This is a genomic window from Streptomyces sp. MMG1121, from assembly GCF_001280015.1.
GTDB lineage: Bacteria > Actinomycetota > Actinomycetes > Streptomycetales > Streptomycetaceae > Streptomyces.
Map to the genome: position 1 here is coordinate 281,409 of NZ_LGDV01000251.1, position 111,800 is coordinate 393,208.

110 protein-coding genes and 8 pseudogenes (2 of these 118 cut by a window edge) are annotated in these 111,800 nt (G+C 72.0%); 61 read left to right on the top strand and 57 right to left on the bottom strand.

The window, feature by feature from the left end:
* Positions 1–313, top strand: partial view of a DUF6214 family protein gene (locus ADK64_RS39735; RefSeq protein ID WP_053666968.1) — the 3' portion only. It extends 269 nt beyond the left edge of the window; only the last 313 of its 582 coding nucleotides appear in the window; its start codon lies beyond the left edge, outside the window; the stop codon is at positions 311–313.
* 13 nt (positions 314–326) lie between these two features.
* Here the strand turns inward: ADK64_RS39735 and ADK64_RS39740 are convergent, their stop codons facing one another.
* The 4 genes and pseudogenes from ADK64_RS39740 to ADK64_RS39755 all read right to left on the bottom strand — a co-directional run bounded on the left by ADK64_RS39740 (position 327) and on the right by ADK64_RS39755 (position 3,953).
* A complete protein-coding gene (locus tag ADK64_RS39740) occupies positions 327–995 on the bottom strand; it encodes a TetR/AcrR family transcriptional regulator (protein ID WP_053666969.1) in 669 nt (222 codons plus the stop codon).
* Between the two features lie 235 nt (positions 996–1,230).
* Positions 1,231–1,943 (bottom strand): annotated as a pseudogene (locus tag ADK64_RS39745) (HAD family hydrolase); the annotation flags it as partial.
* Positions 1,944–2,366: 423 nt separating this feature from the next.
* On the bottom strand, positions 2,367–3,302 hold the full coding sequence (locus ADK64_RS39750; protein ID WP_053666970.1) for a M56 family metallopeptidase: 936 nt from the start codon (positions 3,300–3,302) through the stop codon (positions 2,367–2,369).
* A 99-nt stretch (positions 3,303–3,401) separates the two neighbouring features.
* Positions 3,402–3,953 carry a DUF5134 domain-containing protein gene (locus ADK64_RS39755; RefSeq protein WP_053666971.1) on the bottom strand — a complete coding sequence of 184 codons (552 nt, stop codon included), beginning with the start codon at positions 3,951–3,953 and terminating at the stop codon, positions 3,402–3,404.
* Between the two features lie 163 nt (positions 3,954–4,116).
* Between ADK64_RS39755 and ADK64_RS39760 the strand changes: the two genes are divergently transcribed.
* Positions 4,117–5,802: an FUSC family protein gene (locus ADK64_RS39760; RefSeq protein ID WP_053666972.1), complete on the top strand. Its 1,686-nt coding sequence runs from the start codon at positions 4,117–4,119 to the stop codon at positions 5,800–5,802.
* Complete coding sequence (locus ADK64_RS39765; protein WP_078993129.1) at positions 5,799–6,470, top strand: MarR family winged helix-turn-helix transcriptional regulator; 672 nt, start codon at positions 5,799–5,801, stop codon at positions 6,468–6,470. Before ADK64_RS39760 ends, ADK64_RS39765 begins: the two co-directional genes overlap by 4 nt.
* Before the next feature lie 7 nt (positions 6,471–6,477).
* On the opposite strand, the gene ADK64_RS39770 is transcribed toward ADK64_RS39765, so the two are convergent.
* The 3 genes from ADK64_RS39770 to ADK64_RS39780 form a co-directional block, all read right to left on the bottom strand.
* A complete protein-coding gene (locus ADK64_RS39770) occupies positions 6,478–7,530 on the bottom strand; it encodes an aldo/keto reductase (RefSeq protein ID WP_053666973.1) in 1,053 nt (350 codons plus the stop codon).
* Between the two features lie 106 nt (positions 7,531–7,636).
* Entirely contained in the window at positions 7,637–8,401 is a 765-nt protein-coding gene (locus tag ADK64_RS39775) for a VOC family protein (RefSeq protein ID WP_053666974.1), read from the bottom strand.
* A 535-nt stretch (positions 8,402–8,936) separates the two neighbouring features.
* A complete protein-coding gene (locus tag ADK64_RS39780) occupies positions 8,937–9,329 on the bottom strand; it encodes a VOC family protein (RefSeq protein ID WP_053666975.1) in 393 nt (130 codons plus the stop codon).
* Between the two features lie 70 nt (positions 9,330–9,399).
* Here ADK64_RS39780 and ADK64_RS39785 point away from each other — a divergent pair, with 70 nt between their 5' ends.
* Positions 9,400–9,939, top strand: a complete 540-nt coding sequence (locus ADK64_RS39785; protein WP_053666976.1) for a GNAT family N-acetyltransferase — start codon at positions 9,400–9,402, stop codon at positions 9,937–9,939.
* A 17-nt stretch (positions 9,940–9,956) separates the two neighbouring features.
* Here ADK64_RS39785 and ADK64_RS39790 read toward each other — a convergent pair whose 3' ends face one another.
* Positions 9,957–10,640 carry a glycerophosphodiester phosphodiesterase gene (locus ADK64_RS39790; RefSeq protein WP_078993130.1) on the bottom strand — a complete coding sequence of 228 codons (684 nt, stop codon included), beginning with the start codon at positions 10,638–10,640 and terminating at the stop codon, positions 9,957–9,959.
* 402 nt (positions 10,641–11,042) lie between these two features.
* Here ADK64_RS39790 and ADK64_RS39795 point away from each other — a divergent pair, with 402 nt between their 5' ends.
* The 4 genes from ADK64_RS39795 (at position 11,043) to ADK64_RS39810 (ending at position 14,981) form a co-directional block, all read left to right on the top strand.
* On the top strand, positions 11,043–12,440 hold the full coding sequence (locus ADK64_RS39795; RefSeq protein WP_053666978.1) for a DUF6421 family protein: 1,398 nt from the start codon (positions 11,043–11,045) through the stop codon (positions 12,438–12,440).
* Positions 12,441–12,481: 41 nt separating this feature from the next.
* Entirely contained in the window at positions 12,482–13,228 is a 747-nt protein-coding gene (locus ADK64_RS39800) for an SDR family NAD(P)-dependent oxidoreductase (protein ID WP_053667189.1), read from the top strand.
* Entirely contained in the window at positions 13,225–14,295 is a 1,071-nt protein-coding gene (locus ADK64_RS39805; RefSeq protein ID WP_053666979.1) for a threonine aldolase family protein, read from the top strand. The genes ADK64_RS39800 and ADK64_RS39805 overlap by 4 nt, the downstream gene beginning before the upstream one ends.
* Before the next feature lie 92 nt (positions 14,296–14,387).
* Entirely contained in the window at positions 14,388–14,981 is a 594-nt protein-coding gene (locus tag ADK64_RS39810) for a transglutaminase domain-containing protein (RefSeq protein WP_053666980.1), read from the top strand.
* A gap of 140 nt (positions 14,982–15,121) precedes the next feature.
* Here the strand turns inward: ADK64_RS39810 and ADK64_RS39815 are convergent, their stop codons facing one another.
* Positions 15,122–15,850 (bottom strand): lysophospholipid acyltransferase family protein, encoded by a 729-nt coding sequence (locus ADK64_RS39815; RefSeq protein WP_053666981.1) that lies wholly within the window; start codon positions 15,848–15,850, stop codon positions 15,122–15,124.
* Between the two features lie 316 nt (positions 15,851–16,166).
* Between ADK64_RS39815 and ADK64_RS39820 the strand changes: the two genes are divergently transcribed.
* The 5 genes from ADK64_RS39820 to ADK64_RS39840 all read left to right on the top strand — a co-directional run bounded on the left by ADK64_RS39820 (position 16,167) and on the right by ADK64_RS39840 (position 20,719).
* Positions 16,167–16,499: a TlpA family protein disulfide reductase gene (locus ADK64_RS39820; protein ID WP_234384908.1), complete on the top strand. Its 333-nt coding sequence runs from the start codon at positions 16,167–16,169 to the stop codon at positions 16,497–16,499.
* Positions 16,500–16,707: 208 nt separating this feature from the next.
* On the top strand, positions 16,708–17,217 hold the full coding sequence (locus tag ADK64_RS39825) for a flavin reductase family protein (RefSeq protein WP_053666983.1): 510 nt from the start codon (positions 16,708–16,710) through the stop codon (positions 17,215–17,217).
* A gap of 217 nt (positions 17,218–17,434) precedes the next feature.
* Positions 17,435–18,220, top strand: coding sequence for an electron transfer flavoprotein subunit beta/FixA family protein (locus ADK64_RS39830; RefSeq protein ID WP_053666984.1), 786 nt, complete (start codon positions 17,435–17,437; stop codon positions 18,218–18,220).
* A gap of 53 nt (positions 18,221–18,273) precedes the next feature.
* On the top strand, positions 18,274–19,236 hold the full coding sequence (locus ADK64_RS39835) for an electron transfer flavoprotein subunit alpha/FixB family protein (protein WP_053666985.1): 963 nt from the start codon (positions 18,274–18,276) through the stop codon (positions 19,234–19,236).
* A 184-nt stretch (positions 19,237–19,420) separates the two neighbouring features.
* Complete coding sequence (locus ADK64_RS39840; protein ID WP_053666986.1) at positions 19,421–20,719, top strand: DUF6986 family protein; 1,299 nt, start codon at positions 19,421–19,423, stop codon at positions 20,717–20,719.
* Positions 20,720–20,792: 73 nt separating this feature from the next.
* On the opposite strand, the gene ADK64_RS39845 is transcribed toward ADK64_RS39840, so the two are convergent.
* Together ADK64_RS39845 and ADK64_RS39850 are read right to left on the bottom strand one after the other, a co-directional pair.
* Positions 20,793–21,548: a hypothetical protein gene (locus ADK64_RS39845; protein WP_053666987.1), complete on the bottom strand. Its 756-nt coding sequence runs from the start codon at positions 21,546–21,548 to the stop codon at positions 20,793–20,795.
* Between the two features lie 7 nt (positions 21,549–21,555).
* Positions 21,556–22,605: a LacI family DNA-binding transcriptional regulator gene (locus tag ADK64_RS39850; protein WP_053666988.1), complete on the bottom strand. Its 1,050-nt coding sequence runs from the start codon at positions 22,603–22,605 to the stop codon at positions 21,556–21,558.
* Between the two features lie 218 nt (positions 22,606–22,823).
* Here ADK64_RS39850 and ADK64_RS39855 point away from each other — a divergent pair, with 218 nt between their 5' ends.
* Positions 22,824–23,774, top strand: coding sequence for an ROK family protein (locus ADK64_RS39855; RefSeq protein WP_053666989.1), 951 nt, complete (start codon positions 22,824–22,826; stop codon positions 23,772–23,774).
* A gap of 150 nt (positions 23,775–23,924) precedes the next feature.
* Here ADK64_RS39855 and ADK64_RS39860 read toward each other — a convergent pair whose 3' ends face one another.
* The 3 genes from ADK64_RS39860 to ADK64_RS45660 form a co-directional block, all read right to left on the bottom strand.
* Positions 23,925–25,946, bottom strand: coding sequence for an NPCBM/NEW2 domain-containing protein (locus tag ADK64_RS39860; protein WP_199829842.1), 2,022 nt, complete (start codon positions 25,944–25,946; stop codon positions 23,925–23,927).
* A 214-nt stretch (positions 25,947–26,160) separates the two neighbouring features.
* On the bottom strand, positions 26,161–26,931 hold the full coding sequence (locus tag ADK64_RS39865; RefSeq protein ID WP_053666990.1) for a maleylpyruvate isomerase family mycothiol-dependent enzyme: 771 nt from the start codon (positions 26,929–26,931) through the stop codon (positions 26,161–26,163).
* Entirely contained in the window at positions 26,928–27,281 is a 354-nt protein-coding gene (locus tag ADK64_RS45660; protein ID WP_053666991.1) for a hypothetical protein, read from the bottom strand. The genes ADK64_RS39865 and ADK64_RS45660 overlap by 4 nt, the downstream gene beginning before the upstream one ends.
* A gap of 256 nt (positions 27,282–27,537) precedes the next feature.
* Here ADK64_RS45660 and ADK64_RS39875 point away from each other — a divergent pair, with 256 nt between their 5' ends.
* From ADK64_RS39875 to ADK64_RS44475, 3 genes and pseudogenes are all read left to right on the top strand, one after another.
* Complete coding sequence (locus tag ADK64_RS39875) at positions 27,538–27,732, top strand: hypothetical protein (protein WP_053666992.1); 195 nt, start codon at positions 27,538–27,540, stop codon at positions 27,730–27,732.
* A 145-nt stretch (positions 27,733–27,877) separates the two neighbouring features.
* Positions 27,878–28,921, top strand: a complete 1,044-nt coding sequence (locus ADK64_RS39880) for an NUDIX hydrolase (protein WP_053666993.1) — start codon at positions 27,878–27,880, stop codon at positions 28,919–28,921.
* A 479-nt stretch (positions 28,922–29,400) separates the two neighbouring features.
* Positions 29,401–30,408: pseudogene (locus ADK64_RS44475) on the top strand (IS5 family transposase).
* A gap of 19 nt (positions 30,409–30,427) precedes the next feature.
* Here ADK64_RS44475 and ADK64_RS39895 read toward each other — a convergent pair.
* The gene (locus ADK64_RS39895; RefSeq protein ID WP_053666995.1) at positions 30,428–30,853 is read right to left on the bottom strand and encodes a hypothetical protein; all 426 of its coding nucleotides are present in this window, start codon (positions 30,851–30,853) and stop codon (positions 30,428–30,430) included.
* Positions 30,854–31,054: 201 nt separating this feature from the next.
* Between ADK64_RS39895 and ADK64_RS44480 the strand changes: the two are divergent.
* Positions 31,055–31,264 (top strand): annotated as a pseudogene (locus ADK64_RS44480) (IS5/IS1182 family transposase); the annotation flags it as partial.
* A 110-nt stretch (positions 31,265–31,374) separates the two neighbouring features.
* Here the strand turns inward: ADK64_RS44480 and ADK64_RS39900 are convergent.
* Together ADK64_RS39900 and ADK64_RS39905 are read right to left on the bottom strand one after the other, a co-directional pair.
* Entirely contained in the window at positions 31,375–32,079 is a 705-nt protein-coding gene (locus ADK64_RS39900) for an MBL fold metallo-hydrolase (protein ID WP_053666996.1), read from the bottom strand.
* A 72-nt stretch (positions 32,080–32,151) separates the two neighbouring features.
* Positions 32,152–33,507, bottom strand: a complete 1,356-nt coding sequence (locus ADK64_RS39905; RefSeq protein ID WP_053666997.1) for a dipeptidase — start codon at positions 33,505–33,507, stop codon at positions 32,152–32,154.
* Positions 33,508–33,638: 131 nt separating this feature from the next.
* On the opposite strand from ADK64_RS39905, the gene ADK64_RS39910 reads away from it, so the two are divergent.
* Positions 33,639–34,889, top strand: coding sequence for a geranylgeranyl reductase family protein (locus tag ADK64_RS39910; RefSeq protein ID WP_053666998.1), 1,251 nt, complete (start codon positions 33,639–33,641; stop codon positions 34,887–34,889).
* A gap of 34 nt (positions 34,890–34,923) precedes the next feature.
* Here the strand turns inward: ADK64_RS39910 and ADK64_RS39915 are convergent, their stop codons facing one another.
* The gene (locus tag ADK64_RS39915; RefSeq protein ID WP_053666999.1) at positions 34,924–35,385 is read right to left on the bottom strand and encodes a nitroreductase family deazaflavin-dependent oxidoreductase; all 462 of its coding nucleotides are present in this window, start codon (positions 35,383–35,385) and stop codon (positions 34,924–34,926) included.
* A 126-nt stretch (positions 35,386–35,511) separates the two neighbouring features.
* On the opposite strand from ADK64_RS39915, the gene ADK64_RS39920 reads away from it, so the two are divergent.
* The 3 genes from ADK64_RS39920 to ADK64_RS39930 all read left to right on the top strand — a co-directional run bounded on the left by ADK64_RS39920 (position 35,512) and on the right by ADK64_RS39930 (position 38,174).
* Complete coding sequence (locus tag ADK64_RS39920) at positions 35,512–36,198, top strand: TetR/AcrR family transcriptional regulator (RefSeq protein WP_053667000.1); 687 nt, start codon at positions 35,512–35,514, stop codon at positions 36,196–36,198.
* A gap of 99 nt (positions 36,199–36,297) precedes the next feature.
* Positions 36,298–37,512 (top strand): sensor histidine kinase, encoded by a 1,215-nt coding sequence (locus ADK64_RS39925; RefSeq protein ID WP_107093218.1) that lies wholly within the window; start codon positions 36,298–36,300, stop codon positions 37,510–37,512.
* On the top strand, positions 37,509–38,174 hold the full coding sequence (locus ADK64_RS39930) for a response regulator (protein ID WP_053667002.1): 666 nt from the start codon (positions 37,509–37,511) through the stop codon (positions 38,172–38,174). The genes ADK64_RS39925 and ADK64_RS39930 overlap by 4 nt, the downstream gene beginning before the upstream one ends.
* Here the strand turns inward: ADK64_RS39930 and ADK64_RS39935 are convergent.
* Both ADK64_RS39935 and ADK64_RS39940 read right to left on the bottom strand, forming a co-directional pair.
* A complete protein-coding gene (locus ADK64_RS39935; protein WP_053667003.1) occupies positions 38,135–38,419 on the bottom strand; it encodes a DUF6332 family protein in 285 nt (94 codons plus the stop codon). The two genes, ADK64_RS39930 and ADK64_RS39935, sit on opposite strands and share 40 nt — an antisense overlap.
* Positions 38,420–38,492: 73 nt before the next feature.
* Positions 38,493–39,983 (bottom strand): MFS transporter, encoded by a 1,491-nt coding sequence (locus ADK64_RS39940; RefSeq protein WP_053667004.1) that lies wholly within the window; start codon positions 39,981–39,983, stop codon positions 38,493–38,495.
* Between the two features lie 85 nt (positions 39,984–40,068).
* Between ADK64_RS39940 and ADK64_RS39945 the strand changes: the two genes are divergently transcribed.
* Positions 40,069–40,467, top strand: a complete 399-nt coding sequence (locus ADK64_RS39945) for a MarR family winged helix-turn-helix transcriptional regulator (protein WP_053667005.1) — start codon at positions 40,069–40,071, stop codon at positions 40,465–40,467.
* A 7-nt stretch (positions 40,468–40,474) separates the two neighbouring features.
* Here ADK64_RS39945 and ADK64_RS39950 read toward each other — a convergent pair whose 3' ends face one another.
* Positions 40,475–41,251 carry a maleylpyruvate isomerase family mycothiol-dependent enzyme gene (locus ADK64_RS39950; RefSeq protein ID WP_053667006.1) on the bottom strand — a complete coding sequence of 259 codons (777 nt, stop codon included), beginning with the start codon at positions 41,249–41,251 and terminating at the stop codon, positions 40,475–40,477.
* A 55-nt stretch (positions 41,252–41,306) separates the two neighbouring features.
* A complete protein-coding gene (locus ADK64_RS39955; RefSeq protein ID WP_053667007.1) occupies positions 41,307–42,485 on the bottom strand; it encodes an MFS transporter in 1,179 nt (392 codons plus the stop codon).
* A gap of 415 nt (positions 42,486–42,900) precedes the next feature.
* Between ADK64_RS39955 and ADK64_RS39960 the strand changes: the two genes are divergently transcribed.
* Positions 42,901–43,296, top strand: a complete 396-nt coding sequence (locus ADK64_RS39960; RefSeq protein WP_159046460.1) for a luciferase family protein — start codon at positions 42,901–42,903, stop codon at positions 43,294–43,296.
* A 245-nt stretch (positions 43,297–43,541) separates the two neighbouring features.
* Here ADK64_RS39960 and ADK64_RS39965 read toward each other — a convergent pair whose 3' ends face one another.
* Positions 43,542–44,321 (bottom strand): DeoR/GlpR family DNA-binding transcription regulator, encoded by a 780-nt coding sequence (locus tag ADK64_RS39965; protein WP_053667008.1) that lies wholly within the window; start codon positions 44,319–44,321, stop codon positions 43,542–43,544.
* Positions 44,322–44,477: 156 nt separating this feature from the next.
* Between ADK64_RS39965 and ADK64_RS39970 the strand changes: the two genes are divergently transcribed.
* A complete protein-coding gene (locus ADK64_RS39970) occupies positions 44,478–45,359 on the top strand; it encodes an SIS domain-containing protein (RefSeq protein WP_053667009.1) in 882 nt (293 codons plus the stop codon).
* 33 nt (positions 45,360–45,392) lie between these two features.
* A complete protein-coding gene (locus ADK64_RS39975) occupies positions 45,393–46,253 on the top strand; it encodes a class II fructose-bisphosphate aldolase (protein ID WP_053667010.1) in 861 nt (286 codons plus the stop codon).
* Positions 46,254–46,286: 33 nt separating this feature from the next.
* On the opposite strand, the gene ADK64_RS39980 is transcribed toward ADK64_RS39975, so the two are convergent.
* Complete coding sequence (locus ADK64_RS39980) at positions 46,287–47,420, bottom strand: methyltransferase (RefSeq protein WP_053667011.1); 1,134 nt, start codon at positions 47,418–47,420, stop codon at positions 46,287–46,289.
* A gap of 79 nt (positions 47,421–47,499) precedes the next feature.
* Between ADK64_RS39980 and ADK64_RS39985 the strand changes: the two genes are divergently transcribed.
* Genes ADK64_RS39985 through ADK64_RS39995 form a run of 3 tightly spaced genes read left to right on the top strand, consistent with a single transcriptional unit; the run spans position 47,500 to position 50,253 of the window.
* Positions 47,500–48,222 (top strand): alpha-ketoglutarate-dependent dioxygenase AlkB family protein, encoded by a 723-nt coding sequence (locus tag ADK64_RS39985; RefSeq protein ID WP_053667194.1) that lies wholly within the window; start codon positions 47,500–47,502, stop codon positions 48,220–48,222.
* Positions 48,223–48,268: 46 nt separating this feature from the next.
* A complete protein-coding gene (locus ADK64_RS39990) occupies positions 48,269–49,507 on the top strand; it encodes an ROK family protein (RefSeq protein WP_053667012.1) in 1,239 nt (412 codons plus the stop codon).
* Positions 49,504–50,253: an NUDIX domain-containing protein gene (locus ADK64_RS39995; protein WP_234384909.1), complete on the top strand. Its 750-nt coding sequence runs from the start codon at positions 49,504–49,506 to the stop codon at positions 50,251–50,253. The genes ADK64_RS39990 and ADK64_RS39995 overlap by 4 nt, the downstream gene beginning before the upstream one ends.
* A 158-nt stretch (positions 50,254–50,411) precedes the next feature.
* Here the strand turns inward: ADK64_RS39995 and ADK64_RS40000 are convergent, their stop codons facing one another.
* From ADK64_RS40000 to ADK64_RS40010, 3 genes are read right to left on the bottom strand one after another with little or no spacing between them, the layout of a single operon-like run.
* Entirely contained in the window at positions 50,412–51,320 is a 909-nt protein-coding gene (locus tag ADK64_RS40000; RefSeq protein WP_053667198.1) for a phosphotriesterase family protein, read from the bottom strand.
* Positions 51,317–51,895 carry a DUF4865 family protein gene (locus tag ADK64_RS40005; RefSeq protein WP_053667013.1) on the bottom strand — a complete coding sequence of 193 codons (579 nt, stop codon included), beginning with the start codon at positions 51,893–51,895 and terminating at the stop codon, positions 51,317–51,319. The genes ADK64_RS40000 and ADK64_RS40005 overlap by 4 nt, the downstream gene beginning before the upstream one ends.
* Positions 51,896–51,921: 26 nt before the next feature.
* The gene (locus ADK64_RS40010; RefSeq protein ID WP_053667014.1) at positions 51,922–52,512 is read right to left on the bottom strand and encodes a TetR/AcrR family transcriptional regulator; all 591 of its coding nucleotides are present in this window, start codon (positions 52,510–52,512) and stop codon (positions 51,922–51,924) included.
* 174 nt (positions 52,513–52,686) lie between these two features.
* On the opposite strand from ADK64_RS40010, the gene ADK64_RS40015 reads away from it, so the two are divergent.
* Positions 52,687–52,980, top strand: coding sequence for an SHOCT domain-containing protein (locus ADK64_RS40015; RefSeq protein ID WP_053667200.1), 294 nt, complete (start codon positions 52,687–52,689; stop codon positions 52,978–52,980).
* 532 nt (positions 52,981–53,512) lie between these two features.
* Here ADK64_RS40015 and ADK64_RS49400 read toward each other — a convergent pair.
* Positions 53,513–53,975: pseudogene (locus ADK64_RS49400) on the bottom strand (ATP-binding protein); the annotation flags it as partial.
* Positions 53,976–54,205: 230 nt separating this feature from the next.
* Positions 54,206–54,529, bottom strand: coding sequence for a hypothetical protein (locus ADK64_RS40025; RefSeq protein ID WP_053667016.1), 324 nt, complete (start codon positions 54,527–54,529; stop codon positions 54,206–54,208).
* 319 nt (positions 54,530–54,848) lie between these two features.
* Here ADK64_RS40025 and ADK64_RS40030 point away from each other — a divergent pair, with 319 nt between their 5' ends.
* Positions 54,849–55,973 carry a PLP-dependent cysteine synthase family protein gene (locus ADK64_RS40030; protein ID WP_053667017.1) on the top strand — a complete coding sequence of 375 codons (1,125 nt, stop codon included), beginning with the start codon at positions 54,849–54,851 and terminating at the stop codon, positions 55,971–55,973.
* Between the two features lie 13 nt (positions 55,974–55,986).
* Here the strand turns inward: ADK64_RS40030 and ADK64_RS40035 are convergent, their stop codons facing one another.
* Positions 55,987–56,448: an SRPBCC family protein gene (locus tag ADK64_RS40035; RefSeq protein ID WP_053667018.1), complete on the bottom strand. Its 462-nt coding sequence runs from the start codon at positions 56,446–56,448 to the stop codon at positions 55,987–55,989.
* A gap of 69 nt (positions 56,449–56,517) precedes the next feature.
* Positions 56,518–57,348, bottom strand: coding sequence for a DeoR/GlpR family DNA-binding transcription regulator (locus ADK64_RS40040; protein WP_053667019.1), 831 nt, complete (start codon positions 57,346–57,348; stop codon positions 56,518–56,520).
* Between the two features lie 293 nt (positions 57,349–57,641).
* Between ADK64_RS40040 and ADK64_RS40045 the strand changes: the two genes are divergently transcribed.
* Positions 57,642–60,002 (top strand): hypothetical protein, encoded by a 2,361-nt coding sequence (locus ADK64_RS40045; RefSeq protein ID WP_053667020.1) that lies wholly within the window; start codon positions 57,642–57,644, stop codon positions 60,000–60,002.
* Positions 60,003–60,015: 13 nt separating this feature from the next.
* On the opposite strand, the gene ADK64_RS46440 is transcribed toward ADK64_RS40045, so the two are convergent.
* From ADK64_RS46440 to ADK64_RS40065, 5 genes are all read right to left on the bottom strand, one after another.
* Complete coding sequence (locus ADK64_RS46440; protein ID WP_159046461.1) at positions 60,016–60,177, bottom strand: hypothetical protein; 162 nt, start codon at positions 60,175–60,177, stop codon at positions 60,016–60,018.
* A gap of 40 nt (positions 60,178–60,217) precedes the next feature.
* Positions 60,218–62,656 (bottom strand): right-handed parallel beta-helix repeat-containing protein, encoded by a 2,439-nt coding sequence (locus ADK64_RS40050; RefSeq protein WP_053667021.1) that lies wholly within the window; start codon positions 62,654–62,656, stop codon positions 60,218–60,220.
* 232 nt (positions 62,657–62,888) lie between these two features.
* Positions 62,889–63,494 (bottom strand): hypothetical protein, encoded by a 606-nt coding sequence (locus ADK64_RS40055; protein WP_053667022.1) that lies wholly within the window; start codon positions 63,492–63,494, stop codon positions 62,889–62,891.
* A gap of 185 nt (positions 63,495–63,679) precedes the next feature.
* Positions 63,680–64,504: an MOSC domain-containing protein gene (locus ADK64_RS40060; RefSeq protein WP_053667023.1), complete on the bottom strand. Its 825-nt coding sequence runs from the start codon at positions 64,502–64,504 to the stop codon at positions 63,680–63,682.
* Between the two features lie 43 nt (positions 64,505–64,547).
* Entirely contained in the window at positions 64,548–64,985 is a 438-nt protein-coding gene (locus tag ADK64_RS40065) for a DUF6643 family protein (RefSeq protein ID WP_053667024.1), read from the bottom strand.
* 291 nt (positions 64,986–65,276) lie between these two features.
* On the opposite strand from ADK64_RS40065, the gene ADK64_RS40070 reads away from it, so the two are divergent.
* A complete protein-coding gene (locus ADK64_RS40070; RefSeq protein WP_107093220.1) occupies positions 65,277–66,575 on the top strand; it encodes a TerD family protein in 1,299 nt (432 codons plus the stop codon).
* Positions 66,576–66,581: 6 nt separating this feature from the next.
* Here ADK64_RS40070 and ADK64_RS40075 read toward each other — a convergent pair whose 3' ends face one another.
* A complete protein-coding gene (locus tag ADK64_RS40075; RefSeq protein ID WP_053667026.1) occupies positions 66,582–67,745 on the bottom strand; it encodes a glycosyltransferase in 1,164 nt (387 codons plus the stop codon).
* A gap of 69 nt (positions 67,746–67,814) precedes the next feature.
* Between ADK64_RS40075 and ADK64_RS40080 the strand changes: the two genes are divergently transcribed.
* Together ADK64_RS40080 and ADK64_RS40085 are read left to right on the top strand one after the other, a co-directional pair.
* Positions 67,815–68,600, top strand: a complete 786-nt coding sequence (locus ADK64_RS40080; RefSeq protein WP_053667027.1) for a glutamate racemase — start codon at positions 67,815–67,817, stop codon at positions 68,598–68,600.
* A 108-nt stretch (positions 68,601–68,708) separates the two neighbouring features.
* Complete coding sequence (locus tag ADK64_RS40085; RefSeq protein ID WP_053667028.1) at positions 68,709–69,254, top strand: hypothetical protein; 546 nt, start codon at positions 68,709–68,711, stop codon at positions 69,252–69,254.
* A gap of 48 nt (positions 69,255–69,302) precedes the next feature.
* Here the strand turns inward: ADK64_RS40085 and ADK64_RS40090 are convergent, their stop codons facing one another.
* Positions 69,303–70,274 (bottom strand): O-antigen ligase family protein, encoded by a 972-nt coding sequence (locus tag ADK64_RS40090; protein ID WP_053667202.1) that lies wholly within the window; start codon positions 70,272–70,274, stop codon positions 69,303–69,305.
* Positions 70,275–70,671: 397 nt separating this feature from the next.
* On the opposite strand from ADK64_RS40090, the gene lnt reads away from it, so the two are divergent.
* The 4 genes from lnt to ADK64_RS40110 all read left to right on the top strand — a co-directional run bounded on the left by lnt (position 70,672) and on the right by ADK64_RS40110 (position 75,698).
* Positions 70,672–72,282 (top strand): apolipoprotein N-acyltransferase, encoded by a 1,611-nt coding sequence (gene lnt, locus ADK64_RS40095; protein WP_053667029.1) that lies wholly within the window; start codon positions 70,672–70,674, stop codon positions 72,280–72,282.
* Between the two features lie 67 nt (positions 72,283–72,349).
* Positions 72,350–72,829, top strand: coding sequence for an NUDIX hydrolase (locus ADK64_RS40100; protein ID WP_053667030.1), 480 nt, complete (start codon positions 72,350–72,352; stop codon positions 72,827–72,829).
* A 54-nt stretch (positions 72,830–72,883) separates the two neighbouring features.
* Positions 72,884–73,702, top strand: a complete 819-nt coding sequence (locus ADK64_RS40105; protein ID WP_053667031.1) for a 3-hydroxybutyrate dehydrogenase — start codon at positions 72,884–72,886, stop codon at positions 73,700–73,702.
* Between the two features lie 76 nt (positions 73,703–73,778).
* Positions 73,779–75,698 (top strand): helix-turn-helix domain-containing protein, encoded by a 1,920-nt coding sequence (locus tag ADK64_RS40110; protein ID WP_053667204.1) that lies wholly within the window; start codon positions 73,779–73,781, stop codon positions 75,696–75,698.
* Positions 75,699–75,771: 73 nt separating this feature from the next.
* Here the strand turns inward: ADK64_RS40110 and ADK64_RS40115 are convergent, their stop codons facing one another.
* Positions 75,772–77,151 carry an MFS transporter gene (locus tag ADK64_RS40115; protein ID WP_053667032.1) on the bottom strand — a complete coding sequence of 460 codons (1,380 nt, stop codon included), beginning with the start codon at positions 77,149–77,151 and terminating at the stop codon, positions 75,772–75,774.
* A 635-nt stretch (positions 77,152–77,786) separates the two neighbouring features.
* Here ADK64_RS40115 and ADK64_RS46860 point away from each other — a divergent pair.
* Complete coding sequence (locus tag ADK64_RS46860) at positions 77,787–77,930, top strand: hypothetical protein (protein WP_199829844.1); 144 nt, start codon at positions 77,787–77,789, stop codon at positions 77,928–77,930.
* A gap of 87 nt (positions 77,931–78,017) precedes the next feature.
* Here the strand turns inward: ADK64_RS46860 and ADK64_RS46445 are convergent, their stop codons facing one another.
* Positions 78,018–78,161: a hypothetical protein gene (locus ADK64_RS46445; protein ID WP_159046462.1), complete on the bottom strand. Its 144-nt coding sequence runs from the start codon at positions 78,159–78,161 to the stop codon at positions 78,018–78,020.
* Positions 78,162–78,561: 400 nt separating this feature from the next.
* On the opposite strand from ADK64_RS46445, the gene ADK64_RS48235 reads away from it, so the two are divergent.
* Positions 78,562–78,831, top strand: a complete 270-nt coding sequence (locus ADK64_RS48235) for a hypothetical protein (RefSeq protein WP_234384910.1) — start codon at positions 78,562–78,564, stop codon at positions 78,829–78,831.
* A 158-nt stretch (positions 78,832–78,989) separates the two neighbouring features.
* Positions 78,990–79,565: a hypothetical protein gene (locus ADK64_RS48240; protein ID WP_234384911.1), complete on the top strand. Its 576-nt coding sequence runs from the start codon at positions 78,990–78,992 to the stop codon at positions 79,563–79,565.
* Here ADK64_RS48240 and ADK64_RS40125 read toward each other — a convergent pair.
* Positions 79,562–80,353: pseudogene (locus ADK64_RS40125) on the bottom strand (YibE/F family protein); the annotation flags it as partial. The gene ADK64_RS48240 and the pseudogene ADK64_RS40125 overlap by 4 nt on opposite strands.
* 651 nt (positions 80,354–81,004) lie before the next feature.
* Between ADK64_RS40125 and ADK64_RS40130 the strand changes: the two are divergent.
* The gene (locus ADK64_RS40130) at positions 81,005–83,077 is read left to right on the top strand and encodes a putative Ig domain-containing protein (protein WP_053667033.1); all 2,073 of its coding nucleotides are present in this window, start codon (positions 81,005–81,007) and stop codon (positions 83,075–83,077) included.
* Between the two features lie 203 nt (positions 83,078–83,280).
* Here the strand turns inward: ADK64_RS40130 and rpsN are convergent.
* Positions 83,281–83,583 (bottom strand): annotated as a pseudogene (gene rpsN, locus ADK64_RS40135) (30S ribosomal protein S14); the annotation flags it as partial.
* Positions 83,583–83,819, bottom strand: a complete 237-nt coding sequence (gene rpmB / locus ADK64_RS40140) for a 50S ribosomal protein L28 (protein ID WP_053667034.1) — start codon at positions 83,817–83,819, stop codon at positions 83,583–83,585. The pseudogene rpsN and the gene rpmB, both read right to left, overlap by 1 nt.
* Positions 83,820–83,900: 81 nt before the next feature.
* Between rpmB and rpmG the strand changes: the two genes are divergently transcribed.
* The 5 genes from rpmG (at position 83,901) to ADK64_RS40165 (ending at position 86,949) form a co-directional block, all read left to right on the top strand.
* Positions 83,901–84,065 carry a 50S ribosomal protein L33 gene (gene rpmG / locus ADK64_RS40145; RefSeq protein ID WP_053667206.1) on the top strand — a complete coding sequence of 55 codons (165 nt, stop codon included), beginning with the start codon at positions 83,901–83,903 and terminating at the stop codon, positions 84,063–84,065.
* Positions 84,066–84,070: 5 nt separating this feature from the next.
* A complete protein-coding gene (locus tag ADK64_RS40150) occupies positions 84,071–84,328 on the top strand; it encodes a type B 50S ribosomal protein L31 (protein WP_053667035.1) in 258 nt (85 codons plus the stop codon).
* Positions 84,325–85,503, top strand: a complete 1,179-nt coding sequence (locus ADK64_RS40155) for a GTP-binding protein (protein ID WP_053667037.1) — start codon at positions 84,325–84,327, stop codon at positions 85,501–85,503. Before ADK64_RS40150 ends, ADK64_RS40155 begins: the two co-directional genes overlap by 4 nt.
* Before the next feature lie 117 nt (positions 85,504–85,620).
* Positions 85,621–85,818, top strand: coding sequence for a 30S ribosomal protein S18 (rpsR, locus tag ADK64_RS40160; protein WP_053667039.1), 198 nt, complete (start codon positions 85,621–85,623; stop codon positions 85,816–85,818).
* A 300-nt stretch (positions 85,819–86,118) separates the two neighbouring features.
* Complete coding sequence (locus ADK64_RS40165) at positions 86,119–86,949, top strand: trypsin-like serine peptidase (protein ID WP_053667040.1); 831 nt, start codon at positions 86,119–86,121, stop codon at positions 86,947–86,949.
* Positions 86,950–87,229: 280 nt separating this feature from the next.
* Here the strand turns inward: ADK64_RS40165 and ADK64_RS40170 are convergent, their stop codons facing one another.
* Both ADK64_RS40170 and rpmF read right to left on the bottom strand, forming a co-directional pair.
* Complete coding sequence (locus tag ADK64_RS40170; protein ID WP_053667042.1) at positions 87,230–88,411, bottom strand: GTP-binding protein; 1,182 nt, start codon at positions 88,409–88,411, stop codon at positions 87,230–87,232.
* Positions 88,412–88,417: 6 nt separating this feature from the next.
* The gene (gene rpmF / locus ADK64_RS40175; RefSeq protein WP_053667044.1) at positions 88,418–88,588 is read right to left on the bottom strand and encodes a 50S ribosomal protein L32; all 171 of its coding nucleotides are present in this window, start codon (positions 88,586–88,588) and stop codon (positions 88,418–88,420) included.
* 121 nt (positions 88,589–88,709) lie between these two features.
* Between rpmF and ADK64_RS40180 the strand changes: the two genes are divergently transcribed.
* Entirely contained in the window at positions 88,710–89,045 is a 336-nt protein-coding gene (locus tag ADK64_RS40180; RefSeq protein ID WP_053667208.1) for an ArsR/SmtB family transcription factor, read from the top strand.
* Between the two features lie 2 nt (positions 89,046–89,047).
* Positions 89,048–89,755 (top strand): cation transporter, encoded by a 708-nt coding sequence (locus ADK64_RS40185; protein ID WP_053667209.1) that lies wholly within the window; start codon positions 89,048–89,050, stop codon positions 89,753–89,755.
* Positions 89,756–89,764: 9 nt separating this feature from the next.
* Here the strand turns inward: ADK64_RS40185 and ADK64_RS40190 are convergent, their stop codons facing one another.
* Genes ADK64_RS40190 through ADK64_RS40210 form a run of 5 tightly spaced genes read right to left on the bottom strand, consistent with a single transcriptional unit; the run spans position 89,765 to position 93,922 of the window.
* Complete coding sequence (locus tag ADK64_RS40190; RefSeq protein WP_053667045.1) at positions 89,765–90,214, bottom strand: Fur family transcriptional regulator; 450 nt, start codon at positions 90,212–90,214, stop codon at positions 89,765–89,767.
* Positions 90,215–90,235: 21 nt separating this feature from the next.
* Complete coding sequence (locus tag ADK64_RS40195) at positions 90,236–91,105, bottom strand: metal ABC transporter permease (protein ID WP_053667047.1); 870 nt, start codon at positions 91,103–91,105, stop codon at positions 90,236–90,238.
* On the bottom strand, positions 91,102–92,010 hold the full coding sequence (locus ADK64_RS40200; protein ID WP_053667049.1) for a metal ABC transporter permease: 909 nt from the start codon (positions 92,008–92,010) through the stop codon (positions 91,102–91,104). The genes ADK64_RS40195 and ADK64_RS40200 overlap by 4 nt, the downstream gene beginning before the upstream one ends.
* A complete protein-coding gene (locus ADK64_RS40205) occupies positions 91,997–92,935 on the bottom strand; it encodes a metal ABC transporter ATP-binding protein (protein ID WP_053667050.1) in 939 nt (312 codons plus the stop codon). The genes ADK64_RS40200 and ADK64_RS40205 overlap by 14 nt, the downstream gene beginning before the upstream one ends.
* 9 nt (positions 92,936–92,944) lie before the next feature.
* Positions 92,945–93,922 carry a metal ABC transporter solute-binding protein, Zn/Mn family gene (locus ADK64_RS40210; RefSeq protein WP_053667052.1) on the bottom strand — a complete coding sequence of 326 codons (978 nt, stop codon included), beginning with the start codon at positions 93,920–93,922 and terminating at the stop codon, positions 92,945–92,947.
* A gap of 288 nt (positions 93,923–94,210) precedes the next feature.
* On the opposite strand from ADK64_RS40210, the gene ADK64_RS40215 reads away from it, so the two are divergent.
* From ADK64_RS40215 to ADK64_RS40230, 4 genes are all read left to right on the top strand, one after another.
* A complete protein-coding gene (locus tag ADK64_RS40215) occupies positions 94,211–95,677 on the top strand; it encodes a Y4yA family PLP-dependent enzyme (RefSeq protein ID WP_053667054.1) in 1,467 nt (488 codons plus the stop codon).
* Complete coding sequence (locus ADK64_RS40220) at positions 95,674–96,993, top strand: pyridoxal-phosphate dependent enzyme (RefSeq protein ID WP_053667056.1); 1,320 nt, start codon at positions 95,674–95,676, stop codon at positions 96,991–96,993. The genes ADK64_RS40215 and ADK64_RS40220 overlap by 4 nt, the downstream gene beginning before the upstream one ends.
* A gap of 5 nt (positions 96,994–96,998) precedes the next feature.
* Positions 96,999–98,207, top strand: a complete 1,209-nt coding sequence (locus tag ADK64_RS40225) for an aminotransferase class V-fold PLP-dependent enzyme (protein ID WP_053667058.1) — start codon at positions 96,999–97,001, stop codon at positions 98,205–98,207.
* A gap of 90 nt (positions 98,208–98,297) precedes the next feature.
* A complete protein-coding gene (locus tag ADK64_RS40230) occupies positions 98,298–99,059 on the top strand; it encodes a class I SAM-dependent methyltransferase (RefSeq protein ID WP_053667059.1) in 762 nt (253 codons plus the stop codon).
* A gap of 13 nt (positions 99,060–99,072) precedes the next feature.
* On the opposite strand, the gene ADK64_RS40235 is transcribed toward ADK64_RS40230, so the two are convergent.
* Together ADK64_RS40235 and ADK64_RS40240 are read right to left on the bottom strand one after the other, a co-directional pair.
* The gene (locus ADK64_RS40235; RefSeq protein ID WP_053667061.1) at positions 99,073–99,465 is read right to left on the bottom strand and encodes an SCO5389 family protein; all 393 of its coding nucleotides are present in this window, start codon (positions 99,463–99,465) and stop codon (positions 99,073–99,075) included.
* A gap of 40 nt (positions 99,466–99,505) precedes the next feature.
* Positions 99,506–100,468: an adenylyl-sulfate kinase gene (locus ADK64_RS40240; protein WP_053667064.1), complete on the bottom strand. Its 963-nt coding sequence runs from the start codon at positions 100,466–100,468 to the stop codon at positions 99,506–99,508.
* Positions 100,469–100,634: 166 nt separating this feature from the next.
* On the opposite strand from ADK64_RS40240, the gene ADK64_RS40245 reads away from it, so the two are divergent.
* Positions 100,635–101,012, top strand: coding sequence for a hypothetical protein (locus tag ADK64_RS40245; protein WP_053667066.1), 378 nt, complete (start codon positions 100,635–100,637; stop codon positions 101,010–101,012).
* An 11-nt stretch (positions 101,013–101,023) separates the two neighbouring features.
* Here ADK64_RS40245 and ADK64_RS40250 read toward each other — a convergent pair.
* The 3 genes and pseudogenes from ADK64_RS40250 to ADK64_RS40260 form a co-directional block, all read right to left on the bottom strand.
* Positions 101,024–101,155, bottom strand: a pseudogene (locus ADK64_RS40250) (ArsR family transcriptional regulator); the annotation flags it as partial.
* A 327-nt stretch (positions 101,156–101,482) separates the two neighbouring features.
* Complete coding sequence (locus ADK64_RS40255; protein ID WP_234384912.1) at positions 101,483–101,692, bottom strand: hypothetical protein; 210 nt, start codon at positions 101,690–101,692, stop codon at positions 101,483–101,485.
* 8 nt (positions 101,693–101,700) lie between these two features.
* Positions 101,701–102,168, bottom strand: coding sequence for a Fur family transcriptional regulator (locus ADK64_RS40260; RefSeq protein WP_053667071.1), 468 nt, complete (start codon positions 102,166–102,168; stop codon positions 101,701–101,703).
* 805 nt (positions 102,169–102,973) lie between these two features.
* Here ADK64_RS40260 and ADK64_RS44490 point away from each other — a divergent pair.
* Positions 102,974–103,279: a hypothetical protein gene (locus ADK64_RS44490; protein ID WP_199829845.1), complete on the top strand. Its 306-nt coding sequence runs from the start codon at positions 102,974–102,976 to the stop codon at positions 103,277–103,279.
* 651 nt (positions 103,280–103,930) lie between these two features.
* Here ADK64_RS44490 and ADK64_RS44495 read toward each other — a convergent pair.
* Positions 103,931–104,152 (bottom strand): annotated as a pseudogene (locus tag ADK64_RS44495) (peptidase S8); the annotation flags it as partial.
* 89 nt (positions 104,153–104,241) lie between these two features.
* Here ADK64_RS44495 and ADK64_RS40270 point away from each other — a divergent pair.
* The 5 genes from ADK64_RS40270 (at position 104,242) to ADK64_RS40290 (ending at position 110,598) form a co-directional block, all read left to right on the top strand.
* Positions 104,242–104,457 (top strand): hypothetical protein, encoded by a 216-nt coding sequence (locus ADK64_RS40270; RefSeq protein ID WP_078993133.1) that lies wholly within the window; start codon positions 104,242–104,244, stop codon positions 104,455–104,457.
* A gap of 411 nt (positions 104,458–104,868) precedes the next feature.
* A complete protein-coding gene (locus tag ADK64_RS40275) occupies positions 104,869–106,425 on the top strand; it encodes an ABC transporter substrate-binding protein (protein ID WP_053667077.1) in 1,557 nt (518 codons plus the stop codon).
* Positions 106,422–107,390, top strand: coding sequence for an ABC transporter permease (locus ADK64_RS40280; protein WP_234384913.1), 969 nt, complete (start codon positions 106,422–106,424; stop codon positions 107,388–107,390). The genes ADK64_RS40275 and ADK64_RS40280 overlap by 4 nt, the downstream gene beginning before the upstream one ends.
* Positions 107,387–109,849 carry an ATP-binding cassette domain-containing protein gene (locus tag ADK64_RS40285; RefSeq protein ID WP_234384914.1) on the top strand — a complete coding sequence of 821 codons (2,463 nt, stop codon included), beginning with the start codon at positions 107,387–107,389 and terminating at the stop codon, positions 109,847–109,849. The genes ADK64_RS40280 and ADK64_RS40285 overlap by 4 nt, the downstream gene beginning before the upstream one ends.
* A complete protein-coding gene (locus ADK64_RS40290) occupies positions 109,846–110,598 on the top strand; it encodes a thioesterase II family protein (RefSeq protein ID WP_063790029.1) in 753 nt (250 codons plus the stop codon). The genes ADK64_RS40285 and ADK64_RS40290 overlap by 4 nt, the downstream gene beginning before the upstream one ends.
* Here ADK64_RS40290 and ADK64_RS40295 read toward each other — a convergent pair.
* Positions 110,585–111,800, bottom strand: the 3' portion of a protein-coding gene (locus tag ADK64_RS40295; RefSeq protein WP_078993134.1) for an MFS transporter. Its footprint extends 428 nt past the window's final position; only the last 1,216 of its 1,644 coding nucleotides appear in the window; its start codon lies off the right edge, out of view; its stop codon occupies positions 110,585–110,587. The two genes, ADK64_RS40290 and ADK64_RS40295, sit on opposite strands and share 14 nt — an antisense overlap.

Sequence of the window (111,800 nt, forward strand, 5' to 3'; positions counted from 1 at the left end):
GGATGAGGGGGGCGGCGAGAACAGTGGGGACGCCGGTGACGGCCTCCGGGAGGAGTGCGCCCCGCAAGCCGGTGGCGGCGAGGAGGGGGGCGGCCTCTGTGCGGGGCCGAGGCGCGCCCGGCCGGCCTGGCCGCGGGGCATCGAGGGCCGTCGGATGGTCGCGCAGCAGTACCGGGCCGCACAGGAGGAGGGCGTCGACCCGGTGCTCGCCGTGATGAGCGCGACCGGACGCAGCCGCCGGCGCTCCCTCAGGCTGATCGCCCAGGCGCGGGACGGGGGGTTCCTGACGGCACGTCATGTGCGCCGGGAGTGAGGCGAGTTGGGCCTCAGGGGCGCTCTGGCCGCTCCTCCGTGGCGAAGAACCGGGACAGATCCTGCTCCCGCGCCTCGGCGGCCTTCTCGCTCTCCGGCGGCACGCCCAGCGTCCAGTCGAGCCCGTACCGCTGGAACAGCTCCGCCCGCAGCGCCGGGAGAGGCATCGGCGCCCCCGGAACCAGCGCCGCGTACACCGCGCCCATCAGCACGGCCCGCAGCATCGGGTAGTCGGTCGAGACGCTCTGCGAGCCGTACCGGGCGACCGTGTCGCCGAGCAGTTCGCCGAGCCGCTGCTGCTCCGGGCACTGCACGAAGCCCTCCGCCTGCAGCAGTCCGGCCATGTGCTGCCGCATGAGCACGGGCTGGTCGCGGGCCAGGCCCAGGATCGCGTCGATGGCCCGGGCCAGCCGCTCCCGGCCGTCCTCGGTGCGCGGCTCGTGCTCCAGGGCCTCCTCCAGGGTGCGGTGCATCAGCCGGTGCACGGCGGACTGCACCAGCTGGCGCTTGCCGGGGAAGTAGTACGACACCAGACCGCGCGCCGAACCGGCCCGGTCCGCGATGTCGCCCAGCGTGGTGGCCTCGAACCCGCGCTCGCCGACCAGCTCCACGGCCGCCTGCAACAACCGCTCCCGGGAACGCCGTCGCAACTCTTCATTGACCGAGGCGCTTCGCGGGGACATCCTGTAACTCCTGCGTTGACTGGCTGCCAGCCAACTATACTCATCGCGGGAGGCGCCGCTTTGTGCGGGGCCTGTCCATGGCTGCCGTCCGTCTGGGGCGACGCGGGGGATCGTCTCAGGCGGGCGGCGCGTGAGCCCGTCGTCGCTTTCCGTACTCTCCGTCGGGTGCGGGTCCGGCCTGTTTCCCGGGCCGGGAGCCGGGGGCCGAACCGTCCAGGGCCGCCCGGACTCGTTCCACGAGGCCCAGTACCGGCAGCAGTGCGTCCGGGCGTTCCGGCACCGGCCGATGGTCCACGGAACACCCCCGGCAGCCGAGCGCCGTCGCGCCTCCGTCCGCCTCCTCGCTGTCGCCGGCCATCACCGCCTGCCGCGGATCGACGCCCAGCGTCGCGCAGGCGGCCGAGAACAGCCGCGGGTCCTGCTTCTGCGCACCGTGTTCGTACGACAGCACGTACGCGTCCAGGTACCGGTCGAGCCCGTGCTCGCGGAGCACCGGGCGCAGGTCCCGGCCGATGCTGCCGACCGCGCCGACCCCGATACCGCGCCCGCTCAGTGCGCGCAGCGCCTGGGCGGCGTCCGGGTGCGGGGGCCGGGCGGCGGGGGGCATGTGCCGCTCGTACAGCGCGTCGTACAGTCCCGGGTCGGGCGGCGGCACCTGGCGGGCCGCGCCCGTGCTGGCGGCCCGGTGCGGCTCCGCGCTCTCGTCCCGCACCCCAGGCCCCGGCGAGGTCCGCCGCGAGCTCGACCGGCGCGGCACCGCCCGGCAATTGCCCCGGCCCGCTCCAACGCCCTTGCGGTCAGCCTCAGTTGAGGTTCGGGCAGGATGTGCTCCGACGCGTCCGCCACCGCGCGCGACCGGGACTCGGCGGACTCGACGCGGAACAGCGTCCCGGAGAAGCCGAACAGCACGGCCTTCCTGCCCTCGACCCTGACCGGGCCGGTGTGCAGGCGGGTCGACCCGGCCTGGCCGTGGCCGCTCGTGCACCACCGCGGCCAGTGCCGCCGCCCACGCCTCGAACCGCCGGCCGCCGAGCACGTCCGAGGGCCGGTGGACGCTCAGCCGCACCCGGGTCAGGCCCATGCCCGGCACCGGGACCACCGCCGCCGCCACGGCCGTGTGCCACGACACCCGGCCCGCCGCGGTGCAGCAGCCACCGAGCAGGCCTCACGCCACGGTCGCCGCCGGTCCGCGGCGGCCTTCGATGACTGGTGCACGAGCGCGGCCGGCGTACAGGTGACCGTCGGTCACACCACCGCCCACCAGGCCGCGTGCCGCCACACCGGCCGCACCGCTGCGGCCGCGCACACCAGGCGCGGGGTGAGCGGGTCCCAGCCCGGGCAGTCGGCACCCGGAAGACATGCGCGGCCCGGTCAGCCGAGTGCCCGCAGTCCCGGTACCAGGGTCACCAGTACCGGGATCACCGGCACCAGCGCGGCCAGGGCCGTCAGCCGGAGCCGGTGCAGGGCGGGGAGGCGGTCCGGTGCGGTGAGCAGGCGGTGCACACGGTGCGGGACGTGCGCGTGCGGGGTGGGGCAGGGGCCGAACACGCCCCGCTCCTCGTTGAGTTCGACCAGCGCCAGGGCGGTGGTCAGCCGGCCGAAGCGGCGGGATGCCATGTCGTCGGCGGCCAGTTCGACCAGCCGGTGCATCTCGTCGCGGAACGCGGCGAACACCGGTACCTGAGGGAACCCGCCCGCCAGCGCGGCCGAGCTGTGCAGCAGCCAGTCGTGCCGGGCCTGCGCGTGGCCCTGCTCGTGGGCGAGGAGCGCGTCCAGCTGACGGCCTTTCAGGCGACGCAGCGCGGCCGTGGTGATGACGAGCTGGGGCGCCGCCCCGGGCAGCCACCAGGCGTCGGGACGCTCGCCCTCCAGCACCACCAGCCGACCGCCCACCGGCTCCTCACCCGGCAACAGTGGTGCGCGCACGAGGAGTTCGGTCCGCCGCGTACGCCGTCCCGCCCGGGACCGTACGATCTCGCGCACCAGCATCGCGAGGCTCCACAGGCCGCCGGAGGCGAGCAGTACGGCGGTGGCCGCGGCCCACGGCCCGGCCGCGCCGAGGGCGTAGGCGTCCACGACCGCGTGCGGAGCCGGGGCGAACACGTTCCCGCGCACCGCCTCCCAGGCAGCGGCCGCGCTGAGCGTCATCGACAGCGCGCAGCACAGCAGAACGGCCACCACGAAGCACTGCCACACCCAGAGGGCGACGACCGGTTCGCGGTCCGCCCAGTCGGCCCGGGCCAGGAGCCGGGGAGCGAGAATGGCGGTCAAGGCGCCGAGCAGCAGCAGTGCCACGGGGACCATCATGGACAGCACCCTATGAGCGCGAGGCCGCTCACCGTACGGCCCATGACGCCGAAGTGACGCAGGCAACGCCGCGGGCGGCCCGGCAGGCGCTCACGCCGTTCACATCGTCAACAGCATCGTCACCATGCCGATCCCCATCGACAGCCGGCACGCCCGCGCCAGCTCCGGGCGGTCGCCCCAGCGCGGGGACCCGGATCCGGCCACCGCGACGGCGGCGGGCACCAGGCGCGCGCCGGCGAGCAGGACGTAACCCGTGAAGTACACGAGGAGCGCGCCGGTCAGCAAGGGCACTCCCAGGCCACCGTGCACATGGTGTGCGGCGGGCGGGGCGACGGCCATCACCACCGACATGTAGACCATCGCGCACGTACCCACCAGATGGTGCAGATGGTGCGGGACGGTGCGGGCGGCCCACAGCGCGCGCAGCCCCGCCGCCGCGAACACCGCCGCGTACAGCGGCCACGCCCAGCGCGGCGGGGTGAAGGCGGCCGCCGGTACGGCCATCACGGCCATGCCGAAGCCCATCAGCGCCTCGCCGCCCGCGGCCCGGCGCTGCTCCTCGACTCCGCTGCGCATCCGCAGCAGGCAGTAGGCCCCGGTCGCCGCGCACAGGGCGACCAGTAGCCAAGCGGCCGGAACCGGTCCGTGCACGCGCACCTCCCCGCTCGACGCTCGGTCGAGGATGTGATGCCCGCGCCAGGCGGAGCGCACGCGAGCGCAAGGGTGTACACGGGGAGCACTCGGCGGAGCACGGCAGGTGAGCGGGGATCGAGTGAGAATGATTTCCAGGTAAAACACGTGCTAAATTGATGTGATGAGCAGTATGACCCCCCGCCGACTTCCCCTCTCCGGCGTGCTCCGCCTCGGGCGGCCCTCCGACATCTGGTTCAAGCCCGCGCTGAGCGCGGTCGCCGCGGTCGCCCCGCCCAACCTGATCCTGCTGGGCCTCGGCCGCCTGGACCTCGCCATGTACACGATGGCCGGATCCCTGTGCGCGCTCTACGGTCACAGCAGGCCCTACGCCGCCCGGGCCCGCGTGCTCGCCTGGGTGGTCCTCGGCATGGTCGGCGGCCTCGCCGTCGCGCTGCTCGCGGCGTCGCTCACCACCGACGCCGTCGTCCTCGTCACGGTCGGCGCCGTCATGGCGGCCGTGCAGAAGACCGTGTGCGACGCCACCCGGCTCGGGCCACCCGCCAACGTGGTGCTCACCTTCATCAGCTCCGCCTCGCTGTTCGCGCCGCAGACCCTCGGCCAGGTACCCGGACACGTCGGGCTCTCCCTGGCGGCGGGCGCCTGGGCCTGGCTGGTCGGCATGGCGCCCGGGCTGCTGCGCCCGCACGGCCCCGAACGACGCGCCACCGCACAGGCGCTGAACGCCGCCGCCGTGTACGCCGACACGCGCGGCACTGGTGCCGGACACGTCACGGCCCGCGTCGCGAGCGCCGCCGCGGTCCACGCCGCCTGGCAGTCCCTGCTCGCCGCACGCCCCGACCGCGCCCGGCGCGCCCTCGAACAGCTCCTGGTGCGGGCCGAGGTCGCCCTCGCCGCCCCCGCCGACAGCGACCCCGCCCGGCTGCGTGCCTGGGCCCGCGAGCTGCGCGGCACCGGCCGGATACCGCGGGTCGAGACCCCCCGCGCGGCCGCCGGCGAACTCCTCGGTCCGCAGGCCGGACCCGCCCGGCCGCGACCGTCGTTGCGGCACCGGCTCGCCCCTCTCGCGCCGATCGCCGCACGCACCGCGATCGGCTGCGCCCTCGCCGGCTACGCCTCCCTCGCACTCGGCGTCGGCCGCCCGTACTGGGCCCTGGTCACGGCGGCCTCCCTCTACCAGGCCAACGTCACCCTCACCTGGAGCCGGGGCATCCAGCGCGTCGTCGGCAACCTCGTCGGCGTGCTCGCCTTCGCCGCCCTCGCCCCGCTCGCCCACCTCCACCCGGCCGCCCTGGTGCTGTGCTGCCTCGCCCTCAACTTCGGCGCCGAGGCGCTCATGGGCCGCAACTACTGGCTCGGCAGCGTCTGTGTGACCCCGATGGCCCTGCTCATCACCGAGTTCGCCCGCACCCAGGACCCGGGGAGGCTGATGACCGAACGGGTCGTGGACACCCTCGTCGGCGCGCTGGTCGGCTTCGTCGCGGCCGTCGCCGTCACCAACCGGCGCGCCGGCGACCGCCTCGCACACGCCCTGGCCACGGCGGAACGCGCCCGCGAGAACACCGCCCGGCTGCTCGCGGAGCCGCACCCGGCGCCCCGCGCCCTGGAGTCCGCCCGCCGAGCCCTCGCCGCCGCCCTCGCCGACCTGCGCGCCACCGCCGACGCCGCCGCGGGCGAATGGTGGCAGCGCGCCCTGCCGCAGGAGCGGGTCGTGCTCGCCGAGCGGAGCGGACACCGTACGCTCGCGGCGACGGTACGACGTCAGGGGTTCGTGCCGCGGCAGGACGAGGACCAGGCCCGGGGCCAGGGGCAGGACCCGGACAGGGCGACGGAGGACATACGGCCATGACGGCGACGAACGGCGGACCCGCGCGCGAGGACGACACGGCAGACGCCGGACCGGGCGGGACGGCGCAGCGGGCCGACGCACGGCAGGCAGAGCCGCGGTCCCCGGCCGACTCCGAGACCGGCACCGGTACGGTCACCGGCCGCGGCACCGGCGCGGGTGCCGGGCCGAGCGACACCGTCGCCGCCGTCGTCCGGCAGTGGCAGACCGTGCGCCCCGAGCTGGACACCGGGCCCATGCAGGTCATCGGCCGGATCAACCGTTGCGCCGCCCTGCTCCAGCAGGCCGAGGACGCGCCGCTGCGCCGGGCCGGTCTCAGCCGCCCGGAGTTCGACCTGCTCGGCGCGTTGCGCCGCACCGGCCACGAGCTGACCCCGGGCGAACTGGCCCGGGAGACCTTCTCCTCCGGGGCCGCCGTCACCAAGCGGCTCAAGCAACTGACCGAGCGCGGCCTGGTCGAGCGGCGCGGCGACACCCGCGACCGGCGCGTCACCCACGTCCGGCTCACCGACGCCGGCCGTGACCTGGTCGACGGCATCCTTCCCGAGCAACTCGCCTACGAGGCCGCCGTACTGGCGGTCCTGGCCCCGGCAGGACAGGGCGAACTCGCAGGACTGCTCGGGGAGTTGCTCAGCCGTCTGGAGGGCCGGATGGAGGCGTTGCGGGCGTAGCGCGGCGTCAGAGGACGTCGTGGACCGTACGGCGATGGGTGGAGCGCCGGTCGTCGATGTCGGACCAGCGGTCGCCGTAGACGTTGCGCGTGATGGGCGGCTCCCGCAGGAAGTCGTGCGGAAAGCCCAGCGGGACCGCGCTCGCCTCGTCCAGCCGTCGTACCGCGTCCGCGTCCAGGCGGACCCCGGTGCTCGCCAGATTGTCGGCCAGCTGCGCCTCCTTGGTGGCCGCGATGATCGGTACGACGTTGCCCGGGCGGCCCAGCAGCCAGGCCAGCGCCACCTGCGCCGGAGTCCACCCGCCCTGCTCGGCGATGTCCAGGACGACGCTGATCACGTCCTCCTCCCAAGCCGCCGGCTTGTCGCCCACGGTGTCCAGCCGGCCCGTCTGTCCGCGCCGGTACTTCCCGGTGAGCTTGCCGGCCGCCAGCGGCGCCCAGGCGAACACCGCGAGGTCGAACGCCCGGGCCTGCGGCAGGAGTTCGCGCTCCGGGGTGCGCTCCAGCAGGTTGTAGCGCAGCTGTGAGCCCGCGAAGCCGGTCCAACCCCGCAGCTCGGCAAGAGTGTTGGCCTGGGCGATCTCCCACGCCGGCCAGTCCGAGACACCCACGTACTGCACCTTGCCGGAGCGCACCACGTCGTCCAGGGCCCGCATCACCTCCTCGACGGGGGTGAAGTTGTCGCGGGCGTGCACCCACAGGACGTCGAGCCGGTCCGTGCGCAGCCGCCGCAGGCTCTCCTCGACGGACTGCACGAGGTTCTTGCGGTGGTTGCCCGCGGAGTTGGGGTCCCTGTCGCGGGTGCCGCACGTGTACTTGCTGGCCAGGACGTAGAAGTCGCGCCGTCCGGCGAGCAGTTCACCGAGGATCCGCTCCGAGCTGCCCGAGGTGTAGTTGTTCGCGGTGTCGATGAAGTTCCCGCCCGCGTCCGTGTAGGCCTCGACGATCCTGGCGCTGACGTCCTTGTCGGCGCCCCAGCCCCAGTCCTCGCCGATGGTCATCGTGCCCAGCGCGAGTTCGCTGACGCGCAGACCGGTCCTTCCGAACAACGTGTAACGCACGTGTGCTCCCTCTTCTCGCGTGCCCAAGAGCCCCAGCGGGCACGGCAGTTCGTGCGGGCGACGCTAGAGGCTCGAGTGCGCGCGAAGGCAAGCGGTGAGCGGCGTCTCAGCCCTCCGTGTCCGCCAGGTACACCCCGAACGCGGCGCCCTGCGGGTCCCGCAGCACCGCGATGCGCGGGCCGTCCGGCACCGTCGCCGGGGCCATGACGACGGTGCCGGACGCCCGGTCCGCGGTCTCGGCCGTCGCGTCCACGTCGGTCACCGCGAAGTACGGCATCCAGAACGCCGGCGCCTCGGGCGGGAACCGGTCGCCCATGTCGGCCATGCCGCCGAACGTCGCTCCGTTGACGGCCCACTCGGTGTACTGGTCCGAGCCCTCGGCGCTCCAGCCGAACACCGTGGTGTAGAAGTCCCGGGCCCGGTCGGTGTCCCGGGTGGCCAGTTCCACCCAGCCGAGCGCGCCGGGCGCGTTGAACAGCCCGGCGCCGGGGAACGACCGCGCTTGCCACAGCTGGAACGCCGCGCCCGTCGGGTCCAGGACCACCGCGAACCGGCCCACGTCGAACACGTCCATCGGGCCGACGACCACCGTCCCGCCGGCCTCCTCCACACCGTGTACCTCCGCGTCCGCGGCCAGTACGGCGAACGAGACGTTCCACGCCACCGGCTGCGACTCCTGGTACAGAGGGGTGAGCGCGGCGACGGGCGCGTCGCCGAGGTACGCCATCGTGTACCCGCCCGCCTCCGGCCGAGGGTCCGTCTCCGGCCGCCACCCGAACAACTCGGTGTAGAACCGCTTGGCCCCCTCCACGTCGCTGGTCCCCAGCTCGGTCCAGCACGGGCCGCCGGTCACCGGCTTGTCGAACTCCATGGCGGTTCCTTCCGGAAGGGACGGAGATCCTGCCGCGCCGAGCGCGACCCTCTCCGGCACGCTAACCCCGTCCACCGGGCCCGGCCATCCGAACCACCCCCTGCGCGCGGACTCGTTTGCCGGGACGTCCGGGGGTGCGGAGCCCGCTGCGTGTCGGGGTCGGTCGGCAGTTCTCTGGTCGGTGTCGGATCGGATCCCGGTCCGGGGGGCCCGGCCGTCCGGGGGGCGTCTGCGCGGGGGACTCGTCCGGCCGGGGCGGCGTTGTGCGCGGACGTTGTTCGTTGGGTCGGTCCCGGGGCCGTGGAGTCCGCCGGTCGACGCGGCTGACCGCGAGTTCCCCGGCCGGTGGCCGGAACAGTTCTCCGCCCCGTGCCGCGGCGATTCTCGGGCCGGTGCCGCATAGGCTCACTGTCCGGCCGGTGCCGCATCAGCTCCCCGTCCGGCAGGCCCGGCCGCCCGAATGGCTCCCCAGCGCGTGGAGCCCGCCCGTCCACGCGGGCGGCCGCCGGACTCCCGGTGGTCGGCGCATCCGGTGTCAGATTCCCGGCCGGTATCGCAGCGGATGGTCCGCCGGGATCTCCACCAGGGCGATGCGGAGGCCGTCCGGGTCGGCGATCCACATCTCGATCAGACCCCACGGCTCCTTCACCGGTGGCCGGACGATGTCGACGCCCTTCGCCACCAGCTCCTCGTGCGCGGCGCTCACGTCGTCGACCTGCAACCACAGCCGCACCGCGGGCGAGGACGGGGTCTCGGAGCGACCGGAGACCTCCAGGAAGCCGCCGCCGAGGAAGTAGACCGTGCCGCGCTCGGGGCCCGTACCGAACTCGCGGTAGACGGCCAGTCCCAGCCGCTCGCCGTAGAAGGCGCGGGAACGCTCGGGGTCCGTGGGGGTGAGCAGCGTCCGGCTGCTGAGTACATGCACCATGCAGGCGGAGCCTACTGGCAGGGTTACCCTCAACCCTGGCTCAGCCACGCCCGAGAACGGAGACCGCCTCATGGACACCCCCGCCACCGGACTCACCTTCCGTGACGCCGACGCCGCCGACGTCGACGCCCTGGTCGCGCTGATCGAGTCGGCGTACCGCGGCGACGCGAGCCGGGCCGGGTGGACCACCGAGGCGGACATCCTGGACGGGCGGCGCACCGACCCCGAGGGCGTGCTAGAGGTGATCAAGTCGCCGGACAGCCGGCTGCTCGCCGTGGAGCAAGGCGGCCGGATCATCGCCTGCTGCCAGCTCGAACACCGCGGTGCCCACGCCTACTTCGGGATGTTCGCCGTCAGCCCCACGCTGCAGGGCGCCGGCCTCGGCAAGGCGGTCATGGCCGAGGCGGAGCGCTGGGTCCGCGAGGCCTGGGGCGTCACCGAGATGCACATGACGGTGATCTCCGTACGGGACGACCTGATCGCCTGGTACGAGCGCCGCGGCTACCGCCGTACGGGACGGATGAGCCCGTTCCCGTACGGCGACGAGCGCTTCGGCATCCCGCAGCGCGCCGACCTCCAGTTCGAGCTGCTGATCAAGAAGCTCGCCTGACCGCTCCGGTGTGATCCCTACGCGGTGAAGCGGGCCGTGCGCTTGATCTCCGGGAAGTCGGTCGTCGCGCCGTCCAGCTCCAGGGCGCGCACCAGCCGCAGATGGTCCTGCGTGTTGACCACCCAGCCGATGATCCGCAGGCCGGACGCGCGCGCCCGCTCGACGACCTCCAGGGTGATCCGGCGGATGTTGAGACACAGGGTCGGGGCGCCCACGGCCACGGCCCGCTCCACCACGTCGGTGCCGTAGCGGTCGGCGATCAGCGCCGTGCGCACCCCCGGCACCAGCCGGACGATCTCGGCGACCGCCTCGTCGTGGAGCGAGGACACCTCCACCCGCCCGAGCAGGTCCCGTTCGTGCAGCACCTTCGCCAGTGCCCGGGCCGCCGCCACGTCCTTGATCTCGGCCTGCAACGGCGTGTGCACCGCGTCCAGCACCTCCTCGAACACCGGCACCCGCTCCCCGCGGCCCGCGTCCAGGGCGCGCAGCTCGGCCAGCGTCTTGTCGGCGATCGGCCCGGTGCCGTCGGTCGTACGGTCCACCTCCGCGTCGTGCATGACGACCAGGGCACCGTCCTTGCTCAGGTGCAGACCGAGTTCGATGAGATCGAGGCCGGCATCCTGCGCGGCGACGAAGGAACGAAGGGTGTTCTCGGGCTCGACACCCATGACCCCGCGGTGACCGATGGTAAGGAAGTTCAAGGTTCGACTCGCTTCCGTCGACGGCGGCTCGGCGCGCGCGGGACGGGCGGACGCCGTCGTCCGCGCGGGCAGGCTCGCAGCCTAATCGCCGGGGCCCGCGATGAACCCGCACGTGCACGCCGTACGGGCGCACGCCGCGTGTCTCAACTGGCCGGTATGCGCCCCGGCCGTCACCCGCACGTGGGCGAGTCCCCGCGCCCTTGACTGACCGGATCGGTACGGTGCCCGGACGCTGTGTGCCCACGGGCGCTCGACGGAAGTGAGCGTCGTCACGGTTTACGGCAGGAAAATCAGCGGTGACCATGGGATCCAGCGAGAAAATTTCCCGAGGTACCTCTTGATGGCGGAAACCGGGTATGCATACGGTGTCCATACGCGAGGTTCTCCCGTGGAGGATGGAATATGACGGAAATTCTTGTGCAGGCAGCTATGGAGGGGAACATTCCTTCGTTGACCAGGGTGATTGAGCACCCGGCCTGGCCTGTGCTCAAGGATGCCGTGGAGCAGATCCGGCCATGGCAGAACAAGGACGGATCGATCGACTTCGCGGCCGAGGGCGCCCCGGCCGAGGCCGCCGCGCAGGCCGCCGTGCGGCGTGTCGTCGACGCGATCGAGCGGCTCTCCCCGTTGCTCCCGCACGACGAGGCCTATCACCGGGCCCTCGTGCAGGACCTGCGCCGCTGGGCCGAGGGCGGCTTCGAGGTGCCCGACTTCCTGGACTCGCTGCTGGCCTTCCAGCCCGCCGCGAACCGCGCGGACGGCCTGCAGCACCTGGTCGTCTTCCCGATGTACACGCAGAACGGCAACCTGGACCGCAACCTGGAGGCGGTCGTGCTGCGCATGGTCTGGCCGGACTGGCTGGCCGAGCTGGAGCGCACCCGCTACGACAACCCGCTGTTCTGCGGCATCACGTTCGAGGACTTCACCTCGGGCTACGACACCAACTCCGCCGTCCTGTTCCCGGAGACCATCGCCGTACGCGAAGCGCCGGAACGTTTCTCCTGGGGTGGCATCTTCTGCGACCGCGAGGCCGCCCGCTTCCGCCGGGTCACCGACGCGGCCGTCGGCATCCTGGGCCTGCGGCTGCCCGAGGACATCGCCGCGATGGTCCACGACCAGAAGCGCTGCGAAGAGGCCTTCGTGCTGTGGGACATGGTCCACGACCGCACCCACAGCCACGGCGACTTGCCGTTCGACCCGTTCATGATCAAGCAGCGCCAGCCGTTCTGGATGTACGGCCTGGAGGAGCTGCGCTGTGACCTCACCGCCTTCAAGGAGGCCGTGAAGCTCCAGGCGGACGGCGTCCCGCAGGCCCGTGACGTGCAGTACGCGGTGCTCTTCGACCGGATGTTCCGCTTCCCGGTCACCGGCGACCGCGTCCGCAACTACGACGGCCTCGGCGGCCAGCTGCTCTTCGCCTACCTGCACAAGCACGACGTGCTGAGCTGGACCGACAACAAGCTCGCCATCGACTGGGAGCGCGCCCCGCAGGTCACCAACCAGCTGTGCGCCGAGATCGAGAAGCTCTACAAGGACGGCATCGACCGCCCGAAGCTGGTGCACTGGTTCGCCGGGTACGAGCTGGTCGCCACGTACCTCGCCCCGCACCCCGGCTCCAAGTGGGCGAAGGGCCCGGACGCCCTGGACCTGACCCAGCCGCCGCGCAAGCTCGTGGACGACGTGCTTCCGGACGAGTTTCCGCTGAGCATGTTCTATGAGGCCCTGTCCAAGAAGCTGAAGAATGTGATCGCCTCGACCAAGGGCATCACGGCGGACGGCGCCGAGCGGGTCGCCGCGTGAGCGACCGCCTTCAGAACACTGCTCAAGAGGGGAAGAACATGGTGGGGAACGGGTCTCTCAAGGGTGCGGTGATCGCGGTGGCCGGCGCGGGCGGCCCCGCCGGGCACGCGACAATGGTGCGGCTCGCCGAGGCGGGCGCGGTCGTCGTCGGCGCCGACAACAACCCCGAGCGCCTGGCGGAGGCCGTGGACGCGGCCCGCTATGCCAACGGCGGCGCCACGGTCACCGGCGAAACGGTCGACCTGCTCGACCTGGGCTCGACCCGCGACTGGGCGGCGCGGATCGAGAAGGACCACGGCCGGATCGACGGTCTGGTCCACCTCGTCGGCGGCTGGCGCGGCAGCGCGACCTTCGCCGAGACCGACCTCGCGGACTGGGACCTGCTGGAGAAGCTGCTGATCCGCACCGTCCAGCACACCTCCCTCGCCTTCTACGACGGCCTCCAGCGCAGTGACCGCGGCCGGTACGTGCTCACCAGCGCCGCCGGCACGGCCAAGCCCACCGCCGGCAACGCCGCGTACGCCGCGGCCAAGGCCGCCGCCGAGGCCTGGACACTCGCCATGGCGGACGGCTTCCGCAAGGCGGGGGGCGAGCAGGGGCCGCGCTCGGCGGCTGCCATCCTGGTGGTGAAGGCGCTGGTGCACGACGCGATGCGCGCCGAACGCCCCAACGCGAAGTTCGCGGGTTTCACGGACGTCAAGGACCTCGCCGAGGCCATCGAGGGCGTCTGGAGCAAGTCCGCCGCCGAAGTGAACGGAAACCGTCTGTGGCTGACCGAGAAGCCGTGAACCCTCCCAGGACCGACGCGCGTCGCCACCACGACCCGTACGTCCGCGGTTTCGCCAGTGACAACTACGCCGGAGCCCACCCCGAGGTGCTGGCCGCCCTGGCCCTGGCCAACGGCGGCCATCAGGTGGCGTACGGCGAGGACGAGTACACCGAGAACCTCCAGCAGATCGTCCGCGGCCATTTCGGGCCCACCGCGGAGGCCTTCCCGGTCTTCAACGGCACCGGCGCGAACGTCGTCGCCCTCCAGGCGGTCACCGATCGCTGGGGCGCGGTGATCTGCGCCGAGAGCGCGCACATCAACGTCGACGAGGGCGGCGCCCCCGAGCGCATGGGCGGCCTGAAGCTGCTCACCGTGCCCACGCCCGACGGCAAGCTCACGCCCGAGCTGATCGACCGGCAGGCGTACGGCTGGGACGACGAGCACCGCGCGATGCCGCAGGTCGTCTCGATCACCCAGAGCACGGAGCTGGGCACGCTCTACACGCCCGGGGAGATCCGCGCGATCTGCGAGCACGCCCACGCGCACGGCATGAAGGTGCACCTGGACGGCTCCCGCATAGCCAACGCTGCCGCCTCGCTGGACGTCCCGATGCGGACGTTCACCAACGCGGTCGGCGTCGACATCCTCTCGCTGGGCGGGACCAAGAACGGCGCCGTGTTCGGCGAGGCCGTCGTCGTCATCAACCAGGACGCGGTGCGGCAGATGAAGCACCTGCGGAAGATGTCGATGCAGCTCGCCTCCAAGATGCGCTTCGTGTCGGTGCAGTTGGAGGCGCTGTTGGCCAAGGACCTGTGGCTGCGCAACGCCCGCCACTCCAACGGGATGGCCCAGCGCCTGGCCGAGGGCGTGCGCGCGGTGCACGGGGTGGAGATCCTCTACCCGGTGCAGGCCAACGGCGTCTTCGCGCGCCTTCCGCACGACGTGAGCGAGCGGCTGCAGAAGCGGTTCCGGTTCTACTTCTGGGACGAGGCGGCCGGAGTGGTGCGCTGGATGTGCTCCTTCGACACCACGGAAGAGGACGTCGACAGCTTCGTGGCGGCGCTCAAGGAGGAGATGGCGCGCTGACTCCCGCCCATGCGTCGCGCCGCATGCATAGGTATGCGACCACCCGAAAAGTCATTGACTCTCGGGTGGTCGCATTCCTATGCTCTGCGCGCATGGAGCTGATCCAGAACACCGCCGACCTCTCCGCCTACTTGGTCGCTGACGAGGTCATCGACCATCACCATCCCCTCGTCCGGGCGACGGCTGCCCGATTGGCCGAGGGGGTCGTGGACTCGTATGCCTATGCGCGCGTCGCCTACGAATTCGTGCGCGACACCATCCCGCACTCCGACGACGCCGACGACCCGCGCGTCACCTGGCGCGCCTCGGACGTGCTGGAGCAGCGCACCGGCATCTGCTACGCCAAGGCCCACGCGCTGGCCGCGCTGCTGCGCGCCGAGGACATCCCCACGGCCCTGTGCTACCAACGGCTCAGGCACGACGACGGCACCGGCCACGCCGTACACGGTCTCGTCGCCGTACGCTTCCACGGCGCCTGGCACCGGCAGGACCCGCGCGGCAACAAGCCCGGTGTGAACGCGCAGTTCTCCCTGGACGGCGAGCGGCTGGCCTGGATCCCCGACCCCGCGATCCGGGAGCGGGACTATCCGGTCCTGTACGCCGAGCCGCACCCGCTCGTCCTCGGCGCCCTGAGGGCCGCGCCGGACCGGCCGTACCTGTGGAAGGCGCTGCCGGACGCACTCTGAGGTGCCCACGTCTCATCCAGGGGCATCTCGCGGACGGGTGCCGCCGGTCGTTCCTGACGCCGCGACTCAGGTGCAGGAATGGGGAGTTGGCGAGCGGCAGGGCCGTCTCGTACGTGGTGTGGTGCGTACGGGCGCTGGCGTCAGTGTGCCTCGGCCGCGCGCAGCTGCTCGGCCGTCGGTGCCGTACCACCCAGGTGGGCGGGCAGCCACCAGGAGTCCTCCGTACCCTTGGGGCGGCCCGGGTAGGCGCGCTGGGCGGCCTCCAGTACGTCCTGGACACGCTCGCGCAGACGGCGGGTGATCGCGCCCGCGTACTGGTCGCGGGGTGCTTCGACCGCCTCGCCGACGCGGATGGTGACGGGCAGGTGGCTGCGCTTGAAGTTACGGGGCTGGCCCTTCGTCCACAGCCGCTGCGTGCCCCACACCGCCATCGGGACCAGCGGGACACCGGCCTCCTGGGCGAGGCGGGCCGCGCCCGACTTGAAGCCCTTCAGCGTGAACGACTGCGAGATGGTGGCCTCCGGGAAGACCCCGATGACCTCGCCCGAGCGCAGCGAGTCCAGCGCGTGCGCGTACGCGTCCTCGCCCTGCTTGCGGTCCACCGGGATGTGCTTCATGCCGCGCATCAGGGGACCGGAGACCTTGTGGCGGAAGACGGACTCCTTGGCCATGAAGCGCACGAGGCGCTTCTGGGGGAGGGCCGCCAGGCCGTTGAAGATGAAGTCCAGGTAGCTGATGTGATTGCTCACCAGCACGGCGCCGCCCGAGCGCGGGATGTTCTCCGACCCCTGACAGTCGATCTTCAGGTCCCAGACCTTGAACAGCGTCTTGGCGAAACCGATGACGGGACGGTAGACGATCTCTGCCATGGGCGGGGTGGACCCTTTCTGCTCTGCTCGGGAAAGGGGTTCCCGGCGGAAAAGTTACGCAGCCGTAGGTTTACGACGTCTCGCAGATCGTGCCCGAAGAACGGACCGGTAGCCAGTCTTGGTGCCCTGCCGCGGCGAGATCCTCGTCACGTCGGCCTACATCCCACCTCAGATATTTAAGTCCCCTTTATGTGTGATTCGGGCTTTCCGTATGCGCGGTTCGAGCCCTCCGCCACCGCGACTGTGCCGAGGGGCGGGAATCTTTGCGGCCGGACCGGTGCTTGGGGAGGATGAGCGGAAGTGACGGAGCGGGAGAGTGCGGGTGCGCGGGCGGGGCGAAGACATGCGGCTGGCGGCGGCCGAACTGGGCGGCGAACTGGGCGAGCGGGCCACGCTCGTCCAGTTCTCGAGCGCATTCTGCGCGCCCTGCCGGGCCACCCGGCGCATCCTCGGCGAGGTGGCGGCGATGGTCCCCGGCGTGGCCCATGTCGAGATCGACGCCGAGGCCCGTCTGGGCCTCGTACGCGAGCTGGAGATCCGCAAGACGCCCACCGTGCTCGTCCTCGACGGGGACGGCCGCGTGGTGCGCCGGGCCGTCGGCCAGCCCCGCAGGGCCGACGTCATCGCCGCACTGGGGGAGGCCGTGTGAGGGTGCCTCAGAAAGCGGTGCGGCATCTTCCGGATCCCGGATCGCACTTGACTGCGCGCGCCATCTATCGTCAGCCTGACCGTATGCCGATCGAACTCCTTCTCCACGGGCGGGCCCACGTCGATCTCGCCCGCACCGCGAGCGCGCGCTGTCCGGGCTGTTGAGAAGTCACGGACCTGCTCGTCCCCCTCGGCAGAAGGACCACTCCATGACGGCCACGCCCGGCCTCGGCGCCCCTCGGCTCGCCTCCCCCGACCTGCTCCGCTCGACGTTCCGCCGGCACGCCGCCGGTGTCGCGGTGATCACCGCGCGCGGCGCCGCCGGTCCGATCGGCTTCACCGCCACCTCCCTCACCTCGGTCTCCGCCGAGCCCCCGCTGATCTCCTTCGGTATCGGCACGGGCGCCTCCAGCTGGCCCGCGATCGCCGAGGCGGACCACGTCGGCGTGCACATACTCGGTGAGCACCAGAGCGAGCTGGCCGCCACTTTCGCCCGCAGCGGCGCCGACCGCTTCGGCGCGCCCACGGCCTGGCGCGAGGGCCCGGAAGGCGTGCCGGTCCTCGACGACGTGCTCGCCTGGCTGGTCTGCCGGATCGTGGGACGCGTCCCGGCCGGTGATCACCGCATCGTGCTCGCCGAGGTCGTTCTGGGGGACCCCTCGGGTGCCGGCCGGCCCCTTCTGTACCACCAGGGCCGCTTCAGCGGCCTGCGGGACTGAGCGCGCCGGCCTCTTCTGCGGGGCCGTCGAGTTCCGGTTACGCTGCGTTGCGAAGGTCACAGTTCAAAGCGCTTGCTTAGCGGGCAGGAACTGGGTGTACTGACGAGTAATATTTCGGTCGGAGCGCGCGGACGCCCCGATCGGGATCGGCCGCTTGAGGCGCCTATGCTGCCTGCAAGAGGCAGCCCGGAAATGACGATGCAGTAGGAGAGCCGGCGTGAGCTTGAGGATCGTTGTCACTGTGAAGTACGTGCCCGACGCCACTGGCGACCGGCACTTCGCCGATGACCTGACCGTCGACCGCGACGACGTGGACGGTCTGCTCTCCGAACTGGACGAGTACGCGGTCGAGCAGGCCCTGAAGATCGCGGAGGACGCGGACGACGCCGAGGTCACCGTTGTGACGGTCGGCCCCGAGGACGCCAAGGACGCGCTCCGCAAGGCTCTGTCGATGGGCGCCGACAAGGCCGTCCACGTCGAGGACGACGACCTGCACGGCACCGACGCCATCGGCACCTCCCTGGTGCTGGCCAAGGCGATCGAGAAGGCCGGTTACGACCTGGTCATCTCCGGCATGGCCTCCACCGACGGCACCATGGGCGTCGTACCGGCGCTGGTCGCCGAGCGTCTCGGTGTTCCGCAGGTCACCCTGCTCTCCGAGGTCTCCGTCGAGGACGGCGTGGTCAAGGGCCGTCGTGACGGCGACGCGGCGAGCGAGCAGCTCGAGGCCTCCCTGCCGGCGATCGTGTCCGTGACGGACCAGTCGGGCGAGGCGCGTTACCCGTCCTTCAAGGGCATCATGGCGGCGAAGAAGAAGCCGGTGGAGTCCTGGGACCTGTCCGACCTGGACATCGAGGCCGAGGAGGTCGGTCTCGAGGGTGCGTTCACCAAGGTCGAGACCGCGACCGAGCGCCCGGCGCGCACGGCCGGCACCATCGTCAAGGACGAGGGCGAGGGCGGCAAGCAGCTCGCTGAGTTCCTCGCGAGCCAGAAGTTCATCTAAGGGCTCGCCCCCGCTGACCGCCCCTCAACTTCGTTACGCAGGAGAGCAATCCCATGGCTGAAGTCCTCGTCTACGTCGACCACGTGGACGGTGCCGTCCGCAAGCCCACCCTGGAGCTGCTGACCCTGGCCCGCCGTATCGGCGAGCCCGTCGCCGTCGCGCTGGGCAACGGCGCCGCCGACACCGCCGCGACGCTCGCCGAGCACGGCGCGGTGAAGGTCCTCACCCACGACGCGTCCGAGTACGCCGACTACCTGGTCGTGCCGAAGGTCGACGCCCTGCAGGCCGCCCACGAGGCCGTCTCCCCGGCCGCCGTGCTGGTCCCCTCCTCCGCCGAGGGCAAGGAGATCGCCGCCCGTCTGGCGCTGCGCATCGGCTCCGGCATCATCACCGACGCCGTCGACCTCGAGGCCGGCGACGAGGGCCCGGTGGCCACCCAGTCGGTGTTCGCCGCGTCCTTCACCACCAAGTCCCGCGTCATCAAGGGCACCCCGGTCATCACGGTCAAGCCGAACTCGGCCGCCGTGGAGGCCGCCCCGGCCGCCGGTGCGGTCGAGGCCCTCGCCGTGGTCTTCTCCGAGAAGGCGACCGGTACCAAGGTCACCGCCCGCACCCCGCGTGAGTCGACGGGCCGCCCGGAGCTGACCGAGGCCGCGATCGTGGTCTCCGGCGGCCGTGGCGTGAACGGCGCCGAGAACTTCTCGATCATCGAGGCACTCGCCGACTCCCTCGGCGCGGCCGTCGGTGCCTCGCGTGCCGCCGTCGACGCCGGCTGGTACCCGCACACCAACCAGGTCGGCCAGACCGGCAAGTCGGTCTCGCCGCAGCTCTACATCGCCAACGGCATCTCCGGTGCGATCCAGCACCGCGCCGGCATGCAGACCTCCAAGACGATCGTGGCCGTCAACAAGGACGCCGAGGCCCCGATCTTCGAGCTGGTCGACTACGGCGTCGTCGGCGACCTCTTCGACGTCGTCCCGCAGCTGACCGACGAGATCAAGGCCCGCAAGGGCTGAGCCCGCCCAGGCGCACGTCCGAGGCCCCGGTGACCGACGCGGTCACCGGGGCCTCGGTGCATCCTGGTGACGAACCGCCAGGTCGGACCAGGGTCCGGACAGGGTGTTGACCAGCGAGAACCACCCGGATAACTTCATTCTACGGATTATTGATTCCGTACAGCGGAAAATTGGAGGGTGTGGGATGGGTCAGCAGGACAAGGTGGCGACGAGCCTCGCGGGCGCCGTCAGCGAGGAGATCAGCGCCTCCCTGGCACCGGTCGACGCGGAGCTGGAGCGCCGCTACCCCGGGGACCCCGGCACCCGGCAGCCCGTCCACACCGTCTATGTCCCCGGTGACGCCTTCGCCGCCGACACCATCCGCTCCTGGGGCGACCGCGCCCTTGCCGCCCTCGACGAGCACGCCCCCGACGCCGCCTCCTTCGCGGCCGTCCTCGGTCTGTCCGAGGACCTCGCCGAGCCGGTCTACTCGCGCGTCCGCGCCAAGCTGGAGCGCGAGCCCATCGAGGACCTGCGCGTCGACTTCGAGGACGGCTACGGCCCCCGCCCCGACGCCGAGGAGGACGAGACGGCGGCCCGCGCGGCGCGCGTGATCGCGGAGGCGTACAAGAACGGCACGGCGGCGCCGTACATGGGCATCCGCATGAAGTGCATGGAGGCGCCGGTACGCGACCGGGGCATCCGTACCCTCGACGTCTTCCTCACCGGCCTGATGGAGGCCGGCGGCCTGCCCGAGGGCCTGGTCCTCACGCTGCCCAAGGTGACCTACGCCGAGCAGGTCAGCGCGTTCGTCCGGCTCCTGGAGGCCTTCGAGAAGGTGCACGGTCTGGACGCCGGCCGGCTCGGCTTCGAGATCCAGATCGAGACCAGCCAGTCCATCCTCGCCACCGACGGCACCGCGACCGTCGCCCGGATGATCCAGGCCGCCGAGGGCCGCGCCACGGGCCTGCACTACGGCACCTTCGACTACAGCGCCTGCCTCGGTGTGTCCGCCGCCTACCAGGCCAGCGACCACCCGGCCGCCGACCACGCCAAGGCGGTCATGCAGGTCGCGGCGGCGGGCACCGGAGTCCGGGTCTCCGACGGTTCGACGAACGTCCTGCCCGTCGGCCCGACCGCCAAGGTCCACGACGCCTGGCGCCTGCACTACGGCCTGACCCGCCGCGCCCTCGCCCGCGCCTACTACCAGGGCTGGGACATGCACCCCGGCCACATCCCGACCCGCTACGCGGCCGTCTTCGCCTTCTACCGCGAGGGCTTCGAGCAGGCCGCCGGCCGCCTCGCCCGCTACGCCAACCGCGCCGGCGGCGACGTGATGGACGAGCCCGCCACCGCCAAGGCCCTCAGCGGCTATCTGCTGCGCGGCCTGGACTGCGGCGCCCTCGACATCGCCGAGGTCGCCCGCCTCACCGGTCTGACCCGCGCCGACCTGGAGGGCTTCGCCGCCCCCCGGCGCGGCGACCTGACCGCCTCCGCGAAGTAGCGGGAGACGTAGGAGCAGAAGGCCCGCCACCGTCCCGGCCGCCGGCCCGGGGCGGTGGTGCGTCAGCGGTGTCTCAGATCGTCCGCCGGCCGTCGGCGTACGGTTCGAGCCCCGACTCCGTCACCCACCGCTGCTCCGCGAACAGCCGGGTGCCCAGCGCGCTCAGAGCGCGATCGGCCCGGATCCGGGCGACGAACTCCTCCGGCGTGAGCCCGAACAGCTCTCGCAGCGGGGCCGAACCCGCGAGGAGCTCGCTGAGCAGTGGGCGCTGCCCGGGATGCGGGCGTGGCGCACCGGCGCCGTCGTGCAGCACCCCGTGCCGGTTGACGTACGCGTACGTCCCCGCGAGCACCGCACCGTCCGGCAGCTCGACGCGCACCTCGGACGCGGGCAGCCACGCGCGCCGGTAGTTGCCCTCCGGCAGCGGCACGCCCTCGCTGGCGTCGATCATCTCCAGCTGGCGCCGGTCCAGCCAGATGACGAACAACTCCCTCGACGCATCAGGGGACTTGACGGGTGACGCGGAGACATAGCCGCAGAGGCTGACGTGCGCCGAGACGCCGACGTCGAGGCCGCGCACCCGGGACCGCACCATCGGCACCGGGGAGTCGATCCCGGACTCGACCATCTTGTGCCGCAGTTGGCCCGGACAGGCGTTGGAGCCGACCGTGAGCACCGGCACCCGGTCGTCGTACACCAGGCGCTCCAGCGGGAGCATCCGGTCGCCGTGCAGCAGTCCGGACGCGGTGGGCCAGGCGCCCGGGTAGGTCAGGGGATGGTCGCGGGGGGCCTCGGCGAGGCCGAGTTCCGCCAAGGTCCGTCCGGTCATGCGCGGTTCAGTCGGCCGGCGGCAGCTCGCCCGAGCCGCGCGTGATCAGCCGGGTGGGCAGCTCGATGCGCTCCGGGGCGACGAGACCGCCTTCCAGCTGCCGGAACAGGCGCTCGGCGGCCGTACGGCCGAGGGCGGCCGCGTCCTGCGCGACGACCGTGACGCCCGGCTGGAGCAGATCGGCCAGCTCGAAGTCGTCGAAGCCGACGAGGGCGACCGGGCGGGGCTGCTCGGCCAGGACCCGGATCACCGTGACCGTCACCCGGTTGTTGCCCGCGAAGATCGCGGTGACGGGGTCGGCCCCGGCGAGCATCTCCTCCGCCGCCGGGCGCACCCGCTCCGGGTTCGTCGCCCCCAGCGACATCCAGTCGTCCTCGACCGCTATCCCGGCGTCCTCCATGGCCGCCCGGTAGCCGCGCAGCCGCTCGGCGGCGGTGTGGATGCGGGGCATGTCGCCGATGAACCCGATCCGGCGGTGGCCGTGCGCGATCAGATGGGCCACACCGTCCCGGGCGCCGCCGAAGTTGTCGGAAAGGACCACGTCGGCGTCGATCCGCCCGGCCGGACGGTCCACGAACACGGTCGCCACCCCGGCCCTGATCTCCGGTTCGAGATAACGGTGGTCGTCCCCGGCCGGGATCACCACCAGACCGTCCACCCGCCGCGCGCAGAGCGCCAGCGCCAGCTCCTGCTCGCGCTCCGGGTCCTCGGCGCTGGATCCGTTGATCAGCAGGGCGCCGTGCGAGCGGGCCACCTCCTCGACGGCGCGGCTGAGCGGGCCGTAGAACGGGTCGGCGAGGTCCTCCAGGACCAGACCGATGCTCGCCGTACGGCCCTTGCGCAGCACGCGGGCGCTGTCGTTGCGGCGAAAGCCCAGTGCCTCGATCGCCTCCTGCACCCGGCGTTCGGTGTCCGGGGTGACCCCGGGCTCGCCGTTGACCACCCGGGAGACCGTCTTCAGCCCGACACCGGCCCGCGCCGCCACGTCCTTCATCGTCGGGCGGTTGCCGTAGCGGGTCCCGGGCAGGCGGTCTGCTGGGCGGGTGATCTCGGGCACGATGCGGCGTCCTGTCCTGTCGTACGTGTTCTCCCATGGGGGTGCGCGGATCCATGGGCTTGTATGAGGATGTGGCGTCGAGCATAGAGCCTGGACAACGTTGTCAGATGCGAGAGAGACTGTCCACCGCTGTCTGTCGGCCTGCGCCCCCACCGCCTGACCGGCCTGCGTCTCATTGGTCTTTGGTTATCGAGCTTCAACGGGGAGATCTGACTCTCATGCACACCGACCTCGTGGCGGCACTGGACATCGGTGGCACCAAGATCGCCGGCGCGCTGGTGGACGGCGACGGCCGCATCCTGGCGCGAGCCCAGCGCGGAACGCCCGCCCAGCAGGACGGCGAAACGGTCATGCGGGCCGTCGAGGACGTACTCGGCGACCTCGCCGACTCGCCGCTGTGGGCCCGCGCGGGCGCCCTCGGCATCGGCAGCGCCGGCCCGGTGGACGCTTCGGCGGGCACCGTCAGCCCGGTGAACGTGCCGGGCTGGCGCGACTTCCCGCTGGTCGAGCGGGTGCGTGCGGCCACCGGGGGCCTTCCGGTCGAGCTGATCGGCGACGGCGTCGCCATCACGGCGGCCGAGCACTGGCAGGGCGCGGCGCGCGGCCACGACAACGCACTGTGCATGGTGGTCTCGACGGGCGTCGGCGGTGGCCTGGTCCTGAACGGGCAGCTGCACCCCGGCCCGACCGGCAACGCCGGGCACATCGGGCACATCAGCGTCGACCTCGACGGTGACCCGTGTCCGTGCGGTTCGCGGGGCTGTGTGGAGCGCATCGCCAGCGGGCCCAACATCGCCCGCCGCGCCCTGGAGCAGGGCTGGCGCCCGGCTCCCGACGGTGACGTCTCCGCGGCCGCCGTGGCCGCCGCCGCCCGCGAGGGCGACCCGGTCGCCGTGGCCTCCTTCGAGCGGGCGGCCCAGGCGCTGGCCGCCGGTATCGCGGCCACCGCGACCCTGGTCGAGATCGACATCGCGGTCATCGGCGGGGGTGTGGGCAAGGCGGGCGACATCCTCTTCACACCCCTGCGCAAGGCCCTCACCGACTACGCCACCCTGTCCTTCGTCCAGCGCCTCACGGTCACGCCCGCGCAGATGGGCACCGACGCGGGCCTGGTCGGCGCGGCGGCGGCCGTCCTGGCCCGCAGGCCGGACGCGACGGCGGCGGTCTGAACTCCGGCGCGGACAAGGGGACTTCACATCCCGTCCCCTGCCCGCGCCCTGGCCGGCCGGGACACCGGCTCCCACGGCCCGGCGCGGACCGGTGACCGTCGCGCGTGCGTCGGCAGGCTCGGGCGGGGCGGAGCCGGTCGCGGACGTGCGTCAGCAACTGACCTGTGCGTCCGCCCAGTCCGCGTGGTCCGAGTCGTTGCCGTCGCCTCCGTCGGTGACGACGAGGCGGACCACCTGGGCGCCGGTGACGTCGGCGGTGAGCGGGTGGGCGGACATCGCGTTGGTCAGGACGTCCGTCGAGGCGACCTCGGTGCCGTCCGCCCAGATCTCGAAGGCGACGGTGCCCTTCGTGCCCTTCTCGTCGTCCACGCCGACGTCCGCGGTGACCTTCGTGCAGGCCTTGCCGGTGTAGAAGGAGATGTCACTCGGCGCGTGCGCCCCGAGTCCCTTGGCGTACACCGTCCCGCCGATGGTGATCGGGTGCCCGTCACCCGCGGCGCTCTCCCCGTTGCTGGTGTCGCGTTCCACCGGCCCCCAGCCGCTGGTCGCCGACAGCCAGGGCAGGTCGCTGAGGTACGACGTCCCGGTGGGCGGCCGCAGCACCACGGACGCGCTGAGCGGGAGGGTGCTGGTGACCTGCCGGCCGGCCGGTGAGCGGTAGCGCGCCCGCAGCGTGAGGTCGTAGGAGCCGGCCGGTGTCCCGGCCGGTGCGGTCACGCTCCAGCCGGTGCGCAGGGTCCGGCCGGTGGCGAGGGCGGCGGCCGTGGTCGCCGTGGTGGGCCGTACGGTCCATCCGCCGGGGCCGGTCAGCGACACGGAGACCCGGCGCGCGGGCGTCCGGCCGAGGTCGGTGACGGTGCTGGTCAGTGTGGTCGGGGTGGCGGCCTCCAGCAACGGGCTGCCGTCCAGGCCGAGTTCGGCCGCCGGCGGATGGGCCGCCCAGTGCGGGTCGGCCGAGACGCGCAGCAGGACCGTGCCGTGGGCCGGGACGGTGGCGGCGACGGTGCCGGCCGTGTTGTAGCTGGTGTGCTGCCACAGGTCCCGCAGGGTGTAGGCGGGGGCGCCGGGCAGGTCGACGGCGCTCGCGGTGGTGGCGATCCGCTGGGCGGTGCCGGACTCGTTGAAGAGGGCGACCGCGCGGCTGCCGTCCTTCATCTCCTTGGCGATCACCCAGCGCCCGTCCTGCGAGGAGACGACCGTGCCCTGTTTGCCGAGCGGGTCCTGGTCGACGGCGATGACGTCCTTGTTGTCCAGGATGTCGAAGGTCGCCTGGGAGGCCTTGCGCAGGTCGGTGCCGATGAGCAGCGGCGCGGCCATGACCGACCAGAGGGAGAAGTGCGAGCGGTACTCGGTGTCCGTCATGCCGCCGTTGCCGACCTCCAGCATGTCGGGGTCGTTCCAGTGGCCGGGGCCGGCGTGGGGCGCGAGCGGCAGGTTCTGTTTGAGGATCGACACCATCGAGCCCCAGTTGTCGCTGATGTCTCCGGTGGTCCGCCAGAGATGACCGACGTCCGCCGCCCACTCCCAGGGCTTGTTCTCGCCCCATTCGCAGATGCTGTAGACGATGGGCCGCCCGGTCGCCTTGAGCGCGTCGCGCATGGTCGTGTACCGCTGCTTGGCGTCGACGCCCTGGTTGTTGCAGTTGTCGTATTTGAGGTAGTCGACGCCCCAGTCGGCGAACTGCCGTGCGTCGCTGTACTCGTGGCCGAGCGCGCCGGGGAAGCCCGCGCTGTTGCAGGTCTTGGTGCCGGCGCTGGTGTAGATGCCGAGCTTGAGTCCCTTGGAGTGGACGTAGTCGGCGACGGCCTTGATGCCGTTCGGGAAGCGGGCCGGGTCGGGCACCAGCTTGCCGTTCGCGTCGCGGTTCGGCAGGGCCCAGCAGTCGTCCAGATTGACGTACTGGTAGCCGGCGTCCTTCAGGCCCTTCGCCACGAAGAGGTCGGCGATGCCCTTGACCATCGTCTCGTTGAAGTCGGCTCCGCAGTGTGTGGAGTTCCAGTTGTTGAAGCCCATCGGCGGGGTGAGGGCGAGGCCGTCGGCCAGGGCGGGGGCGGTGGGTGCCTGCCCGGGGGCCGCGACGGCCGGGGCGGCGAGGCCCGCCGTGCACAGCAGCCCCGCGGTGAGTGCTCCGGCCAGTCTTCGGCGGGTGGTGCGGGTGTGAGGGTGACGCATCGTTGACGTTCCTCCGACTCGCGAGAGGTGGATGACGCCATGGCCGTGCCTGGGCGTCATGTATGTGTCAGCTGTGCGCGTTTACGGTAGGACCTGTCGGACTGTGTTGGAAGAGGTTCGTCACGACTGTTCGACAGGCCGTCGGAGGCGTTGGCGACCGGCTGTTTCACCCTGTGGAGGGCGCAGGGTGTTCGGATGTGTTTGCTTTCGGGGCTCAGGTCTGGTCGCCGACGCGGCCCCACCCCGGGAGCGGCGGCTGGGGCCAGGCGGGCGGGTGCGGAAGGAGGTGAGCCGGGTGGTCGGCCGTGAGCACGTCGGCGGGGAGGCGTCCACTGAGCCAGCCGAGCACCTGATGCCCGGCCCCGGCGACCGAGGGGCCCTCGGCCGTCACCGACCAGTTCCGGCCGAGATCGACGGCCTTGACCGAGACGAGCGGGAAGCCCTGGGCGCGCAGCGTGCCGAGGGTGTCGTCCAGCGCCCAGGAGACGTACGCCTCCGGCCAGCGGTCGGTGCCGTGGCCCGTGCCGAGGTCCAGGTGGTGGGTCTCAAGCTCCCGCAGGCAGCGCAGCAGGAGGTACCAGGCGGGGTGCCGCCAGCCGGCCAGCGCCGCGACCGGACGCTCCCAGGCGGGGCCGGGCATCGCGCGCGCGTGCGCGGTGAACCGGTCGAGGCTCTCCCGCAGCAGGGCCACGAGCCGGTCGGCGGGCAGCGCCGCGTCCCGCGCCGTCGCGGTGGCCGACGCCGCCGCGTCCGCGCGCGGGCCGGGTGCGCGGCCGGTGCGCGCGAGCCGCAGCAGCCACACATAGGCGTCGGCACTGTGGGCGACGTGGGCGAGGACATGGCCGCGCGTCCACCCGGGCAGCCCCGAAGGGGCGCGCAGGGCGGCGTCGGGCAGGGCGGCCGCGGCCCGTACGAGCCGCCCGCCCGAGCGTACGACCAGCTCGACGGGATCGGCCCCGGCGCGCAGGGCCGGCAGCCCGCTCACCGGAACTCCCGCACGACCTCGATGCGGCCGACGATATGCGCGTTGAACTCGTCCAACTCCTCGGCCGGCACCCACAGTTCCAGGATCGTCTCGCCACCGGCCTGCCGGACCGGGTAACGGGCGAGGAACTCCGTGTCGACCTCGAAGCGGGTCACGAAACCGGCGCCGTCGTACTTGACGTTCCAGTCCCGGGCGATCCGGATCGCGTAGTCCTCGTTGAGAACCGGGTAGAAGATCGGCTGCTCCGGGAGCCGGGGCGGCCAGGCCCGACGGTCGAGCGCGCGGACCAGCTCCAGCTCCTCGGGGCCCGTCGGGCGCCAGAGGGTGGTGGTGGGGCGGGGGCTGGTCATGGCTGTCGCCTTCCTGGGTCATCGCGGCAGTGCCGGTGCCGGACGATACCCGCGCGGTGATCGTCGGGGCCACGGGATTTCCCGCCGCCCGCCCGGACCCCCGGTGCGGGGGGATTCGCCGTCTCCACGCACCCGCCGGGGCCGGTCGTCCTGGCGGATCCCGGCCACGGTCACCGCACCGGACGCCCGTCGAGCCGAGGTGCGCAACCACGCGGGTGCGCGTGACCCGGGGGCCGCTTCCGTAGTTGATCAGCCCATGAAGAAGCGCAGCATCCTCGCCCTCGCCACCCTGGCCACCGGATTCGTCGTGGCCGCCGTCACCCCGTCCCACGCGGCGGACGACGGCCCGCTCGGAGACCTCGGCATCCAAGGCTCCCTCCACCCGGCCGGTGACCTCGTCAGCCAGGACGGCCTGGCGCCCATCGACGAGGAAGCCCTCGGGCAGCAGTAGTGCGGGTCCCCCCGTGCCCGTGAGTGCCGGTGTCCCCGCCGCGGGGGCACCGGCACTTCCGTGCGGGCGCCCTCACCGGGGCGGGGTTTCCGTGGCAGGGTGTTGCGGGCAAGCCACAGGGGGTCGAACAGAAGAGGGGGAGTCCGTGACCGTCGTCTGGATCAACGGCGCGTTCGGTGCGGGAAAGACCACGGCCGCACGGGAACTGATCGAACTGGTCCCGAACAGCACGCTCTTCGACCCCGAGGTCATCGGTGGGTCGCTCGCGCACCTGCTGCCGCCCAAGCGCCTCGCCGAGGTCGGCGACGTCCAGGACCTGCCGATCTGGCGCCGGCTGGTCATCGACACGGCGGCCGCGATGCTCGCCGAGCTGGGTGGGACCCTCGTGGTGCCCATGACCCTGCTCCGCCAGGAGTACCGGGACGAGATCTTCGGCGCCCTCGCCGCCCGCAGGATCACCGTGCGGCATCTGCTCCTCGCCCCGGCTGAAACGATCCTGCGAGAGCGGATGGCCCAGCGCGAGACACCGCCGGACCTGCCCGACGGCGAGATACGGCAGCGGCAGTGGGCCTTCGACCACATCGAGCCCTACCGCGCCGCCCTCGCCTCCTGGCTCACCGCCGACGCCCATCTCGTGGACACCAGCACCCTGACCCCGTACGAGACCGCCGTCCGCATCGCCGACGCCGTCGCCGGCGGTGCCGTACCCCCCTGCGACATCGTGCAGACCCCCGACCCGACCGCCGAGACGCTCGCCTCCGGGGTGCTGCTCTTCGACGAACACGACCGGGTACTGCTCGTGGACCCCACCTACAAGCCCGGCTGGGAGTTCCCCGGCGGTGTGGTGGAGCGCGGCGAGGCACCGGCCCGCGCCGGGATGCGCGAGGTCGCCGAGGAGACCGGGATAGAGCTGCGGGAGGTGCCCCGGCTGCTGGTCGTGGACTGGGAGCGGCCCGCGCCGCCCGGCTTCGGCGGGCTGCGGCTGCTGTTCGACGGCGGCCGGCTCGAGCCCGGCGTGGCGTCCCGGGTGCTGCTGCCGGGCCCGGAGCTGCGCGGCTGGCGCTTCGCCAGCGAGCAGGAGGCCGCCGGAATGCTCCCACCGGTCCGCTACGAGCGACTGCGCTGGGCGCTGCGGGCCCGGGAGCGGGGGACCGCGCTGTATCTGGAGGCGGGGGTGCCGGTCGGCTGACCTGCCGGTGCCGGTGCCGGTGCCGACGAGGGCGGGTCGACTGACCGCGCCGCGCGCCTGCGGTGTCTCGGGGGGAGGCCGTCGCTGGGCTTGGTGGGGGATCGCGTGGTGGCTGTCGGTGCCCTGGGGCTCGTGTGCTGTGTGGTGGGGGGTGTCCTTCGTGTCGGCGCGGTCGTGGAGGGCGGGGTGGCGGGACCGCGCCGCGCGCCTGCGGTGTCTCGGGGGGAGGCCGTCGCTGGGCTTGGTGGGGGACCGTGTCGTGGCTGTCGGTGCCCTGGGGCTCGTGTGCCGTGTGCCCGAGAGCGTCCTCCACGTCGCCCCGGTCGCGGGGGCGGGGTGCCGGTTGGCTGATCCGTCGGCGGGGTGCGGGGCGACGGGAGCACGTGGGTCGCCCCCGGAGCGCTAGGGCCTGTTTTGAATTCAGATCATGAATAGCGGTTCGGGCTCGTCGGCTGCCTGGCGACTGGTAGAAGGGGTCCATGACTCGTGGCGATCTGACGGACAGTGAGTGGGAGCTGGTCGAGCCGTTCCTGCCGATGGCGGCGACGGGGCCGATCCCGGACCTGCGGCGGCAGTTCGACGCGATGATGTGGCGGTTTCGGGTGGGGAGTCCCTGGCGGGATGTCCCTGAGCGGTACGGCAACTGGCCGACGATCTACGGCCAGTTCGGCTCCTGGGCGCGCAAGGGCGTCTTCCAGGCGCTGATGGAGGGGATGATCGCCGAGGCCGCCGCGCGCGGGCAGGTCGACTTGTCGCTGGTCAGTGTGGATTCCACCGTTTCCCGTGCGCATCATCACGCGGCCGGGATGGTCGTGGACGCCGAGTTGCTGGAAGAGTTGGAGAAGGCCGTCGGGGAGGAAAAGGGGCTGCAGCGAAGGGACAAACCGGGGCAGTAGCTGACCGGAGTGCGGTCGCTGACGGTGCGGAGGACGCCGAGCGGGAGGACAGGCGTCGGCTGCACCGCCGCCGTCGGGCAAGGCTGAAGGCGGCCGCCTTGGGGCGTTCGCGCGGTGGCCTGACCACGAAGACCCATCTGGCCGCCGAGCGGCGCTGCCGGCCGTTGTCCTTCGTGGTCGCCCCGGGCCAGGGCGCGGACAACCCGCAGTTCATCCCGGTCATGGACAAGGTCAAGGTGCGGGGTCCGATCGGCCGGCCACGCACCCGCCCCGACGCGGTGGCCGCCGACAAGGCCTACTCCGCCCGCGCATCCCGGGCCTACCTGCGCCACCGGCGGATCAAGGCGGTGATCCCGGAGAAGGACGACCAGGCCGCCAACCGGAAGAAGCGGGGCAGCAGTGGCGGGCGGCCCGTCGGTCACGACGCCGATCTGTACCCGCGATCGCAACACCGTCGAGCGTGCCATCAACAAGATCAAGGACTGGCGGGGCCTCGCCACGCGCTACGACATGACGCCCACCAGCTTCGAAGCAGGTCTCCATCTGCGCGGATCCGTCATCTGGCTCCGCAGCCTGAAACCGGCATCATGATCTGAATTCAGGGCAGACCCTAGCGGAAGTCGGCCATGTCGATGGCCATGCCGCTGTCGGAGAACGCGGAGAACAAGGCGAAGGGGCCGTTGTTGCCGCCCTCGATGTTGCGTACACCGCTGTCGGAGCCGACCTGCTTGCCGGAGGAGTCAAAGACGGTGGCGACGTACGCCACGGGTGTTCCGGGGGTCCACGTGCCGGCTACCCGGTCGCACGGCACCGACACGGTCAGCTTGTTGGAGCTGAAAGACGAGCTGACGCCCTTCTTGATCCCCTCGCCGGTCGGGCTGTTGTCCCCGGCCTTGCCGTCGGCGCCGAGCACGACGGCTTGCGAGACCAGGACCTTGACGGTCAGCCCCGACACGTCCCGCAGCGGAAGACTCCCGGTCACCTCCAGCGTCTCGCCCTTGGATACGAACTGGAAGGGCAGGAAGCAGTCGGCCATGAGGGTCTCCTTCGCATAGCCCGGCGCTGTCGCCGGATCACGGCATCCCTACCCGGCTGCGGCGAGGATGCGGCGGTCATTCGCTCGAAGGGGTGAACCGTCTCGGTTTGCCGGACAGATCTTCCCCCAGTCCGAGACGCCACTGCGCACCCGCCGACCCGGCGCCTACCATCGCCCCGGCGCGACCACCCCACCCTCACTAACCGGAAGAAGCGGGACAGCAGTGGCGGCCGGCCCGTCGGTCACGACGCCGATCTGTACCGCGATCGCAACACCGTCGAGCGTGCCATCAACAAGATCAAGGACTGGCGGGGCCTCGCCACGCGCTACGACAAGACGCCCACCAGCTTCGAAGCAGGTCTCCATCTGCGCGGATCCGTCATCTGGCTCCGCAGCCTGAAACCGACATCAGGATCTGAATTCAGAACAGACCCTAGTGGCGGCCGGGGCCGGGCGCACCGCCGTCCGTCCGGGACGATCCCCCGCGTCGCCCCGGACGGACGGCAGACGTGCCCCCGTGATCAGGCCGCCGCGGCGGCCTCGCGCAGGGTCGCCGCCGCGCCCTTCAGCACCGGGTCACCGTGGCCGAAGCACGCCACGTCCGCGTCCAGTTCCGCCAACCGCCGCAAGGAGGTGAGGAGTTGGGCGCGGTCGAGGTTGAACACCCCGGGGATCACCGTCCCGTCGACCGGTGAGGCCGCCACCGTGTCGCCGGTGAACAGCACGCCCTCGGCGGGCAGGAACAGTGCGATGCTGCCGTCCGTGTGCCCCGGGACGTGGAGCACCCGGGCCCCGCCGCCGAAGCCGAGGACGTCACCGTCCGACACGCCGGTGATCGCGGCCGGCGGCACCGGCGTCCCCTCGGGCAGGTGCTTGACCGCCTCCTCGTGGATCGGCAGCTCCCAGTCCTCGAACCGGGGCGGCGGGCCGGGGAGTTCACCACGGATGAACGGGGCCTCCAGGTGGTGCGCCAGCACCTCGGCACCGCTCAGCGCCGCGAACTCGCCCGCTCCGCCCACGTGATCCTCGTGGAAATGCGTCAGCACGATCCGTCGTACGTCCTCGGGCGCGCGGCCCAGCGACGTGATCGCGTCGGCGATCGTACGGCCGGCGCCCAGCACGCCCGCGTCGATGAGCGTCAGCCCGTCGTCGTCGCTCCAGAGGTAGGCCTGGCCGACGGGGAAGCGCAGCAGGTGCAGACGGGGCAGCAGTTCGATGAGCTCCATGCACCGACCGTAGGCAGGGCCCCGCCCGGAGGCGAGGGCGCTCTGCCGTGAGCAGAAGGAGTGGGGCAGCGTCTAGCCCGCCGCGTAGTTGCGCAGGAACAGGGCCTCGGCGACCGACATCCGCTCCAGTTCCTCGGGGGAGACGCTCTCGTCGACCGCGTGGATCTGGGCCTCCGGCTCACTCAGGCCGATCAGCAGGATCTCCGCCTGCGGGTACAGCCCGGCGAGGGTGTTGCACAGCGGGATGGAGCCGCCCTGACCGGCGTACTGCATCGTCTCGCCGGGGTAGGCCACGGCCATCGCGTCGGCCATCGCCTGGTAGGCGGAGCTGGAGGTGTCGGCGCGGAACGGCTGGCCCTGGCCGATCTGCTCGGTGCTGACCCGGGCGCCCCACGGGGTGTGCGCCTCGACGTGCGCCTGGAGCAGCTTGGTCGCCTCGGCGGCGTCCACGCCCGGCGGCACCCGCAGGCTGATCAGAGCACGGGCGGCGGACTGCACCGACGGGGTCGCGCCGACGACCGGCGGGCAGTCGATGCCGAGGACGGTGACCGCCGGGCGGGCCCAGAGACGGTCGGCGACCGAGCCGGCGCCGGTCAGCTCGACGCCGTCGAGTACCCGGGCGTCGGAGCGGAACTGCTCCTCGGTGTACTCCAGGCCGTCCCACACCGCCGACGCGTCCAGACCGTCGACCGTGGTCGAGCCGTCCGCGGCGCGCAGCGAGTCCAGCACCCGGATGAGCGCGCCCAGCGCGTCCGGGGCGGCACCGCCGAACTGGCCCGAGTGCAGGTTGCCCGCCAGGGTGTCGATCTGCACCCGTACCAGGGTCATACCGCGCAGGATGGTGGTCACGGTCGGCAGGCCGACGCGGAAGTTGCCCGCGTCGCCGATCACGACGGTGTCCGCCGTGAGTAGCTCGGGGTGCTGTTCGGCGTACCGCTCCAGGCCGCCGGTGCCCTGCTCCTCCGAGCCCTCGACGATCACCTTCACGTTCACCGGCACACCGCCGTTCGCCTTCAGGGCGCGCAACGCGAGCAGGTGCATGAGGAAGCCGCCCTTGCAGTCGGCGCTCCCGCGGCCGTACCAGCGGCCGTCGCGTTCGGTCAGCTCGAACGCGGGAGTGGTCCAGGCGGCCTCGTCCAGCGGCGGCTGCACGTCGTAGTGGGCGTACAGCAGAACCGTTTTCGCACCCTCGGGGCCCGGCAGGTAGCCGTAGACGGACTGGGTGCCGTCCGGGGTGTCCAGCAGGGCCACGTCGACGAAGCCCTCGGCGGTGAGGGCCTCGGCGATCCAGCGCGCGGCGGCCTCGCTCTCACTCTTCGGGAACTGCGCGAAGTCCGCCACCGACTTGAAGGCGACCAGTTCGGCCAGCTCCGCCTTCGCCCGGGGCATGAGCGAGGCGACGGTCTCGGCGACCGGATTCGACGACATGGGCACGCTCCTCGTGGGTGCGACGTTGAACGGGGTGAGTAACCCGATACTCCCACAGTGGCCTGCGACGACGGCCGCCGTAGGATGCTGGGGACACTACGGCAGCGGCTTGATCGGAGCAGTAGACCATCGTGAGCGGCGAGAACTCTTCGGCGGACGGCGTTCAGCAGGTGTGGGACGTCGTCGTGGTGGGCGCGGGACCCGCGGGGGCCTCGGCCGCCTATGCGGCCGCGGTCGCGGGACGGCGCGTGCTGTTGCTGGAGAAAGCCGAGTTGCCCCGTTACAAAACGTGTGGCGGCGGCATCATCGGCCCCTCGCGTGACGCGCTGCCCCCCGGCTTCGACCTGCCCTTCCGGGACCGGGTGCACGCGGTCACCTTCTCCCTGGGCGGCCGCTTCACCCGCACCCGCCGTTCCAGGCAGATGCTGTTCGGCCTGGTCAACCGTCCCGAGTTCGACCAGCAGCTGGTCGAGCACGCCCAGAAGGCGGGCGCCGAGCTGCGTACGGGCGTCACGGTGCAGCGGGTGGAGCAGCACGGCTCGGCGGTCCCCGACCGGCGCACGGTCGCCGTCGTCCTCCAGGGCGGGGAGACGGTGCTGGCCCGCGCGGTCGTCGGTGCCGACGGCAGTGCCAGCCGCATAGGGGCCCATGTCGGCGTGAAGCTGGACCAGGTCGACCTCGGCCTGGAGGCGGAGATCCCGGTCCCGGAGCCGGTCGCCGAGGACTGGAAGGGACGGGTCCTGCTCGACTGGGGCCCGATGCCGGGCAGTTACGGCTGGGTGTTCCCCAAGGACGACACCCTGACGGTCGGCGTGATCTCCGCGCGCGGTGAAGGCGAGGCCACGAAGCGGTATTTGGAGGACTTCATCGCCCGGCTCGGCCTGGCCGGCTTCGAGCCCGCCCTCTCCTCCGGGCATCTGACCCGCTGCCGCGCCGACGACTCGCCGCTCTCCCGGGGGCGGGTGCTGGTCTGCGGTGACGCGGCCGGCCTGCTGGAGCCGTGGACCCGCGAGGGCATCTCCTTCGCGCTGCGCTCGGGCCGGCTCGCGGGGGAGTGGGCGGTGCGTATCGCCGAGGCGCACGACGCGGTCGACGCACGCCGCCAGGCCCTGAACTACGCGTTCGCGATCAAGGCCGGGCTCGGCGTCGAGATGAGCGTCGGCAAGCGGCTGCTGACCGTGTTCGAGAAGCGTCCCGGCGTCTTCCACGCGGCCCTCACCGGCTTTCGGCCCGCCTGGCGGGCGTTCCGGGAGATCACGCAGGGCTCGACCTCGCTCGGTGAGCTGGTCCGCGCCCACCCGCTGGCCCAGCGCGCCCTGACCCGGCTCGACCGGGGGGAGGCCGTCCCGGCGGAGCAGACGGAGGAATCCGCCAGTTCGTGAGGGTTCAGCACGTGATGTTTCAGAACGTGATGGTTCAGTCCGTGACGGAGATGCGGAAGACCGGGTGGTCGCCGGCGCAGGCGATGATCTCCTCGTCGGTGGACTTGACGGTCACCCCGTCGAAGTACTGGTTGACCTCCCAGCCCCACTTCTCCAGGTAGGTCCGCAGGATCGGGAGCTTCTCGGCGTCGGGGAGCTCCACCGCGGTGAAGACGCGCGTCCTGCGGCCCACGCGCAGTTCACCGCCGCCGGCGACGCGCATGTTGCGCACCCACTGCGAGTGACCGCGCGCCGAGATCAGGTACTGCCCGCCGTCGTAGGTGTGCGGGTTGACCGGGATGCGCTGCATCTGGCCGCTCTTGCGGCCCCGCACCGACATCTCGGCGCTGCCCATGAGGCTGATTCCGTGCCGGGCGAGCCAGCCGATGACGCTGTTCAGCCGGACGTTCAGCGGGCTGCCCTTGAGGTAGTACGGCGCGGAAGAAGACGACGGCATGGTGACTCCCGAGGTTTTGGAGAGCGGTGCTCTCGCTCGACTCCAGTGTGGGGTGGGTCGACGCGAGAAAGCAAGAGCACTGCTCTCTTTTGTGTGCACCGCTCTCGTTCATGGCAGACTGCAGGCATGAGCACCCCACAGGGCGCCCGGGCACGGGCGCGGATCGAGGTCACCGCCGCCATCAAGGAAGCGGCCCGCAGACAGCTGGCGCAGGAGGGCGCGGCGAAGCTCTCACTGCGGGCCGTCGCCCGTGAACTGGGCATGGTCTCGTCGGCTCTGTACCGCTACTTCCCGAGCCGCGACGAGCTGCTGACCGCCCTGATCATCGACGCCTACGACTCTCTCGGCGAGGCCGCGGAGCAGGCGCGCGACGCGGCCCGTGACGCCGGACCCGTGGTCCGCTGGACGGCCGTGTGCGAGGCGGTGCGCGGCTGGGCACTCGCGCATCCGCACGAGTACGCCCTGATCTACGGGTCGCCCGTGCCCGGCTACTCCGCCCCCGAGACCACCGTCCCCGCCGCCTCCCGGGTCGGCCTCGTCCTCATCGGCATCCTCCGCGCCGCCCACGAGGGACCCGGCCTCGCCGACCTGCCGCTGCCCGTGGCCCTGCGCCCCGAGGCCGAGCGCATCGCCGCCGACCTCGCCCCCGAGCTGCCCGTGGAGGTGGCCGCGGCGATGGTGGCGGCCTGGGCGCAGCTGTTCGGGCTGGTGGGCTTCGAGCTGTTCGGTCAGTTCAACAACGTGGTCGAGGACCGGGAGACCTTCTTCCGCCACGCGGCGACGGAACTGGCGCACGGGGTGGGGCTGCGGTAGGCCGCCGGGTCCGGACCGGGCCGTACTTCCCGGGGAGTACGCGTGATCACCTCGCCTGGCTGACGCCCCGCCGGGCCGGCGGCGTCTAGCGTGGCGGGCATGGAAGAGCAGCGCGCCCTCGGGCCGTGGTGGCGGTACGGGCCCCCGTGGCGAGGCGGCCCGGACGAAGCGGAGCCGCGCCGTGCCCGCCGGCCCTGGCGGTCCACCGTGCTGGTCACGGTGATCGTGCTGGCCGGCAGCAACTTCGCCGCGCACGGACAGTCCCACCGCGTGCCGTTGGACGGCTACGCGCGCGTGCTGCTGCTCGTCACCTGCCTCATGCTGCTGTGGCGGCACCGCCACCCCGTCGCCGTGGCCTTCGGCACGGCGCTGGCGGTCCTGGGCTACCTGGCCGCCGGCTACCCCTACGGGCCGGTGTTCCTCACGGTCGCCCTCGCCTGCTTCAGCGCGGTCGTCGCCGGGCACCGTCGGGCCGCCTGGGCGGCCCTCGGCCTGCTGTGGGCCGGACACGCGCTGATCGGGCTCTGGCTCTACCGCTGGCTGCCGCCGGCGGGGGACAAGAGCGTGGGCATCACCGAGGAAGTCGTCGTCGGCACCTGGATGCTCGCCCTCGTCGCCCTGTCCGAACTCGCCCGGGTACGCCGCGAACAGTGGGCGCGCGAGCGTGCGGACCGCGCCCAGGCGGCCCGCCGGCGCGCGGACGAGGAACGGCTGCGGATCGCCCGCGAGCTGCACGACGTCCTCGCGCACAGCATCTCCGTCATCAACGTGCAGGCGGGCATGGGACTCGCACTGCTCGACAGCGACCCCGAGCAGGCCCGGGCCGCGCTCACCACCATCAAGGCCGCCAGCAAGGAGGCCCTCGGCGAGGTGCGCCAGGTGCTCGACACCCTGCGCGCGCCCGGCGCAGCCCCGCGCGCCCCCGCCCCCGGCCTCGACCGGCTCCCGGAGCTGGTGGAACAGGCGGCGGCGGCCGGTCTGACCGTCGAGGTCGAGGGCGAGCCCCCGCACCTGTCGCCGGGCGCCGACCTGGCCGCCTTCCGTATCGTGCAGGAGGCCCTGACCAACGTCGTACGACACTCCGGATCGCGGCACGCGCGGGTGACGTTCGCCCACGACGGCGAGGCGCTGCGGCTGCGCGTCGACGACGACGGACCCGCGACCGGCGCCGACGCCGGCGGCAGCGGAAACGGGCTGGCCGGCATGCGGGAGCGGGCGGCGGCGCTGGGTGGCACCATCGAGGCGGGCCCGCGCCGGGGCGGCGGCTTCGGGGTGCTCGCCGTACTGCCGTCGCACCTCAGGGAGGACCAGTGATCCGGGTACTGCTCGCCGACGACCAGTCGCTCGTGCGGGCCGGTTTCAGGGCGCTGCTCGACGCACAGCCGGACATCGAGGTGGCCGGCGAGGCGGCCGACGGCGAGGAGGCGCTGCGCCTGGCGCGCGAACTGGCACCGGACGTCGTCCTGATGGACATCCGCATGCCCCTGCTGGACGGCCTGGCCGCGACCCGCCGCATCACCGGCGACGCGGGTCTGCAGGACGTGAAGGTGGTCATGCTCACCACCTTCGAACTGGACGAGTACGTTTTCGAGGCCATCCGCTCCGGTGCCTCGGGCTTCCTGGTCAAGGACACCGAACCGGACGAACTCCTGCGCGCCGTACGCGCGGTGGTGGAGGGTGACGCGCTGCTCTCGCCGGGCGTCACCCGCCGTCTGATCGCCGAGTTCGCGGCCCGCTCCAAGGAGCCCGCCGCGGCCGGCGCCCTCGCCCGGCTCACCGAGCGGGAGCGGGAGGTGATGGCGCTGGTGGGCATCGGCCTGTCCAATGAGGAGATCGCCCGCCGACTGGTGGTCAGCCCGCTGACGGCCAAGACCCATGTGAGCCGCGCGATGGTGAAACTGGGCGCCCGGGACCGCGCCCAACTCGTCGTGCTGGCCTACGAGTCCGGGCTGGTACGCCCCGGCTGGCTGGGCTGAGCCGCCCGCCGGAAGCGCACCAGCACGCTCACCACCCGGGCGACGAAGACCACCGGTGCGACGACGAGACCGGTCCACAGCGACGCCGTCTCCAGGGAGCGGGGCAGCTCGAAGAGCAGGCTCGGTCCCGCCAGGGCGCCGAACAGCACCGCCGCCGCGAAGCCGGCGCTCACCAGCGCATAGCCGGTCTCCACTGTCGCCGCGTCCTGCTGGGCTTTCGTGCGGCGTCCCCCGTACTCGTCCATCCGGCCAGTCTCATGGACGTGCGCCCGGCGGGCAAACCGCCTCCCGCCGGGCGCACGTGTGGAGGCGTTCCCCCTAATCGCGGACCGCCACGCGCTCCGCTTCCGCCTCCTTCACGGTGGACCTGGCAACCACGAGGGACGGCTGGGCACGACGGCCGCGCAGGCCCGTGAGGGTGATCAGCAGTCCGGCCAGCGCGACGCCCGTCACGACGAGGAAGCCGGGCCGGTAGCTGTCGAGCACGGCCCGCGGGGTGGCGTGCGCGGGGGCGCCCGCGGTCACCACGGCCGTCACCACCGCCAGCAGGAGCGCGCCGCCCACCTGCACCGAGGTGTTGAGCAGACCGGAGACCATGCCCTGCTCCTGGTCCTCGACCCCGTTGGTGGCCTGGATGTTGAGCGAGGGGAAGACCAGTGCGCAGGCCGCGCCGATCAGCAGCATCGACGGCAGGATCACGGCGGCGTACACCGGGTCGAGGTCGACACGCAGGAACAGCGCGTACCCGGCGGCCATGAAGGCGAAGCCGGTCGCGATCAGCCGCTGGGTGCCGAACCGGTCGACGATCGCGCCGACCTTCGTGGCGGACACCGCCACCAGCGCGCCCGCCGGCAGGAACGCGAGCGCCGTGTGCAGCGCCGACCAGCCGAGCAGGGACTGCATGTAGAGCGTCGTCAGGAACTGGAAGCCCACATACGAGCCGAAGAAGGCGACCGCGCCGAGCTGGGCGCGGACCTGGCTGCCCGAGCGCAGCACGCCGAGCCGGATCAGCGGGCTCGGCGAACGCCGCTCGATCTGGACGAACGCGGTCAGCAGCACGGCGACGGCGAGGAAGGACAGCAGCGTGCGGGCGGAGGCCCAGCCGGCCCCGGGTGCCTGGACGACGGTGTAGACGAGCAGCAGCATCGACGCGGTGGCGAGGACGGCCCCGGGGATGTCGTAGCCGTCGTGGTTCTCCTCGCGGGCGCTGCGCGGCAGCAGCCTGAGGCCCGCGACCAGCGCGATCAGGGCGATCGGCGCGGGCAGCAGCATGGTCAGGCGCCAACTGGCCTCGGTGAGCAGGCCCGAGAGCACCAGGCCCATGGAGAAGCCGGTGGCGGCGCAGGTGGTGTAGATGGACAGGGCGCGGTTGCGCAGCGGGCCCTCGGGAAACGTCGTGGTGATGATCGACAGGCCGGCCGGTGCGGTGAAGGCCGCGCTCAGACCCTTGATGAAACGGCTGGCGATCAGCAGCGGGCCGGAGTCGACGAGCCCGCCGAGCAGTGAGGCGAGCGCGAAGACGCCGAGGGCGACGAGGAACACCTGGCGCCGTCCGAGCAGGTCGGCGGTGCGTCCGCCGAGCAGGAGCAGGCCTCCGTAGCCCAGGATGTAGCCGCTGACGATCCATTGCAGCGTCGAGGTGGACAGATGCAGGTCGGAACCGATGGACGGCAGCGCGACGCCGACCATCGACACGTCCAGCGCGTCGAGGAACATCGCCGCGCAGAGCACCAGCAGGGTGCCCCACAGCCGGGGAGTCCAGCGGACCGTCGGGGACGCGGCCGCGGAGGTGGTGAGCGGAGAAGTCATGCCGACGAGAGTACATGCGCATGCATTGAATGCAAACGCATTTAATTACGATGCAACAATCTTGGTTCTCTGCTACGGTGCGCTCATGGCGGCGAACAGGGCCGAGCAGGCGCTCGTGGAGCAGTGGCGGGGCATCCTGGCTCTCCACGCCCGCACCCAGTGCGAGCTGGACCGGGTGCTGAACGGGCACGGCCTGTGCGCCAGTGACTTCGAGGTCCTCGACCTGCTGGCCGAGGGGGTGGCGGCGGACGGCGGCTGCGCCTACCGCGTGCAGGAGATCTCCGAACGGGTCCATCTCAGCCAGAGCGCGCTGTCCCGGCTGATCGGCCGCCTGGAGAAGGACGGTCTCGTCGACCGCGCCATGTGCGCCGAGGACCGGCGCGGGGTGCGGGTCGTACTGACGGCCAAGGGACGCGCGCTGCACGGCGAGGTACGGCCGGTGCAGCGCGCGGTGCTGGCCCGGATGCTGACCGGGACTGGCTGACCTGGCGTCAGATCCTGCCCCTCTCCCGCCACAGTCCGGCCAGGGAGCGATCGCCGGTCACGCTCGGCACGGGCCTGCGGTTCCACAGCGCGAGGTACAACTCGGCGGCGGGTCCCGACAGTTCGGCAACGGCCTCGCCGACCGCGTCCCGCACGGTCACCGGCGGCTCGGCCGACAGCCGCACGGTCCACACCGCGTCCGGCCCCGCGTCGACCGCGCGCACCCGCACGGCACACGGCTCCTCGGTGCGCAGGCGGCTCTTGGAGCGGGCGTGGAAACCGCGCAGCAACTCGTCGATGCCGTCCGCCGCGAAGTCTGCCGTGATGTCCGGTGCGATGTCCGGTGCGAAGTCGGGTGTGAGCGGAGAGTCCGCACCGGCGCGCGCCGCCTGGGCGTCGTAGCGGTGGACGGCCGTCTCGTGGGCCTGTCGGCGCGTCCAGAACGCCAGCGGGGAGGGGTTGGGCGCCCGGTGGAAGGTCCAGCACTCCACGTCGGCGGGCGCGGCCGCCAGGGTGTCGACCAGCAGGCGGTGACTGTCCCGGTACCAGGCCACCAGCGCGGTGCCGTCCAGGTCCGGCGGGTCGCCGAAGGGGCGCGGCGCGCGCTCCCCGTCGGCCACGAATCCGGCGGCCCAGCGGTGCACCGCGCCGGTGTGCCGCAGCAGGTCGCGCACCTGCCACTCGGGACAGGTGGGCACCTTGGCGTCGGTCCCCGCGGCCTCGGCGGCCGCCGCGAGGAGCCGGCCCTCGCGGTCCAGGGTCTGAAGGAAGTCGGCAGTCTCCATGGGCAGAGTGTGCCGTACGCACCGCCGGAGAGGCTCTGCCCTTTTCCCGCCCGGGTCAGCGGCCCATCGTCCGCCGTGTCGTGACCCCGATGACCGCGGCGACGGCGGCCAGCGCGGCCACGCTCGTGAGCGCGGTCGGCAGGGAGAACCAGTCGGCCATGAAGCCGATCGAGGGTGGCCCGAGGAGCATGCCGCCGTAGCCCAGTGTGGAGGCGACGGCGACGCCGGACGGGCCGGTCAGCGCGCCGGCCCGCTCCACGGCGACCGGGAAGAGATTGGCGAGCCCGAGCCCGGTGACGGCGAAGCCGATCAGTGCCGCCCACACGGAGGGCGCGAGGGAGCCGAGCAGCATGCCCGCCGTCGCGACCGTGCCGCCCGTGATCACGGTGCGCGCGCGGCCGAGGCGTTCGAGGAGCGTCGTCCCGGTCGCCCGGCCGATGGTCATGGCCAGCGCGAAACACGAGTACCCGGCGGCCGCCACGCCCGACGACGCCGCGAGGTCCTGCTGGAGGTGGAGAGCGCCCCAGTCGGCCATGGCGCCCTCACCGTAGGCGGTGCACAGCGCGACCAGTCCGAAGACGAGGACCAGCCCACGGCGCCCGCCGCGCCGAGCGCCGTCACGGTCCGGCTCCGCATGCGGCCACGGTCCTCGCTCCGGCGGCGCGGGCGGTTCCTGCCGCAGCAGGGCGCGTCCGGCGACAGCGGTGACGAGCAGCCCGACGAGGGTGAGGCCGAGCAGATGCCGGGTGGGGGAGAGCGCACCGGCGACCAGGCCGCCGAGACCGGCGCCGATCATGCCGCCGAGGCTGAACGCGGCATGGAACGTGGGCATGATGGGCCGCCGCAACGCGGCCACCAGATCGACGGCGGCGCTGTTGAAGGCCACGTTGATGCCGCCGTAGGCAGCGCCGAAGACCAGCAGTACGGCGCCGAGCGCGGGCGCGGAGTGGGTGAGCGGGGGCAGGGCGACGCTCAGCGAGAGCAGCACCGCGCAGACCACGGTGACCGGGTGGCTGCCGTAGCGACGGCACAGCCGACCGGTGAGGGTCATCGTGATCACGGCGCCGGCGGAGACACCGAGGAGCGCCAGGCCCAGATCACTGGCCGAGGCGTTGGTCTGCTCCTTGATGGCGGGAATCCGTACGACCCACCCGGCGAAGATGAACCCGTCCAGGGCGAAGAAGGCGGTGAGGGCGATCCGCAGACGAGAGAGGTCGTGACTGCGACCCGGCACGACGCTGTGCGAGGGGAGTTTGTTTATTAGCGGCACAAAGTCAGGTTAGGGGGAGGTCGAGGGGATGGGCAAGAGCTGCCCCGGGCGCTCGCGCGGGCCCGCGACGCATGGTGTTCACCTTGCGCGACAACCGAAAACGCGCCGTCACCCGCTTCGGTGACAACGGTCTCTCCCGATGGTGCGGCCGCCCTTGACGCGCCGAGACCGCCGCCGGTCTGCCCGCGGATCCGTCGATATGGCCCCGACCTGCGCCGACTTGGGTGTTTTCGCATCATCCGAGACGTCAACACGGCTCGGAGCGTGCCCCGTTCGGGGGTGCTGGCGCGTCTCTGCACGAGGTCTCCGCAAGGAAACAGGCCGGTTAATGCTCGCTCACGAGCTGGTTGCGAGAGGGTGAGCGGGCCATGATGGCCCCATGACGTTGGCCTCGCGCGCGCTCGCGCAACTGGCGATCTGGCCCGACCTGAGTCAGACGATTCCGAGCTGCGGTCTGGGACAGGCGGTGAGTTCGGCCCAGGGCGAGATCGCCCACTTCCACTCGGAGCGCGATGTCGATCTGCGGCTCACCGCGCGGGCCGTCCGGCGGTTCGCCAACGACCTCAAGGACTCGGGCGCGATCAGAATCGTGCCCGGCTCGCAGTGGGTGACCCTGCGGCTCGACGCGGCGAGCGACGTCGACCTGCTGCTGACCCTGGTGAGCGTGGCGCTCCAGGCCCAGCAGAGCTGGCCCGACCCGACCGACCGCCCGCCGATAGGGTGCAACGACCAGCGGGGCGCGGGCTTTGTGAAGGCCGACCTCGGGCGCATCTGAGCTGGTCGGGCGCCGTGTGGTCGGGCCCCGGACACCCGTCTTCGGGCTGGTGTCCGAGCCGTCCGGTGGTCGACGCGGTCAGGATGCGGCCTTCTGCCTGCGAGGCTGGCCCGGTCCCGCGGCCGGATCCCGGGCGTGCTTGCGAAGCCGCCTCGGTGGCTTGCGGGCCCGTCGCGCCTCACGCCGACGGAAACCGGACGCCCGCCTGTGAAGCGGACCTTGCTCGTGTCCGAGTCGCTCGCCCCTCACACCGCCAGAACCCGGACGCCCGCCTCCTCGAAGCGATGTACCGTCTCCTCTGCCACCGCCGTGTCCGTGACCAGCGTGTCCACCAGTTCCGCGCCGCAGATCCGGGCGAAGGCCCGCTGGCCCAGCTTGCTGGAGTCGGCGGCGACCACGACCCGTTCGGCGCGCTCGCACAGGAGGCGGTTGATCGCGGCCTCCGCCTCGTCGTGTGCCGCCGCGCCGTGTGCGACGTCGAAGGCGACGACTCCGAGCACGGCCACGTCGAGCGTGATCTGCCCGAGCACCCCGTCCGCGAGCGGGCCGATGAGTTCGTACGACTGCGGGCGCGCGACCCCGCCCGTCACCACGATCTTGAACTGGGGCCGTACGGCAAGCTCGTTGGCGATGTTGAGCGCGTTGGTCACGATGGTCAGCGCGGGTGAACCGGCGGAGAGGTCGCCGCGTACGGCCAGTGCGCGGGCCACCTCCGTGGTGGTCGTACCGCCGGTCAGTCCCACCGCCTCGCCCGGTGCCAGGAGTTCGGCCACGGCCTTCGCGATGCGCTGCTTCTCGGAGGCGCGGCGGGCCGTCTTGTAGCGCAGCGGGAGTTCGTACGACACCCCGTGCACCACCGCCCCGCCCCGCGTGCGCACCAGCATCTGCTGCTCGGCGAGCTGGTCGAAGTCCCGGCGGATCGTCGCCGCCGACACCGCCAGCTCGGCCGCCGCCTCCTCGACCTCCAGCCGGCCGCGCTCCACGAGCAGTTCCAGCAGCGCCTTCCAGCGGGCGTCCCGGGACATCCGCACCTCCGTTCTCCGGTCGTCCTCCGATCGTTCGCCGATCGTCCTCATGAACCCACGGTGACCCTAGCGCACCCAGTCTGCGCTCGAATGCTTGATTGTGCTCGAAAGCTAGCTATATCTTGCAGGAACAATCAGTCTGGGGAGGGTGTGGGCATGACCCATGTCGAGGACGAGCTGAACAGCCAGCCGGAGTGCTGGATACGGGCGGCCGAGGAGGCGGGGCGGCTCCGGGGCGCGCTGCCGGAGCCGGGGGAGCGGGTCGCGATCGTGGGGTGCGGAACCTCGTACTTCATGGCGCAGGCCGTGGCCGCCCTGCGGGAGGGCGCCGGGCAGGGCGAGAGCGACGCGTTCGCCGCCTCCGAGTTCCCGTACGGGCGGTCGTACGACCGGGTCGTCGCCCTCACCCGCTCCGGTACGACGACCGAAGTGCTGGAACTGCTGGAGAAGGTCAGGGGGCGCACCCGTACCACCGCTGTCACCGCCGACCCCGCCACCCCCGTCATGTCCGCCGCCGACGACCTCGTCGTCCTGGACTTCGCCGACGAACGCTCCGTGGTCCAGACCCGGTTCGCGACCACCGCCCTCACCCTCCTGCGTGCCCATCTCGGCCTGCACGCCGACACCGTCGTCGCCGACGCGCGTACGGCCCTGTCCACTCCTCTTCCCGAACAGCTCGTCTCCTGCACCCAGTTCACGTTCCTGGGCCGCGGCTGGACCGTCGGACTCGCGAACGAGGCCGGGCTGAAGATGCGCGAGGCCTCCCTGTCCTGGACCGAGGCCTACCCGGCGATGGAGTACCGGCACGGCCCGATCAGCATCACCACCGAGGGCACGGCCACCTGGATGCTCGGGCAGGCACCCGAGGGACTCGCCCGACAGGTCGGCGCCACGGGCGGGTGGTGGATCGAGGGCGTTCTCGACCCGCTCGCCGAACTCGTCCGGATCCAGCGGCTCGCGGTCGCCGTCGCCGCCGCCCGCGGCCTGGACCCCGACCAGCCGCGCCATCTGACCCGCTCGGTGATCCTCGCCCCCTGACACCCCGGCCCGCGTCCCGGAAGGACACCAAAAGTGCCCCTCGCGTCCACCGGCGAGCTGGTCGCCCGCGCCGTCGAAGCGCGCTCCGCCGTCGCCGCGTTCAACGTCATCACCCTGGAACACATCGAGGCCGTCATCGCCGGTGCCGAGTCGGCCGGCACACCGGTCGTCCTCCAAGTCAGCGAGAACGCCGTCAAGTTCCGCTACGGACGGCTGCTGCCCCTGGCCCGCGCGGCCGTCGCCGCCGCCGAACGGGCCGCCGTACCCGTCGCGTTGCACCTGGACCACGTACAGAGCGACGATCTGCTGCGCCAGGCACCGGGCGCCGGGTTCAGCTCGGTGATGTACGACGCGGCCCGCCTGCGCTACACCGACAACCTCTCCGCCACCCTGGCCGCCGCCGACTGGGCGCACGCCCAAGGGCTGTGGATCGAGGCCGAGTTGGGGCAGGTCGGCGGCAAGGACGGCAGGCCTCCGCTGGACGCCCACGCGCCCGGCGCGCGCACCGACCCCGACCAGGCCCGCGACTTCGTGGCCCGTACCGGCGTCGACGCGCTCGCCGTCGCCGTCGGCAGTGTGCACGCGATGACCACGCGCACCGCGGGCCTCGACCACGGCCTGCTCACACGGCTGTCGGCAGCCCTCGCCGTCCCGCTCGTCCTGCACGGCTCCTCAGGGGTGCCGGACGGCGGCCTGGTCGAGGCGGTCGCGGGTGGCATCGCCAAGGTCAACGTCGGTACGGCGCTCAATGTGGCCATGACCGGGGCGATCCGGGAGTTCCTCGCCGCCCACCCCGAGGCCGTCGACTCGCGGAAGTACCTGAGCGTGGGGAGGGAGGCGATGACCGAGGAGGTGTGCCGCATCATCGGGGTCCTGGGCCACACCCCGGGCTGACCCGGCGATCCCTTCCGTCGGTCCGTCAGTCCGTCAGTCCTTCTTGACCGCCCGCAACACCACGAACTTCGGGTCGGATGCCACCAGTTCGCTGTTCCCGAACAGCCGCTTCAGCGTCACGTGATAGCCCAGGTGACGGTTGCCGATCACCCACAGCTCGCCGCCCGGCCGCAGCGCCCGCCCGGCCCCGCTGAACATCCGCCACGCCGTCGCGTCGGAGGTCGCCTGGTGGGAGTGGAACGGGGGGTTGTTCAGCACGAGGTCCACGCTGCCGGGTGCCACCCCGGCCAGCCCGTCCCCGACCCGGAACTCCGCGTGCCCGGGCACCCCGTTGGCCTTGTACGTCGCCTCCGCCGAGGCGACCGCCTGGAACGACTCGTCCACGAACAGCACCTCGGCCGCCGGATCCGCCAGCGCCACCGCCGTACCGACGACACCGTTGCCGCAGCCGAGGTCCACGACGCGGCCGGCGCCCGGGCCGGGCAGATGCCGCAGGAGGAAACGCGTGCCGATGTCGAGCCGGTCGGCGCAGAAGACGCCCGCGTGATTGACGACCGTACGCCCGGAGGCCGCCCCGATGCCGTCGGGGAGGGTGTAGCTGTACGGCCACGGGTTCGCGGGCCGCTCCAGCGCCGGGTCGGGGGTGCAGAAGATCAGCCGGGCCTTCTGCCGCGCGAGCGAGGTGCGGGTCGGCCCGAGGATCCGCTCGAACAGCCGGAGCGTGGAGGTGTGGATCTCCTTCACCATGCCGGTGCCGATCACGACCGTGCCCGCGTGCACGGCGGGCGCCAGCCGCAGCAGCTGGTCCTCCAGCAGCGCCAGGCTCTTCGGCACCCGCACCAGCAGCACGTCCACGTGCCCCGGCGGCGGGTCCTGGGTGGTCAGCAGCTGGACGGCACCGGGCCCGACGCCGGCCCGGGCCAGGTTCACCCGGGTCGCCTCCTGGCTCAGGAAGGAGTCGGTGATCTGCGTCGGGTGGTGCTCGGCGAGCGCCGTGGCCAGCGCCCCCCAGCGGTCCCCGACCACCACGACCGTGCCGGTGAGCGGCACCCCCTCCTCGGCGAGGTGGCGCAGCAGGTACGCGTCGGAGGCGTCCCAGGCACGCAGCCGGTCGCGGGGATCCTCGGGGAAGCGGGTCAGCCCGACCTCGCCCCACGGTGTCGTCATACGGTCGCTCATCGTGCGTCCAGGCTAGCGGAGCCGCAGATCAGAGCTGGTGCGGCGGGCCTGCGGCAAGATGGAGCGCGTGGACGCGGAGCTGTTTCCCAGGGAGCGCGCGGAGGTCGCACGGGGCGCCGTGCACGCCCCGGACTGGCTGGCCCCCGAGCGGCAGCGCGAGCTGCTCGCCGCCTGCCGGGACTGGGCGCGGCCCCCGGCCGGACTGCGCACGGTCCGCACCCCGGGCGGCGGCACGATGACCGCCCGGCAGGTCTGCCTGGGCTGGCACTGGGGTGTCGTCCGCAGCTGCCCGGCCTGCGGGCGTGCCGTACGGGACAACCCCGAGTGCCCCGGCCGGCACTGGTACCCGTACGCCTACGCCCGCACGGTCCTCGACGGCGACGGCGCCCCGGTGAAACCGTTCCCGGCCTGGCTCGGCGAGCTGGCCCGCCGGGCGGTGGCCGACGCACTCGGTCCGGCGGCGGTCCCGGCGGTGCCGTACGACATCGCGCTGATCAACTTCTACGGCGGCGACGCCCGCATGGGCATGCACCGCGACGGCGACGAGCGCGCGGACGCACCGGTGGTCTCGCTGAGCCTCGGCGACAGCTGTGTGTTCCGCTTCGGCAACGCCGAGACGCGCACCAGGCCGTACACCGACGTGGAGCTGCGCAGCGGCGATCTGTTCGTCTTCGGCGGGCCCTCCCGGCTCGCCCACCACGGGGTGCCGCGCGTGCGGCCCGGTACGGCACCGCCCTGGCTGGGCCTCGCCGGCCGGCTGAACATCACCCTGCGGGCGAGCGGGCTGTAGCGGGCGGCCGGGGACCACGATTGCGGATCATGGGAGACTCGCTCTCATGAGCGGCGAGGCGGACCCCCGGACGACGGGGGAGAGGACGACCCCGAGGGCGCGGCTGGACCGGGGGCGCGGCGCGCTCGGACCCGCGCTGGAGCTCGTGCACACCGGCCGTGCGCCGACCCGGGCCGTGCTCACCGCCGAACTCGGGGTCACCCGGGCGACGGCGGGGGCGGTGGCCGCCGAGCTGGAGGCGCTCGGGCTGATCCGGGTGGACGCCCGTCCGGGCGCGGCGGCCGGTTCCCAGGGGCGTCCCTCGCACCGGCTGGAGGTCGCCGAGGACGGGCCGGTGGCGCTGGCGGCCCAGGTGCACGCCGACGGTTTCCGGGCCGCGCTGGTCGGCCTCGGCGGGCGGATCGTGGCGACCGCGCCCGGCTGCGAGACCGTCGACGCCGACCCGGCAAAGGTGCTCGGCTCCGTCGTCGAGGCGGGTGCCGAGCTGCTGCGCACGACCGGCCGGCGCTGCGTCGGTGCCGGGCTGGCCGTACCGTCCGCCGTCGCCGAACCCGAGGGCCTCGCCCTCAACCCCCTCCATCTCGCCTGGCCCGTCGGTGCACCGGTCCGGCAGATCTTCGCGGAGTGCGTACGCGCCGCCGGGCTCACCGGCCCCGCGTTCGCCGCCAACGACGTCAACCTCGCCGCGCTCGCCGAACACCGGCACGGCGCCGGCCGGGGCGCCCGGGACCTGCTGTGCGTGGCCACCGGGCACCGGGGTGTGGGTGGCGCCCTGGTCCTCGACGGTCGCCTGCACACCGGCAGTTCGGGCCTCGCCCTGGAAGTCGGCCATCTCACCGTCAACCCGGAGGGCCGCCCCTGCCACTGCGGCAGCCGCGGCTGCCTCGACGTCGAGGCGGACCCGCTGGCGCTGCTCGTCGAGGCGGGCCGCGAACCGGGCCCCGAGATGTCCCTGCTCCAGCAGGCCAACGACCTGCTGCGTACCCACTACGCCGACCCGGCCGTCCGTAGGGCCGCCGAGGCGCTCATCGACCGCCTGGGCCTCGGCCTCGCCGGGCTGGTCAACATCCTCAACCCCGACCGCATCATCCTCGGCGGCCTGCACCGCACCCTCCTGGACGCCGACCCCGGCCGGCTGCGCGCGGTCGTCGCCGACCGCAGCCTGTGGGGCCAGAGCGGCGGCGTGCCGATCCTGCCCTGCACGCTGGACCACAACAGCCTCGTCGGTGCGGCCGAACTGGCCTGGCAGCCGGTCCTGGACGATCCGCTGGGGGCGCTGCGGTGACCGGGGCGGACGAGGAGATCCGCCCCGCTCCGGTGGCGGAGATCCTGCCCGCCGGGCGCATCCGCCTGGTCGAGACGGCGCTGCCGGAGCTGTCGCGGCGGCACCGCGCCGCGATGGACCGCGTGTGGGAGGAGGCGGTACGGGCCAACCCGGCCCTGTTCGACGGACCGGTGGCCGCCCTGACCGGAGTGGAGCGGGACGGGGCCGACGGCCTGGTGCTGTCCTGGGCCCGGACCACCTACCGCCGCCATGCCCTGCGCCGGGTGCCCGGCGCTCCCGTGTGCGCCTCGCTGTTCGTGTCCGTGGTGCAGCCGGCCGAGGACGGTCGCATGGTGGTGGGCCGGATGGCGCCCTCGACCGCGGCTCCGGGCCGCTGGCAGCCGCCCGGCGGAGGCGTCGAACCCCCGGAAGCGGAGGGCGAGTTGGACTTCGCGGCACTGCGCGCGCACGCGGCCCGCGAACTGGCCGAGGAGATCGGCTGCGACACTGTGCCGGCCGCCCTGACGCCGTGGCTGGCCACCCGGGGCGGGCGGGGCGACGTCGGCATCCATTTCACCGCCCCGCCGCGCCCCGCGCAGGAGGTGTACGACCGGTACGCGGAGCTGGTGCGGACCGAGACCGCCCGCGGCAGCGATCCCGAGTTCGACCGGATCGAGCTGATCGCCTCACCTGCCGATCTGGACCGGCTCGAAGGGCCGCACGCCGACTGTCTGCGGCCGGTCGTCGGACGTTACGCCGATGTCTGAGCCGTCGGGCTCCACAGCGCCGCCGCCGGGGGACGCCGCGGATCCGCGCTGCTCTCCGGCACCAGCCGGGGCACCGGGCCCGTGCCGCAGCCGAGGGCGACCGGCGCCAACAGGCCCTCGTGGCCGTCCGGTCCGGACCGGACGAGGGCGCTGCCCGCTCACTTCCAGTCGACCGCGAACGCCCGCCCCGGATGCTCCGTAAGGACCCGGCGCACCAGCTCCGCGCCCAGCGCCGCCTCCAGCCGCGGTCGTACCCGGCGCAGCAGGTACGGCATCCCCGGCCCGCCGTCGACCGAGCGGGCGCCGGCGACCACCGTGTCGCCGCCGAGCAGCAGCCGGTCGCCGAAGCCGGCGTCCGCCAGGTCCCGTACGGCCTGCGGCAACCGCCAGTCGGTGGCGTGATGGGCCCGGGACGGCCCGTCGAAGGCCAGCCAGCAGCCCGACCCGGCGGCCTCCCGCTGCACCACCGGGTCGGGGAAACGGTTCAGATGGCCCAGGATCACCCGGTCACCGGGTACGCCCAACTCGCCGCACAGCAGGTCCAGTACGTCCAGGGCGCCGGTGCCCAGCTCCAGGTGCACGGCGATGGGCGCACCGGTGGCGTGGTGCGCCTCGGCCGCCGCCGTCATCGTCCAACGCGCGTGCGCGTCGAGCGCGTGGAAGCCGCCCGCCACCTTGATCAGACCGGCCCGCACCCCGCTCGTCCCGATGCCGTCGGTCAGCTCGGAGACGAACAGCCCGGCCAGCCGGCCGCGCAGCCGGTCGAGCAACTCCGGTGCGTAGTGGGCGGCTTGGTGCAGGCCGGTGGCGCACACCAGCCGCACACCGGTGGTCCGGGACAGCTCCGGCAGGTCTGCCGCCCGCCGGCCCATGCCGTGCGGGGTCCACTGCACGACGGCCGCTCCGCCCGCCGCCCGGAACGCGGCGAGCTCGGCCCGGGCCGCCCCGGTGTCGTCCAGCTCCTGGCCGGCCAACTGCGGGCTGCTCAGGAAGAGATGGTCATGCGCGTCGCACACGCCCAGCTCCTCGGGCGGGAGGTCGCCGAGGACCGTGCGGACGCGGCTCACCACTGCCGGCCTCGCGGGAGCCGGTCCCGGCCGGGCGCGGACAGGCGCAGCACCTGGAAGACGTCCCCGTCGGCCTTGGGCGTGTCGTGCTCCCAGAGCGAGAAGTGCACCAGCTCCCAGCGGTGCGGATCCACGGCCGCCGCCGCGAGCACCGCCCCGTCCTCGTCGGCAAGCCGCCCGGCCTCGGCGGCGGCGTCCTCCATCAGCCCGGCCAACTCGATCCCCTGCGGGACCGGTTGCCGGCGCCGCACGGCGAACGTGGGCCGCGTACCCCTACCTTCGGCGTAGCCGAGCCCGGCCCACTGCCGTACCTCGGGCCTGCCGAAGTCGTTCACTAGGCCCTGGAAGGCGCCGCCCCACAGGAAGCGGTTCATGCCTTCGACGGTGTTCCACAGATAGAACGGCGCGTACTGGTTCACCGGGGAGCCGTACCGTCCGCGTTCGCGCAACAGGTAGGTCTTGAAGCCGAGGCCGTCCCAGTCGTCGAGCAGATGCCCGATGCGGGCGACCCGGGTGCGGATGGTCTCCGTGTCGTAGTCGGCGGGGAGGGTCAGCTCGTACTGCATGGCGTGCATGGCGAAATCCCTTTCAGGTGAGCCGGTCACCGCTCCTGCACGGCAGTTCGGCGTGCCAGAAGGGAGAGCAGGCCGCGCACGCCCGTGTCGAACGCGGCGGGGGAGCCCGAGGCGCGGGCGAGGACGTAGCCGCCCTGGACGGTCGCGAGGACGGCCGCGCCGATCTCCTCGCCGTCCAGGTCGGGCGCGAACTGCCCCTGCCGCTGGCCCTCTTCGACGATCTCCGCGATCCGCCGCCGGATCCAGGCGATCGTCTCGTCCACCGGCGCGCGCAGTGCGTCGCTGGCGATCACGTCCGGGTCCATCGTCAGCCGGCCGATCGGGCAGCCGCGCAGTACGTCGCGCTCGCGCAGCAGATACGCCTCGATGCGCTCGTACGGCGTGCCCGGCCCGCCCAGGACGCGCTCGGCCGTGGCGCGCAGTTCCTCGGCGGTCCGCTTGATCGCGGTCAGGGCGAGGTCCGGCTTGCCCTTGAAGTGGTGGTACATGCTGCCCTGGCCCGCGCCCGCGCGCTCCAGGATCGCCTTGGGGCTCGTGCCCACGTACCCGCGCTCCCACAGCAGCTCGCGGGTGGACTCGACCAGTCGTTCCGGGGTGCTCATGCCGTCACTGTACATACTACTAGTTACAGCCCGCCAGTCCGCGCGGAGCAGTTCGCCGGCCTCGCCGTACTCCCCGGGAGGTACACACACGGCCGCCGGCCGCACGACGACCCGGACCCCCTGTCGGAGGGAACCTCGACACATCCCGAAGACCGCAGAGGACCGAAGCACACAAGGGAGATGACCGAGATGGAGACCTTGGCGAACTGGAACGGGAACGGTCCCGGCCCGTGGATCCTGTTCTTCCCGCTGATCTGGGCGGCCGTCGTGTTCGGTGCCGTCACGCTGCTGCGGCGCACCGGATGGCGCGGCCGCGGCGGCCCCTGGCGCCCGCTCGACGCCGGCCGCCCGGCCGGTGACTCGCCGCTCGCCGTCCTCGGCCGCCGCTTCGCCTCCGGCGAGATCGACGAGGACGAGTACTGGCGCCGTCTGTCCGTCCTGGAGGAGCAGTTCGGCCGCACGGGCAAGGGCGGAGCCCTATGACCGTGCGACCGCACCGCGGGCCGCCGCGAGCGCGGTGGGCGCGGTGAAGGGCTGCGGCGGTGGCGCCACCGCCGTACTGGCGCCCGCCGGACGTCGCACGGCGATCACGCGCCCCTCGGACTCCTCGGCCGGGTGCTGGTGAAGGCCTCCGAGAGCACGGGCGACACCGCGTTCGCCTTCACCGTGCCACCCGTCCGGACATCCTGCGGGCCGTCGGCGCAGGGTTGCGCACCGACGGCCGGCGCCGCCGTCGTACCGGAGAGGTCACCGCCCGGTCAGCCGGGAACGGCCGACCGGGCGGGAGCCTGCGCCCCGGACACGGCGGAAGCGTGCGCCGGAGCGGGAGCGGCGGCAGCGGCGCCGACGGCGGCTGCGGTGATCACGGGAGCCCCGGCGGCCATGGCTGCCCCGACCGGCACGGGAGATGGGGCGACCGCGGCCGCCCCGGCGGTCACCGGCACCCCGGTCGGCACGGGCGCCGCGACGCTCACGGGCACGGCGGCCGGCACCGGTTCCGTCGGCGCCGGCCGTGCCGCCCGTACCGTACGGCGCGGCGCGCCCGCCTGCTGGATCCGGGCCACGGCCGGAGCGGGCAGCGTGAACCACACGACCTTGCCGTTCTCGCCGTCCGGCCGGGCGCCCCAGCTCTCGCTCACGGCGGCCACCATCGCAAGCCCCCGCCCACAGGTGGCCAGCAGGCCGGCGTCCGGCGCGTCCGCGGTGTCGGCCGGCACCGGCAGCCGCGGGTCGTTGTCGCGCACCGAGACCGTGAGCCGGTCCGGCAGCAGCTCCAGCTCGACCGTGCACGACTTGTCGGGCCTGGCGTGCCGGTGGACGTTGCTCAGCAACTCCGTCACACCGAGCGCGGCACCGTCTATCAACGGGTCCATATGCCAGTAGCGCAACTGCGCAGATACGATTCTGCGGACCTGACCGATCCGCGACGGCAAGGCTTGCAGCTCCACCGTGCAGTGCCTGCTCGGATGACTGGTCACGGCTGCGACTCCCCGATGTAGAGGTCCGGACGGACCGGAAGAACACGGAGAACAACGGATCCAGCAGGGTGCTTGCGTCCAAACGTCCGCCTGCTGTCTTGGCCGGCGGGCTGGTTCGCAGCGTTATCGCCGGTAAACCCAGAGTGACGTGAGAACAGCGTGACAGCGCGGATGTGCTCCCGCAACTCGCCGCGAGGGGCCGCTGTTCGGAGGATGTGACCGGCGTGTCCTCAGCCGCCGCGTCCGGCGGCCCTGCGCACCGCCTCGATGAACCGCCGTGCCGCGGGCGGCCCCGGCTGCCCCGGAGCGGGATCGTGCTCACCCAGCGTCAGCAGGTACCGCTTGCCGTTGAGGTCGGCCAGCGCCCGGTCGTCCGGTGCGAACCAGGGCTTGGACGCCCGTACCGCCTGCACCGGCGCGCTGTCGATCTCGCTGCCGTAGCTGTTGAGCAACTCCAGCCTGCCGTCGTTGATCCGGACCTGTCCGGCCCGGGTGAGTGAACGCAGCCGCTTGCCGATCCGCACGCCCTTGGCCGTGAACTCGGGCTCCGCCATCTCTCGCCGCCCCCTCGCGCGTGTGCTTCCGCGATCCAGTGTGCGCCCCCGGTTCGGGACGATCGGTCCCGTCGCGTGCAGTGTGCCCCGAGGCGGCCGAGAGCACCAGTACACGCGGGGCGCGTGCGACGGGAGCCCGGAGCAGTCCCGCCAATGCGCCCCCGGATGTCCCGTCGAGGTCTCGCACGCCCGTGCCCCAGGCCGGCTTTGGGTGGCTCAAAGATGCGTTTATGCAGGTGGGAAGCGGTGCGAAAGATGCCTATGCTCGACTTGCCGGCCGCGTGAGGCGCCGTCGGCGCCCAGCGTAAGGAGCACCGCCGTGAGCACCACCCACCAGACCCGGACCGGCGCCACCCTCGACGTCGACCGCAGCGACACCGCCTACCGCGACTGGCTGAAAGAAGCCGTGCGCAAGGTCCAGGCCGACGCCAACCGATCGGCGGACACGCACCTGCTCCGCTTCCCGCTGCCCGAGCAGTGGGGCATCGACCTCTATCTGAAGGACGAGTCGACCCACCCCACCGGCAGTCTCAAACACCGCCTCGCCCGTTCCCTGTTCCTCTACGGCCTCTGCAATGGCTGGATCCGCCCCGACCGCCCGGTGATCGAGGCGTCCAGCGGCTCGACCGCCGTCTCCGAGGCCTACTTCGCCAAGCTGATCGGCGTGCCCTTCATCGCGGTCATGCCGCGCACGACGAGCGCCGAGAAGTGCCGCCTCATCGAGTTCCACGGCGGCCGATGTCACTTCGTGGACGACTCCCGGAAGATGTACGAGGAGTCCGCCCGGCTCGCGGTGGAGACCGGCGGCCACTACATGGACCAGTTCACCTACGCCGAGCGGGCCACGGACTGGCGCGGCAACAACAACATCGCCGAATCCATCTTCCGCCAGCTGGAGTTGGAGCGGTTCCCGGAACCGGCGTGGATCGTCGCCACGGCGGGCACCGGCGGCACCTCCGCGACGCTGGCCCGCTACGTCCACTACATGCAGTACGACACCCGCGTCTGCGTGGCCGACCCGGACAACTCCTGCTTCTTCGAGGGCTGGACCACCGGCGATCCGGACGTCACCTGCGACTGCGGCTCCCGGATCGAGGGCATCGGCCGTCCGCGCATGGAGCCGAGCTTCGTGCCCGGCGCGATCGACCGGATGATGAAGGTCCCGGACGCGGCCAGCGTCGCCGCCGTACGCGCCCTGGAGCGGGCCATCGGCCGCAAGGCGGGCGGCTCCACGGGCACCGGGCTGTGGAGCGCGCTGAAGATCGTCTCCGAGATGGTGGCCGAGGGCCGCACCGGCAGCGTCGTCACCCTGCTGTGCGATCCGGGCGACCGCTATCTCGACAAGTACTACTCCGACGCCTGGCTCGCCGGGCAGGGGTTGGACATCACGCCGTACACGACGGCGATCGAGACCCTGCTGACGACGGGTGTGTGGCCGCACTGAGCCCGCGGGCGGGTCAGCCCAGGTGCCGGTCCAGCGCCGCGACCGCCTTGCGGACGGCCTGGCCGACGCCCGGCCGGATGAGCCCGCACACCAGGCGGAAGGGGGCCGTGCCGTCGAGGGCGAAGGTCATCCGCACCCGGGTTCCCGCACCGGCCGGAGTCAGCCGCCACTCCTCGATCCAGGCACGGGCGCCCGGTGCGTTCGTCGCGTCGACCCGGTAGGCGTACACCTCGGGTGCCTTCGCCACCAGCACCGTCTCCTGGAAGTGGATCCCGCCCCGCAGCCGTACCTCACGCCCGCCTTCGGTCGGCCGGGCGGCGGCCACCGACGAGAACCACTGCGGCCAGCCGGGCACGTCCTCGGCGAGGGCCCGGAAGACCGTCTCCGGTGCGGCGGCCATGTCCCGGGTGAACACGAACCGTACCGGCGCGCTGTCGACGAAATCCGGCCCGACCGGGCGCAGACGCTGCGGCATGACGGCCAACCCCCTCGTGAAGTCCCCTCCGGAAGCGGGGCGTTGACGGGCAGCCTAGTTGACGCACCGTCAGATGTCGTCGTCCGCTTCGGGTTCGCCCGCCACGATCAGCCGCGCCAGATGCTCCGAGACCTCCGCGCGCGCCTCGGCCGGCAGCCCCGCGTCCGTGACGAGCGTGTCCACCTGCTCCAGCGCCGCGAACGAACTGAGACCCACCGTGCCCCACTTGGTGTGGTCGGCGACCACCACGACCCGGCGCGCGGAGTGCACCAGCCGCCGGTTGGTCTCGGCCTCCGCCAGGTTCGGCGTCGACAGTCCCGCCTCGACCGATATGCCGTGCACACCCAGGAAGAGCAGGTCGAAGTGGAGGGCGGCGATCGCCTGGTCCGCGACCGGCCCCACCAGCGAGTCCGACGGCGTGCGCACCCCGCCGGTCAGCACCACCGTGGCCGCGCCCTGTCGCTGACCCGAGGTGCGCTGCGCCGTGTGGAAGACGTCCGCGACCCGCACCGAGTTCGTCACCACGGTCAGGTCGGGCACCTCCAGCAGGTGCTGCGCGAGCGCGTACGTCGTCGTTCCGCCGGACAGGGCGATCGCCGTGCCCGGGGTGACCAGCCGGGCGGCGGCCCGCGCGATGTCCTCCTTGGCAGTCAGCTCCAGACCCGACTTGGCTTCGAAGCCGGGCTCGTGGGTGCTGGCCTCGACCACCGGCACCGCGCCGCCGTGCACCTTCTCCAGCATGCCCTGGCGGGCGAGCGAGTCCAGGTCGCGGCGCACGGTCATGTCCGACACGCCGAGCTTGCGGGTCAGCTCGTTGACCCGCACCCCGCCCCGGCGCCGGACCTCGTCCAGGATCAGGGCGCGGCGCTGCTCCGCGAGGAGGTTCTGATTCTCACTCACGTACGCTCCGGTCCTTTCGCCGCCAACCGTCCGACCCGCCCGGCGCACCGGCTCCGACCAGGAGACTCCGTACGACCGGAGGTGCGCGGGCGTCCCATCTTTTCACGGGTCGGTACCGGTTGCGCCACCCACCTGTCACAACGCGCACATGCCACTCGGGGCGCGGCGAGCACGCCCGATGTCACACGGATCGAGGAGATTCCGTGACGAACCGTGCACGGCCCGGCTGGAGTGGAGATCCTGAACCGCGCAGCGACACAGGCCTTCAGGCGCGTCACGGGGGTGCGAGGACAGTGGAACGGGCGCGGGACCGCTCCGCCGGGCAGCCGGACGGACTCACGGAGCCGACCACCGACCGGGCGGACACGAGCGCCCCGCCGGAGCCCGAGCTGGAGCTCCTCGTGCACGGCGTCGGCGGCACGACGCCCGAGAAGATGCTCGGCGACCCCCGCACGGTCCGGGTCACCGGTGACGACACGGCCGCCGTGTTCCGGCGCGCGGTGGACACCGAGCCAGGCGAGGGACCGCGAGCCGAGCCGGTGCGGGAGGCGTACGTCTGGTGCAATCTGACCTCCGGCGACAGCAGCCGCGCCCTGTGGCTGTTACTGCTGCCGTTCATGGTGGTCAACCTCGCCCACTGGATGCGCCCCGCCACGGCGGGCCGGCCGCGCGCCGTCCGCCTCTACGGCCTCCTCGTCCGGCTGACCGCCCTCACCCTGACGCTGCTGCTGGTGGCCGCCGCCTGCGAGGTGGCCCTGGATCTGGTGGCCTGGCAGTGCGCCGGCGTCCACGACTGCGCCCGTCGCCACTCCTGGCTGACCTTCTCGACCGCCTCCGCCTCCGGGGCGAACGGCGGCTGGTGGAGCCTGCCCGGCCGCCGGCTCGCGCTCGCCGCGCTCGTACCGGCCGCGCTGACCGCCCTGCTCTGGTACCTCTCGCACCGCACCTGGAGCGCGTACGAGTCGCACCGGCCGATGTCCCGCGAACCCGAGCCGAAGACCGACGGCAGCGCGCTCGCCACGCCCGGCTTCTGGTACGGACGCCGGCTCGTGGCCCGGCTGCGCGCGGCGCACACCGCCGCGGGCCTGCTGACCGTGGCCGCCGCCGTCGCGACCCCGGCGGCCCGCTTCGACCACCGGCCGGGCGGCCCTGCGGCCCTGAACGCCCTGAGCTGGCTGCTGCTCGCGGCCCTGCTGGCCTGGGCGGCAGCGGCGGTGGGCGTGGTCTGCCGCCGGGGGCGCAGCGAGAACCGCCTCGACCAGCGGCTCGACCGGCACCTCGTACGCCGGCTCCCGCTCGGCGCGCTCGGCCTGCTGCTGCTCACCGCGCTCTACGCCGGCTGGTCCCGGCCCGGCTGGCACTCCACCGGGCGGCTGCCGGGCGACCCGGCCTTCGGCGCCCTGATGCTGGCCCAGGGGCTGCTCGTCGTCGCCCTCGCCGTCGTGGCCCGGGACCTGCACCGCCGCGCCCCCGACCGACGGGCCGGGATGCGGGGCCTCGGCGGACCGGCCGTCGCGCTGCTCGCCTGTGCGCTGGGCGGGGTGATGTCCGGCGGGGTGGCGCAGCGCGTCGGCGGCTGGCTGGACGGCACCGGCGCCCTGCCCGCCGGGCCGCCCGTGCTGCTGACCTGGCAGGCGTCCACGATCCCGCCGGTCCTCGCGGTCCTGCTGCTCCTCGCCGCCCGGCTCGGGTTCGCCGCCGCGCGAATCGCCCGCACCGAACGCGCCCGCGTCCGCCACGAGCACCCCGGCGAACCAGAGGACCAGGACCGCACCCGCACCATCGCCCACGTCCGGGCCATGGCCACCCTCACCGACCGGGCGCCTCTCGCCGTCGCGGTGCTCACCGCCACCACCCTCGTGCTCGGCGCCCTGGCTCTCGCCGGAGCCATGGCCACCGGCAAGACGCCCGACGGAGCGGCCCGCCGCACCTACGACGCCCTCGAGGCCGCCGCCGAGACCTCCCAGGCACTGGGCTCCTGGCTGGTCGGATTCGGCTTCCTGCTGTTCGTGACCTGGGGCCGGCGCGCCTACAAGGACGCCTCGGCGCGGCGCACCATCGGCATCCTCTGGGACGTCGGCACCTTCTGGCCGCGCGCCGCCCACCCCTTCGCGCCGCCCTGCTACGCCGAGCGTGCCGTACCGGACCTGACCTGGCGGATGGCGACCTGGACACAGCGCACCGGCGGCCGCCTGGTCCTCTCCGGCCACTCCCAGGGCAGCGTCCTGGCCGCGGCCGCCGCCTGGCAGCTGACCCCGTCGGCACGCAAACGGATCGCCCTGCTGACCTACGGCTCCCCACTGGAACGTCTCTACGGCCGCTGGTTCCCGGCCCACTTCGGACCGCCCGCGCTCGCCGCCCTGCACCACGACGTGGCCTGCTGGCGCAACCTCTACCGCCGCACCGACCCCATCGGCGGCCCCGTCCGCGTCTCCGACGACACCACCCCCGACGTCGACCACGCCCCCCTGCGGGACCCCCTCGCCTACGGCCGCACGCCCGAACATCCCCTCCCGGCGCCCATCCTCGGCCACTCCGACTACCAGGCGGACCCGGTCTTCGCCCGGGAACGCGCCCGCCTGCTGAGCCGGTTGCGCCCGGAGCTGCCGGAGCAGCGCCCGGAGCCGGGAGACTCCCGGGGCAGGGCCGGTTAGACCGAGTGCTGTACTACTCGACGACGATCCCGCCCGAGTGCCGTACTGCCGCGTTGTGGCCGGTGGGCACCACGTTCGGGCCGTTGACGGTCTCTGCGCCGTGGGCCGTCAGGAGCGCGTGCGGCCCGTCCGGGTCGTCCGCGGAGAGCCGGGCGAGCGTCACCGGCGACCTCATTCCCGTTCCTCCAGCAGCTTGTGCGGCTCCGGCCCGCTGCTCAGGGCAGCTGCGGCAGGTCGTCCGCGTAGAGCAGGGTCAGATCGTCGGTGTTCGGGTCCGCGAGCTGGGCGACCCGGCTCGCGTGCCGCTCCACCATCGCCTCGAACGTCTGCCGGGCGGTGCGGCCGTTGCCGAACGCCGGGCCCTTGGGGATGGCCGTGAAGTACTTCAGCAGCGCCTCGGACGCGCCCGCCGCCAGCCGGTACTCGTGCTCGTCGGCCTGCTGCTCCACGATCCGCAACAGCTCTTCGGGGCCGTAGTCGCCGAAGGTGATGGTGCGCGAGAAGCGAGAGGCGACGCCGGGGTTGACGGACAGGAAGCGCTCCATCTCCGCCGTGTAGCCGGCGACGATCACCACCACCGCGTCGCGGTGGTCCTCCATCAGCTTCACCAGCGTGTCGATGGCCTCCTTGCCGAAGTCCCGTCCGCCGTCCTCCGGCGACAGCGCGTACGCCTCGTCGATGAACAGCACACCGCCGTGCGCCCGTTGGAAGGCCTCCTGGGTGCGGATCGCCGTGGAACCGATGTGCTCGCCGACCAGGTCGACCCGGGACACCTCCACCAGGTGTCCCTGCTCCAGCACTCCGAGCGAGGCGAGGATCTCGCCGTAGAGCCGGGCGACCGTCGTCTTGCCGGTGCCCGGAGAGCCGGTGAAGACCAGATGCCGTTTGACCGAGGCCGCCTTCAGACCCGCCTGCTGCCGGCGCCGGCCCACCTCGATCATGTCGGTCAGCGCCCGCACCTCGCGCTTGACGCTCTCCAGGCCCACCAGCGCGTCGAGTTCACCGAGCACGTCCTTCGACGTCCGCGCCGGCTGCTGCGGCTCCACGGCGGTGACCAGCGGCTCCTGCTCCGTGGTGCGCTGCCCGGGGATCGAGCCGAGCAGGCCGGGGGAGTGCGTCACCGTCTGCACGGCGGTCTCGCGGATCGCCGGCGGCCTGAGGCCCCCGCTCTCGTCGCTGGTGCAGTCCTCCACGACCGGGCCCGTCCCCGATCCGCTGTCCGGCCCGGCGTCCGCGAACTCGTAACCGCCGCGCGCGCAGCGCTCCGTACGGCACTTGCGCAGGGTCGCCCGGCAGCCGTCGATCACATGGAAGCCGTAGCCGCCGCTGCCGCTGACCCGGCAGTTCAGGAAGCTGCCGCGGCCGCCCGCGGAGACGTAGAAGCCGGCCTCGGAGGGGGAGTCGACCGTGCAGCGCTCGATGGTCGGGTCGGCGCCCTTGGTGACGATCACACCGGTCTGGGTGCCGTCCAGGGTGCAGTTGTTCAGCGTGCCGCCGCTGCCGTGGTCGCGGAACCACGCGCCGGTCGCCGCCTCCCGGATCCGGCAGTCGTCGAGCTGGGCGGTCGCCCCGTCGCTCACCGACACCGCCGTGTTGCGCACCTGGGACAGATCGCTGTCCACGACGTCCGCGCGCGAACCGCGGTCCAGCACGAACAGTGCGTCCGGCACGTCGTGCACCCGGCAGGAGTCGAGCACGGCGGTGGCGCCGTCGCTCACCCACACCGCCGGATAGTCGCCGGTGCTGTCGAAGATCTCGCACTGGTGGGCGTCCACGCGGGTGCCCGGGTCCCACACCGACAGGCCGTTGCGCCCGAACTGACGGACCGTCGTGCGGGTCAGCGTCAGCACCGAGCGGGAGCGCAGGTCGACCGCGTTCTCGGGGATGTCGTGGATACGGCAGTCGGCGAGCGTGAGCACCGCGTCCGTGTCCAGCGTGACGCCGTCGGCGGTGGTGCGGTGCACATCGCAGTCGGTCAGATGGGCGGTGGCGCGCTGGGTGACCTGGACTCCGGAGCCGCGGACCTCGTAGACCTCACAACCGACCGCCTCCAGCGCGGAGTTCTCCCCGGTCGCGGTCAGCCCGGTGCCGGAGGCGTGATGCACGCGGCAGCGCTCCAGGCGCGGATGGCCCCCGCCCCGCACGGCCACGCCCGCCTGCCCGGCCGCGACGACCTCGCACTCCTCGAACACCCCGCTGGCGCCGTCGAGCACGGCGATGCCGATGCCCGCCGGGTTGTCCACCGTGCACCGGCGCACGGTCGGGCGGGCGCCTCCGCGCACCTCGATGCCGGCGGCGGACCGGGTGACGATCCGCAGGTCCATCAGCTCGGGAGTGCCCTCCTCGACCAGCAGTGCCGGTGCTGCCGCGTCCTGGCCCTCCACATGCAGGTCCTGCACCACGGCCGAAGACCGCACGGTCAGCGGCACCCCGTCCACCGGCGCGATCCGGACCGAGCCGGGGGAGCCGTCCGGGCCACGGAGCGTCACCGCCCGCTGGACGACGAGGTTCTCCCGGTAGGTTCCCGGGGCGATGGTGAGGACGTCGCCGTCGGCGGCGGCCTCCAGGGCGGCGGCGAGCGAAGCGTACTCACCTGTGCGGCGCCGCCACCGCGACGTACCGGTGTGCGTCACCTGGACCGTGCCCTGTGCCATGGCGTTGCTGTGCCCCCACCTCGTCGTACTGATGGCTCGCTCCCGGACGGGACTTCGCCACTGGTGCCGGGACCGCGACCGTGCCCGGTCCCGGGGGGCCCGTGCGCGTCCGCGCTCCCGAAAACCTGCGCGCCTGTGCGATGCGCGGATCCGCGGGTTGTCGCCGAAAGCGTTCCGGCCGGTCCACCGTAGCGTGTGCGTGCGCGGTGGGTTGACCAGAGCCGTCAGGCCGTCAGCTGCCGGTGCCCGCCTTGCCCCAGTCCGGACCCGCCCGGTCCCAGGCCTGGTCCCAGCGGGCGTACCGGCGGCGGACCATGTGCCACACGACCAGCCGCCGGCCGCCCTCGATCAGGCCGGTGACCAGCAGGGCCGCGCCGAACCCGGCCAGCACCGCATGCGTCGTCGCGGTGGGGGAATCCAGTGGGCGGGTGGTTATTCGGCCGCGGGGGTCCGTCCAGAGTGCGAAGTGGTCGCCCGCGTGCGGGGACTTGAGGCGTGCCAGGGTCGGGCCGTGCTGCCGGGTGCCGTCCGGCGCGGTCCAGTCCGCGAGCACGCGGTGGCGGGACTCGCGCATCGTGCTGGTGTCGGGGTCGGTCTCCAGCGGGGCATCGCCCAGGTCACGCACCACCGTGGCCGTGACGAGGTGGTGTGTGTGCCGTTGCTCGCGCACGGAGCGCTGCAGCGCGTCCTGGGCGACGGCGCCGACCAGGCAGCCGGAGACGGGCGCGGCCACGCTGATCAGCACCAGGGCCACGAGCGCCACCCACGCCTCGGCCAGATCGGTGGCACGGCGCAGCGGATTGCGGCGCCAGCGCCACAGACCGCCGATGGCCCGCATGTCCCCACCCCCTTCCGCTCCGTCTCGACCCCCGGCGCGGGCCTGCGTCCGAGCGCCCGGAGCAAGAGAGAGCGACATCACGTCCGCCGCGGACGGTCACGCACGCGGCCCCTCACGCAATTCTCATGCTGTCCCAACGACTGGGACCCGCCCTCGGTTCCCGACCTTCCGGTCGTTGTCGCGCGTCACTCCAGCACCCGGACCGGGTCCCCGATCCGGATGGTGCCGGGCGTCAGGGGCACCAGGTTCTGGCCGAAGATCAGCCGCGTGCCGACCTTGCGGTGCCGCGCCAGGGTGAACAGGGGCTCGCGGCCGCGTGCTGCGGTGTCCTGGTCGACGGTGGTGACGACGCACCGTCCGCTCGCCTTCGCGACACGGAAGACCACTTCGCCGACGGAGACACGCGACCAGTGGTCCTCGGCCCAGGCCGCGGTGCCCGAGACGACGACGTTGGGCCGGAAGCGGTTCATCGGCAGTGGGCCCTCGTGGGCGTGAGTGCCCTCGGCTATCAGGCGGTTCAACGCGTCGAGGGAGGCCGCCGCGGCGATCAGCAGGGGGTAGCCGTCGGCGAAGCCGACCGTCTCGCCGGGCAGTGCGTACGCGGGATCGACCGGGCGCCGGGTGGCCGGATCGTCCATGTGGACCAGCCGGACGTCCGCCTGCAGAAAGGCGCTGCACCAGGCGTGCGCTGCCGCTGTGGCCGGGACCGCCTCCACCTTCGTGCCGAACACACTCGTCGGCACGGTCTCGGCCGGCTCGGGCACCCGCACCGTCAACGGCGTCCGGCCGGGCGCGGACAGCCGGATTCCGCCGCCGGGCAGAAGCTCGGCGGCGGCCAGCGCGAGGCGCGGCTGCTCGCGCTGTGTGACGACCTTTCCCCCGTCGTCGATCAGTGTCCAGCGCCGGTCCCCAGCCAGCCCCCAGGGCTCCACCACGGCTTCCCGGGGCGCGAAGCCCCGGAACGCCTTGACCGGGTGGACGTGGATCGACTGCACCTCGGCATCTCCCATGACGCCATCGTGCCAGGTGGCACCGACAGCGAGGGGGCGTCGATCAGTAGCCGCGGTACTGCTGGTTGTTGTACGGGTCCTGGTAGGGAGCCGGCGCGGGCCGCGGTGCGGCGGGGCGCATGGCCTCGTACCCCGTGCCCGTCCCCATCGGGCGCTGCGGCTGCGGGGCCTGCGGGCCGGGGTAACCCCGCGGGGCGCTCGCCTGCTGCGGGATGTAGGCCGTGGGCGCCTGCTGCAGCGGTGCGGGCTGTGGCGTCTGCGGGTAGCCGTAGGAGGGGAACTGCGGGGAGGGGGCCGCCGGGAGGGCGGGCAGTGCCGACGGCAGAGCCGGCAGGTTGCCGCCCGTGTCGTAGGCGGCGGGAACCCGGATCGGGGCGATCTGCGGGGTGCCCCGCTCGGCGACGAGAGAGTCGTAGATCGGGGTGTCCGGGAAGGAGGCGGAGTAGTAGCCGCCACCATAAGTGGAGCGGGGGGAGGTCATGGCACATAAGTTAAGCCCACGATGTGCTCGTTGGGGAGACCGATAAGAGGGTTCTTTTCCGTGTCGGCAGTGACCCGGGATCCCCAATCCGAGCGAAGTTGGCAAAAAGGGACGACGGTCGACGTTTGGATCCTGTAAAGGCCGAGTTCCTGCGGGGTTACCGGCGGTTGGCCGATGATCTTCCGGTGCGGATCAGGGGAGTTCGCCGCGCCCGGGAATAGGTTGTGCGGGTAGGGATGACCGGACCGCCGGGGTGCCCGGAAGCCGACACGGATTGGGGCGGACATGTCAATGTCGAAAGGGGCGAACGCGCCGGTGCCGACCGCGGCTCTGCGCGTCGAATTGGGCTGGCGTTCCGGACCCGGTGTGCCCGACGCGGACGCCTCGGCGCTGCTGCTCGCCACCGGAAAGGTCCGCTCCGACGGGGACTTCGTCTTCTACAACCAGCCCGCCCACGCCTCCGGCGCGGTGCACCACGAGGGCAAGCGGACGGCCGGCGGACAGATCACCGACACCCTTTCCGTCGACCTCGCGCGCGTGGAGGGCGCGATCGAACGGATCGTCCTCGCCGCCTCCGCCGATGGCGGAACGTTCGGCCAGGTCCCCGGCCTCTACATCGAGGTGACCGACACCGCGACCGGGTCCGTCGTCGTCCGCTTCGACAGCCCCGGCGCGACCGCGGAGACGGCCTTCGTGCTCGGCGAGTTCTACCGCCGTCAGGGCGGCTGGAAGTTCCGCGCCGTCGCCCAGGGCTACAGCAGCGGACTCGAAGGCCTGGCAACGGACTTCGGGATCACCGTGGACGAACCCCAGCACACCGCACCGCCCGCCGCCGCGGCCCCGGCCCCGGCGAGCATGCCGCCGGTGCCCGCGACGCCCCCGGTACCGCCCCCGCCCGCGACCATGCCGCCCCCGCCCACGGCACCCCCCGCCGCCGTACAGGCCCCCGCGGCCCAGCCGGTCCGTCTGTCCAAGGTCACCCTCACCAAGGCCGCCCCCTCCGTCTCGCTCGCCAAGCAGGGCGGAACCTCCGGTGCCATGCGTGTGAACCTCAACTGGCAGGTGCGTAAACAGCTTCCGGGCTGGAGCGGCCGCTGGGGCGGCGGGGGCGGCGAACTCGACCTCGACCTGTGCGCCCTGTACGAACTCGCCGACGGCCGCAAAGGAGTCGTCCAGGCCCTCGGCAACGCCTTCGGGTCGCTGCACCGGCCGCCGTACATCCATCTCGACGGCGACGACCGCACCGGAGCCCTGGCCGCCGGGGAGAACCTCACCGTCAACCTCGACCACACACTGGACTTCCGGCGCATCCTCGTCTTCGTCACGATCTACGAAGGCGCCCGGTCCTTCGCCGACCTGCACGCCACCGTCACCCTCCAGCCGCAACACGGCGCACCGATCGACTTCTCGCTCGACGAGTGCACCGTCGCCTCCACGGTGTGCGCGCTGGCCCTGCTCACGAACACGGGCGGCGATCTCCTCGTACGGCGCGAGGCGCGCTACCTGGTGCCCGAGCGCGGAGTGAGCCCGCAGCGGACCGTGGACCGTGCCTACGGCTGGGGCATGAACTGGACACCCGGCCGCAAGTGACCGGGTTCAGCCCTCGTCGGGCACGGCACCGGGACGCGCGTACGTACGGCCCTTCCAAGCGGCCCCGCGCCCCCGGTAGTGCTGTACGGCCGAGTCGACCGTCATCAGGAGGTACAGGAACGCGGTGAGCGGCAGCAGTACAGCGAGCCACAGCGGCTGGCCGTAGTAGCGCACCATCGGCACATATGTGCCCGCCATCACCGCCCACGCCAGAGCGCCGAGCACGGCCGTCGCCGCACTCCCGCCGGCCGCTCCCACGACCAGTGCCGCGGGCGGCACCAGGTACACCAGGGCGAGCCCGGCGACCGTACCGAGCAGCAGCAGCGGGTTGTGCCGCAACTGCGCGTAGGCGCTGCGCGAGACCATCCGCCACAGGTCGTGCAGCCGCGGATAAGGCCGCACGCTGTCCACCCGCTCGGCCAGCCCCAGCCACACGTGCCCCCCGGCGCCCTTGACCGCGCGCGCGAGAGCCACGTCGTCGATCACGGCGTGCCGGATGGCGTCCGGGATGCGGGCCCGCGCGGCCATGTCCGCGCGCAGCAGGACACAGCCGCCCGCCGCCGCGGCCGTACGCGACCCCCTGCGGCCGATCCGCCGGAAGGGATACAACTGCGCGAAGAAGTACACGAACGCCGGCACCACCAGCCGCTCCCACAGGCTCTCCACCCGCAGCCGCGCCATCTGCGACACGACGTCGAAGCCCCCGGCCCGGGCGGCGGCCACCAGCTCGCGCAGGCTGTCCGGGGCGTGCGCGATGTCCGCGTCCGTCAGCAGCAGATACTCGGGATCACGCGCGCGTGCCAGGCCGATACCGTGCCGCACCGCCCACAGCTTGCCCGTCCAGCCCGCCGGCGGCTCCCCGGGCGAGCCCACCGTCAGCGGCAGCCCGCCGTACCGCCGGGACAGCTCACGGGCCAGCTCACCGGTGCCGTCCGTGCTCCCGTCGTCCACCAGGAAGACCTCCGCCCGGCCCGGATAGTCCTGCGCCAGCAGCGACGGCAGGCTCGCGGACAGCACGGCGGCCTCGTCCCGGGCCGGTACGACGACACACACCGACGGCCACGCGTCCGGTTCCCCGCCTGACGGCAGCCGGATGTCCGTGCGCCAGAAGAAGCCCTGGCACAGCAGCAGCCAGCACCAGGCGGCCAGCGAGACGACGGTGATCCACATCAGGGCGCTCACGGTCGCAGTCTGCCCCACCGGAGAAGTCCGTAAGGGCCCATCGTCTATCGTGGCCGGGTGAAGATCGCGCTCATGGACTCCGGAATCGGCCTGCTCCCGGCCGCCGCCGCGGTACGCCGGCTGCGGCCCGACGCGGATCTCGTGCTCTCGTGGGACCCGGACGGGATGCCCTGGGGGCCGCGCACCCCCGAGGACATCACAGAGCGGGCCATCGCCGTGGCCGAGGCCGCAGCCGCCCACCAGCCGGACGTCCTGATCGTCGCCTGCAACACCGCCTCCGTGCACTCCCTGCCGGCGATGCGGGCCCGCTTCGAACCGGAACTGCCGATCATCGGGACCGTCCCGGCGATCAAGCCGGCCGCCGCGGGCGGCGGCCACGTCGCCATCTGGGCCACCCCGGCCACCACCGGGAGCGCCTATCAGCGCGGTCTGATCGAGCAGTTCGCCGCCGGCGTCGCCGTCACCGAGGTGGCGTGCCCCGGCCTCGCGGACGCCGTGCACCACGCCGACGAGGCCGCGATCGAGGCCGCGATCGCCTCGGCCGCCGCCCGCACCCCCGAGGACGTGACCACCGTCGTCCTCGGCTGCACCAACTACGAGCTGGTGGGCGAGCGGATCCGGGCGGCCGTCCAGCGTCCGGGCCGGTCGCCGCTCGTCCTGCACGGTACCGCCGGGGCGGTGGCCGCCCAGGCCCTGCGCCGGATCGGCGCGGACCCGGCTCCGGCCGCCGCCGTCGACTCCGCCCTCACGGTGCTGCTCAGCGGCCGCGAGGCCATACTCCCGGACACCGCCCTGTCCTATGCGGAGGGCCGCTTCCTGCGGACCGTCAGCACCGTCCGCTGACCGTCGCGGCGACGGCGGGCCTGCGCACGGATCCGTCGTGCCCCACTCGGGCCAGTCACGCTCCGCCACGCCCTCCCCGCGCAGCGAAACCTGAGTAACCTCATAGACATGAGGGACGACCCCCACGCCGACGACACCTCACACCCCGATGTCTGGACCGGACGCGCCACCAACCGGGTCCAGTGGCTGTTGGCGCTGGTCGGCGCGGCCTGTATGGCGCTCGGCATCGAGCTGGCCGTGGACTCGGCCTGGACCTCCGGCATCGCCCCGCTGGTGATGTCCGTCGTGGGCTGCATCGCGGCCGGTCTGCTGGTCCTGTTCGGCACGCTCGCCTTCGTGCACGTCGACCTCCGCCTCGACGAGGAGTCCCTGGAGGTGCGCTGTGGCCACATAGGGCTGCCACGCCGCCGTATCCCGCTCTCCCATGTGGCGGGCGCCGACTTCGCCGCCCTGGTCAACCCCCGGCAGTGGGGCGGCTGGGGCTACCGGTGGCGGCCAGAGAAGGGCACCGCGGTCGTCGTACGCCGGGGTGAGGGCATCGTGCTGCGCCTGTGGGACGGCCACACCTTCACGATCACTGTGGACGACGCGGAATCGGCGGTGCGGGTCATCCGGGCCCGGCTGCGGACCATCACACCGGGTCCGGTCGCCTGAGGTGGCGTACGCGCGCGTGCCCGTGTTCAGAGCGGGGCTTCCGCGCCTTCAGAGCTGGGTTTCCGCGCCGTCGCGCGCCCAGGGCCGTGCCGTCGCCCAGCCCGCCAGCAGCCCGGCGCCCGCCGTCACCGGTGTGAAGCTGAGCGCGTTGCCCACCGAGGCCAGCGCGGCCAGCGCCGTCAGGGCGGCGCCCGCGCTGAGGGCGACCGGCGTCGAGCGGGGCGTACGCCACAGCGCGTGCAGCACCCAGCAGAACGGGGCGGCGAGCAGCACCACCCCGACGACGCCCTGCTCCGCCGCCAGCTGAAGCGGGGCCGAGTGCGGCTTGCCGTCGGAGGGCGTGATCTGTGACGCCGTCGGGCTCAGCTCGCCGAACCGGTCCGGGCCGACGCCGAGGCCCCGGTTCCGGCCCGCCATCCGCAGGGCGTCCTGCCACAGCCCCACCCGGTGCACGGTGAGCCGGCCCTCGAGCACGCCCGCGAGCCCGTCCGGCAGGACACCCGCGGCGAGCGCCCACGTGGTCCCCGCGACCAGGGCCGCCGCCACGGCCAGCCCCAGCAGGGCCAGGCCCCTGCGGGCCACCGAGCCCGCGGCCAGCGAACACAGCAGTACGGCGGCGCTCGCCGCGCAACCGGCGACCGAGCCGAGGACGGCCCCGGTCAGCACGATCCCGGCGGCCAGCGCCCACAGGCCCAGGCGCGGCGCGGGTACGGGCGCGGCCCGGGCGGCGCAGCACGCGCATCCCGTGGCCAGGGTCAGCAGCGCGGCCGTGCCACCGGTGTGGCCGAGCGGGGCGGCGTACCAGGGGCCGGAGGAGAGGCCGGGCAGGGCCACGGCCAGTACCAGGGCGGCCACCGCGCCGGCGCAGGGCGCGGCCACCGGCAGCAGGGCACCGGAGACCCGGCCGACGGCATGACCGGCGGTCACGGCGAGCACCGCGAGCAGCATGCCCTCGGGCCGTCCGTCATGGGCCGCGGCGGTGAGCAGCGCCCATCCGGCACACGCTCCCAGCAGGATCATGCCCGTGCCGTCAGAAACGTTTCCTCTGAGGTCGGCCGCGTCCGCACCGGCCGCAGGCCTCATCTCGGTCGAGCCCACCCGCCGCCCCTCGTCCCCGAACGCCCATGCCAGGCCACGGCAGGGCACGGCGCCGAGTCCGGCCGCACTGCCGAGGCTGGGCACACCGTAGCGGCTGATGACCGGTTTGGGCACGAGATGCGGCGGATCGTCGTGATGGGGAGGGCGCGGACGGTGGCGGTGCGGCGTGTCCATCCCGTGCCGTCAGTGCTGACGCGGGGGAGTCGCCGGGCGGCCTTCTCGGGGACCGTCGCGCGGCGGTGAGCAGCGGCGACCGTGCCGGGGCCGGCCCTTCGTACCGCGCTGTCGGCACCGGATCGGCCGCCGTACACTCACCCGGGTGACCGTCACCGCAACTTCCGTGGACCAGCCGGACCAACTCCAGCCGCCCCCCGCCTCCGGCGTGCGCGGTGCCCGGCTGCTGCGCCTGGTCCCGGCCGTCGCCTCCGCGCTCTGCGGAGTGCTGCTCTACGTCAGCTTCCCGCCCCGCACCCTGTGGTGGCTGGCGCTGCCCGCCTTCGCCGGCTTCGGCTGGGTGCTGCGCGGCCGGAGCTGGAAGGCGGCCCTCGGCCTCGGCTATCTCTTCGGTCTGGGCTTCCTGCTGCCGCTGCTGGTGTGGACCGGCGTGGAGGTCGGCCCCGGTCCCTGGCTGGCCCTGGTCGCGATCGAGGCGGTCTTCATCGCCCTGGTCGGCGTGGGCATCGCCGCCGTCTCCCGGCTGCCGGTCTGGCCGCTGTGGGCGGCCGCGATCTGGATCGCGGGCGAGGCGGTACGCGCGCGCGTGCCGTTCCGGGGCTTCCCCTGGGGCAAGATCGCGTTCGGCCAGGCGGACGGCGTCTTCCTGCCGCTCGCCGCGGTGGGCGGCACTCCCGTGCTGGGCTTCGCGGTCGTCCTGTGTGGCTTCGGCCTGTACGAGGCCGGGCGGCTGATCGCCGAACGGCGCGGCAACCGGGCCGTACGGCGGGGTGCCGCGGCCGCCGCACTGCTGAGCGTGGCCGTCCCGGTGGCGGGCGCGGCAGCCGCCCGCCCGCTCGTGAGCGACAAGGCCGAGGACGGCACCCGGACCGTCGCGGTCATCCAGGGCAACGTGCCGCGCTCCGGGCTGGAGTTCAGCGCCCAGCGACGGGCCGTGCTCGACTACCACGCGCGCGAGACGCTCAAGCTCGCCGCCGACATCAAGGCGGGCAAGGTCGCCAAGCCCGACTTCGTGCTGTGGCCGGAGAACTCCTCCGACGTCGACCCCTTCGCCAACCCTGACGCGGCCGCCGTCATCGAGGGCGCCGCCAAGGCGGTCGGCGTGCCCATCTCGGTCGGCGGAGTCGTGGAGCGCGACGGGAAGCTGCTCAACGAGCAGATCCTGTGGGATCCGGACAAGGGGCCGACGCAGACCTACGACAAGCGGCAGATCCAGCCGTTCGGTGAGTACCTCCCGCTGCGCGGGCTCGTCGGCGCGATCAACAAGAACTGGACCGGCATGGTCCGCCAGGACTTCAGCCGGGGGAGCAAGCCCGGTGTGTTCGACATGGACGGCGCCAAGGTGGGCCTCGCCACCTGCTACGAGGCCGCCTTCGACTGGGCTGTACGGGACACGGTCACCCACGGCGCCGAGATGATCTCCGTGCCGAGCAACAACGCCACCTTCGACCGCAGCGAGATGACCTACCAGCAACTCGCCATGTCCCGGATCCGCGCCGTCGAGCACAGCCGCACCGTCACCGTGCCGGTGACCAGCGGGGTCAGCGCGATCATCATGCCGGACGGCAGGATCACCCGGAAGACCGGCATGTTCGTGCCCGCCTACCTCGTCCAGAAGGTGCCGCTGCGCACGTCCAGGACCCCCGCGACCGAGCTGGGCACCCTCCCGGAGATCGCCCTGATCCTGGTCGCCGCGGGCGGCATCGGCTGGGCGATCGGGTCCGGGCTGCGCGGCCGGCGCGCCAGTGGCGCCTAGCCGTACGACCACCGTATGACCGCTGAACCGGCAGGAGAGCGCCGACACCGGCCGTTAGGGTCGAGCCATGGCTACTCCTGATTTCATCCGCACGCTGCGGGCCTCCGCCGGACAGCAGCTGCTCTGGCTCCCCGGGGTCACCGCGATCGTCTTCGACGACGAGGGCAGAGTGCTGCTGGGCCGGCGGTCCGACAACCGCAAGTGGTCGGTGATCGGCGGTATTCCGGAGCCGGGTGAGCAGCCCGCCGAATGCGCCGTGCGCGAGGTCTTCGAGGAGACGGCGGTGCGCTGCGTCGCCGAACGGGTCGTCCTGGTACAGGCCCTCGAGCCGATCACCTACCCCAACGGCGACACCTGCCAGTTCATGGACATCACCCTGCGCTGCCGGGCCGTGGGCGGCGAGGCCCGCGTCAACGACGACGAATCGCTGGAGGTGGGCTGGTTCGACGTGGACGCGCTGCCCGAACTGAGCGAGTTCGGTCTCTTCCGGATCAAGCAGGCCATGTCCGATGCCCCCACATGGTTTGAGCCTATGACTCTTGGCTGAAGTATGGGCTGCCGCCACATGTGGCGACGGGTGGGCTCCGCCTAGGGTCGACACATGACCGCGTCCAGTCCGCCGCCCCCGCCGCCCGGCCCGCACCCCCAGACCCTCGCCCTCGACGGCCGCACCGCCCTCGTCACCGGTGCCGCCGGCGGGATCGGCCGCGCCTGCGCGCTGCGGCTCGCCGCCGCCGGGGCCAAGGTACGGGCCGTCGACCGCGACGCGGCCGGCCTGGCCGAGCTGGCCGCGCAGGCCGAGCGGGACGCAGACCTCCCCGGGACCGTCGTACCGCACGTCCTCGACCTCACCGACCTCGACGCCGCCGAGCATGCCGCGGCCGGCACTGACGTATTGGTCAACAACGCGGGCCTGCAACTGGTGCGCCCCATCGAGGAGTTCCCGCCCGAGGTCTTCCACACGGTGCTGACCGTGATGCTGGAGGCACCCTTCCGGCTCCTCCGCGGTGCCCTGCCGCACATGTACGCGCAGGGCTGGGGCCGGATCGTCAATGTGTCCTCCGTTCATGGTCTGCGCGCCTCTGCCTTCAAGTCGGCCTATGTGGCCGCCAAACACGGTCTTGAGGGCTTGTCCAAGACGGCCGCTCTGGAGGGCGCCGCCCATGGGGTGACCTCGAACTGTGTGAACCCGGCCTACGTGCGCACACCCCTGGTCGAGCAGCAGATCGCCGACCAGGCACGGGCGCACGGCATCCCCGAGGAACGCGTGCTGTCCGAGGTCCTGCTGAAGGACAGTGCCGTGCGGCGACTCATCGAACCGGAAGAGGTCGCGGAGGCGGTGGCCTACCTGTGCAGCCCCCAGGCGTCCTTCGTCACCGGCACCTCGCTCGTCCTCGACGGCGGATGGACCGCCCACTGACGGGGCCGGGTGCGCCCGGCCCGGGAGTTGTCCACAGGCCCGACGGGCCGGGCCGCCGATGCGCGATCCTGTGACCATGTCCCGCGATCACCTTCAGCCGGCGCCCCTCCGCAGCCCCGAGGCCTCCTACCTCGAGCTGCTGGCCCGCGATGCCTCCGTGGAGGCGTACGAGCAGCCGGTGCTGCTCGCCCGTGCCGAGGGGCGGACGGCCGAGCGGATCGCCGCGCTGGAACAGGCCAGACTGCTCGCCCTGCGCGTCCGGGCCGAGCTGGAAGGCCGTCGGCGCCGGGAGGCGGAGCTGTCCGCGCTCTTCGAGACCGCCCACGACCTCGCGGGCCTGCGCGATCTCGACGCCGTCCTGCAGGCGATCGTGCAGCGCGCCCGCTCCCTGCTCGGCACGGACGTCGCCTACCTCACCCTGAACGACCCGACGCACGACGACACCTATATGCGGGTGACGGAGGGCTCGGTCTCCGCCCGCTTCCAGCAGCTGCGGCTCGGCCTGGGGGAGGGGCTCGGCGGACTGGTCGCGCAGACCACACGGCCGTACGTCACCGACGACTACTTCCAGGACGCCCGCTTCCAGCACACCCTCACCATCGACGCCGGCGTGCGCGACGAGGGCCTGGTCGCCATCCTCGGCGTCCCTCTGATGCTCGGCCCGCACGTCATCGGGGTCCTCTTCGCCGCCGACCGCCGGGCACGTGTCTTCGAACGCGCGCAGATCGCCCTGCTCGGCTCCTTCGCCGCGCTCGCCGCCGCCGCGATCGACACCGCCAACCTGCTCGGCGAGACCCGCGCGGCACTGGCCGGGCTGGAGCGCGCCAACGAGATCATCCGGGACCGCAGCGCCGTCATCGAGCGCGCCTCCGACGTCCACGACCGGCTCGCCGAACTCGTGCTGCGCGGCGGCGGGGTGCACGACGTGGCCGCCGCCGTCTCCGAAGTCCTCGACGGCACCGTGGAGTTCACCGACACCGGTGCCGCACCGCCCGAGGCGCTGAAGGCCTCCCGCGCGGAAGGACACGCCGTACGGCACGGCCGGGACTGGATCGCCCCGGTGGCCGCCGGCGGCGAACTCCTCGGCGCGCTGGTCCTGCGCGGACACCCCGGACTCGACCCCGTGGACCAGCGCACACTGGAGCGGGCGGCGATGGTCACCTCGCTGCTCCTGCTCGCCCGCCGCTCCGCCGCAGAGGCCGAACAGCGCGTGCGGGGCGAGCTGTTGGACGACCTGCTGGACGCCCGTGACCGGGACCCGCGCCTGCTGCGCGAGCGTGCCGCCCGGCTGCACGCCGACCTGGCCGCGACCCATGTCGTCCTCGCCGCCCGTCTCGACGGCCCGGCGGCCGACGCCGACGAGGAGGCCGCGGCCCGCCGCCGGCTGGGGGCGGCCGCCTCCCACCTCGCCGCCACCCGGCAGGGCCTCGCCGCCGCGCGCGACGGCGGCACCGTCCTGCTGTTGCCGCTCGGCACCGGCGGCAGCGCCACGGAGGTGGCCCGCCGCACGGCACACGACCTCGGCGCGGCCGTCCGCCAACCCGTCACGGTCGGCGCCTCCGCCCCCGTCACCGACCTCGCCGTCCACCCCGAGGCCGTGGCCGCCGCCTACACCGAGGGCCGCCGCTGCCTGGACGCGCTGCACCTGCTGGGCCGGGCCGGGGACGGCGCGGCGGCCGAGGACTTCGGCTTCCTCGGCCTGCTCCTCGCCGGGGACCGGGACGTCGCCGGCTTCGTGGACCGCACCGTGGGTCCGGTCGTGACGTACGACGAGCGGCGCGGTACGGACCTGCTGCACACCCTGGACGCGTACTTCGCCTGCGGGATGAGCCCGGCCCGCACCAAGGACGCCCTCCACGTCCACGTCAACACGGTCGCCCAGCGGCTGGAGCGCGTGGGCCGGCTGCTCGGCACGGACTGGCAGACCCCGGCCCGCGCCCTGGAGATCCAACTGGCTCTGCGGCTGCGCCAGCTGGCAGCCCCGGGCAGACGCTGACGCTGACCCCGCGCGGACCCCGGCCCCCGTACGGGCGTGCCGTACGGGGGCTGTGGCAGCCGGGCGGCGCCGGTCAGACCGTCCGCGCCTCGGCGCCCGGGCGCGCACCGGTGGACTCGCCGCCCTCGTCCTCGACGCGGGCGAGATCCCGGTGCCGTGTCTCCCGCGCCACGCCCACCGCCACGAGCGTCAGTACGGCGGAGGCGATCACGTACAGGGCGATCGGGGTGGAGCTGCCGTAGTCGGAGAGCAGTGCGGTGGCGATGAGCGGGGCGGGAGCACCGGCCGCGACGGAGGCGAACTGCGCACCGATGGACGCGCCCGAGTACCGCATCCGGGTGGCGAACATCTCGGCGAAGAAGGCGGCCTGGGGTGCGTACATGGCCCCGTGCAGCACGAGACCCACGGTCACGGCCAGCACCAGGTACCCGAAGGACCCGGTGTCCACGAGCGCGAAGAACGGAAACATCCACAGGCCAACACCGGCCGCGCCGAACAGGTACACGGGCCGCCGCCCGACCCGGTCGGACAGGGCGCCCCAGGCCGGGATGACGGCGAAGTGCACGGCGGAGCCGATGAGTACGGCATTGAGCGCGGACTGCTTCGAGACACCGGCCGAGTCGGTGGCGTAGACGAGGATGAAGGCGGTGATGACGTAGTAGCCGATGTTCTCCGCCATCCGCGCACCCATCGCCACGAGCACGTCACGCCAGTGGTACCGAAGCACGGAGACGAGCGGAAGCTTCTCCGGCTCCTCCGTCCGCCGGGACTCGGCCCGCGCCAACGCCTCCTTGAACACCGGCGATTCGTCGACGGACAGCCGGATCCACAGCCCGATGACGACGAGCACCCCCGAGAGCAGGAACGGAATCCGCCAGCCCCAGGACCCGAAGGCGTCGTCGGAGAGCACGGCGGTGAGCAGCGAGAGCACACCGGTCGCGAGCAACTGCCCGGCCGGCGCACCGGTCTGCGGCCACGAGGCCCAGAAACCGCGCCGCCGCGCGTCCCCGTGCTCCGACACCAGGAGCACGGCACCGCCCCACTCGCCGCCGAGCGCGAATCCCTGGACCAGGCGCAGGGTGGTGAGCAGCACGGGGGCGGCGCTGCCGACGGTCGCGTGCGTGGGCAGCAGCCCGATGGCGAACGTCGCCCCGCCCATCATGACCAGGCTCAGCACGAGCAGCTTCTTCCGCCCGATCCGGTCGCCGTAGTGCCCGAACACGAGCGCCCCGAACGGCCGGGCGGCGAACCCCACGGCGTACGTCAGGAACGACAGCAGCGTCCCGACGAGCGGGTCGGAGTCCGGAAAGAACAGCTTGTTGAACACCAGCGCGGCGGCAGAGCCGTAGAGGAAGAAGTCGTACCACTCGACGGTCGTGCCGATGAGGCTGGCGGCGACGATACGCGGGAGGTTGGCGGGGGTCGGGGGAGCGGATGGTGCTGGGGATGCCATGTGATGCCATGTGCGCCACTTCCTCGTGTGCGGTGGGGACGGGTACGTGTCGGCACACGGTAGGAAGATGCAGGTCAGGGGCACATGTGGTGGGGCACCATAGTTCTGGGGGCGGCTATGCGTGCGGCCACCATGCCGGGCCGGGGGAGGGCGGTTCACGGGCTCGGGAGTGGTCGAGACCAGCGCTGTCCGGGAAGCGTAGTTGGGGATGATTTGACGGTGCGGTGCTGACTCCCGTGCTGGTTCGGTGCTGACTGAAAGCCCATGTCATCACCCGTCTTCACCCCTCCCGTGCTGACTTGGTGCTGACTACGCTGCGTTGAACCAGGATCTTTCGGACCGTTGCACCGACTCCACTGGGCGCGGGAGAGGTTGTGCCGGCCCTGGGGAACGGCCGGCGTAGCATTCCCGATCGTGCGGGTGCCGGACCGGGCTTCGTCAGCAGTCCGAGGGCGGGCTCGACGACCACGCTGGCGAGCGGCGGGCGGCCGTCCATCTCGGTCGTGGTCCCGCTGACCGCTCAGTCCGGATGTCCGACACGGAGCCGATCGAGCGCCGGCGCGTTCGCGCACTTTTCGAGAATCTGCCCGTGGTGGAGGGGATTGGGATGTACGGCTTCTCCGACGCGCTGGGCAGTGGCGTCCCGATCACCGACGTGGCCGAGCGGATGGGGGCACAAGTCCACCGAGGAGACGTACCGCACCTACTGGCACCTGATGCCGGGGAACGTCATCAAGGAGACGCGCGTCCTGGACGCCGGACCCTGGGACGCGGCCTGAAGGCGAAGCCTGTCGGGTCTGCCCTCCAGGTCGGGCTGTGCGGCACCACATGGCACAGGTTGTAGAGACCGTCTTTGGGCGTCCACGTCAGTCCAGGGCGGGTGCGTAGTAGCAGGTCAGGGCATCGCCGTCCGGGGAGTCGGCGTAGTCGGTGACAGACGTGTGACAGCGCCGGTGATACGGCGAGGTCCCGCCGGGGAGCACCCTGGCGGGGCCTCTGCCCGGAGCCATGAGACGAAGCCCCACCGGAGCGCTCCGGTGGGGCTTCGTCTTGAGTTCGACTGTGCTTGCACGCATGACGCGTCCGGCTCCTCATGCAGTTCGTGTTCCTGCGATGCTCTCGTGGACGCTGGATTTGCGATCGCAGCCACCAAGACGGGATCCGTAAGACGACGCGACCCCGCGGGGAAACCGGGCGGGCTCTGTCGTGTGGTGGGTTGATGCGGTGTCCCCTGCTCGGGCGGGCCCAGCGGTACGCCGGCTGTCCGTGGATGTGTGCCGTAGTGGCCACCCTTGATGCTGAACCTCTGGCACACTGCCGGACTTGGTCGTACGTGCCGGACGCTCTGCGGTCACAAGGCACAATAGTTCGCACGCGGTGGGCTGGGGGAGCGGCTCTGGGAGGGGCGTCGTGAAGTTCAGAAAGCGAACGCTGGAAATGCTCGGCGACCTCATTTGCGGGAACCTCGGTGCAGCTGATCCTCAAGCTGATGCCGAGCCTGCTTACTTCCCGTATCGCTCGAGCATGTACATCACCCAGTTCTTCGCGGAACTCGACATGGATTGGGAGCACGGCGGTTCGACGCGCCACCGCTGGGTCGCGGGGGTGCTGGAACAATTGTTGGCGGAGCCGCACGAGGGGGCCTGCGCAGCCGCCGGATTCTTTCTGCAGGGTGATTGACCACCTGATGAATCCGGCGGATGCCCTCAATGAGGGTCTCGACCGGCCCAATGCCCTGCGTTTGCTGAACAATGCGCTCGCCCGCGAGGGGTTCGAAGCCTTCTACGGGGAGGACAAGCACTGCTACCTGCGGCACATCGGAACGAAACACTGTCTCGGTGTTGGCCAAGAACCCGCATCGTCCTCTGAGCGTCGCCGAGATGCAGCGACGTACAGCACTTGCCGCGTTCTTGGACACGTGCAGTGAGGATGCACTCAATGAGAAAGTGCTGCTGCCGCTGTTCCGGCAACTGGGCTTTCACCGGATCACTGCAGCCGGGCACCGGGACAAGGCGCTGGAGTACGGCAAGGACATCTGGATGCGTTACACCCTGCCGACCCAGCACTTCCTGTACTTCGGCATCCAGGTGAAGCGCGGCAAACTGGACGCTACCGGAAAGTCCAGGGCGGGCAATGCCAACATCGCTGAAATCCACAATCAGGCTCTGATGATGCTGGCGCACGAGATCTTCGACCCCGAGACCAACCGGCGCGTCCTCGTCGACCATGCGTTCATCGTGGCCGGCGGGGAGATCACCAAAGCTGCACGCAACTGGTTGGGCAACGCGTCGGACGCGGCGAAGCGGAGCCAGATCATGTTCATGGATCGCGAAGACATCCTGAACCAGTTCGTGGTGACCAACCTGCCGCTTCCCGCAGGGATACTGCCAGGTCAGATGCCATCCGGCTCTTAACGCTTCCGTCGACGTCCGCCCTTACTGACAGGTGCTCGGCCAGTGGCCGGCGCGCCCGCTGCGGCCGTGTCCGTCTGCGGACCGGGCCGGTCTGCCGAGACGACCAGGGCGGCGAGGAGCGTGGTGACCGGCACCGAGGCCACCAGGCCGATCGAGCCCACCAGTGTGCGCACGATCTCTTCGGCGACCAGCTCGCTGTTGGCGACCGTGGTCACGCCGCTCTGGGCGATGGAGAAGAGGAGCAGCAGTGGCAGAGCGGCGCCGGCGTAGGCGAGGACGAGGGTGTTGACGATGGAGGCGATGTGGTCGCGGCCGATGCGGATGCCTGCCCGGTACAGTCCGCGCCAGCCCATCGTGGGGTTGGCGTCGTGCAGTTCCCAGACGGCCGACGTCTGGGTCACGGTGACGTCGTCGAGCACGCCGAGGGAGCCGATGATGACGCCGGCGAGCAGGAGTCCGCTCATGTCGAGCTTCGGGTACAGGCCGTGGATCAGCCCGGTTTGGTCGTCGGTGTTGCCGGTGAGGGCGGCCCAGCCGATGAACGCCGAGCCCAGGATGCCGATCAGCGCCAGTGAGAGCAGGGTGCCGAGTACTGCCACCGAGGTGGGGGCCGACAGGCCGTGGCACATGTACAGGGCGATCAGCATGATGGCGCTCGACCCGACCACCGCGACCAGCAGCGGGTTCGAGCCCCGCAGGACCGCCGGCAGGATGAAGAAGTTCAGCACCAGGAAGCTGATGGCCAGTGCGACCAGTGCCATGACGCCGCGCAGTCGGCCGACCACCACGTCGTCTCCCTCGCGGTTGTCCGTGCCCCCTCCGAGGCCGGTCCTGCGCGGCGGCTCTGAGGAAGAGTACGGGAACGGTTGCGCCGTGGTCTCAGTCCGACCGCCGCCAGAAGACCGAGCGTTCTGCTCACTACATCTGGATCACGAACTTCTTCATCGGCCACATCTTCCGCACGGCCCCCCAGGGGGCGTGCCGCGAAACTCCCGTCGCCGTTGGAAGAGCACGGCTCCTCTGCGGGTGTGCGGCGGGGCGCGAAGGGGCGTTGTCGGGCCGTAGATCCGTTCGCGCGCTTGCGGTTGCCGTGCAGCCCGGAAGGGAGTTCAGGCTGATCAGCAGAATGAGCCCCCTCACGGAAGATGCTATCGAGACCCACCAGGGCTAACTCTGGGCACAACGCCAGGCCAGCACACGCCGGCCCCCATGAGGGGACCAACCGCATTCTATGGAGAAGCAAAGAATTCGGCCCGGTACTGCCCGGTAGGCCCCGTTCCGGTCTACGTTCCCCTGGCGTCCTGTCATGTCACGCTCACCCGGCGTGCAGGGCGCGTGCGAGTGTCATGCTCCTGACTGCGCGGTTCCACCGCCGCTACGCGCAATCACGGGCCTGCCCATCCAGTGCGATACCCCACGTCTACCGGAGGCAGTACCCCATGCGTGAGTCACGCCCGAGCGGGCGGAGACGGAGTCTGCGAAGACTCGTCGCCGTCGCCTTCCCCGCCCTCACTCTGACCGTCGCCGGATTCACCGCCGCACCGACGGCCGGCGCCCAGCCTGCCGCGCCCCGCCCCCAGACCTCCAAGGTCACGCAGAACAACAAGGCGCTGACCGCTCCCGAGCGGCAGACCTATCACTCCACCGGCAAGGCCGGCCAGAAGGTGCCGACCCAGCACCTGTGCGCCACCGCCGAGCCGGGTCATGCGTCCTGCTTCGCCCAGCGCCGCACCGACATCATCAAGCAGCGCCTCACCTCGGCGCTCGCCGCCGCGGCCCCCTCCGGCCTCTCCCCGGCCAATCTCCACAGCGCTTACAACCTGCCCACCTCGGCCGGTTCGGGCATGACCGTCGGCATCGTCGACGCCTACAACGACCCCAACGCCGAGTCGGACCTGGCCACTTACCGCTCGACCTACGGCCTGTCGTCCTGCACCAAGGCCAACGGCTGCTTCAAGCAGGTCAGCCAGACCGGTTCCACCACCTCGCTGCCGACCAACGACAGCGGGTGGGCCGGTGAAGAGATGCTCGACATCGACATGGTCAGCGCGGTCTGCCCGAACTGCAGCATCATCCTGGTCGAGGCCAACTCCGCGAGCATGGCCGACCTCGGCGCCGCCGAGAACGAGGCCGTCTCGCTCGGCGCCAAGTTCGTCTCCAACAGCTGGGGCGGCTCCGAGGACTCCTCCCAGACCAGCAACGACACCTCCTACTTCAAGCACCCGGGCGTCGCCATCACCGTCTCCTCCGGTGACTCCGCCTACGGCGCCGAGTACCCGGCCACGTCGCAGTACGTGACGGCCGTCGGCGGCACCGCGCTCAGCACCGCCTCCAACTCCCGGGGCTGGAGCGAGTCGGTGTGGCACACCAACTCCACCGAGGGCACCGGCTCCGGCTGCTCGGCCTACGACCCGAAGCCGAGCTGGCAGACCGACTCCGGCTGCTCCAAGCGCATGGAGGCCGACGTCTCCGCGGTTGCCGACCCGGCCACCGGTGTGGCGGTCTACGACACCTACGGCGGCTCCGGCTGGGCGGTCTACGGCGGCACCAGCGCCAGCTCGCCGATCATCGCCTCGGTGTACGCCCTCTCGGGCACCCCGGGCGCGAGCGACTACCCGGCGAAGTACCCGTACTCCCACACAAGCAACCTGTACGACGTGACCAGCGGCAACAACGGCAGCTGCTCCCCGTCGTACTTCTGCACCGCGGGCACCGGCTACGACGGCCCGACCGGGTGGGGCACCCCGAACGGCACCACCGCCTTCACCGCCGGCAGTTCCAGCGGCAACACGGTGACCGTCACCAACCCGGGCAGCCAGTCGACCACCACGGGAAGCTCGGTGAGCCTGCAGATCAAGGCCAGCGACAGCGCGGGCGCGGCCCTGACCTACAGCGCGAGCGGCCTGCCGACGGGTCTGTCCATCAACAGTTCCACCGGGCTGATCTCGGGTACGGCGTCCACCGCGGGCACCTACCAGGTGACGGCCACGGCGAAGGATTCCACCGGCGCTTCCGGCTCGACGTCCTTCACCTGGACCGTCGGCTCCTCCGGCGGCACCTGCTCCGGCTCCCAGCTGCTGGCCAACCCGGGCTTCGAGTCGGGCAGCACCGGCTGGAGCGCGACCAGCGGGGTCATCACCAACGACACCGGTGAGGCGGCGCACGGTGGCTCGTACTACGCCTGGCTCGACGGCTACGGCTCCTCGCACACCGACACGCTGTCCCAGTCGGTGACGATCCCGGCCGGCTGCAAGGCCACGCTCACCTTCTACCTGCACATCGATACCGCCGAGACCACCACCAGCACCCAGTACGACAAGCTGACGGTGACCGCCGGTTCGACCACCCTGGCGACGTACTCGAACCTCAACCACAACTCCGGGTACGCGCAGAAGACCTTCGACGTGTCCTCGCTGGCGGGCCAGACGGTCACCCTGAAGTTCAACGGCGTGGAGGACTCCTCGCTGCAGACCAGCTTCGTCGTCGACGACACCGCCCTGACGACCAGCTGATCCGCATCCTGTGACAAGGGTCCCGCACGTGGAAGCCGTCCACGTGCGGGGTGGGCCGTACCCACCGGCTCGTCGCAGAACGCCACGAACCGGTGCCGCCGCCCGCCCGCCGTTCAGAGTGGCGGCAGGCGCGTTCGGAACCGGGCACAGACTCGGGTTGCGTCGCCGGCGCGCCCATGGTGAGCCCCTGGCGTGCCGGGTCGCCAACTGCTGTTGGTCACGCCAGGGAGCTCGCCCGCGTGAGCCATCTCGCGTACGCGGATGCGGGACAGGCCGAAGGCGCGCAGATAGCCGCGGGGGCGGCCGTCCACGGAGTCGCGATTGCGCAGGCGGGTGGCGCTGGCGTCGCGAGGATGCCGGCGTAGTTCCCGCTGGGCGGCGGCGCGATCCTCGTCGGAGCTTCCGGGGAACGCGCTGATCGCCTTCAATGCGGCGCGGCGCGCGGCGTATCGGGCCACGATGAGGCGCCGCTGCTCGTTCTTCGCGATCTTGCTCTTCTTCGCCATCAGACCTTCCCTCCACGGGCGCGGATGCGGGCCACCGCGGCCTCGATGCCGATCGTGTCGACCGTCTTGATGCCCTTGGCCGAGAGTGTGAGCCGGACGTGGCGGCCTTCGCTCGGCAGCCAGTAGCGCTTGCTCTGGACGTTGGGGTCGAAACGGCGCTTGCTGCGCCGGTGCGAGTGGGAGATGTGATGGCCGAAGCCGGGCTGTCGGCCGGTGAGTTGGCAGTGGGCGGACATGGCTGTTCCTCCTTGGGGTGGATGCAGCAGCACACTAGCGTCAGATGAAAATGAAAACCAATCTCGTGTATGGTGCTGTTCATGGCCCGTAACGAACTGCGCCCGGTCATCAAGCTGAGGTCCACCGCCGGTACCGGCTACACCTACGTGACCCGCAAGAACCGCCGTAACAACCCCGACCGTCTGACGCTGCGCAAGTACGACCCGGTCGTCGGCCGCCACGTCGACTTCCGTGAGGAGCGATGAGAGCCGTGAAGCCCGGTATCCACCCCGAGTACCGCCCGGTCGTCTTCCGTGACCGGGCCGCCGACTACGCCTTCCTCACCCGGTCCACGGCCACGAGCGACAAGACCGTCGAGTGGGAGGACGGCAACACCTATCCGGTCATCGACGTCGAGATCTCCTCGGCGAGCCATCCCTTCTACACCGGCACCCAGCGGGTCCTGGACACCGCGGGGCGGGTCGAGCGCTTCGAACGGCGGTACGGACGCGGACGGAGCGAGCCGTGAACCGGGACGAGGCGCGGCTGCCGGTGGCGATCGTCGGCGGGTTGCACGCGGACGCCCGCCGGGCTGCCGTCGAGGAGATCCTGCGTACGGTCCCCGGATCGGTCGCGCTGCACCACGACCTGACGTCCGCCGTCGACAGTGCCGTGCACCGCACGGTGCGCGACGCCGGCGGCCTGCTGGGCAGTGGCGACGCACCCCTGGTGAACGACTGCGCGTGCTGCGCGCTGCGCGAGGATCTCGTCCCCGAACTGCTGCGGCTCGCAGCGGAGGGAACCTACCGGCTGGCCGTCGTGGAACTGTGGGACTCCGTCGAGCCCCAGGCCATGGCCGGAGTCATCGCCGCCGCGGGCGCGCCGCTGGCCCTGACCGGGGTCGCCAGCGCAGTCGACCCGGCCCTCGTCCTGCCGTATCTGTCCAACGGCGACGACTTGGCCGACGTCGGCCTCGCCGCCGCGCCGACCGACCAGCGCACCGTGGCCGACACCTTCGCACGTCAGCTGGAGTACCCCACGGTGATCGCCCTGGTCGAGGACGGCTCTCGTGGGGAGGCCGGCGAGTGTGCCGACGACGGCGATCGCGCCTTGCTTGCACAGCTCACACCCGGCGCACGACCGGTACGAGCGGAGAGCGCCGGCGTCCTGGGGGCCGCCCTGCAGGCGGGGTTCGACGTGGCAGCGGCCGCCGCCCGCCTGCATCCCGCGTGCGCGCTGCTGCCGCAGGAGTGCGACGAGCACGGCGTGAGCACTCTCGTCTGGCGGCGCGAACGGCCCTTCCACCCGCAACGCCTCTACGCCGCGCTTGAGGACCTCACCTGCGCCGCCGCCCGCAGCCGTGGGCGCTTCTGGCTGGCCGACCGTCCCGACACGCTGCTGTCGTGGGACGCTGCGGTCGGCGCGCTGTGCGTGGAGTCGGCCGGACCCTGGCTGGCTGCCCTGCCCGAGGCCGCCTGGGAGATGGTTCCGGCCGAACGACGCGTCGCGGCCTCTCTGGACTGGCACCCCGAGCACGGTGACCGCTGCCAGCACCTCACCTTCACCTCGCCCGGCCTGGACCGCGACGGCCTGTCGGCCCTGCTCGACTCGTGCCTGCTCACCGACGACGAGTACGCGGCGGGCAGGGACGGATGGAGGCAACTGCCTCACGCCTTCGACGACTTGCTCGACTCGGTGGCCTGACCCCCTGCCCGCCCAACGGCCCGCATGCCCGACCACATCCCATCGAGACCCTAGAGAGAGGACCACCCCGACCGTGCCCCGAAACAAGACCACCCGGCGGCAGACGGCCAAGCGTCAGTGCGTCACCCGCTGGACGCCGCCGGCGTCACGTACGTCGACTACAAGGACACCGATCTGCTGCGGAAGTTCATCTCCGACCGCGGAGAGATCCGCAGTCGTCGGGTGACCCACGTGACGCGTCAGCAGCAGCGGCAGATAGCGCAGGCCATCAAGAACGCACGCGAGATGGCGCTCCTGCCCTACAGTTCCCGATAGTCGGCGCACGTCAGCGCCTCTTGCGTACGGGTCCGACGGCGCCGCAACCTGCCTGGCCGTCGTGGCACCCAGCACCGGCGGCCAGGCTCCGGACGACCCCAGTGCCCCTTTGGATGCCAGGTCACGGTAACCGTCGCCGGTGCGTCCCCGCTGCGGACTTCCTCCTTGCACGAAGGTGGGGCATGGGGCTGCCGAGTACCTTGGTGACGTCGCGACGTCCGGCGGCCGTAGGTGCTTCATAGGAAAATCTCAGTTAAGTCGGAGCGCACGTCTCACTTTGGTGAGACACAGTGATCACTGATGGAGCGCATCTCACGCATCTTGGTCACCTCGCGTCCCGCGCTGCTCGGCGCCGTGGTGATGCTCACCCTGACCTCGTCCGTGGCCGCCGCCAAGGTCAGGCCCAGGCCCTCAGGAGCGTTGTCCGCCCGGAGGGCGGGCCCCGCGGAGCAGGCGGGGCCTCCAACACAGGCCCTAGGAGCCACCGGCGACGTCGTGGCCAATCGGCAGACGGCGCGGGTCGGCGCGCTGTTCGGCGCGGACCGGGCCGACGACCTGTCCGGCGGGCACCTGTGCACGGCCTCGGTCGTGCACAGCCCCCAGGGCGACCTCATCGTCACCGCGGCGCACTGCGTGAGCGCCACCGGTACCGACCTGGTGTTCGTGCCGGGCTACCGGGACGGGCACGCGCCGTACGGGGTGTGGAAGCTGGGGCACCGCTATCTGCCCGACGGATGGACCAAGGACCAGGAGGAGGACAGCGACCTGGCCTTTGCCACCGTCGGCGACCAGGGCGGCAAGACGATCGAGGACGTCGTCGGAGCCAACCAGTTCACGACCGGCACGGCCACCGGCGCCACCGCCGTGACCGTCATCGGTTACCCCGACTCCCGTGAGACGCCCATCACTTGCACCAACAAGCCGACTTCACAGAGCAGCACCCAGCAGCGCATCGACTGCCCTGCCTTCACTCTCGGCACCAGCGGCAGCCCCTGGATCAACCCTGAGGGCGAGGTCGTCGGCGTCCTCGGCGGCTACGACGAGGGCGGCGACACCGACGACGTGTCCTACAGCGTGACACTGGGCAGCCAGGCGGCTGACCTGTACAAGGCCGCGATCAGCGATCCGTGATCCGTGCGATGTCCCGTACCTCCCGCCCGTCGCCTTCCCGTTGTCCGAACTCGCGCATGCGGATGCGGGCACCCGCAGAGGTCAGGTGCCGATGGTCGATGCACGGCCGGCTTGTGACGTCACGGACGCACCCGCACTGGCGAGGGGACCCGTGTGTCGGCCGGCCTTTCCTCGGAGCGAGCTGTCAGAGCGAGGGCCGCCCGTGTGTCGGCCTCCCGGATCGATGTCCGTGCCGGGCCGGGAGGCGCCGTGGCTGTGTTCGCCGCCCGGCCCGGGGTCCTCAGGGCCCCGCGACGAGTTCGGGATGCTCATGCTCGCAGGTGTCGTCGATGCCGTAGGTGTCCCAGGTGGGGAACGGGTCCGTGGGCGGCAGGCTCTCGCCGTCGGCCATGAGGCAGTCGGTCAGGGCCGTGTGCAGCGCATCCGTGTGCAGGTGCGTGCCGATGAAGACCAGTTCCTGGCACTCGGGGCTCTCGGTGTCGCGTGCGGCGGACGGCTCGAAGCGTGCGACGGAGCCGGCCTGTGACCACAGGCCCGTCACGTGCGGGCGGCTGGCGAGGGTGAAGAAGCCCTTGGAGCGCAGGATCTGTCCGTATGCGCCGCTGTCGAGTTCCTCCGTCACGAACGTCCACAACCGGCCCGGATGGAAGGGAAGTGCGGAGCGGAAGACGGTGGAGGAGATGCCGTACTCCTCCGTCTCGGGTACGTGGTCGCCGTTGAGTTCCCTCACCCAGCCGGGGGCCTGTTGGGCGCGTTCCAGGTCGAACAGCCGGGTGCCCAGCACGTCGCCCACCTTCACACGGCCGTGGACGGCCGGCACGAGGCGTGCGGCGGGGTTGAGGCGGGTGAGTGTCGCCCGCAGCCGGTCGGCCGACTCCTCGTCCACGAGGTCGAGCTTGTTCAGAACGATGACGTCGGCGAACTCGATCTGGTCCATCAGCAGGTCGCTGACGGTGCGTTCGTCGTCCTCGTACTGGTCCAGGCCCCGCTCGACGAGTTCGTCGCCGCTTGCCAGCTCGGGCAGGAAGTTCGCGGCGTCCACGACCGTGACCATGGTGTCCAGGCGGGCGAGGTCGCCGAGGGTGGCGCCGTCGTCGCGGGCGAAGGCGAAGGTCGCGGCGACCGGCATGGGTTCGGAGATGCCGGACGACTCGATGAGCAGGTAGTCGAAGCGGCCCTCGCGGGCCAGCCGGTCGACCTCCTGCAGCAGGTCGTCGCGCAGGGTGCAGCAGATGCAGCCGTTGGTCATCTCGACCAGGCGTTCATCGGTGCGCGACAGGGCCGCCTCGCCGCCCCGCACCAGGGCGGCGTCGATGTTGACCTCGCTCATGTCGTTGACGATCACCGCGACGCGCAGTCCCTCGCGGTTGCCGAGGACGTGGTTGAGGAGGGTGGTCTTGCCCGCGCCGAGGAACCCGGACAGGACGGTGACGGGCAGTCGGCCGGAGGGATCGGACGGCATCAACGCTCAGCCCTCGGGGCGCAGCAGACCGCGCTCGTACGCCTTCACCAGCCGCTGCGGCACCAGGTACGAGACTCCATCGACGGTGATCGGCACGAGCGTGGGCGTGGCCGCCTTCCACTGGGCGCGGCGGTGGCGGGTGTTGCTGCGGGACATCTTCCGCTTGGGAACAGCCATGGGTGGTCCTCCTGAATGGGTCGAAGAGCGACAGCTGTTGAGGCTACATGAAAATGAATGCCATTACTAATCAACCGGTTCAGGATTTCCTGAATTCAGGATGGCGTGTATCGTCGGTGCCGTGCTGACTGTTGCCTCCGACATCGAGGTGCTGGCCCGGTTCGGCCGGGCGCTCGCCGACCCGATCCGCTGCCGCATCCTGCTCGCCCTGCGGGAAGCACCCGCCTACCCCGCCGACCTCGCAGACGCGCTGGACGTCTCGCGGACCAGGCTGTCGAACCACCTCGCCTGTCTGCGTGACTGCGGTCTCGTCGTCACCGTCCCCGACGGTCGACGCACCCGCTACGAACTCGCCGACGAACGCCTCGGTCACGCGCTCGTCGACCTGCGCACGGCCGTGGTCGCTGTCGAGGGCGACCGGACATGTGCCGAGGCCGCCGAGAAGGGGTGTTGCTGATCATGACAGCAGGGATATCCGCAGCCCGTGGCCCTGATCCGGCGAGGTACAGCGCGCTGACCAAGCGGATACGGCTGCTGGTGGCCGCGACCATTTCGTACAACGTCATCGAGGGGATCGTCGCTCTCACCGCCGGCACCCTTGCCTCCTCCACCGCGCTTGTCGGCTTCGGCCTCGACTCCATCGTCGAGGTCTCCTCGGCCGCCGCGGTCGCCTGGCAGTTCTCCGCCCGCGAGCACGCGGTACGCGAGGCCCGGGAGACGGCGGCGTTGCGGATCATCTCGCTGTCGTTCTTCGCCCTCGCCGTGTACGTCACCGTCGATGCCGTACGAGCCCTGGCCGGCACCGGAAAAGCTGGTCACTCCCTGCCCGGCATCGTGCTCGCCGTCCTCTCCTTGGTCGTCATGCCGGTCCTGTCCGCCACCCAGCGCCGGGCAGGGCGGGAACTGGGCTCGGCTTCGGCGGTGGCGGACTCCAAGCAGACGCTGCTGTGCACCTATTTGTCTGCGGTGCTTCTGGTCGGCCTGGCCCTCAACGCCACTCTCGGTTGGTCCTGGGCGGATCCGGTCGCCGCCCTGGTCATCGCCGCGGTCGCCCTGAAGGAAGGGCGCGATGCCTGGCGTGGGAAGGGGTGCTGCGCTGCCCCGACGACCGTCGGAGTCCCGGCTGCCCGTGCTGAGCAGAGCGACGGGTGCGGTTGCTGCGACTGACCTGGGCAGTCACTGTCGTTCGGTCGCCGCCTGCCCTGTGCCGCAGTCTGGGCACACTCCGGTGAGTTCGACCGTGTGCCGGACGTTCGCGAAGCCGGAGTGCTGGGCGATGGTGTCGGCCCAGTCCTCGATCGGGCCGGAGTCGACGGGTCGGCTCAGGCCGCATTCGGTGCAGATGAGGTAGTGGCGGTGTTCGGGGCCGGGGCGGTAGCGGAAGAGGCGTTCGCCACTGGTGTCGCGGACCATGTCGGCCCGCCCGGCAGCGGCCAGGGCGGTCAGGGTGCGGTACACCGTGGACAGGCCGACCGGTGAGCCGTCGGCGGCGAGCTGGGCGTGGAGGGCCTGGGCGCCGACGAATCCGTCGGCGCGGATGAACGCCGTGAGGACGAGGGAGCGTTGCTGTGTGTGGCGGCCGATCAGCGCGACTTCACTTGGGGTGCGTTGCCGGGTGCGTGCCATCAGCGTGCCTCGCTCGGGTACTCATGTGCCGGTGGGGACAGCGGATCGTGCGCGGGGGACGTGGGCGGCCCGTCGTATCAGGAACGTCGCGGCGTAGACGGCCGTCGCGGCGGCCATGATGGCGAAGCTCGGTGGCATCTTCGGCACCGTGTAGGAGGCGAACAGTCCCGCCCACATCTCCAGCACCGCCAGGCCGGCGGAGAGGGCGAGCGCACGGTAGGGGCGGTCGGTGAGCCGGATCGCGGCGCCCGCGGGGGCGGCGAGCAGGCCGAGCAGGAGCAGGGAGCCGACGGCCTGCGTCGCCTCGGCGGCGCTGATCCCGGCCAGGGCGAGGAAGCCGTAGCCGAGGAGCCGTACCGGTACCCCGCGGGCCGCGGCCACCGCCTCGTCGAGCGTGGCGAACAGCAGCGGCCGAGCCATGAGGACCACCAGCAGGGCGACCCCGGCGGCCACGAGGCCGGCGACCACCGCACTGCCGGCGGAGATGCCGAAGACGGATCCGAACAGCACGCTGATTCCGGCGGTGCCGTTGGCGGTGCTCCGAGAGGTCGTGTAGAGGGTGATGAAGAAGGCGCCAAGGCCCAGGATCCAGGAGAAGACGCTCCCGATGACCACGTCGTCGGGGCGTGCCCGGCGGCCGAGCGTGCCGAAGAGCAGCGCCATGGCGATGGTGGCGGCGAACAGGCCCAGACGCAGGTCGACACCGAAGGCGAGAGCCGCCATCGCACCGGTGAAGGCGACATGGCTGAGCGCGTCGCCGGTGAAGACCTGGGCCCGCAACACCAGGAAGTAGCCGACCAGCCCGCAAGCGGCGGCAATGGCGGTCCCGGCGAGGAAGGCGTGCAGGAAGAACGGGTGGGACAGCGGGGAGGCGGCGAGCAGGAAGGTCATGCCGTCGCCTCCCTGGCGGCAGGGGTGGCCACGGCCCGGCGGCCCAGCACCTCGCGCAGTGAGCGCCGGCCCAGGGCGAGCAGGTGTCCGGCGAAGGCGATGGTCGTCACGAAGAAGCCGAGAGGGTAGGGCGAGTAGTAGGCGGCGGTCAGCCCCAGCCAGGTCGCGGCGAAGGCCAGCAGGACGGCCAGGGCCAGGCTCAACGCCGGGCGGGCGGTGAGGACTTGTGCGGTGGCGGCCGGGATGACCATGAGGGCGAAGACCAGGAGGGTCCCGGTGATCTGGCTCGCCTCGGCGGTCGCCGCGCCGAGCAGGACGAGGAAGACCACCGACAGGGCGCGGACCGGCACTCCGCGACCGGCGGCGACCTGTGGGTCGACGGAGGCGAACAGCAGGGGCCGTCCGATCAGCGCGAGCACCGCGAGCACCACCGCACCGACCACCGTCAGCACGGTCACCTGGGAGGAGGTGATTCCCAGGAAGGTGCCGAAGAGGATGGTCTGCGGTCCCTCCAGCAGTCCTCTGTACAGGGCGGTGAACAGGAACCCGGACGCGAGCAGGAACGCCTGCACGGTCCCGGTCAGCGCCGACTCCTCGTGCTCACCGCCGCCCCGCAGGGCAGCGATGACCAGCGCGGCGGCCACGCACAGGGCGAAGTAGCCGTAGACCGCGCTGAACCCGAGCAGGAGCGCCCCGGCGGCGCCGGGGAAGGCGACGGCGGAGACGGTGTGCGCGGCGAACGTCTGCCGCCGCAGCACCACGAACCACCCCACGACCGCGGAGACCACGGCCACGACCGCGCCGGCGCGGAACGCGTTGACCATGAAGGGGTAGGACCACATGTCCTGGAAGTCGGTCAGGAGGTTCCACGACCAGGTGGGTGCCCCTGTCTCAGCCAGCAGCATGACCGCTCCCCGGGGTGTCGTGCCGGTCGGTGTGCACGGCCGGTGCCTCCGGCTGGCCCACCACGACCAGCCGACCGTCCGAGGTCCGCAGGACCTCGACCGGTGTGCCGTACAGCCGGGTCAGTGTCTCGGAGGTGATGACCTCGGTCGGTGTGCCGGTGGCGGCTCCGCCCTCGGCCAGGTACACCACCCGGTCCAGATGGTGCAGTATCGGATTCACGTCATGGGCGACCATGACCACCGACACGCCCTCGTGATGGCAGATGCGCCCGATCAGCGCCGCGACGGCACTCTGGTTGGGCAGGTCGAGGCTGTCCAACGGCTCGTCGAGCAGGAGCAGTTCGGGCCTTCGGACCAGTGCCTGGGCGATCAGAAGCCGCTGCTGCTCGCCGCCGGAACACTGCCCGATCGGCCGGTGTGCGTACGCCGACGCTCCGACCAGCTCGATCACCTCGTCCACCCGCGCACGGGCGGACCGCCGACGCGCGCTCGGGAACGGCAGCGGCACCCCCCAACGGTCGCCGTCCAGGCCCATGCGCACCACATCGATCCCGCGGATGCGCAGATTGGCGTCGAAGCTGCGCCGCTGCGGCAGGTAGCCGATGCGGTCGTTGGCCTGCCCGGGCCGGGCGCCGAGCACCCGGACCTCGCCGGCCGCCGCCGGCAGGGCGCCCAGCAGGACCTTGATCATGGTGGACTTGCCGACGCCGTTGGGGCCGAGCACGGCGGTGAACTCGCCGGCCCCGATGCGAAGGTCCACCCCCGACCACAACGTCCGGCCGCCCACCCGCACGGCGGTCCCGCGCAGGGCGACCACCGGGCCGCTTTCCTCTCCCGCGACCGCCTCGTGGCCGCCGCTGCGCTGGGTGGGCGCAGTGGGCACCGCGTGGGTGACGGCCTCGCGGGCCTTCGCTATCGGGTTCATGGCGTCAGCTCACTTCCCGGTCGCCTTGGCCAGGGCCTGCTCGATGCCCTGCAGCTCGGTGGTCTGCCACTGCTGGAAGGAGGCGCCGGCGGGAGCGAGGGTCTCGGTGACGGTGGCGACCGGGATGCCTTCCGCCTTGGCCTCCTTGACCTGCGCCTGGACGTCCGGCGTGGAGTTCTGGGAGTTGTAGACGTAGATCTTGATCTGCTTGCTCTTGATCTGATGGTCGATGGTGGCCTTGTCCTTGGCCGTGGGGTCGGAGCCCTCGCTCATCGCGTCCAGGAACGTCTCCGGGGTCAGCATCTTCAGCCCCAGGCCCTCGGCGAGCGGCGTGACGATGGACTCGGAAGCGCCGATCGGGGTGCCCGCGTACTTCGCCTTGATGTCGGCGATGAGCTTGTTGTAACCGGCGAGTGTCTTCGTCTCGAAGGTCGTCTTCTGCTGGTCGAAGTAGGAGGCGTCCGCCGGGTCGATCTTCTTGTAGTCGGCGGTGATCTTCTCGATGACCTGGTGGACGTTGTCCGGGGAGTACCAGCGGTGCGGGTTGCCGCCCGGCTTGATACCGACCAGGTCGCCGACCTTGAGCTGGGTGCGCCCACTGCCGGGGTTGGCGGCCAGGAGCTTGTCGGCCCAGGCGTCGTAGCCGATGCCGTTGACGATCGTGTACTGGGCGCCGGCGACGGTACGGGCGTCGGCGGCGGTCGGCTCGTAGTCGTGGGGGTCGGTGTTCGGGTTGGTGATGATGCTGGTCACCTTCACGTGGCTGCCGCCGAGCTGGGAGGCGATGCTGCCCCAGAAGTTCTCCGCCGCCACCACCTGGATCGCCTTGCCCGAGCCGCTGCCACTGCCGGTCGCGGCCGTGTTGTTGGTGTGCGAGGAGGAGGTCGAGCAGGCGGTCGCCGTCACGGCCGTCAGGGCGGCCGTCGCGGTGACCAGTGCGATCCTCGCGGTAGGTCGGGCGGAACGGGAGGCGGGGGCGGTGGACATGCGGAAAGCTCCTTCGGGCGGTACCAGGCGCGCGGCGGACACGCGTCGACCGTGTGGCGACACTTCGATGCTAGATGGGAATGATTTTCAGATCAATGCAAGATGAAAACCGTTGCCATCCTTTGACCGGGCGTGCGACGGCGGCCATCCGTCGCTTTCCGCTCACTCGGGGAGTTTCAGGGGGTAAACCGACCGGAGGAGGGGAAGGGTGGTCTACGGCGCGCAGCGGGGAGTGGGAGGCCGTGCCCGGGACGAGCCGGGCCCCACGTGCTGGGGGGAGGGTCGGGTATGGGCGGGCAGCCCTTGTATCTCGCACCGCGGCTGGGGGAGAGGCTGCGCTCGCTGCTGGAGTCCCGCGAGCTGCTGCACACCCTGACCGACGCCCTCGGATCTCCGCTGGACATGGTCGTGCCCGATCAGCTCGCCACCAATCTGGAGCAGTTCCGGGTGGTGTACAGGCGGCATCAGCTGTCGGGTCAGGTGTTCTTCGCCCACAAGGCCAACGGGTCAAGCGCCCTGCTGCGGCGTCTGGCCGCCACCGACGCCGGTGTGGACGTCGCCTCACTGGCCGAGTTGCAGCACGCGCTCGGCGCCGGCTTCACCCCTGACCGCATCATGGCCACCGGCCCGAAGAACCCGGAGTTCCTGTGGCTGGCCGCGCGCACCTCGGTCACCGTCGGTGTCGACAGCCGCGACGAGCTGGAGCAGCTTGCCGCGCTGGTGCGCAAGCACGCACTTGACCGGGCGCGGGTTCTCCTGCGCCTGTCGGGGTTCGAGACGTCCGGCGTGCGGGTGCTGAGCCGGCGCAGCCGTTTCGGCACGCCGGTAAGGGAGTTGGAGCCGCTACTGGAAGCGGTCGAGCGGCATGGTGACGTGGTCGACCCTGTGGGCGTGGCGTATCACCTGGACACGACCAGCCTCACAGAGAAAGCGATGGCTCTGGAGGGCTGTCTGCGGGTGCTGGAGGAGTGCAGGAGCCGAGGGTTGCGGCCGGTTGCCGTGGACGTCGGTGGCGGATTCGGCGCCGACTACCTGGCCGACGGGGAGCAGTGGGAGCGGTACACGACCGAGCTCACCCGCGCCGTCCTGGGCATCCGGCCGCCCCTGACATGGGGCGGGCATGGCTACGGGTTGCGCAACGAGGGCGGGACACTGCGTGGGTCGCTTGGCCTGTACCCCGCCCACCGCCCGGTCGCCGGGCCGCGCTACCTCGACGAACTGTTCGCGCATCCGGTCGTGGCCTTCGACGGCCGCCCCCTGGCCGCGCTTCTCCTGGAGCACCTGTACGACCTGCACGTCGAACCCGGACGGGCCCTGCTGGACCAGTGCGGGCTGACGTTGACGAAAGTACTGGAGGTGCGTGAGCCGGAGAACGGCGGCGAACTCCTCGTACGGCTCGCGGCCAAGGCCGACGACGTGGCCCTGGAAGAGCACGGGGTGCTCATGGACCCCGTCGTCGTGCCCCGGGATCCGGCCCGGCCGGGCGAAGGCCCGGTCGCCGTCCATCTCTTCGGCAGCCTCTGCCTGGAGGCCGACATGGTCACCCGCCGGACGGTCTTCCTGCCCCGCCGCCCCGAGCCGGGCGACCTGCTGGTCTTCGCGAACACCGCCGGGTACTGCATGGACTTCCACGCCACGCACGCCCAGCAGCAGCCGGTCGCGCGCAAGGTCGCCGCCTGGCAGGAGAGCGGCTCGTGGCGCTGGTGCCTGGACGACGAGTACTGGCCGATCACTTCTGTGGGGGGAGCGCAGTGAGGTACGACAGCATCACCGAGGCCATAGGCAACACCCCGCTCGTGCGTATCGACCCGGCCGTGCACGGTCTGGCTCACATCGACCTGTACGCCAAGCTGGAGCTGTTCAACCCGTTCGGGTCGGTCAAGGACCGGGCGGCCTGGAACATGGCCCGTCCGCATCTCGCCGAGGCGGCCGAGCGCGGCAGCCAGGTCGTCGAGCTGTCCAGCGGCAACACCGCCAAGGCTCTCGCCGTCCTCGCGGGCATGCACGGTCTGACGTTCAAGAGCGTCACCAATCGGATGCGGGTCCCCGAGATCAAGGATCTGCTCCTGCTGCTCGGGGCGGAGATCGAGGAGCTGCCGGGGCAGAGCGAATGCCTGGACCCGACCGCCACCGACGACCCGCTGACCCTCTTCCACCGGACCCTGTCCGAGCACGGCAGCGCCTATCTGCACACCGACCAGTACTTCAATCCGCGCAACACCGAGGCCCACCTCACCGGCACCGGCCCGGAGATCGTGAAGGACCTGGACGGCCGCGCCCCGGACTGGTTCATCGCCTGCGTGGGCACGGCGGGTTCCTCCACGGGCGTGGCCCGGGTACTGCGCGAACACGACCCTGCCGTGCGGGTCGTCGGGCTGGTCGCGGCCAAGTCCGACTTCATCCCCGGCATCCGCACCATCGACGAGGCGCACGAGGTCGGCCTCTTCGATCCCGGCACCTACGACACGATCGAGGCCGTGGGCTCCGACGACGCGATCGAGGGCATGCTGACGCTGAACCGCCGGTGCGGCATCCTGGCCGGACCGACCGGAGGCGCCGCCTACTTCGGCGCCGTACGCCGGCTGAAAGCCATCGACACCGAGCTGTCGGACCGGCAGACGGCCGTCTTCATCGTCTGCGACCGGGTCGAGAGCTACCTGAGTTACGTACGCAAGCGCCGCCCCGACCTGTTCGGCCGCCCGCGCCGCCCGGCCTCCCCCACCGACCTGTCCGAAGCCGAGATACAGGCGGCTCCGGCGATCGGTGTAGCCGACGCCCAGGCGTGGATCGCCTCCGACGGTCCCCTCGTCGTCGACCTGCGCAGCCCCTTCGCCTACGCCGCCCTGCACATCGACGGATCGGTCAACATCGTCGACGAACTCTTCGAGGAACTCCTGCACGGCGGTCTGCCCTTCAGCCGCAACCACCCCGTCCTGCTGGCCTGCCCGGTCGGCGAGAAGTCCGCCCGCTACGCTGCCCTGCTGACGCGGATGGGACACCCGGACGTGCGCAGCCTGGCCGGCGGCATCATCGCCTGGCGGGACGCGGGCGCGCCCCTGGTGCGGGACTGAACGCCATGGCCACGTGCTTCCAAGGTCCCACCGCCATAGAGGAGCTGGGGGATTGGCAGCGTGCCTTGCGCGCCCAGTTCCCGATCATCACCGGACATCCGGACCTGGCCTACCTGGACAGCGCGGCCACCTCCCAGAAGCCGCAGGCAGTCCTGGACGCCGTACAGACCTACCTCACCACGGCCAACGCCAATGCCGGGCGCGGAACATACCCGTGGGCCAACCGCACCACGGCACTCGTCGAGGAGACGCGTGAGCGGGTTCGGCACTTCCTGGACGATCCGGCTCCGCTGCGGTCGGCCGTGCATTTCACCAGCGGTGCCACCGAGGGGTTGCGCGCCATCGCCCTCGACTGGCTCCCCGGGCTCCTCACCGACGGAGACGAGATCGTCGTACCCTCCGCTGATCACCAGGCCAACATCGAGCCCTGGCTGGAGACCCAGCAGCAGCTGGCCCGCCAGGGCGTGCACGTCCGCGTCCTGCCGATGCCCTACCAGCAGGCGTCCGGCGACTACGACCACACCGCTCTCGCGTACCTCGCCGGGCCGCGCACCAGGTTCGTCGCCGTCACTCATGTCCACCACGTCTACGGCGGGAACATGAACATCCACCGCATCCGGCAGGCGGTCGGCCCGGACGCGGTCGTCTGCCTGGACGCCGCCCAGAGCGTAGGCCATCTGCCGGTCTCCGCGGCCGGCCTGGACGTCGACTTCGTCGTCTTCTCGGGGCACAAGGCGATGGCCCTGCCGGGCACGGGAGCGGTCTGGGCCCGCCAGGCACGTGGCCCAGCCTTCACCCCGGGAGGCTGGTCCGGCACCCCCAACACCGTCGGAATCGTCTCGCTGGCCGCCGCGCTGGACTGGCTTCACGCCGCGGGCACGGAGCGCATCGAACGGTGGGCGGCCGCCCTGGCATCCCGTCTCACCGACGGGCTGCGCCGCCTGGACGCCTACCAGGTCCTCGGCTGCCAGAGCAGCCTGGCCGGCGACTCACCCGTTCAGCAGCGCCAGGGCATCGTCACCTTCCGGCACCGGGAGATCGGGTCCGGCGACCTGGGGTTCATCCTCTTCAGCCACGGCTTCATGGTCCGCAGCGACCACCACTGCCAGGGCGGCGCAGGGGAGCAGGAAGAGTCGGTGCGGGTGAGCCTGCACGCCTACAACACGGTGGAGGAGATCGACCGGCTGCTGGGTGTTCTTGCCACCCTCGGGTGAACTCTCCACCCGAACCCGTAATGGTAACCGTTTCCACCTGTAGGCTCCGGAGAACGACGCAGGCGCGAGACGGGCAAGGTGGTGCGAGCGATGGGACTGAGCCTGGCGACGGCCGAGAAGTGGGTGGAACGCTGGGAACTCCAGCAGCAGCGGTACGCCGTCGACCGCGAGGACCGCTTCACGGTGATCGCCGACGTCGTCGAGCACGTCACCGCAGGACGCACGGACCGGCCTCTGATCGTCGACCTCGGCTGCGGACCGGGCTCGCTGGCGGCGCGCCTGGACAGGCTGCCGGGGGCGGACATCGTGGCGGTGGACCGGGACCCTTTGCTGCTGGAGCCGGCCCGCACCCACCACGCCGACGCCGCCCGCCACGTCGACACGGTGATCGGCGAGGACGGCTGGACGCAGGCCCTGGCCCTCGACCGCCCGCTGGACGCCGTCGTGTCGACGACAGCCCTGCACTACCTGAGCCCGGACGCCCTGCACCGCGTCTACCAGCACCTTGCGGCGCTGCTGCGGCCGGGTGGTGTCCTCGTCAACGGCGACCACCTCCCGCAGGACGACGCCGTACTCGCCGACGTGGCAGCGTGCGTCGGCCGCCGCCGCGCCGAGCGGCAGCGCGCCATCGCCCAGGAGGACTGGACCTCCTGGTGGGCGGCGGTCGCCGAGGACCCCGAACTGGCCGAACTCCTCGCCGAACGCCGCACCCGGCAGCCGGTGACCGGGACCGGCTGTACGGCCCGGCTGTCCCTGTCCGGCCACACCCGCCTGCTGCGTCAGGCGGGGTTCGGACGGGCCGGCGCGGTGTGGCAGTACGGCGACAGCCACGTCGTCGTCGCGATCCGCTGACCCCGCGAAGGGCTCAGCAGTCGCGGAACTCCGGTGACTGGTTGAGGATCTGAGCGTGCAGGGAGGTGAAGCGGGTGTGGGTCTCGCCGCCGCGCGCCTCGGGGCGGAAGGCGGCGACCCGGTGGCAGTTCTGGAAGGCGAGGGCTATACCGAAGTGGCGTTCCAGGCTGCCGCGGATCGCGTCGCTGGACAGGGCGCGCAGCAGCTGGCCGCGTTCCTTCTCGGAGGGGGGAGGGGTCTGGTTGTCCGCGAACTCGGCCGGACCGGAGTGCAGTTCGCTCGCCAGGCGGGCGATGAGGTCGTAGGCGTACGGCAGGGACGTACGGACCGTCTGCACGAAGTTCTCCTCCCGCACCGAGCCGTTCTCGGCTTCGGCGAGCAGCTGCGGGGAGACGTCGAGTGACATGCAGGGCATTCCTGTCTGTTGCGGTGTCGGTCTTGTCAGGTCAGGCGAAGGCCGCCAGGGCTTTGGGGCCGTGCCGGAAGCCGGGGTCGACCTGGCTGGCGAGGTCCTGGCCGGTGGCCTCGTTGGCCCAGGCGGTGGCGTTGCGCAAGTGGAAGTCGACGGCGTGCCGCTGGAAGGCGGCCCAGTCCTTGGTGCGGGAGTCCACGGCCGCACGCAGCCGGTCCAGGGCGAGGGTGTTGTGCGGCTCCAGTTCGCCGTGACCGCCGCGGCCCTGCTCCTGGGCGCGCACGTAGGAGGACTGCTCGCAGTGGGCGATCAGATCCTCGCCGACGTGGCCGCGCAGGAAGGCGAGGTCGTCCGGGCCGGTGACCTTGTTGCCGACCACGGCGACCGGGATCCCGAACTCGGCCGCATGGTCGCGGTACTGGCGATAGACGGAGACGCTTTTACGGGTCGGTTCGACGACCAGGAATGTCATGTCGAACCGGGTGAACAGGCCGGAGGCGAAGGCGTCGGCGCCTGCGGTCATGTCGACGACGACGTACTCGCCGGAGCCGTCGATCAGATGGTTGAGGTACAGCTCGACCACGCCGAGCTTGGAGTGGTAACAGGCCACACCGAGGTCGCTCTCGCCGAAGGCGCCGGTGACCATCAGGGGTACGCCGGCCACCTCCTGGACGTGGGGAGAGTGGACCTCGTCGTCGCCCAGCAGGCGCAGCAGCCGGGAGCCACGGCCGGGCGGGGTCGTCTTGACCATGGCGTCGCGGGACGGGATCCGCGGGTTCGTACCCCGCAGGTAGTCCTTGATCTCGCCGGTCCGCGCACTGAGCGGCGGAGCGGTGAACAACTCGTCCTCGTCGAGGCCGAGGGCGTACGCCAGGTGCTGGTTGATGTCGCCGTCGATGGCGACGACCGGCGCGCCCGAGCGCACCAGATGACGGGAGAAGAGCGCGGACAGCGTTGTCTTGCCACTGCCGCCCTTGCCGACGAACGCGACACGCATGGTCAGCCACCCCTGTTGAAAATGGATTTCATGAACATAGGCTGGGGGGTGTCGGCGGGCGGTGTCAAATCGCACTCGCCGCAACTCGCATGTCAGCACGGTGAGTTGAGGCATTGATGACGCAAAGGGGGAAGGTTCTTTTGAACGTCGCGGAGGAGAGGCGGGTATGAGTGATGCCGCATGCGGTCCCCGGGGTCGACCCTTCACCCTTGTCGTCTGCGGATCCTGTGATGAGGCGACCGGGCAGGTGATGGACGGACTGCGCCGAGCGGTCCGCGACTGCCCCTACGGGGTCATGGTCTCCACGGGGTGTCTGGGAAAGGTTCTGCACTGCCGTCGCGATCGCGGAGTGCACGCCGCGGTGCAGCCGTGCGGGGCCGACCGCAGGCCCGCCGGGGCGGTCGTACGCCTGGGTCCGCTCGCGTCCGAAGCCGATGCAGAGGTGGTCGGGGCGTGGTTGCGGGCCGGACTGCCCGAGGACGGCTCGCTGCCCGGCCGGCTCCGTGTCGCCCCCGCGCCCTGGCGGGTCGCCGGCCTCAACTGACGGATACGCCTTCAGGTCAGGTTGTGCACGCCCAGGCGCAGGTGCTCGATGTGGTGGACGGCCCGGTCGAGGAGCTGGGCCACGTGGTCGTCGTAGAGGCTGTAGACGATGCAGCGGCCGTCGCGGCGGCCGCCGACCAGGCCCCTGACTCCCGTACCGTCGTCCGCCCGTCGGCGCGTCGCCACAACGCGTACCCCATGGGGCCGGTGGCGGCCAAGTGCTGGGCGTCCGCAGAGAGTTCGACCTTCAGTGCGCCTCCGCGGAGGTCGAGAGCGCCGATCTCGGCGCCCATCGCCGCGTCGAAGATCTTCACGGTGCCCTCGGCTCCGGCGACGGCGACCAGGTCAGCGCGTGCACTGAGTGCGACGATCGCGTCGTCGACGTCGGTCTCCCACGCGGGCGGGGGCTCCACGGACGGGTACCCGCTCATCGCCAAGGTCTTGGGATTCCGGGGTGGTCAAGTCAATCTCCTAGTTGTGCTGTTCAGGGGCGAGCAGGGTGGTGCGCAGGTCGTCCCCGGTGATCTGGTCGGCGGGGCGGTGCAGGGTCCAGCGGCGGGCCGCGCCTTCCATCGGCAGCACGACGACGACCGTTTCCAGCGGCGGGCAGCCCGGTTCGGTACAGGCGAGCTGGCGAATCAGGACGGCGGTGTCGTCGTCAAGCCCGAGCAGGGCGCGCACGCTCTCCTTCAGCTCGCGCAGCTCCGGACACGGCCCTGCGGGCCCAGGGCGGGATCCCAGTGGCATGGCGTTTCCTCTCCTTCGTCCTCGGCGGGCCGGCAGTCGGCGCAGACGCCGGTGAGTTCGACCGTGTGCTCCACAGCGTCGAACCCCGTGTCCGCGGCGATCCGGCCCGCCCATTGCTCGACGACCTCGGAATTCACCGGGCGGCTGCGGCCGCAGCCGCGGCACACCAGGTAGTGGCGGTGCCCGTCGGCGGGGCGCAGCCGGTACAGCCGCCCGCCGGCCTTGTCGCGTACGACGTCGACGCCACCGCCTGTCTCCAGCTCGCGCAGGGCGCGGTAGACGGTGGTCAGGCCGATCGCGTGGTCTCCGGCCAGGAGCAGAGTGTGCAGCTCCTGGGCCGACACGAAGTCCTGGCAGCCAGCGAGCATCTGCAGAACCGCCCTCTGTTGCCGGGGCGTCCGGCCGCTCACGGCACATCACCTCCTGTGACTGGCGCCGAGGTGGCATGACTCAACCGTAGATGAAAATGACATCCATGTCCATGTGAAGCCGCGTCATGCGGGGACTTCTGGCCGCAGTGCCTTTCGCGGGAGGTGCCGCGCGACGGTCGGCGGCGTCTGATCGGGCGCTGCGGACCACGGGGGGGGGTGACGGTTTGCCGGCGGCTTTCGGTGCGGGCCCGCGGCAGGGCCGCCCACGGCATCGAGCACCTGCGCCTCGGCCTGGGGTTGCCGCCGAGGCGGATCGCGCAAAGGAGGTCACGCTCGGCGTCACTCGCTGAGCAGTGATCCGCTCAGGTCAGGGCCATGGTGTCGGCCGAGCGGCAGCGCGGTCGGTCAGGCGCAGCAGTCGCAACGGGGCGGCAGCTGGAGGCTTCCGTGCCGAACGAGGCGGTTCAACGAAGGGGCCTGATGCTCCTGTCTCGTCGCGGAGCGCCAACGACCGAGGCGCTGGGCCTGTGTCACACCCGCCGTCCGCGGGTCACGGCGCCATGAAGGGGCCTTCGGGCGGCTGTCGCGAGGGTGTCCGGAACCGTCACCGTCTGCAATGGCAGGCAGATGGACAGAACACCGCGGTTCCAGGCACTGACGCCATCGGCGGGCCCGCACAGCCACGGCGCAACTGGCGCCACATCAAGGGTCCGCACGCGAGCGCGGGTGGCTTCTAGACAAAAGCCGTCATTTAGATGCGGTACCTGATCACTCTCTGACAGAGTCGCCGAGGTGCGTCTGCGGGTGAAGGACAGACGTACGTAGGGCTGACGAGAGGTTGCGAATGACTACGGAAACCGCAATGCCTGCTGTGCACGCTCACCACACTCACCAGCACGGTCTTGGGTGCGGCCATGTCGCGGTGCCGCATGGCGACCACGTGGACTACGTCCACGACGGCCATCTGCATCGCGCGCAGGAAGGCCGTGTGGACGAGTGTGAGCCCAGCGACCACACCGTCCATGACAGCCACATTCACCAGCACGGTCCCGGCTGCGGCCATGTCGCGGTGCCGCACGGCGACCACGTCGACTACGTCCACGACGGCCACCGCCATGCTCAGCACGACGGTCACTGGGATGACCACTGACGGTAGAGGAACACACGGCGATCGACTGCCTCAGCTCCAGGCGGGACTGTAGCCAGGAACGGCCCGGGCGAGTCAGGAGCGGAGCCGGAGGCGTACAGCAGTAGGGGCCACGGCGTGTGAAAGAGGTACGCCCCCATGTCGAAGAGCGTGGCCACGGCCCGGTAGATCTCCAACCGGTTGATCAGCCGTCCGACCTCGTTCCCGCGGGCGTGGTGTGCCGGGTCAAAGCCTGCGGCCCTGCCGCCGCAGTTGCTGTCACGGGACAGGCCGGCGTGCTGTTGACCTCCTGCGCGTACGGCTCGCCGTCGTCGGCGGGGATGAGGTTGATATGCGCTGAACCGCGCAGACCCGATCCCGTCCAGCAGCGTTCGGGCAGCGTCGGTGACTTTCCAGCACGTCGCGCGTCAACTCGGCAGCGTGCACGGTTACGGTGCCCCGGGAGTCCGCGCTGAGCTTCGTGCCGACGTCGTTGAACTCGGCTTCGGTGCTTCCTGTGACCAGGGTCGGGTAGGTGATGACGGAGCCTACGGGAGAGCGGGTCACGGCCGGTTTGCCGTGACCCGCTCTCCGCCCATGCCGCCGAGGGAACCCCACGTCCCCCTTGCGGCGGCGGCTCCCCGTGAGCCCGACGGGGAGGTCATACGGTGCGGATCAGCCGGCGCTGAAGGCGCTGACGCCCTCGGGAGTACCCCAGCCGGTCGGACCGTCGTAGCCGGTGCCCGCGGTGCAGAAGTACGACGGGGAGCAGGAGCCGTTGCTGCCGCTGGTCACGTCGTTCAGCGCCGATGTGCCGGCCTTGTTGTACGGGTACTGGGCCGGGTAGTCGCTGGAGCCCAGGGCACCGGCGAGGGCGTAGGCGCCCGTGATGGGCGGTGGTGCCGCTGGTGACGCGCAGGGCGTTGCAGGATGCGTGGCCCTTCTTCGGAGTGCCGGCGCACTGCTGGGTGTACTGCACATGGGCCTTGGCGGCCGCGGCGGCGATCGCCTTCGGGCTGACCGGCTTCGCCGTCGTGGCCGTGAAGGTGGGGGCGGCCTCGCTCGCGTGGGCCGCGGTGCCGAGTCCGGCGAAGACGAGGTCGGCGGTGGCGGCAGCGGAGCCGACACGGCGCCATCTGCCGTGCTTGTGGGAGGAGCTGAGGGACGACCTGCACAACGTACAGCCTCCTGATAGTGGGTGACAGAGGCGTGCGGGTGTAGGGGTTCACAGGTGCGGTCCCCGTTGGGGTGGCGGCCCACGACGACCATCACTTGTTGAGTACGCGACAAACAAGACGCGTTCCGGATTCCTGACCCCGGCGTTACCGAGCGGAGCGACGGGCTTGCCGGTCAATGGCGGCCCAATGGTCAAGCGATGGCGTGGACTTGACCTTTAAGTGCAGGGGGAATCGCAGTGTTGCGTGCGCCGATGGACGCCGTGCTTGGTCAGTCGCCGGAATGCTGCCTGTGCCGTCGTCGTAGCGATCCGCTGATCCCCTGCTCCGGCTTATTGAAAATAGTTTTCGTTTCCTGTTAGCTTGCGCGCGGTGGCCTGATGCATCCGTCGGGCCGGATCAGTGCAAGCGAAGGGAACGACGGTGGGGGATCAGCGCATGGGGCGCAGGGCGGTGCTGCGGGGCATCGTGGGAGGGGCGACCGTACTCGCGGGCGCCGGGCTGCTCGCCGGCTGTGGCGGCGACGGCGGGAGCGGTCAGCAGCCCGCCGCGGACGACGGCAAGCCGCGGCGCGGCGGACGGCTTCGCGCGGCATTCACGGGGTCGAGCATGGAGTCGGCCGGCGTTCTGCAGGCGACGGCGACGCCCGTCGACTACGTCCGGGCCCGGATCGTGTGGGACACGATCGGCGAGATCGACGGCAGCAAGCCGGTGTGGCGCGTCGCCGAGTCCGTCGAGCCCAACGCCGACGCCACGGTGTGGACGGTGCGCGTCCGCGACGGCATCACCTTCAGCGACGGCAAGGCCGTCACCGCCGACGACCTCCTGTTCTCGCTGCGCGCCTTCGCCTCGCAGCCGACCACGCAGAGCGCCTTCCTGGCGGGGCTGGACGCCAAGGCGTCCAGGGCGCGGGACAAGCGCACCGTCGAACTGCGGCTGAAGAGCGCGGACGGCTTTTTCGACCTCGCGCTGGCGCAGTCGATGTTCGTCTTCCCCGACGGTACGAAGGACTTCGCGAAGGCGCCGGGTTCGGGTCCCTTCGTGCTCAAGCAGTGGTCGCGGGGCAGGAGCAGCCTGCTGACCGCGCGGAAGGACTACTGGGGTGCGGGCGGTCCGTACCTCGACGAGATCGAGCTGCTGTCCGTCACCGACGCCGACGCCCGGCTGAACGGGCTCAAGGCGGGGCAGTTCGACTACGCGGGCGCGCTCACCCTGCCCACCACCAGGTCCGAGGCGAACAACCCCCGCCTGCGCATCACCACCGCGCCGCGCGAGTTGTGGGGTGAGCTGTCCTTCTCCATGAACCTGTCCACCGACCCCTTCACGCATGCCCAGGCCGTCGAGGCCGTGCGGTACGCCATCGACCGCGAGGCCATGGTCCGCACCGTCACCTTGGGCAAGGGAGAGGTCGCCGACGACGCCATGGGCCGCCACCAGTCCTGGTACGACAGCTCCCTGCGGCGCGTCGAGTACGACCCCGACCGGGCGCGACGACTGCTGTCCTCAGGCGGACTCAAGGGTACGAAGCTGTCGATCCGTACCAGCAACTACGAGTACGGGCCGCTGGAGGCCGCCACCGCCTTCGTCGAACAGGGGCGGAAGGCGGGCCTGAACGTCGCCGTGGACACGGTCCCGGCCGCCGACTTCTACACCGACATGAAGTCCCTGCTGGGCGCCCCGATCAAGACCAGCTTCTACCATCCGCTGCCGCTCCCCCTCGCCCTGAACTCGTACTACGGCCCGCAGGCGTCCTACCCCTTCACCGGCCCGTCGGACAGCACCTTGGACGGGCTGATGCGCGCCATGCACACCGCCGTCGGCGACAAGCGAACCAAGGCCGTCCACGACGTGCAGCAGTACCTGTACCAGCACGGCGGTGACGCGGTGTTCGTGCGCGTGCCCACCGTGGCGGGTGCGGCACCGGCCGTGCGCGGGGTGCAGGCGTACGGTTTCTTCGACTACCCGTCGCTGCGTGACGCCTACCTCGCCTCGTGAACAGTCCGACATCCATGGTGTGGTGGGTGCTCCGACGGGTGGGCGTCGCCGCCGGGACGCTGCTCGCCGCCTCGGCGCTGGTCTTCGCGGCCACCCAGCTCGCGCCCGGCGACGCGGCGGCCGCACGCCTCGCCGGGCAGGGCGCGAGCCCGGCGCAGATCGCCGAGCTGCGGCACAAGCTCGGCCTGGACCGGCCTGCGTGGGAGCGGTACGGCGACTGGCTGTGGAGCGCGCTCCACGGTGACCTGGGCCACTCCTACGCCACCGGCGAGCCGGTCTCCGCTCTGATCGCCGAACGGGCGGGCAACTCCCTGGTGCTGGGCCTTGTCGCAGCCGCGCTGCTGGTGCCCTCGGCCGTCGGACTCGGCCTGTGGGCGGGGCTCCGCGCTGGGCGGAGCGCCGACCGCGTCGTCACCACGGCCACGCTGGCGCTGGTCAGCCTGCCCGAGTTCGTCATCGGCACACTGCTCATCCAGGTCTTCGCCGTCGGCGCCGGGTGGCTGCCGGCCGTGTCGGTGCCCCCCACGGGTCAGGGCCCGTTGTCCCAGCCGCAGATACTGGTGCTGCCGGTACTCACCCTGCTGTCGGTCTGCATGGCGCAGAACGTGCGTCTGGTCCGGGCGGGCGTGACGGAGGCGGCAGCTTCCGACGCGGTGCGGGCGGCTCGGCTCGGCGGCGTGCCGGAGCACCGCGTGGTGCTGCGCTGGGTGCTGCCGGCCGCGCTCGTCCCGGCCATCCCCGTCCTCGCCCGCTACCTCGCCTATCTGCTCGGCGGGACGCTCGTGGCCGAGACGCTCTTCGGCTACCCCGGGCTGGCGGCAGCGCTGGTCAACGCCACGGCCGCCCGGGACGCCCCCGTCGTCCTGGGCGTCGGCATGCTGGTCGCCGCCGTGACGGTGTTGCTCAACCTGCTGGCGGACGTACTCGCCACAGCTCTCAACCCAGCTATGAGGAGGCCGAGTTGATCCGCCAGAACCGGTCCGCTGGCTGGCTTCGCCGCCGGGCGGGCGCGGTGACCGCGGGCGCCGCGCTCGCCGTCGTCGTGCTGTTCGCCCTGCTCGGCCCGTGGCTCGCGCCGCATGCACCCGGCGCCGTCCTGGACATGCCGTACGCACCGGCCGGAGGCGACGCCCCCCTGGGCACCGACCACCTCGGCTCCGACGTGCTCAGCCGCTTCATGGCCGGCGGACGGTCGCTGGTGCTGTCGGCGGTGGGTGCTCTCGCCGTCGCGTACGTGCTCGGTGTGGGGCTCGGAATGATCGCTGCCCTTCGTGGCAGGGCAGTCGACGCGGCCGTGCTGCGCCTGGTGGACGTGCTGCTCAGCCTGCCGTCGTTCCTGCTGCTGAGCGTGGTCGTGGTGGCTGTGGGGCGGGGCGGCTGCGGGGTCGCGGTCGCGACCGCTGTGGTGCTGTTCCCGGAGGTCGTCCGCATGGTGCGGGCGGCCACGCTCCAGGCGTTGCAGCACGACTACGTGGAGGCCGCCGTCGCACGGGGCGAACCGACCCGGTACGTGCTCGTCCGCGAGGTGCTGCACAACCTGCTGCCGGTGCTCGCCGCCGACGCCGGGGTGCGGTTCGTGGGAGCGGCGTTCACCGTCGCCACTGCCGCGTTCCTCGGGTACGGGGCCCAACCCCCGGCGGCCGACTGGGGTTTGATGATCCTTGAGAACCGCGACGGTCTCGCGCTCCAGCCCCTCGCCGTCCTGGTTCCGGCGACGGGAATCCTGGTGCTGTTGCTGAGCGCCAACCTCCTCGTCGACGCTCTGCAGCCGACGGCCCGGACGCCCGGACGGCACCGGGGCACCGCGTCCGCCACGACGGCCGCCGCTTGGACCGGCGGCTGCGCGCTGCGCATCCGGGACCTGACCGTCGAGGCCGACGGGACGCGCGTCCTCGACGGTGTCGACCTCGACGTGCCCCGTGGCCGGGTCCTCGCGCTCGTCGGGCCGTCCGGCTCCGGCAAGACGACGATTGCACTCGCCGCGTTCGGCGAGCTGCGCCCAGGGCTGACGCTGGTCTCCGGAGAGGTGCGACTGGCCGGGCTGTCCGTGCTCGGGCTGCGGCCTGGGCGGCTGCGGACCGTACGTGCCCGGCACGCGGCGTACGTGCCCCAGGACCCGCGTACCTCCCTGGCGCCGACACTGCGCGTGGGCGCCCACGTCGGGGAGTTCCTGCGGGCGCGGGGAGTGCCGCGCGCGGAGCGGCGTGGCCGCGTCCGTGCGGCGCTGCGCATGGTGCAGCTCCCCGATGACGACGCCTTCTCGCGGCGGCGCCCGCACCAGCTCTCCGGCGGACAGCGGCAGCGCGTGGCCCTGGCCGCCGCGCTCGCGCACGACCCCGACCTGCTGGTCCTCGACGAACCCACCAGTGCCCTCGACCCGGTCACCGCCGCCTCCCTGCTCGCGGACCTGGCCCGTATCCGGGACCGGGGCGGGCCGGCGATCATCCTGATCGCCCATGACCTCGCGCACGTCGCGGCGGTGGCCGACGAGGTCGCGGTCCTGGAGGGCGGCCGAGTGGTCGAACACGGCCCAGTGGACCAGCTGTTGGCCGCGCCGGCGAGCGAGTCGGCCCGGCGTCTCGTTGCCGCCGCCCGGTCGGCCGGGACGCCCCGGGCCGGGGACTCATCCGGCAGTGGCGAGCCCGCGCTGTCGGTGCGCGGCCTGTCCGCCGTCCGCGGCGGGCGCACCGTACTCGACGGTATCGACCTGGACGTGACGTCCGGCGGCTGCCTGTCGGTGGTGGGGCCGTCCGGCGGCGGCAAGACCACTTTGCTGCGCTGCCTGGCGGGCCTCCACGCCGACTGGAGTGGCGAACTCCGCCTCGGCGCACATCAGTTGCCACTGCGTCTGCGCTCGCGCCTTCGCGACGACCTGCGTCGGCTCCAGCTCGTGCCGCAGGACCCGTACGACTCCCTCAACCCCCGCCACACCGTGGCACGGATCGTCGTCCGCCCGCTGCACCTGTTCCGGCCGGCCCTCGACGCCGACGCGCGCCGCGCCGAGGTGCACCACCTTCTCGAACGCGTCGGACTGAATGCTTCCCACGCCGCGCTGCGCCCCGGCCAACTCTCCGGGGGACAGCGCCAACGAGTCGCGCTCGCACGAGCGTTGGCTGCCGAGCCCCGGGTGCTGCTGTGCGACGAGGCGACGAGCGCGCTGGACGCTCCGACCGCGGCCACCGTCCTGGCGCTCCTCGACGAGCTGCGCCGCGACCTCGGACTCGCACTGGTCGTCGTCACCCACGACATGACGGTGCCCGTACGGCTGGGCGGGCACCTCGCGGTCCTCGCCGACGGACGCATCAGGGAGTCGGGCTCCGTCGAACGCGTCGTGGCCGCTCCCTCCGACGAGGTGACCGCCCGACTCCTGTCAGCCATACCGAAGGTGCCGAGCCCGCCGCCGTACGAGAGGACCGTCAAGTGACCCACCACCCCGCGAACCCCTGGGTGCGCCGCCCCCGCCCGCAGCCGCGCCCGGCGATGCGCCTGCTGTGCCTGCCCCACGCGGGCGGCTCCACCTCGCTCTACCGACTGTGGAAGGACTTGCTGCCGCCCGAGGTGGAACCGGTGCTGGTGTGTCCCCCCGGCCGCGAGGACCGGCTGGACGACCCGCTGCCTGACGGAATACCGCAGCTGGTCGCGGACCTGGGACGGGCCGTGGTGCCGTTGCTCGACCGGCCGTGGGCGGTGTTCGGGCACAGTATGGGCGCGACGGTCGCGCACGAGCTGGTCCTGTGGCTGCTCGAGCAGGGCCACCCCGCCCCCGAGCACCTCTTCGTCTCCGCGCGGGAGGCTCCGCAGCACCACCACGGGGGCAGCGTGCACCTGCTGGACGACGACGCTCTGGCCGCCGAGCTGATCCGGCTCGGCGGAACCGCCCCCGAACTGCTCGCGATGCCCGAGGTGCGACAGCTCGTCCTGCCGGCGGTGCGCGGCGACTACCGGCTCATCGAGACCTATGCCGCCGCCCCCGCCGGGCCCGTGCCGTGCCCGCTGACCGCGCTCGTCGGCGCCGCCGACACGGAACTGACCGCCGAAGAGGCCGCCGGCTGGGAGAAGTGGACCACCGGTCCCTTCCAGCTGCTGACCTTCCCCGGCGGCCACTTCTACCTCTCCGAGAGCCCGTACGCGCTCGTCGACGTCATGTGCCGCAGGCTGCTCACGCCTGCGTAGCCGCGGTCTCCGGTTCAGCTTCCGCGGCGTTGTAGGTGTCCCTGTCCCGGACCAGCACCAGGCTGGCCGCAGCCGTCACCAGGGCCGCGATGCCCGCGATCAGGAAGATCTGCGACAGCGCCTCGGTGTAGGCGCTGCGAGCCAGGGCGAGCACCGGATTCCGGGCCGGTTCCGGCACGGCCGCGGCGACCGCGTCGAACCGGCCCGCCGTCACCAGACGGCGCAGCTCCCCGGCGGCGGAGCCGGGAACGGCGTGCTCTCCCAGCGCGGCCGTGGACATCACGCCGCCCACCTTGCCCGACAGCACCACACCGAAGACGGCCACACCCGTGGCCGTACCGAGCGGGAAGAAGCTGTTGGCCGCGCCCGAAGCCGTGCCCGCGCGAGAAGGCGGTACGACGTTCACCGCGAGCGCCAGCAGATGGGGCAGGGTCAGGCCCGCTCCGACGCCGATCAGGACCAGCATGGGCAGCAGCGCCGTCCAGTCGTCGTCCGGCGAGATCCCCACCGTCAGCAGCACGCCCACACCCACCGCGGCCATGCCCAGCGCCAGTACCCGGGCCACCGGCACCCGCTTGGCCAGCAGCCCGCTGAGCGGAGCCCCGATCACGATGGCCACCGACTGTGCGAGGAGGACGAGGCCGATGCGGATCGGCGTCAGATGCAGCATGCCGCCGAGCCAGAGGGTGAGGAACGGCAGCATGCCGAAGCTGAAGATCCGGGCGGCGAAGCTGAGCAGCAGCGCGCCGGCGAAGGTCGGGATCGCGAACAGCCGCAGATCCAGCATCGCCCGCTCGCCCAGCCGCCACTGCACCACCACGAAGGCCGCTGCCAGCAGCGCGCCCGCGATCAGTGCGGTCAGCACACGCGGCTCGGACCAGCCGTCCTCCGCGCCCGCCAGCAGGCCGTAGTTGAGGAGGAAGAGCGCGAGCACGGCCAGCACCGCGCCCGCGTAGTCGATCCGGTGCGATCCGCCGCCGGCCCCGCTCTCGGGGACCTTGCGCAGCGTGCCGTAGATGATCAGCAGGCCGATCGGCACGTTGACGGCGAACAGCCACGGCCAGCTCAGCCACTCCACGATCGAGCCGCCGACCAGCGGTCCGAGGGCCGCCGACACGGCGCCTCCGGCCGTGAACAGTCCGATGGCGGTCGTACGGGCCCGCGCAGGAGCGCCTTCGAAGGCGCCGGAGATGAGGGCCAGC

Coding starts and splice junctions, on each gene's coding strand:
- ADK64_RS39740 (WP_053666969.1), bottom strand. CDS start 995: ATGTCCCCGCGAAGCGCCTCGGTCAATGAAGAGTTGCGACGGCGTTCC.
- ADK64_RS39750 (WP_053666970.1), bottom strand. CDS start 3,302: ATGATGGTCCCCGTGGCACTGCTGCTGCTCGGCGCCTTGACCGCCATT.
- ADK64_RS39760 (WP_053666972.1), top strand. CDS start 4,117: ATGAGCAGTATGACCCCCCGCCGACTTCCCCTCTCCGGCGTGCTCCGC.
- ADK64_RS39765 (WP_078993129.1), top strand. CDS start 5,799: ATGACGGCGACGAACGGCGGACCCGCGCGCGAGGACGACACGGCAGAC.
- ADK64_RS39775 (WP_053666974.1), bottom strand. CDS start 8,401: ATGGAGTTCGACAAGCCGGTGACCGGCGGCCCGTGCTGGACCGAGCTG.
- ADK64_RS39780 (WP_053666975.1), bottom strand. CDS start 9,329: ATGGTGCATGTACTCAGCAGCCGGACGCTGCTCACCCCCACGGACCCC.
- ADK64_RS39785 (WP_053666976.1), top strand. CDS start 9,400: ATGGACACCCCCGCCACCGGACTCACCTTCCGTGACGCCGACGCCGCC.
- ADK64_RS39795 (WP_053666978.1), top strand. CDS start 11,043: ATGACGGAAATTCTTGTGCAGGCAGCTATGGAGGGGAACATTCCTTCG.
- ADK64_RS39810 (WP_053666980.1), top strand. CDS start 14,388: ATGGAGCTGATCCAGAACACCGCCGACCTCTCCGCCTACTTGGTCGCT.
- ADK64_RS39815 (WP_053666981.1), bottom strand. CDS start 15,850: ATGGCAGAGATCGTCTACCGTCCCGTCATCGGTTTCGCCAAGACGCTG.
- ADK64_RS39825 (WP_053666983.1), top strand. CDS start 16,708: ATGACGGCCACGCCCGGCCTCGGCGCCCCTCGGCTCGCCTCCCCCGAC.
- ADK64_RS39835 (WP_053666985.1), top strand. CDS start 18,274: ATGGCTGAAGTCCTCGTCTACGTCGACCACGTGGACGGTGCCGTCCGC.
- ADK64_RS39840 (WP_053666986.1), top strand. CDS start 19,421: ATGGGTCAGCAGGACAAGGTGGCGACGAGCCTCGCGGGCGCCGTCAGC.
- ADK64_RS39845 (WP_053666987.1), bottom strand. CDS start 21,548: ATGACCGGACGGACCTTGGCGGAACTCGGCCTCGCCGAGGCCCCCCGC.
- ADK64_RS39855 (WP_053666989.1), top strand. CDS start 22,824: ATGCACACCGACCTCGTGGCGGCACTGGACATCGGTGGCACCAAGATC.
- ADK64_RS39860 (WP_199829842.1), bottom strand. CDS start 25,946: ATGCGTCACCCTCACACCCGCACCACCCGCCGAAGACTGGCCGGAGCA.
- ADK64_RS45660 (WP_053666991.1), bottom strand. CDS start 27,281: ATGACCAGCCCCCGCCCCACCACCACCCTCTGGCGCCCGACGGGCCCC.
- ADK64_RS39875 (WP_053666992.1), top strand. CDS start 27,538: ATGAAGAAGCGCAGCATCCTCGCCCTCGCCACCCTGGCCACCGGATTC.
- ADK64_RS39895 (WP_053666995.1), bottom strand. CDS start 30,853: ATGGCCGACTGCTTCCTGCCCTTCCAGTTCGTATCCAAGGGCGAGACG.
- ADK64_RS39900 (WP_053666996.1), bottom strand. CDS start 32,079: ATGGAGCTCATCGAACTGCTGCCCCGTCTGCACCTGCTGCGCTTCCCC.
- ADK64_RS39905 (WP_053666997.1), bottom strand. CDS start 33,507: ATGTCGTCGAATCCGGTCGCCGAGACCGTCGCCTCGCTCATGCCCCGG.
- ADK64_RS39915 (WP_053666999.1), bottom strand. CDS start 35,385: ATGCCGTCGTCTTCTTCCGCGCCGTACTACCTCAAGGGCAGCCCGCTG.
- ADK64_RS39920 (WP_053667000.1), top strand. CDS start 35,512: ATGAGCACCCCACAGGGCGCCCGGGCACGGGCGCGGATCGAGGTCACC.
- ADK64_RS39925 (WP_107093218.1), top strand. CDS start 36,298: ATGGAAGAGCAGCGCGCCCTCGGGCCGTGGTGGCGGTACGGGCCCCCG.
- ADK64_RS39935 (WP_053667003.1), bottom strand. CDS start 38,419: ATGGACGAGTACGGGGGACGCCGCACGAAAGCCCAGCAGGACGCGGCG.
- ADK64_RS39940 (WP_053667004.1), bottom strand. CDS start 39,983: ATGACTTCTCCGCTCACCACCTCCGCGGCCGCGTCCCCGACGGTCCGC.
- ADK64_RS39945 (WP_053667005.1), top strand. CDS start 40,069: ATGGCGGCGAACAGGGCCGAGCAGGCGCTCGTGGAGCAGTGGCGGGGC.
- ADK64_RS39950 (WP_053667006.1), bottom strand. CDS start 41,251: ATGGAGACTGCCGACTTCCTTCAGACCCTGGACCGCGAGGGCCGGCTC.
- ADK64_RS39960 (WP_159046460.1), top strand. CDS start 42,901: ATGACGTTGGCCTCGCGCGCGCTCGCGCAACTGGCGATCTGGCCCGAC.
- ADK64_RS39965 (WP_053667008.1), bottom strand. CDS start 44,321: ATGTCCCGGGACGCCCGCTGGAAGGCGCTGCTGGAACTGCTCGTGGAG.
- ADK64_RS39970 (WP_053667009.1), top strand. CDS start 44,478: ATGACCCATGTCGAGGACGAGCTGAACAGCCAGCCGGAGTGCTGGATA.
- ADK64_RS39980 (WP_053667011.1), bottom strand. CDS start 47,420: ATGACGACACCGTGGGGCGAGGTCGGGCTGACCCGCTTCCCCGAGGAT.
- ADK64_RS39990 (WP_053667012.1), top strand. CDS start 48,269: ATGAGCGGCGAGGCGGACCCCCGGACGACGGGGGAGAGGACGACCCCG.
- ADK64_RS40005 (WP_053667013.1), bottom strand. CDS start 51,895: ATGCACGCCATGCAGTACGAGCTGACCCTCCCCGCCGACTACGACACG.
- ADK64_RS40010 (WP_053667014.1), bottom strand. CDS start 52,512: ATGTACAGTGACGGCATGAGCACCCCGGAACGACTGGTCGAGTCCACC.
- ADK64_RS40015 (WP_053667200.1), top strand. CDS start 52,687: ATGGAGACCTTGGCGAACTGGAACGGGAACGGTCCCGGCCCGTGGATC.
- ADK64_RS40025 (WP_053667016.1), bottom strand. CDS start 54,529: ATGGCGGAGCCCGAGTTCACGGCCAAGGGCGTGCGGATCGGCAAGCGG.
- ADK64_RS40035 (WP_053667018.1), bottom strand. CDS start 56,448: ATGCCGCAGCGTCTGCGCCCGGTCGGGCCGGATTTCGTCGACAGCGCG.
- ADK64_RS46440 (WP_159046461.1), bottom strand. CDS start 60,177: ATGAGGTCGCCGGTGACGCTCGCCCGGCTCTCCGCGGACGACCCGGAC.
- ADK64_RS40050 (WP_053667021.1), bottom strand. CDS start 62,656: ATGGCACAGGGCACGGTCCAGGTGACGCACACCGGTACGTCGCGGTGG.
- ADK64_RS40055 (WP_053667022.1), bottom strand. CDS start 63,494: ATGCGGGCCATCGGCGGTCTGTGGCGCTGGCGCCGCAATCCGCTGCGC.
- ADK64_RS40060 (WP_053667023.1), bottom strand. CDS start 64,504: ATGGGAGATGCCGAGGTGCAGTCGATCCACGTCCACCCGGTCAAGGCG.
- ADK64_RS40065 (WP_053667024.1), bottom strand. CDS start 64,985: ATGACCTCCCCCCGCTCCACTTATGGTGGCGGCTACTACTCCGCCTCC.
- ADK64_RS40070 (WP_107093220.1), top strand. CDS start 65,277: ATGTCGAAAGGGGCGAACGCGCCGGTGCCGACCGCGGCTCTGCGCGTC.
- ADK64_RS40075 (WP_053667026.1), bottom strand. CDS start 67,745: ATGTGGATCACCGTCGTCTCGCTGGCCGCCTGGTGCTGGCTGCTGCTG.
- ADK64_RS40085 (WP_053667028.1), top strand. CDS start 68,709: ATGAGGGACGACCCCCACGCCGACGACACCTCACACCCCGATGTCTGG.
- ADK64_RS40090 (WP_053667202.1), bottom strand. CDS start 70,274: ATGATCCTGCTGGGAGCGTGTGCCGGATGGGCGCTGCTCACCGCCGCG.
- ADK64_RS40100 (WP_053667030.1), top strand. CDS start 72,350: ATGGCTACTCCTGATTTCATCCGCACGCTGCGGGCCTCCGCCGGACAG.
- ADK64_RS40105 (WP_053667031.1), top strand. CDS start 72,884: ATGACCGCGTCCAGTCCGCCGCCCCCGCCGCCCGGCCCGCACCCCCAG.
- ADK64_RS40110 (WP_053667204.1), top strand. CDS start 73,779: ATGTCCCGCGATCACCTTCAGCCGGCGCCCCTCCGCAGCCCCGAGGCC.
- ADK64_RS40115 (WP_053667032.1), bottom strand. CDS start 77,151: ATGGCATCCCCAGCACCATCCGCTCCCCCGACCCCCGCCAACCTCCCG.
- ADK64_RS46445 (WP_159046462.1), bottom strand. CDS start 78,161: ATGGCTCCGGGCAGAGGCCCCGCCAGGGTGCTCCCCGGCGGGACCTCG.
- ADK64_RS40130 (WP_053667033.1), top strand. CDS start 81,005: ATGCGTGAGTCACGCCCGAGCGGGCGGAGACGGAGTCTGCGAAGACTC.
- rpmB (WP_053667034.1), bottom strand. CDS start 83,819: ATGTCCGCCCACTGCCAACTCACCGGCCGACAGCCCGGCTTCGGCCAT.
- rpmG (WP_053667206.1), top strand. CDS start 83,901: ATGGCCCGTAACGAACTGCGCCCGGTCATCAAGCTGAGGTCCACCGCC.
- ADK64_RS40165 (WP_053667040.1), top strand. CDS start 86,119: ATGGAGCGCATCTCACGCATCTTGGTCACCTCGCGTCCCGCGCTGCTC.
- ADK64_RS40170 (WP_053667042.1), bottom strand. CDS start 88,411: ATGCCGTCCGATCCCTCCGGCCGACTGCCCGTCACCGTCCTGTCCGGG.
- rpmF (WP_053667044.1), bottom strand. CDS start 88,588: ATGGCTGTTCCCAAGCGGAAGATGTCCCGCAGCAACACCCGCCACCGC.
- ADK64_RS40185 (WP_053667209.1), top strand. CDS start 89,048: ATGACAGCAGGGATATCCGCAGCCCGTGGCCCTGATCCGGCGAGGTAC.
- ADK64_RS40190 (WP_053667045.1), bottom strand. CDS start 90,214: ATGGCACGCACCCGGCAACGCACCCCAAGTGAAGTCGCGCTGATCGGC.
- ADK64_RS40195 (WP_053667047.1), bottom strand. CDS start 91,105: ATGACCTTCCTGCTCGCCGCCTCCCCGCTGTCCCACCCGTTCTTCCTG.
- ADK64_RS40200 (WP_053667049.1), bottom strand. CDS start 92,010: ATGCTGCTGGCTGAGACAGGGGCACCCACCTGGTCGTGGAACCTCCTG.
- ADK64_RS40205 (WP_053667050.1), bottom strand. CDS start 92,935: ATGAACCCGATAGCGAAGGCCCGCGAGGCCGTCACCCACGCGGTGCCC.
- ADK64_RS40210 (WP_053667052.1), bottom strand. CDS start 93,922: ATGTCCACCGCCCCCGCCTCCCGTTCCGCCCGACCTACCGCGAGGATC.
- ADK64_RS40215 (WP_053667054.1), top strand. CDS start 94,211: ATGGGCGGGCAGCCCTTGTATCTCGCACCGCGGCTGGGGGAGAGGCTG.
- ADK64_RS40225 (WP_053667058.1), top strand. CDS start 96,999: ATGGCCACGTGCTTCCAAGGTCCCACCGCCATAGAGGAGCTGGGGGAT.
- ADK64_RS40230 (WP_053667059.1), top strand. CDS start 98,298: ATGGGACTGAGCCTGGCGACGGCCGAGAAGTGGGTGGAACGCTGGGAA.
- ADK64_RS40235 (WP_053667061.1), bottom strand. CDS start 99,465: ATGTCACTCGACGTCTCCCCGCAGCTGCTCGCCGAAGCCGAGAACGGC.
- ADK64_RS40240 (WP_053667064.1), bottom strand. CDS start 100,468: ATGCGTGTCGCGTTCGTCGGCAAGGGCGGCAGTGGCAAGACAACGCTG.
- ADK64_RS40245 (WP_053667066.1), top strand. CDS start 100,635: ATGAGTGATGCCGCATGCGGTCCCCGGGGTCGACCCTTCACCCTTGTC.
- ADK64_RS44490 (WP_199829845.1), top strand. CDS start 102,974: ATGACTACGGAAACCGCAATGCCTGCTGTGCACGCTCACCACACTCAC.
- ADK64_RS40275 (WP_053667077.1), top strand. CDS start 104,869: ATGGGGCGCAGGGCGGTGCTGCGGGGCATCGTGGGAGGGGCGACCGTA.